The 112,392-nt window shown below is 63.8% G+C and carries 102 protein-coding genes (2 of these 102 running past the window's edge); 72 read left to right on the plus strand and 30 right to left on the minus strand.

Annotated elements, in window-relative coordinates; translation table 11 throughout:
* The 3 genes from AAHK21_RS19130 to AAHK21_RS19140 form a co-directional block, all read right to left on the minus strand.
* Window positions 1–2,931, minus strand: partial view of a hemagglutinin repeat-containing protein gene (locus AAHK21_RS19130; protein WP_367858053.1) — the 5' portion only. 786 nt of this gene lie to the left of the window's left edge; 2,931 of the gene's 3,717 nt are visible here — the first part of the coding sequence; it begins with the start codon at window positions 2,929–2,931; its stop codon lies beyond the left edge, outside the window.
* A 221-nt stretch (window positions 2,932–3,152) separates the two neighbouring features.
* A complete protein-coding gene (locus AAHK21_RS19135) occupies window positions 3,153–3,716 on the minus strand; it encodes a murein L,D-transpeptidase family protein (protein ID WP_046854361.1) in 564 nt (187 codons plus the stop codon).
* Window positions 3,717–3,735: 19 nt separating this feature from the next.
* Entirely contained in the window at window positions 3,736–4,290 is a 555-nt protein-coding gene (locus AAHK21_RS19140; protein ID WP_046854362.1) for an NUDIX hydrolase, read from the minus strand.
* Between the two features lie 137 nt (window positions 4,291–4,427).
* On the opposite strand from AAHK21_RS19140, the gene AAHK21_RS19145 reads away from it, so the two are divergent.
* The 5 genes from AAHK21_RS19145 to purT all read left to right on the plus strand — a co-directional run bounded on the left by AAHK21_RS19145 (window position 4,428) and on the right by purT (window position 7,588).
* A complete protein-coding gene (locus tag AAHK21_RS19145; RefSeq protein ID WP_217868560.1) occupies window positions 4,428–5,027 on the plus strand; it encodes a CoA pyrophosphatase in 600 nt (199 codons plus the stop codon).
* 45 nt (window positions 5,028–5,072) lie between these two features.
* Entirely contained in the window at window positions 5,073–5,597 is a 525-nt protein-coding gene (locus tag AAHK21_RS19150; protein ID WP_367858054.1) for a gamma carbonic anhydrase family protein, read from the plus strand.
* On the plus strand, window positions 5,590–5,784 hold the full coding sequence (locus AAHK21_RS19155) for a DUF1289 domain-containing protein (protein ID WP_367858055.1): 195 nt from the start codon (window positions 5,590–5,592) through the stop codon (window positions 5,782–5,784). The genes AAHK21_RS19150 and AAHK21_RS19155 overlap by 8 nt, the downstream gene beginning before the upstream one ends.
* A gap of 80 nt (window positions 5,785–5,864) precedes the next feature.
* Entirely contained in the window at window positions 5,865–6,332 is a 468-nt protein-coding gene (locus AAHK21_RS19160) for a VUT family protein (protein WP_023629807.1), read from the plus strand.
* Window positions 6,333–6,406: 74 nt separating this feature from the next.
* Window positions 6,407–7,588, plus strand: a complete 1,182-nt coding sequence (purT, locus tag AAHK21_RS19165) for a formate-dependent phosphoribosylglycinamide formyltransferase (protein ID WP_367858056.1) — start codon at window positions 6,407–6,409, stop codon at window positions 7,586–7,588.
* 78 nt (window positions 7,589–7,666) lie between these two features.
* Here the strand turns inward: purT and AAHK21_RS19170 are convergent, their stop codons facing one another.
* The 3 genes from AAHK21_RS19170 to ccsA all read right to left on the minus strand — a co-directional run bounded on the left by AAHK21_RS19170 (window position 7,667) and on the right by ccsA (window position 11,218).
* A complete protein-coding gene (locus AAHK21_RS19170; protein ID WP_367858057.1) occupies window positions 7,667–8,971 on the minus strand; it encodes an MFS transporter in 1,305 nt (434 codons plus the stop codon).
* Between the two features lie 240 nt (window positions 8,972–9,211).
* Entirely contained in the window at window positions 9,212–10,399 is a 1,188-nt protein-coding gene (locus AAHK21_RS19175; RefSeq protein WP_367858058.1) for a transporter associated domain-containing protein, read from the minus strand.
* Between the two features lie 9 nt (window positions 10,400–10,408).
* Window positions 10,409–11,218 carry an inner membrane protein YpjD gene (gene ccsA / locus AAHK21_RS19180; protein WP_102685316.1) on the minus strand — a complete coding sequence of 270 codons (810 nt, stop codon included), beginning with the start codon at window positions 11,216–11,218 and terminating at the stop codon, window positions 10,409–10,411.
* Window positions 11,219–11,481: 263 nt separating this feature from the next.
* Here ccsA and ffh point away from each other — a divergent pair, with 263 nt between their 5' ends.
* The 6 genes from ffh (at window position 11,482) to AAHK21_RS19210 (ending at window position 15,540) form a co-directional block, all read left to right on the plus strand.
* Entirely contained in the window at window positions 11,482–12,858 is a 1,377-nt protein-coding gene (gene ffh / locus AAHK21_RS19185) for a signal recognition particle protein (protein ID WP_023629809.1), read from the plus strand.
* A gap of 232 nt (window positions 12,859–13,090) precedes the next feature.
* On the plus strand, window positions 13,091–13,342 hold the full coding sequence (gene rpsP, locus AAHK21_RS19190; RefSeq protein WP_011535318.1) for a 30S ribosomal protein S16: 252 nt from the start codon (window positions 13,091–13,093) through the stop codon (window positions 13,340–13,342).
* A gap of 5 nt (window positions 13,343–13,347) precedes the next feature.
* Window positions 13,348–13,884: a ribosome maturation factor RimM gene (rimM, locus tag AAHK21_RS19195; RefSeq protein ID WP_023629810.1), complete on the plus strand. Its 537-nt coding sequence runs from the start codon at window positions 13,348–13,350 to the stop codon at window positions 13,882–13,884.
* Between the two features lie 3 nt (window positions 13,885–13,887).
* The gene (gene trmD, locus AAHK21_RS19200) at window positions 13,888–14,640 is read left to right on the plus strand and encodes a tRNA (guanosine(37)-N1)-methyltransferase TrmD (RefSeq protein ID WP_023629811.1); all 753 of its coding nucleotides are present in this window, start codon (window positions 13,888–13,890) and stop codon (window positions 14,638–14,640) included.
* A 43-nt stretch (window positions 14,641–14,683) separates the two neighbouring features.
* Window positions 14,684–15,034 (plus strand): 50S ribosomal protein L19, encoded by a 351-nt coding sequence (rplS, locus tag AAHK21_RS19205; RefSeq protein ID WP_023629812.1) that lies wholly within the window; start codon window positions 14,684–14,686, stop codon window positions 15,032–15,034.
* 98 nt (window positions 15,035–15,132) lie between these two features.
* Entirely contained in the window at window positions 15,133–15,540 is a 408-nt protein-coding gene (locus AAHK21_RS19210; RefSeq protein ID WP_023629813.1) for an acyl-CoA thioesterase, read from the plus strand.
* A gap of 18 nt (window positions 15,541–15,558) precedes the next feature.
* On the opposite strand, the gene AAHK21_RS19215 is transcribed toward AAHK21_RS19210, so the two are convergent.
* On the minus strand, window positions 15,559–17,379 hold the full coding sequence (locus AAHK21_RS19215; RefSeq protein ID WP_367858059.1) for a cation:proton antiporter: 1,821 nt from the start codon (window positions 17,377–17,379) through the stop codon (window positions 15,559–15,561).
* A 68-nt stretch (window positions 17,380–17,447) separates the two neighbouring features.
* Here AAHK21_RS19215 and xerD point away from each other — a divergent pair, with 68 nt between their 5' ends.
* The 10 genes from xerD to AAHK21_RS19265 all read left to right on the plus strand — a co-directional run bounded on the left by xerD (window position 17,448) and on the right by AAHK21_RS19265 (window position 28,844).
* Window positions 17,448–18,344 carry a site-specific tyrosine recombinase XerD gene (xerD, locus tag AAHK21_RS19220; RefSeq protein ID WP_046854370.1) on the plus strand — a complete coding sequence of 299 codons (897 nt, stop codon included), beginning with the start codon at window positions 17,448–17,450 and terminating at the stop codon, window positions 18,342–18,344.
* Between the two features lie 105 nt (window positions 18,345–18,449).
* On the plus strand, window positions 18,450–22,826 hold the full coding sequence (locus tag AAHK21_RS19225; RefSeq protein ID WP_367858060.1) for an RHS repeat-associated core domain-containing protein: 4,377 nt from the start codon (window positions 18,450–18,452) through the stop codon (window positions 22,824–22,826).
* The gene (locus AAHK21_RS19230; RefSeq protein WP_367858061.1) at window positions 22,819–23,184 is read left to right on the plus strand and encodes a hypothetical protein; all 366 of its coding nucleotides are present in this window, start codon (window positions 22,819–22,821) and stop codon (window positions 23,182–23,184) included. The genes AAHK21_RS19225 and AAHK21_RS19230 overlap by 8 nt, the downstream gene beginning before the upstream one ends.
* A gap of 82 nt (window positions 23,185–23,266) precedes the next feature.
* Window positions 23,267–23,464 (plus strand): RHS domain-containing protein, encoded by a 198-nt coding sequence (locus AAHK21_RS19235; RefSeq protein ID WP_367858062.1) that lies wholly within the window; start codon window positions 23,267–23,269, stop codon window positions 23,462–23,464.
* Window positions 23,465–23,588: 124 nt separating this feature from the next.
* The gene (locus AAHK21_RS19240) at window positions 23,589–24,047 is read left to right on the plus strand and encodes a hypothetical protein (protein ID WP_367858063.1); all 459 of its coding nucleotides are present in this window, start codon (window positions 23,589–23,591) and stop codon (window positions 24,045–24,047) included.
* A 253-nt stretch (window positions 24,048–24,300) separates the two neighbouring features.
* Entirely contained in the window at window positions 24,301–25,050 is a 750-nt protein-coding gene (locus AAHK21_RS19245) for a DsbC family protein (protein ID WP_023630109.1), read from the plus strand.
* An 82-nt stretch (window positions 25,051–25,132) separates the two neighbouring features.
* Complete coding sequence (locus AAHK21_RS19250) at window positions 25,133–26,437, plus strand: homoserine dehydrogenase (protein WP_023630110.1); 1,305 nt, start codon at window positions 25,133–25,135, stop codon at window positions 26,435–26,437.
* A 54-nt stretch (window positions 26,438–26,491) separates the two neighbouring features.
* Window positions 26,492–27,901 carry a threonine synthase gene (gene thrC / locus AAHK21_RS19255; RefSeq protein WP_367858064.1) on the plus strand — a complete coding sequence of 470 codons (1,410 nt, stop codon included), beginning with the start codon at window positions 26,492–26,494 and terminating at the stop codon, window positions 27,899–27,901.
* 156 nt (window positions 27,902–28,057) lie between these two features.
* Window positions 28,058–28,435 (plus strand): histidine kinase, encoded by a 378-nt coding sequence (locus AAHK21_RS19260; RefSeq protein WP_367858065.1) that lies wholly within the window; start codon window positions 28,058–28,060, stop codon window positions 28,433–28,435.
* Between the two features lie 127 nt (window positions 28,436–28,562).
* Window positions 28,563–28,844, plus strand: coding sequence for a DUF3509 domain-containing protein (locus AAHK21_RS19265; RefSeq protein ID WP_367859007.1), 282 nt, complete (start codon window positions 28,563–28,565; stop codon window positions 28,842–28,844).
* Window positions 28,845–29,016: 172 nt separating this feature from the next.
* On the opposite strand, the gene AAHK21_RS19270 is transcribed toward AAHK21_RS19265, so the two are convergent.
* A complete protein-coding gene (locus tag AAHK21_RS19270) occupies window positions 29,017–29,895 on the minus strand; it encodes a TIGR02285 family protein (protein WP_367858066.1) in 879 nt (292 codons plus the stop codon).
* 10 nt (window positions 29,896–29,905) lie between these two features.
* Entirely contained in the window at window positions 29,906–31,105 is a 1,200-nt protein-coding gene (locus AAHK21_RS19275; protein WP_367858067.1) for a CaiB/BaiF CoA transferase family protein, read from the minus strand.
* A gap of 140 nt (window positions 31,106–31,245) precedes the next feature.
* Between AAHK21_RS19275 and AAHK21_RS19280 the strand changes: the two genes are divergently transcribed.
* Both AAHK21_RS19280 and recJ read left to right on the plus strand, forming a co-directional pair.
* On the plus strand, window positions 31,246–31,788 hold the full coding sequence (locus AAHK21_RS19280) for a YaeQ family protein (RefSeq protein WP_367858068.1): 543 nt from the start codon (window positions 31,246–31,248) through the stop codon (window positions 31,786–31,788).
* A 30-nt stretch (window positions 31,789–31,818) separates the two neighbouring features.
* Entirely contained in the window at window positions 31,819–33,528 is a 1,710-nt protein-coding gene (recJ, locus tag AAHK21_RS19285; RefSeq protein WP_367858069.1) for a single-stranded-DNA-specific exonuclease RecJ, read from the plus strand.
* 779 nt (window positions 33,529–34,307) lie between these two features.
* Here the strand turns inward: recJ and AAHK21_RS19290 are convergent.
* A protein-coding gene (locus AAHK21_RS19290) for an IS3 family transposase (RefSeq protein ID WP_367856463.1) occupies window positions 34,308–35,671 on the minus strand; the annotation gives its coding sequence in 2 pieces (ribosomal slippage) (window positions 34,308–35,206 and window positions 35,206–35,671; 1,365 coding nt in all).
* A gap of 136 nt (window positions 35,672–35,807) precedes the next feature.
* Window positions 35,808–36,449: a TetR/AcrR family transcriptional regulator gene (locus AAHK21_RS19295; RefSeq protein ID WP_367859008.1), complete on the minus strand. Its 642-nt coding sequence runs from the start codon at window positions 36,447–36,449 to the stop codon at window positions 35,808–35,810.
* A gap of 172 nt (window positions 36,450–36,621) precedes the next feature.
* Between AAHK21_RS19295 and AAHK21_RS19300 the strand changes: the two genes are divergently transcribed.
* Together AAHK21_RS19300 and AAHK21_RS19305 are read left to right on the plus strand one after the other, a co-directional pair.
* The gene (locus AAHK21_RS19300; RefSeq protein ID WP_367858070.1) at window positions 36,622–37,722 is read left to right on the plus strand and encodes an efflux RND transporter periplasmic adaptor subunit; all 1,101 of its coding nucleotides are present in this window, start codon (window positions 36,622–36,624) and stop codon (window positions 37,720–37,722) included.
* 6 nt (window positions 37,723–37,728) lie between these two features.
* Window positions 37,729–40,794 (plus strand): efflux RND transporter permease subunit, encoded by a 3,066-nt coding sequence (locus AAHK21_RS19305; RefSeq protein WP_367858071.1) that lies wholly within the window; start codon window positions 37,729–37,731, stop codon window positions 40,792–40,794.
* Between the two features lie 130 nt (window positions 40,795–40,924).
* On the opposite strand, the gene AAHK21_RS19310 is transcribed toward AAHK21_RS19305, so the two are convergent.
* Together AAHK21_RS19310 and plsB are read right to left on the minus strand one after the other, a co-directional pair.
* Window positions 40,925–41,611, minus strand: coding sequence for a DUF4197 domain-containing protein (locus AAHK21_RS19310; RefSeq protein WP_023631317.1), 687 nt, complete (start codon window positions 41,609–41,611; stop codon window positions 40,925–40,927).
* A gap of 64 nt (window positions 41,612–41,675) precedes the next feature.
* Window positions 41,676–44,165: a glycerol-3-phosphate 1-O-acyltransferase PlsB gene (gene plsB / locus AAHK21_RS19315; protein ID WP_367858072.1), complete on the minus strand. Its 2,490-nt coding sequence runs from the start codon at window positions 44,163–44,165 to the stop codon at window positions 41,676–41,678.
* Between the two features lie 228 nt (window positions 44,166–44,393).
* Between plsB and AAHK21_RS19320 the strand changes: the two genes are divergently transcribed.
* A complete protein-coding gene (locus tag AAHK21_RS19320) occupies window positions 44,394–44,603 on the plus strand; it encodes a cold-shock protein (RefSeq protein WP_011535295.1) in 210 nt (69 codons plus the stop codon).
* Between the two features lie 64 nt (window positions 44,604–44,667).
* On the opposite strand, the gene AAHK21_RS19325 is transcribed toward AAHK21_RS19320, so the two are convergent.
* The 4 genes from AAHK21_RS19325 to AAHK21_RS19340 all read right to left on the minus strand — a co-directional run bounded on the left by AAHK21_RS19325 (window position 44,668) and on the right by AAHK21_RS19340 (window position 49,795).
* Window positions 44,668–45,045 (minus strand): hypothetical protein, encoded by a 378-nt coding sequence (locus tag AAHK21_RS19325; RefSeq protein WP_367858073.1) that lies wholly within the window; start codon window positions 45,043–45,045, stop codon window positions 44,668–44,670.
* Window positions 45,046–45,062: 17 nt separating this feature from the next.
* Window positions 45,063–45,875: a putative RNA methyltransferase gene (locus AAHK21_RS19330; RefSeq protein WP_367858074.1), complete on the minus strand. Its 813-nt coding sequence runs from the start codon at window positions 45,873–45,875 to the stop codon at window positions 45,063–45,065.
* A complete protein-coding gene (gene dapE / locus AAHK21_RS19335) occupies window positions 45,875–47,026 on the minus strand; it encodes a succinyl-diaminopimelate desuccinylase (RefSeq protein ID WP_046854384.1) in 1,152 nt (383 codons plus the stop codon). The genes AAHK21_RS19330 and dapE overlap by 1 nt, the downstream gene beginning before the upstream one ends.
* A gap of 177 nt (window positions 47,027–47,203) precedes the next feature.
* Entirely contained in the window at window positions 47,204–49,795 is a 2,592-nt protein-coding gene (locus tag AAHK21_RS19340; RefSeq protein WP_367858075.1) for a glycosyltransferase, read from the minus strand.
* A 288-nt stretch (window positions 49,796–50,083) separates the two neighbouring features.
* On the opposite strand from AAHK21_RS19340, the gene tcdA reads away from it, so the two are divergent.
* Entirely contained in the window at window positions 50,084–50,893 is an 810-nt protein-coding gene (tcdA, locus tag AAHK21_RS19345) for a tRNA cyclic N6-threonylcarbamoyladenosine(37) synthase TcdA (protein WP_038706694.1), read from the plus strand.
* 19 nt (window positions 50,894–50,912) lie between these two features.
* Here the strand turns inward: tcdA and AAHK21_RS19350 are convergent, their stop codons facing one another.
* The 4 genes from AAHK21_RS19350 to AAHK21_RS19365 all read right to left on the minus strand — a co-directional run bounded on the left by AAHK21_RS19350 (window position 50,913) and on the right by AAHK21_RS19365 (window position 54,030).
* Window positions 50,913–51,323, minus strand: a complete 411-nt coding sequence (locus tag AAHK21_RS19350; protein WP_367858076.1) for a SufE family protein — start codon at window positions 51,321–51,323, stop codon at window positions 50,913–50,915.
* A complete protein-coding gene (locus tag AAHK21_RS19355) occupies window positions 51,320–52,525 on the minus strand; it encodes a cysteine desulfurase (protein ID WP_367858077.1) in 1,206 nt (401 codons plus the stop codon). The genes AAHK21_RS19350 and AAHK21_RS19355 overlap by 4 nt, the downstream gene beginning before the upstream one ends.
* Before the next feature lie 80 nt (window positions 52,526–52,605).
* Window positions 52,606–53,640, minus strand: a complete 1,035-nt coding sequence (gene dapD, locus AAHK21_RS19360; RefSeq protein WP_110701871.1) for a 2,3,4,5-tetrahydropyridine-2,6-dicarboxylate N-succinyltransferase — start codon at window positions 53,638–53,640, stop codon at window positions 52,606–52,608.
* Window positions 53,641–53,682: 42 nt separating this feature from the next.
* A complete protein-coding gene (locus AAHK21_RS19365; protein WP_046854389.1) occupies window positions 53,683–54,030 on the minus strand; it encodes an ArsC family reductase in 348 nt (115 codons plus the stop codon).
* Window positions 54,031–54,312: 282 nt separating this feature from the next.
* Between AAHK21_RS19365 and AAHK21_RS19370 the strand changes: the two genes are divergently transcribed.
* Window positions 54,313–55,959: a Na+/H+ antiporter gene (locus tag AAHK21_RS19370; protein ID WP_046854390.1), complete on the plus strand. Its 1,647-nt coding sequence runs from the start codon at window positions 54,313–54,315 to the stop codon at window positions 55,957–55,959.
* A 5-nt stretch (window positions 55,960–55,964) separates the two neighbouring features.
* On the opposite strand, the gene AAHK21_RS19375 is transcribed toward AAHK21_RS19370, so the two are convergent.
* The 4 genes from AAHK21_RS19375 to map all read right to left on the minus strand — a co-directional run bounded on the left by AAHK21_RS19375 (window position 55,965) and on the right by map (window position 61,485).
* On the minus strand, window positions 55,965–56,678 hold the full coding sequence (locus AAHK21_RS19375; RefSeq protein WP_367858078.1) for a M12 family metallopeptidase: 714 nt from the start codon (window positions 56,676–56,678) through the stop codon (window positions 55,965–55,967).
* A gap of 63 nt (window positions 56,679–56,741) precedes the next feature.
* Entirely contained in the window at window positions 56,742–57,956 is a 1,215-nt protein-coding gene (gene dapC, locus AAHK21_RS19380; RefSeq protein ID WP_367858079.1) for a succinyldiaminopimelate transaminase, read from the minus strand.
* A gap of 21 nt (window positions 57,957–57,977) precedes the next feature.
* Window positions 57,978–60,677: a [protein-PII] uridylyltransferase gene (locus AAHK21_RS19385; protein WP_367858080.1), complete on the minus strand. Its 2,700-nt coding sequence runs from the start codon at window positions 60,675–60,677 to the stop codon at window positions 57,978–57,980.
* Between the two features lie 25 nt (window positions 60,678–60,702).
* Window positions 60,703–61,485, minus strand: a complete 783-nt coding sequence (map, locus tag AAHK21_RS19390) for a type I methionyl aminopeptidase (RefSeq protein ID WP_094011637.1) — start codon at window positions 61,483–61,485, stop codon at window positions 60,703–60,705.
* 347 nt (window positions 61,486–61,832) lie between these two features.
* Here map and rpsB point away from each other — a divergent pair, with 347 nt between their 5' ends.
* The 23 genes from rpsB (at window position 61,833) to ispD (ending at window position 87,901) form a co-directional block, all read left to right on the plus strand.
* Window positions 61,833–62,570, plus strand: coding sequence for a 30S ribosomal protein S2 (rpsB, locus tag AAHK21_RS19395; protein WP_023629884.1), 738 nt, complete (start codon window positions 61,833–61,835; stop codon window positions 62,568–62,570).
* A 187-nt stretch (window positions 62,571–62,757) separates the two neighbouring features.
* The gene (gene tsf / locus AAHK21_RS19400; RefSeq protein WP_023629890.1) at window positions 62,758–63,621 is read left to right on the plus strand and encodes a translation elongation factor Ts; all 864 of its coding nucleotides are present in this window, start codon (window positions 62,758–62,760) and stop codon (window positions 63,619–63,621) included.
* A 178-nt stretch (window positions 63,622–63,799) separates the two neighbouring features.
* A complete protein-coding gene (pyrH, locus tag AAHK21_RS19405; RefSeq protein WP_023629889.1) occupies window positions 63,800–64,543 on the plus strand; it encodes a UMP kinase in 744 nt (247 codons plus the stop codon).
* Window positions 64,540–65,097 (plus strand): ribosome recycling factor, encoded by a 558-nt coding sequence (gene frr, locus AAHK21_RS19410; RefSeq protein WP_046854394.1) that lies wholly within the window; start codon window positions 64,540–64,542, stop codon window positions 65,095–65,097. Before pyrH ends, frr begins: the two co-directional genes overlap by 4 nt.
* Window positions 65,098–65,113: 16 nt before the next feature.
* Entirely contained in the window at window positions 65,114–65,869 is a 756-nt protein-coding gene (uppS, locus tag AAHK21_RS19415; RefSeq protein ID WP_046854395.1) for a polyprenyl diphosphate synthase, read from the plus strand.
* A complete protein-coding gene (locus AAHK21_RS19420) occupies window positions 65,869–66,684 on the plus strand; it encodes a phosphatidate cytidylyltransferase (protein ID WP_038706689.1) in 816 nt (271 codons plus the stop codon). Before uppS ends, AAHK21_RS19420 begins: the two co-directional genes overlap by 1 nt.
* On the plus strand, window positions 66,681–67,871 hold the full coding sequence (gene ispC, locus AAHK21_RS19425) for a 1-deoxy-D-xylulose-5-phosphate reductoisomerase (protein WP_367858081.1): 1,191 nt from the start codon (window positions 66,681–66,683) through the stop codon (window positions 67,869–67,871). Before AAHK21_RS19420 ends, ispC begins: the two co-directional genes overlap by 4 nt.
* Window positions 67,872–67,913: 42 nt before the next feature.
* Window positions 67,914–69,266 (plus strand): RIP metalloprotease RseP, encoded by a 1,353-nt coding sequence (gene rseP, locus AAHK21_RS19430; RefSeq protein ID WP_367858082.1) that lies wholly within the window; start codon window positions 67,914–67,916, stop codon window positions 69,264–69,266.
* A gap of 75 nt (window positions 69,267–69,341) precedes the next feature.
* Window positions 69,342–71,702, plus strand: a complete 2,361-nt coding sequence (bamA, locus tag AAHK21_RS19435) for an outer membrane protein assembly factor BamA (protein ID WP_046854398.1) — start codon at window positions 69,342–69,344, stop codon at window positions 71,700–71,702.
* A gap of 44 nt (window positions 71,703–71,746) precedes the next feature.
* Window positions 71,747–72,250: an OmpH family outer membrane protein gene (locus tag AAHK21_RS19440; protein ID WP_023629834.1), complete on the plus strand. Its 504-nt coding sequence runs from the start codon at window positions 71,747–71,749 to the stop codon at window positions 72,248–72,250.
* A gap of 1 nt (window position 72,251) precedes the next feature.
* Window positions 72,252–73,307: a UDP-3-O-(3-hydroxymyristoyl)glucosamine N-acyltransferase gene (gene lpxD / locus AAHK21_RS19445; RefSeq protein ID WP_046854399.1), complete on the plus strand. Its 1,056-nt coding sequence runs from the start codon at window positions 72,252–72,254 to the stop codon at window positions 73,305–73,307.
* A 112-nt stretch (window positions 73,308–73,419) separates the two neighbouring features.
* Window positions 73,420–73,860 (plus strand): 3-hydroxyacyl-ACP dehydratase FabZ, encoded by a 441-nt coding sequence (fabZ, locus tag AAHK21_RS19450; protein WP_003252314.1) that lies wholly within the window; start codon window positions 73,420–73,422, stop codon window positions 73,858–73,860.
* Window positions 73,857–74,633 carry an acyl-ACP--UDP-N-acetylglucosamine O-acyltransferase gene (gene lpxA, locus AAHK21_RS19455; RefSeq protein ID WP_046854400.1) on the plus strand — a complete coding sequence of 259 codons (777 nt, stop codon included), beginning with the start codon at window positions 73,857–73,859 and terminating at the stop codon, window positions 74,631–74,633. Before fabZ ends, lpxA begins: the two co-directional genes overlap by 4 nt.
* A gap of 1 nt (window position 74,634) precedes the next feature.
* On the plus strand, window positions 74,635–75,762 hold the full coding sequence (gene lpxB / locus AAHK21_RS19460; protein ID WP_367858083.1) for a lipid-A-disaccharide synthase: 1,128 nt from the start codon (window positions 74,635–74,637) through the stop codon (window positions 75,760–75,762).
* A 1-nt stretch (window position 75,763) separates the two neighbouring features.
* On the plus strand, window positions 75,764–76,387 hold the full coding sequence (gene rnhB / locus AAHK21_RS19465) for a ribonuclease HII (RefSeq protein ID WP_110701889.1): 624 nt from the start codon (window positions 75,764–75,766) through the stop codon (window positions 76,385–76,387).
* Window positions 76,388–76,554: 167 nt separating this feature from the next.
* On the plus strand, window positions 76,555–80,079 hold the full coding sequence (dnaE, locus tag AAHK21_RS19470; RefSeq protein ID WP_367858084.1) for a DNA polymerase III subunit alpha: 3,525 nt from the start codon (window positions 76,555–76,557) through the stop codon (window positions 80,077–80,079).
* A 105-nt stretch (window positions 80,080–80,184) separates the two neighbouring features.
* The gene (locus tag AAHK21_RS19475) at window positions 80,185–81,132 is read left to right on the plus strand and encodes an acetyl-CoA carboxylase carboxyltransferase subunit alpha (RefSeq protein WP_023628729.1); all 948 of its coding nucleotides are present in this window, start codon (window positions 80,185–80,187) and stop codon (window positions 81,130–81,132) included.
* A 138-nt stretch (window positions 81,133–81,270) separates the two neighbouring features.
* On the plus strand, window positions 81,271–82,566 hold the full coding sequence (gene tilS / locus AAHK21_RS19480) for a tRNA lysidine(34) synthetase TilS (RefSeq protein ID WP_367858085.1): 1,296 nt from the start codon (window positions 81,271–81,273) through the stop codon (window positions 82,564–82,566).
* 270 nt (window positions 82,567–82,836) lie between these two features.
* A complete protein-coding gene (locus AAHK21_RS19485) occupies window positions 82,837–84,465 on the plus strand; it encodes a CTP synthase (RefSeq protein WP_046854404.1) in 1,629 nt (542 codons plus the stop codon).
* 3 nt (window positions 84,466–84,468) lie between these two features.
* Window positions 84,469–85,314: a 3-deoxy-8-phosphooctulonate synthase gene (gene kdsA / locus AAHK21_RS19490; protein WP_046854405.1), complete on the plus strand. Its 846-nt coding sequence runs from the start codon at window positions 84,469–84,471 to the stop codon at window positions 85,312–85,314.
* 154 nt (window positions 85,315–85,468) lie between these two features.
* On the plus strand, window positions 85,469–86,758 hold the full coding sequence (gene eno / locus AAHK21_RS19495) for a phosphopyruvate hydratase (protein WP_008099635.1): 1,290 nt from the start codon (window positions 85,469–85,471) through the stop codon (window positions 86,756–86,758).
* A 157-nt stretch (window positions 86,759–86,915) separates the two neighbouring features.
* Window positions 86,916–87,197: a cell division protein FtsB gene (gene ftsB, locus AAHK21_RS19500; RefSeq protein WP_011535259.1), complete on the plus strand. Its 282-nt coding sequence runs from the start codon at window positions 86,916–86,918 to the stop codon at window positions 87,195–87,197.
* Window positions 87,194–87,901, plus strand: coding sequence for a 2-C-methyl-D-erythritol 4-phosphate cytidylyltransferase (ispD, locus tag AAHK21_RS19505; protein WP_046854406.1), 708 nt, complete (start codon window positions 87,194–87,196; stop codon window positions 87,899–87,901). The genes ftsB and ispD overlap by 4 nt, the downstream gene beginning before the upstream one ends.
* Window positions 87,902–87,920: 19 nt before the next feature.
* Here the strand turns inward: ispD and AAHK21_RS19510 are convergent, their stop codons facing one another.
* A complete protein-coding gene (locus AAHK21_RS19510; RefSeq protein ID WP_367858086.1) occupies window positions 87,921–88,820 on the minus strand; it encodes a LysR substrate-binding domain-containing protein in 900 nt (299 codons plus the stop codon).
* Between the two features lie 108 nt (window positions 88,821–88,928).
* Here AAHK21_RS19510 and AAHK21_RS19515 point away from each other — a divergent pair, with 108 nt between their 5' ends.
* The 8 genes from AAHK21_RS19515 (at window position 88,929) to rpoS (ending at window position 96,071) form a co-directional block, all read left to right on the plus strand.
* Window positions 88,929–90,041: an S-(hydroxymethyl)glutathione dehydrogenase/class III alcohol dehydrogenase gene (locus AAHK21_RS19515; protein WP_031315222.1), complete on the plus strand. Its 1,113-nt coding sequence runs from the start codon at window positions 88,929–88,931 to the stop codon at window positions 90,039–90,041.
* Between the two features lie 10 nt (window positions 90,042–90,051).
* Window positions 90,052–90,900 (plus strand): S-formylglutathione hydrolase, encoded by an 849-nt coding sequence (gene fghA / locus AAHK21_RS19520; protein ID WP_367858087.1) that lies wholly within the window; start codon window positions 90,052–90,054, stop codon window positions 90,898–90,900.
* A gap of 77 nt (window positions 90,901–90,977) precedes the next feature.
* Window positions 90,978–91,451 (plus strand): 2-C-methyl-D-erythritol 2,4-cyclodiphosphate synthase, encoded by a 474-nt coding sequence (gene ispF, locus AAHK21_RS19525; RefSeq protein WP_028690655.1) that lies wholly within the window; start codon window positions 90,978–90,980, stop codon window positions 91,449–91,451.
* Window positions 91,448–92,506: a tRNA pseudouridine(13) synthase TruD gene (gene truD, locus AAHK21_RS19530; protein ID WP_046854409.1), complete on the plus strand. Its 1,059-nt coding sequence runs from the start codon at window positions 91,448–91,450 to the stop codon at window positions 92,504–92,506. The genes ispF and truD overlap by 4 nt, the downstream gene beginning before the upstream one ends.
* A complete protein-coding gene (gene surE / locus AAHK21_RS19535) occupies window positions 92,494–93,243 on the plus strand; it encodes a 5'/3'-nucleotidase SurE (protein ID WP_367858088.1) in 750 nt (249 codons plus the stop codon). Before truD ends, surE begins: the two co-directional genes overlap by 13 nt.
* A gap of 38 nt (window positions 93,244–93,281) precedes the next feature.
* Window positions 93,282–93,920: a protein-L-isoaspartate(D-aspartate) O-methyltransferase gene (locus AAHK21_RS19540; RefSeq protein WP_367859009.1), complete on the plus strand. Its 639-nt coding sequence runs from the start codon at window positions 93,282–93,284 to the stop codon at window positions 93,918–93,920.
* 183 nt (window positions 93,921–94,103) lie between these two features.
* Entirely contained in the window at window positions 94,104–94,958 is an 855-nt protein-coding gene (locus AAHK21_RS19545) for a peptidoglycan DD-metalloendopeptidase family protein (protein ID WP_038706680.1), read from the plus strand.
* A gap of 105 nt (window positions 94,959–95,063) precedes the next feature.
* A complete protein-coding gene (rpoS, locus tag AAHK21_RS19550) occupies window positions 95,064–96,071 on the plus strand; it encodes an RNA polymerase sigma factor RpoS (protein ID WP_011535249.1) in 1,008 nt (335 codons plus the stop codon).
* Window positions 96,072–96,203: 132 nt separating this feature from the next.
* Here rpoS and AAHK21_RS19555 read toward each other — a convergent pair whose 3' ends face one another.
* The 3 genes from AAHK21_RS19555 to AAHK21_RS19565 form a co-directional block, all read right to left on the minus strand.
* The gene (locus AAHK21_RS19555; protein ID WP_046854412.1) at window positions 96,204–96,992 is read right to left on the minus strand and encodes an OmpA family protein; all 789 of its coding nucleotides are present in this window, start codon (window positions 96,990–96,992) and stop codon (window positions 96,204–96,206) included.
* A gap of 49 nt (window positions 96,993–97,041) precedes the next feature.
* Window positions 97,042–97,455 carry a DUF4398 domain-containing protein gene (locus AAHK21_RS19560; protein WP_046854413.1) on the minus strand — a complete coding sequence of 138 codons (414 nt, stop codon included), beginning with the start codon at window positions 97,453–97,455 and terminating at the stop codon, window positions 97,042–97,044.
* Between the two features lie 255 nt (window positions 97,456–97,710).
* Window positions 97,711–98,055, minus strand: coding sequence for a hypothetical protein (locus AAHK21_RS19565; protein ID WP_046854414.1), 345 nt, complete (start codon window positions 98,053–98,055; stop codon window positions 97,711–97,713).
* A gap of 143 nt (window positions 98,056–98,198) precedes the next feature.
* Between AAHK21_RS19565 and ppc the strand changes: the two genes are divergently transcribed.
* From ppc to AAHK21_RS19600, 7 genes are all read left to right on the plus strand, one after another.
* Window positions 98,199–100,826 (plus strand): phosphoenolpyruvate carboxylase, encoded by a 2,628-nt coding sequence (gene ppc, locus AAHK21_RS19570; RefSeq protein ID WP_367858089.1) that lies wholly within the window; start codon window positions 98,199–98,201, stop codon window positions 100,824–100,826.
* 258 nt (window positions 100,827–101,084) lie between these two features.
* Window positions 101,085–101,735, plus strand: coding sequence for an adenylate kinase (adk, locus tag AAHK21_RS19575; RefSeq protein ID WP_023632584.1), 651 nt, complete (start codon window positions 101,085–101,087; stop codon window positions 101,733–101,735).
* A gap of 88 nt (window positions 101,736–101,823) precedes the next feature.
* A complete protein-coding gene (gene tsaB / locus AAHK21_RS19580) occupies window positions 101,824–102,498 on the plus strand; it encodes a tRNA (adenosine(37)-N6)-threonylcarbamoyltransferase complex dimerization subunit type 1 TsaB (RefSeq protein ID WP_367858090.1) in 675 nt (224 codons plus the stop codon).
* 132 nt (window positions 102,499–102,630) lie between these two features.
* Window positions 102,631–102,921 (plus strand): hypothetical protein, encoded by a 291-nt coding sequence (locus tag AAHK21_RS19585; protein ID WP_038707592.1) that lies wholly within the window; start codon window positions 102,631–102,633, stop codon window positions 102,919–102,921.
* A gap of 3 nt (window positions 102,922–102,924) precedes the next feature.
* On the plus strand, window positions 102,925–103,794 hold the full coding sequence (locus AAHK21_RS19590) for a DUF72 domain-containing protein (RefSeq protein ID WP_367858091.1): 870 nt from the start codon (window positions 102,925–102,927) through the stop codon (window positions 103,792–103,794).
* 23 nt (window positions 103,795–103,817) lie between these two features.
* The gene (locus AAHK21_RS19595; protein ID WP_367858092.1) at window positions 103,818–104,648 is read left to right on the plus strand and encodes an oxaloacetate decarboxylase; all 831 of its coding nucleotides are present in this window, start codon (window positions 103,818–103,820) and stop codon (window positions 104,646–104,648) included.
* Between the two features lie 6 nt (window positions 104,649–104,654).
* The gene (locus tag AAHK21_RS19600; RefSeq protein ID WP_367858093.1) at window positions 104,655–105,344 is read left to right on the plus strand and encodes an extensin family protein; all 690 of its coding nucleotides are present in this window, start codon (window positions 104,655–104,657) and stop codon (window positions 105,342–105,344) included.
* A 3-nt stretch (window positions 105,345–105,347) separates the two neighbouring features.
* Here the strand turns inward: AAHK21_RS19600 and AAHK21_RS19605 are convergent, their stop codons facing one another.
* Window positions 105,348–105,968: an energy transducer TonB gene (locus AAHK21_RS19605; protein WP_367858094.1), complete on the minus strand. Its 621-nt coding sequence runs from the start codon at window positions 105,966–105,968 to the stop codon at window positions 105,348–105,350.
* A gap of 96 nt (window positions 105,969–106,064) precedes the next feature.
* On the opposite strand from AAHK21_RS19605, the gene AAHK21_RS19610 reads away from it, so the two are divergent.
* The 6 genes from AAHK21_RS19610 to AAHK21_RS19635 all read left to right on the plus strand — a co-directional run.
* Window positions 106,065–106,847: a class I SAM-dependent methyltransferase gene (locus AAHK21_RS19610; RefSeq protein WP_367858095.1), complete on the plus strand. Its 783-nt coding sequence runs from the start codon at window positions 106,065–106,067 to the stop codon at window positions 106,845–106,847.
* 137 nt (window positions 106,848–106,984) lie between these two features.
* Window positions 106,985–108,080, plus strand: a protein-coding gene (gene prfB, locus AAHK21_RS19615) for a peptide chain release factor 2 (protein WP_156177510.1) whose coding sequence is annotated in 2 segments (ribosomal slippage) — window positions 106,985–107,056 and window positions 107,058–108,080 — 1,095 coding nt in all. Because the reading frame shifts where the segments join, the coding sequence is not laid out codon by codon here.
* A 93-nt stretch (window positions 108,081–108,173) separates the two neighbouring features.
* On the plus strand, window positions 108,174–109,676 hold the full coding sequence (gene lysS, locus AAHK21_RS19620) for a lysine--tRNA ligase (RefSeq protein WP_023630948.1): 1,503 nt from the start codon (window positions 108,174–108,176) through the stop codon (window positions 109,674–109,676).
* A 130-nt stretch (window positions 109,677–109,806) separates the two neighbouring features.
* Window positions 109,807–110,511 carry a TetR/AcrR family transcriptional regulator gene (locus tag AAHK21_RS19625; protein WP_046854423.1) on the plus strand — a complete coding sequence of 235 codons (705 nt, stop codon included), beginning with the start codon at window positions 109,807–109,809 and terminating at the stop codon, window positions 110,509–110,511.
* Between the two features lie 29 nt (window positions 110,512–110,540).
* Window positions 110,541–111,089 carry a hypothetical protein gene (locus tag AAHK21_RS19630; RefSeq protein WP_367858096.1) on the plus strand — a complete coding sequence of 183 codons (549 nt, stop codon included), beginning with the start codon at window positions 110,541–110,543 and terminating at the stop codon, window positions 111,087–111,089.
* Window positions 111,090–111,167: 78 nt separating this feature from the next.
* A protein-coding gene (locus AAHK21_RS19635) for a flavohemoglobin expression-modulating QEGLA motif protein (protein ID WP_046854425.1) crosses the window boundary here: on the plus strand, window positions 111,168–112,392 show its 5' portion. Its footprint extends 53 nt past the window's final position; the window shows 1,225 of its 1,278 coding nt (coding positions 1–1,225); the start codon lies at window positions 111,168–111,170; its stop codon lies off the right edge, out of view.

Raw genomic sequence — 112,392 nt, forward strand, 5'->3', positions numbered from 1 at the left:
GTTGTCGTGGCGCTCGGTGTTACTGGCCGCCTCGATCAGCAGGCCGCCGTTGCGCGCGTCCAGGCCGATCCGTTTCGCAGTGGCTTGCAGCCCCTGTACCTGCAGCGCGGTATCGTCGTGGGCGAAGCTGGTGATCTGCAGCGAGCCCTTGCTGTTGAACTGCGCGCCAATGGCTGTGCTGGCCTGCTCATTGACCCAGCCGAAGGTCCCTTCGCCACCCAACCCGCCACCGGTGGTGCTGCCCTCGACATTCAGCTTGCCGCCCCAGGTCTTGCCCAGGCTCTGGCGGGTATCGCTGGCGGCTGTCACGCTCAGTGTGCCTTGGCTGTGCAGGGTAATATCGCCGTTGCCTCCGTCGACGCGGACTCCCTCGTAGTGACCACTACGTTCGAGTTCTACCTGAACCCCCTGGCTGCCCTGCAAACTGCCTACTCGAGCTGTGGTTGTCTGCTTCAGATGGTTCAGGGTGTTGCCATGACCTTCAAGTCTTGCTTTGAGATCCGTTCCCGTGATGGTGCTGACACGCAGGCTGCCGCCACCCGTGGTGTCGCGTACTTCGCTGCTGCTCTGATCCCGGGCGGCCAGCATCTGGTGCTCCCCAGCCTCGATGCGCAGGCTCCCGGCCCTGGCCTTGTAGGCACTCCCTTCATCCTTGAGCTGATCAGCCCGAACGATGATATCGCCGCCATCGAAGGTCGTGACCTGCGCGGTGCTGTCGCTGTCCTTGTGCACACGCGACGTGCGCTGCAGCGACAGTTCGGCGCCGGCGTTCGGGGAGGCCGCCTGGTCTTTGGCTTTCTCACCACCGAAGAGCCACTTGACGCGATCGCTAAGGTACTCGTAGTCGATGCCGACGCTCAGGCCGCCGTCCCAGTTGGTGAGTGTGGTTTCACGGACCTTGGTGTCGGCTGCCGCGTGGTTGTCGATGCGCTCGGCGTCCACCTTCAGTGTGCGCCCCGCACTCAGTTGCGCAGCGGTGGTGGTGAGTTGCACGGTGTCGATGTGCAGATCACCGGTTGAACTCAGGCTGCTTCGCCGTGCCGTGTTTTCGCGTTCGAGCACGGCGGCCGGCCCATGGTAGCCATCAATGCCTAGCCCTGCCCGGTCACTGCCGCCGGTGACGCTCAGCGCGGCGCCGGTGCGGGTATCGAGGGTATGCCTGGCGTGGCTGTCGTAGGCCGCCGCCAGTTCGATTTCGCTGGCGGCAAGCTTCAGGTCTCCCGTGTTCGCCTGCACATCCGAAGCGCTGACCGCCAGCTTGCGATCGCTGCGCAGCGAGACGGAACCCGCGTTGATGCTGCTGGCGACCTGGCGTGTTGCGGTGGTCTGCTCGTCACTCTGCAGTTTTTCGTAGCCGACCTTAGCCGTGTACTGCTGCGAGTCCGGCGCGTCCTTGCCGGCGCTGGCCACGAACTCACGCTTGCCAGTGGTGCGCTGGGCATGGTCGTTTTCCACGGCGCTTTCGATCCGCAGATCGCCTTTGGCGTCGAGTTCGACCTGCTTGCGCGCCTCGAGACGGGCGCCGGAGATCTGCATGTCGGCCCCGGCGCTGGCGATGAGAGTGCCGCCCTTGAGGGTGCTGGCCTTGACCTGCTCGGTGTGTGCCTGGCTGTCGATATCGGTGCGGTCCAGGTAGCGCCTGTGGGTGGACTGCTCGGCGATATCAAGAGTGTCCACGCCAGCGTCGATCGTCATCTTTCCACCGCTGCGCAGTTGCAGGGCGTTGTCCGCCTCCAGTTGCGCGGCCGTCATGTGCAGGTCGGTGCCGGCCTTCAGGCTCAGGCTATCCTCGGCCACCAGGCGGCTACCCAAGTGCTGGCGACTGGTTTGCGTGGTGTTGCCATCATGGCTTTCAGTGGGGATGAACAGCCATTGCTTCGCCCAGTTGACCGGATCGTTCGTGACCTTTTCGCGGGTGGCGGTATCCAGGGTCAGTTTTTTGCCGGCGTGTACCTCGATCTGCCTGGCCTTGCCATGAGCATGGGTAAGCTGCAGGTCGCCGTCGGCCTTGAGGTCCAGCTTGCCGGTGTTGCTGACGAGGCTGGCCTGGCGCTTGTCATTGCCCTGTACTTTAAGGTCGCCTGCGGAGTGAATGATCAAGTCGCGGTCCGCGCGCAGTTCCTTGTCGCCAACCTGTACGCCGGCGCCTTCGGCGGTACTGACGATGCGGATGCGTCCGGCCTGCATGGCGCCAAGCAGGTTGGCATCGATGGCTGTGGCGACGGGCAGATGTTCGAGCACCTCGCGGCTGCCGGCGTCGACAAGGTTGTGGCCGATGGTCAGGTTCAACTGGCCCTTGGCCAACAGGGGCCCTGTGCTGTCGATACGCGGCGCGATGAGGTCCAGGGCGCCACCGGCATTGCTCTGGCCACGGCCCAGTACATTGAGCGTGCCGCTGGCGTCGCGGCTGTCGAGGTGCCTGATCTGCCCGTCGTGAATGTCCGCCTTGCCGACCAGGAAGCCGGCGCGGGTGGTATTGATGAAGCTGCCTCCGTTGAGGGTGATGCCGTTGGGGTTGGCGAGCAGGTAATCGGCTTTCTGGCCAAAGATTTCCTGGGCCCCTTGGATACGCGAGGCGTTCTGGCCGACCACCTCGTTGAGGATGGTCGAGGCGGCGTGGCCCTGGAACTGCGAGTTGGCGCCCAGCTGGCCGGCCAGCTGCGACTGCCCGGCCTGCAGAGCATTGTTCAGCACCAGGCCGGGCTTGCCGACGTTGTAGTCGAGGAACTGGTTGTGCGACAGGCCGCTGGCATTGGGCGCGACGATGTCGATGACGGGTACGCCATGGCCGTTGTCGATGATCGGGGTGCCGCCGGGGCCTGGTGTCGGTGTCAGGGCGCCTTGCGCCTGAACCTGGGTGCTGCCCAGCAGGGCAAGGAAGACAGCCCAGCGCAGGGTATCTGGTCTGGTCTTGGAGACAGGATTTTGCATGAAAACCTCGCAAGTGATGTACGAAATCGTGAAATCAGCTGCGGGAATTCTAAGAATGTCAGTGGTGGCATTTATGTGGCTTAACGCCACCATGCTGCGGGGAATGAGGCGATTCTATCTGTAGGAAAAGTGAGCGGTGGTGTGGCGAAAGGAGGCAAGCACTAAAAGAGATGGCCTGTCGCGCGTGAGCAGGACAGGCCTTTGGTACCAACGGTGAGTGCTCAGGGGCGGATTTCGATCAGCGTGCCGTCCTTCACCATGCTCCACACCTCGCGCATGTCGTCGTTGCGCATGGCGATGCAGCCCTCGGTCCAGTCCAGGGTATGGAAGTACCACTCGGGGTACTCCTCGTTGATCGGCGTGCCGTGGATCATGATCATGCTGCCAGCGGCCACGCCTTCGCTGCGAGCCTTGGCGGCATCGGTGATGTTCGGGTAAGAGATGTGCATGGCCAGGTTGTAGCGGTCGCTGACCTTGCGCCAATCCAGCCAGTACAGGCCTTCCGGGGTTTTCTTGTCGCCTTCGCGGGCCTTGGCCCCCTTGGGTTGCTTGCCCAGGGAGATGCGGTAGGTCTTGAGCGGCTCGCCACGGCTGATCAGTTGCAGCCGGCGCTCGGACTTGATCACCAGCACCTTGTCGATCAGCCGCTCCTGCTGGACGCCGGTAGTGGCTGGCTGGACCGGCGACGGCGCGGCCGACGGCGTCTTGCGGATGATGGTCTCGGTGAAGGCGGCTTGCGACACCGAGGCGACACTGAAGCAGAGGAGGGCAAGCAGCCAGCGCATGAAACCGTATCCCTGAAAACTAGGTGGTGGACGACGTGACGTTCATCGGCGGCAAGTATTCATGGCCAATCGGATAGTGCTGCCTGACGCGGTCGCGATAATAGCATTCTAGTGTGCGAGTGACGGTGCGGAAAGCCAGCTCGCGCCAGGGGATCTCGTGTTCTTCGAACAAGCGTACCTCGAGGCTCTCGATACCCACGGCGAAGTCCAGATCGGCCAGTTCGGCGCGGAAGAACACGTGCACCTGGTTGATGTGCGGCAGGTCGAACAACTGGTACAGGCTGGTTTCGCCGACCCGCGCGCATGCCTCCTCGACGGTTTCGCGACGGGCGGCGGCATCGAGGGTCTCGCCGTTCTCCATGAAGCCGGCGGGCAGCGTCCAGAACCCTCGGCGCGGTTCTATTGCCCGGCGGCACAGCAGCACCTGGGAGCCCCAGGTTGGCAGCACCCCGGCGACGATATTGGGGTTCTGGTAGTGGATCGTCTGGCAATGGTCGCAGACATACCGCAGGCGGCTGTCGCCTTCGGGGATCCGCTGGGTGACCGGTTGGCCGCACGCGCTGCAGAATTTCATGCTTTCATTCATTCCAGTGGGGTCGGGCTATCTTGGCGCGCTCGGCCCGCTTACCGCAAGCGGCCTGCGGGCGGGGCTTGGGTGCCTCGCGGCTTTGGTGCATCATGCAGGGCAGGCCTTGGACACGAGAGTGCGTAATGCTGGACGAGCTTCTTCGCCGAATGAGCAACCATACCCCCGCGTCACCGGAGACGGATCGCCGTTTCCCCGAAGCGGCGGTGCTGCTGCCCATTACCCGCAGCGAGGAGCCGGAGCTGGTGCTGACCCTGCGTGCCAAGGGCCTGTCCACCCACGGCGGTGAAGTCGCCTTCCCGGGCGGGCGGCGCGACCCGGAGGACCCAGACCTGGTGTTCACGGCCCTGCGCGAAGCCGAGGAAGAAATTGGCCTGCCGCCCGGGCTGGTCGAGGTCATCGGCCCGCTCAGCCCGCTGATCTCGCTGCATGGCCTGAAGGTGACGCCGTTCGTCGGTTTGATTCCGGACTATGTCGAGTATCGTGCCAACGATGCGGAAATCGCCGCCGTGTTCAGTGTGCCGCTGGAGTTCTTCCGCCAGGACCCCCGCGAGCATACCCACCGCATCGACTACCAGGGCCGCAGCTGGTACGTGCCCAGCTACCGCTACGGCGACTACAAGATCTGGGGGCTCTCGGCGATCATGATCGTCGAACTGGTCAACCTGCTGTTCGACGCTGGCATCAGCCTGCACCAGCCCCCCGAGCGTTTCATCGAAAATTGAGCGGGGCACACCCCGCCACTGGCGTTCAACCGTGAGGAGCGACACATGAAATACCGCTTGGGCGACCTGCGCGTCGAAACCCATCCCGAGAGCTGGGCCGCGCCCACTGCCACGCTGATCGGCAAGGTGCGTCTGCAGGCCCGGGCCAGCGTATGGTTCGGCGCGGTACTGCGCGGCGATAACGAGCTGATCGACATCGGCGAGGACAGCAATGTCCAGGACGGCACGGTGATGCACACCGACATGGGCTCGCCGCTGACCCTTGGTCGCGGGGTGACCATCGGCCACAACGCCATGTTGCATGGCTGCACGGTCGGCGACTACAGCCTGGTCGGCATCAACGCGGTGATCCTCAACGGGGCGCGTATCGGCAAGCACTGCATCATCGGCGCCAACGCCCTGATCCCCGAGGGCAAGGAAATCCCCGATGGCTCGTTGGTGATGGGCTCGCCGGGCAAGGTGGTGCGTGAGTTGACCGAGCAGCAGAAACGCATGCTCGAGGCCAGCGCCGCCCATTATGTGCACAATGCCCAGCGCTATGCCCGTGACTTGGTCAGCGACGATGAGTGACGAGCGGCCCGTGGCCTCGCCCTGTGTCAATGTCTGCGCGCTCGACGAGCAGGATATCTGCACCGGGTGCCAGCGCACGGTGAGCGAGATCACGCGCTGGGGGCGCATGGACAATGCCGAGCGGCGCCTGGTGTTGCAGCGCTGCCATGAGCGGGCGGTGGCGGCGGGGCTGATCATCGGTCTGTAGAGCCGACGCCCGTGGCGCGGGCTTGTCCCGCGATGGTGCCGGCGCTAATCTGTGCGGCTGGCCCCTCGAAAACGCAGACCATGTTCTATCTCATCGCCTACATCAGCAGCGTGGTGCTGATCAACTTCGCCTTCTCCAGTGCGCCGCACCTGGACGTGATCTGGTCCGCCTGGGGCGGGTTGGTGTTCATCCTGCGCGACATGGTGCAGACCCGCTACGGCCATGGCGCGTTGTTGGCCATGCTGGTGGCGCTGGTGCTGTCCTATATCACCTCCGAGCCTGCCATCGCCCTGGCCAGCGCGACCGCGTTCTTCGTCTCCGAACTGATCGACTGGCTGGTGTTCAGCGTTACCCGGCGCCCCCTGCGCGACCGCCTGTGGCTGAGCTCGGCGCTGAGCATCCCGGTGGACACCTTCATCTTCTTCGGCATGATCGGTGCCTTGACGCCTGCGGTGATCGGCACGGCGATGGCCTCGAAGTTCGCCGGGGTCACGGCGGTGTGGTTGATCATGGCCTGGCGGGCACGGCGCGCGGTGGCCACATCCTGATGTAGAATACCGGTCCATTTTTCAGCGGGCGGCAGCCAGCGTGGCGCGGCCCCGGACGCCTTCGAGGACCTGAAATGACCCGTATCGGAACCCCACTGTCGCCCACCGCGACCCGTGTACTGCTGTGCGGCTGCGGCGAGCTGGGCAAGGAAGTGGTGATCGAGCTGCAGCGCCTGGGCGTCGAAGTGATCGCCGTGGACCGCTACGCCAATGCGCCGGCGATGCAGGTTGCGCACCGCAGCCATGTGATCAACATGCTCGACGGCGTGGCCCTGCGCGCTGTGATCGAGGCGGAAAAACCGCACTACATCGTTCCCGAGATCGAAGCCATTGCCACCGCCACGCTGGTCGAGCTGGAAAGCGAAGGTTTCAACGTCGTCCCCACCGCCCGCGCCACCCAGCTGACCATGAACCGCGAAGGTATTCGTCGCCTGGCTGCCGAAGAGCTGGACCTGCCGACCTCGCCGTACCATTTCGCCGACACCTTCGAGGATTACAGCAAGGCGGTGGCCGACCTGGGTTACCCGTGCGTGGTCAAGCCGGTGATGAGCTCGTCCGGCAAGGGTCAGAGCCTGCTACGCGACGCCGATGACCTGCAGAAAGCCTGGGACTACGCCCAGGAAGGCGGCCGTGCTGGCAAGGGGCGGGTGATCATCGAAGGCTTCATCGACTTCGAATACGAAATCACCCTGCTCACCGTACGCCATGTCGGTGGCACGACCTTCCTCGCGCCGGTCGGCCATCGCCAGGAGAAAGGCGACTACCAGGAGTCTTGGCAGCCCCAGGCCATGAGCCCGAAGGCATTGGCCGAGTCGCAGCGTGTGGCCCAGGCGGTCACCGACGCGCTGGGCGGCCGTGGCCTGTTCGGTGTGGAACTGTTCGTCAAGGGTGATCAGGTGTGGTTCAGCGAAGTGTCGCCACGCCCGCACGACACGGGCCTGGTGACCCTGATTTCCCAGGACCTGTCGCAGTTCGCCCTGCACGCGCGGGCCATCCTCGGCCTGCCGATCCCGGTGGTGCGCCAGTTCGGCCCGTCGGCGTCGGCGGTGATCCTGCCTGAAGGCCAGTCGCAGCAGACCAGCTTCGCCAACCTGGGCGCGGCCCTGAGCGAGCCGGATACCGCCATCCGCCTGTTCGGCAAGCCGGAGATCAATGGTACCCGGCGCATGGGCGTGTGCCTGGCGCGTGATGAATCGGTCGAAGCGGCACGAGCCAAGGCGACCCGGGCTTCGCAGGCGGTCAAGGTCGAGTTCTGATCTGAAACGATCGCGGGGCAAGCCTGCTCCCACGCCAGTATCAGTCTGGCGTGGGAGCGGGCTTGCCCCGCGATTGATTCAAAGCTCGGTATTTCGCGTCTCTTTCAGACACAGCACGGCAATCAGGCTGATCACCGCCGCCGCCGACACATAGCCTCCCACCCAGCTCAAGCCCCCCATGCTCACCAGCTTCTGGGCAAAGAACGGTGCCGCCGAGGCGCCGACGATGCCGCCCAGGTTGTAGGCCGCCGAAGCGCCGGTGTAGCGCACATGGGTCGGGAACAGCTCCGGCAGCAGCGCGCCCATCGGGGCGAAGGTCACCCCCATCAGGAACAGCTCGATGCTCAGGAACAACGCCACCCCGGTGGTCGAGCCCGAGGTCAGCAGTGGTTCCATGGCAAAGCCCGAGGCGATGGCCAGCAGCGCGCCGGCGATCAACACCGGCTTGCGCCCGTAACGGTCGCTCAACCAGGCCGACAGGGGCGTGGCCAGGGCCATGAACACCACGGCGAAGCACAGCAGGCCGAGGAAGGTTTCGCGGCTGTAGCCCAGCGTGGATACGCCATAGCTCAACGAGAACACCGTGGAGATGTAGAACAGCGCGTAGCACACCACCATTGCCGCTGCCCCCAGCAGGGTCGGCAGCCAGTATTGGGAAAACAGCTCGATCACCGGCATCTTGACCCGCTCCTGGCGGGCCACGGCCTTGGCGAACACCGGGCTTTCCTCGAGTTTCAGGCGCACGTAGAGCCCGACCAGCACCAGTGCGGCGCTGAGCAGGAACGGAATGCGCCAGCCCCATTCGCGGAACTGCTCGTCGCTGAGCACCAGGGCCAGGGTGAGGAACAGGCCGTTGGCGGCGAGGAAGCCGATAGACGGGCCCAACTGCGGGAACATGCCGAACCAGGCGCGCTTGCCCTCAGGAGCATTTTCGGTGGCCAGCAGTGCCGCGCCGCCCCATTCACCACCCAGCCCCAGGCCCTGGCCGAAGCGCAGCACACAGAGAATGATCGGTGCCCACACGCCGATGCTGTCATACCCGGGCAGCACGCCGATCAAGGTGGTCGACACGCCCATCAGCAGCAGCGAGGCGACCAGCGTCGACTTGCGCCCGATGCGGTCGCCGAAGTGGCCGAACAGCGCTGACCCCAGTGGCCGGGCGAGGAAGGCGATACCGAAGGTAAGGAAGGCCGCCAGCATTTGCGCGGTGCCGGAACCGGACGGGAAGAAAACCGGCCCGATCACCAGCGCGGCGGCAGTGGCGTAGACGTAGAAATCGTAGAACTCGATGGCGGTGCCGATGAAGCTGGCGGTGGCCACCCGGGCAGGCGAGTTGACCGGGGCAGCCGAGGCAGGTTCGGCGTAGGTGCTGCTGGTAGTCATGCGAAGGTCCCTGACAGTCATGCTCCATGGGGCACGGCCCATGTGGCGGGCACACGGGAGCCGGAGCGTATTGTTGTTGGTCGCCGACTGACGATAGCCCAGGGGATAGGCGGTGAGCGGTGGCTGCTCGGGGTGCTGAGCAGGGCCGCGGGGCGTGTCAGTGGGGCGGACTGGCCGTCGGACGCCGGGTGCGGGTAGCGGGCGGGACGGCAGGGCTGGGTAAGCGTGAGCCGAGTATAACTATCGAGCCAGTGTCCAGACCAGTACCTTGCTCGCGCAATTATCCTCGGTTTCTAGGATTTCCAGCCGATATCTGCCAATTTTCAGGCATACAGCGCTTTCTGGAATGCTTTCAAGCGCTTCGGTGACCAGGCCGTTCAGGGTTTTCGGCCCGCCATCACAGGGCAGGTGCCAGCCCAGGGTACGGTTGATCTCGCGCAGCGAAGCCGTCCCTTCGATGACGAAGCGGCCATCGGGCTGAGGGTGGACATGCGGGTTGTCCAGGCTCTGCTCGTCCTCGAACTCGCCGACGATCTCTTCGAGAATGTCTTCCAGGGTAACGATGCCCAGGACTTCGCCATATTCGTCCACCACCACGCCCATGCGCCGCTGCTGCTTGTGGAAGTTCAGCAGCTGCATCTGCAGCGGTGTGCTTTCGGGCACGAAGTAGGGTTCGTAGCAGGCCGCCTGGAGCTTCTCCGGGGTGAGCTCTGCCCGTGGCAGCAGGTGGCTGATCAGCTTGGTGTTGAGGACAGCTTCGACCTGGTTGATGTCGTTGTGATAGACCGGCAGGCGCGTGTGACGGCTGATGATCAGTTGCTCGATGATCTGCTCGATGGGGTCGTCGAGGTTGATGCCGTCTACTTCATTGCGCGGTACCAGGATGTCATTGACGGTGATCTTGTCCAGCGCCTGCAGGCCCTCCAGCAGGCCGTGCTGGCTGGTCTCGGCAGGTTCGTCTTCGTCGAACGCGTCGCCCTGCTGCGGGTGCAGTGCCACCGCGGTGGGTTGCACGCGGAACGGGCGCAGGATCAGTTTGGCGCAGCCGTCGAGCAGGCAGCCCAGCGGCTGCAGCAGCGCCAGCGGCAATTTCAGCAGGTTGCCGCCCAGGTCCAGGAAGGCTTGCGGGTTGCGGCGGGCCAGGCGGCGCGGCAGGTAGTCGGCGAGTACCAGCAGGGTGAAGCTGGCGCCAAGGCCGGCCAGCCAGAAACCGTGTTCACCGCTGTAGCGCTGGCCAATCAGGCAGGCCAGGCCCAGTACCAGCAACTTGCCCAGGCTGGCGCCGAGCACCAGGCCCTGGGCGGGCAGGGTCGGGGCGCCGTGGCCATTGAGCTGCTGGCGGGCGCAATCTACCGCGGTGAACAGCGCCGACCATAGCAGGGCCAGTGCGATGATGCCGAGCAGCGGGGCGTACGGCAGAGTGTCCATGGGCGGCCGTCAGATGTGCAGGATGAATTCGCGGACCAGCTTGCTGCCGAAGTAGGCCAGCATCAGCAGGCAGAAGCCAGCCAGGGTCCAGCGGATCGCCTTGTGACCGCGCCAGCCGAGGCGGGTGCGGCCCCACAGCAGCACGCTGAAGACGATCCAGGCGACACAGGCCAGCAGCGTCTTGTGCACCAGGTGCTGGGCGAACAGGTTGTCGAGGAACAGCCAGCCGGAGATCAGCGACAGCGACAGCAGCCCCCAGCCGGCCCAGAGGAAGCCGAACAGCAGGCTTTCCATGGTCTGCAGCGGCGGGAAGTTGCGGATCAGCCCGGACGGGTGCTTGTGCTTGAGCTGGTGGTCCTGCAGCAACAGCAGCAGGGCCTGGAACACGGCGATGGTGAACAGGCCGTAGGCCAGGATCGACAGCAGGATATGGGCGAGGATGCCCGGCTCCTCGTTGATCAGCGGCACCGTGCCGGGTGGCGCGAACTGGGCCAGCAGCGCGGTCACCGCGCCGAGCGGGAACAGCAGCACCAGCAGGTTCTCCACGGGAATGCTCAGGCAGGCGAGCAGGGTCAGGCCGATCACCGCCACGGCGATCAGGCTGGCTGCGCTGAAGAAGTCGAGGCTCAGGCCCAGGGGCGTGATCAGCTGGAAGAACAGGGCACCGCCCTGGGCGATGACCGCCAGGGTGCCGAGCAGGCCAAGCAGCCGTTTGTCGGCACGGGCGCCACGGGCCAGGCCGGTGGCCTGGTAGACGGTCGCGGCCAGATAAAGGAAGGCGGCGAGCAGGTTGGGGATGAGGCTGGGTGAAGAGAACATAAGTCCTGGCGTGCAAGCCCTAAAGGGACGGAGTTTGGCATAGAACGCGGTAGGCAAGGAAGACTGCGTATCAATCGCGGGGCAAGCCCGTTACCACGGGGCCCATGGCCAGGGATAGCCAGTGCATCTGGCCGGTGGTCCCAAGCAAGGTGTGCGCGCAAGGCAGTCTTCGCTATAATCGCCGCCTTGTTGTGCCCAGCGCGTGTGCATTTCCACCTGGGCGCCTGAAAAACCTCGGCTTCACTGGGCCTGAAAGGATCACCATGTTCGAAAACCTGACCGACCGCCTGTCACAGACGCTGCGCCATGTCACCGGCAAGGCCAAGCTGACCGAAGACAACATCAAGGACACGCTGCGCGAAGTGCGCATGGCCCTGCTCGAGGCCGACGTCGCCCTGCCGGTGGTCAAGGATTTCGTCAATAGCATCAAGGAGCGTGCGGTCGGCACCGAAGTGTCGCGCAGCCTGACCCCGGGCCAGGCGTTCGTGAAGATCGTCCAGGCCGAGCTGGAAAGCCTGATGGGCGCGGCCAACGAAGAGCTGACCCTCAACGCCGCCCCGCCGGCCGTGGTGCTGATGGCCGGTCTGCAAGGTGCTGGTAAGACCACCACCGCCGGCAAGCTGGCGCGTCACCTGAAAGAGCGCAAGAAGAAGAGCGTGATGGTGGTGTCGGCCGACGTCTACCGTCCGGCGGCGATCAAGCAGCTCGAGACGCTGGCCAATGATATCGGCGTGACCTTCTTCCCGTCCGACATCAGCCAGAAGCCGGTGGCCATCGCCGAAGCGGCGATCCGCGAAGCCAAGCTCAAGTTCATCGACGTGGTGATCGTCGATACCGCAGGTCGTCTGCACGTCGACGCCGACATGATGGACGAGATCAAGGCCCTGCACGCCGCGGTCAAGCCGATCGAAACCCTGTTCGTGGTCGACGCCATGACCGGCCAGGATGCCGCCAATACGGCCAAGGCCTTCGGCGATGCGCTGCCGCTGACCGGCGTGGTGCTGACCAAGGTCGACGGTGACGCCCGTGGCGGTGCCGCCCTGTCGGTGCGCGCCATTACCGGCAAGCCGATCAAGTTCATCGGTATGGGCGAGAAGACCGAAGCCCTCGAGCCGTTCCACCCCGACCGGATCGCTTCGCGCATCCTTGGCATGGGTGACGTGCTCAGCCTGATCGAGCAGGCCGAGCAGAACATCGACAAGGAAAAGGCCGACAAACTGGCCAAGAAGTTGAAGAAGGGCAAGGGCTTCGACCTCGAAGACTTCCGCGATCAACTGCAACAGATGAAGAACATGGGCGGCCTTGGTGGCCTGATGGACAAACTGCCGAGCATCGGTGGCGTCAACCTGTCGCAGATGGGCAACGCCCAGGGCGCGGCCGAGAAGCAGTTCAAGCAGATGGAAGCGATCATCAATTCCATGACCCCTGCCGAACGCCGCGACCCTGACCTGATCAGCGGTTCGCGCAAGCGCCGCATCGCCCTCGGTTCCGGCACCCAGGTGCAGGACATCGGCCGGCTGATCAAGCAGCACAAGCAGATGCAGAAGATGATGAAGAAATTCTCCGCCAAGGGCGGCATGGCCAAGATGATGCGCGGCCTCGGCGGGATGCTGCCGGGTGGCGGCATGCCCAAGATGTAAGCGAATTCGGGCGGCGGTCTTTTTATGAAGACAGCCGCCCAGCCCCCGCTTCGGCGGGTACAGCGCCGCCAAATGGCGGCTTAACCGGCAGATCTGAACGGTGGGTCAAGCGCTCGCCGAAAAAGGCATTTGCAAATGTCCGTGTATTCCCCGAGAATATGCGGCCTTTTGGGCACCCGTGTGCCCATTGGGCATTCAGTTTTGCAGCACCGACTATAGGAACGATGTTCACATGGTAACCATTCGTCTGGCCCGTGGCGGCTCGAAAAAGCGCCCATTCTACCACCTGACCGTGACCAACTCGCGTAACGCCCGTGACGGCCGTTTCGTTGAGCGCGTTGGCTTCTTCAACCCGATCGCATCGGGCGCCGAAGTCAAGCTGTCGGTCAACCAAGAGCGCGTCACCTACTGGCTGAGCCAGGGCGCACAGCCGTCTGAGCGCGTTGCTCAGCTGCTGAAGGAAGCTGCCAAGGCTGCAGCCTGAGCAGTATGAACGCGACGCCAGAAAAGGCTGATGACCTCATCGTCGTTGGCAAGATTTTTTCGGTTCACGGCGTTCGCGGCGAGGTGAAGGTGTATTCCTTTACCGATCCGATTGAAAACCTGTTGGATTATCCGCGCTGGACGCTTCGGCACGAAGGCAAGGTAAAGCAGGTCGAGCTGGTCAGCGGTCGTGGCTCCCAAAAGGGCCTGGTCGTGAAATTGAAAGGCCTCGAGGATCGTGACGAAGCCCGTCTTCTGAGCGGTTACGAAATCTGCATTGCGCGGAGCCTTTTGCCCAACCTGGCAGCCGACGAGTACTACTGGTACCAGTTGGAAGGCCTGAAGGTCATCAATCAGGACGAACAGCTGTTCGGCACGATCGATCACCTGTTGGAGACCGGTGCGAACGATGTAATGGTGGTCAAGCCTTGCACAGGCAGCCTGGATGATCGCGAGCGTCTGTTGCCCTATACGGAGCAATGCGTGCTGGCAATCGACCTGCAGGCCGGTGTGATGCGAGTCGAATGGGACGCGGATTTCTAGACGATGGGTAGCCTTCGCGTAGAAGTCATCACGTTGTTCCCCGAGATGTTTTCGGCCATCACGGAGTACGGCATTACCAGCCGTGCGGTGAAACAGGGGTTGCTGCAAGTGACCTGCTGGAACCCGCGGGACTACACCACAGATCGCCACCACACCGTGGATGATCGGCCGTTTGGCGGTGGTCCGGGCATGGTGATGAAGATCAAGCCTCTGGAAGACGCCCTGGTTAGCGCCAGGCAGGCGACCGGAGCTGCGGCAAAGGTGATCTACCTTTCGCCACAAGGCCGCAAGCTGACCCAGCAGGCGGTCAAAGGCTTGGCCGAACAGGAATCGTTGATCCTGATCGCCGGCCGTTATGAAGGCATCGACGAGCGCTTTATCGAGGCTCATGTCGATGAGGAGTGGTCGATTGGCGACTATGTGCTTTCCGGTGGCGAGCTGCCGGCCATGGTACTGATCGATGCGGTTACGCGGCTGCTGCCCGGAGCTTTAGGGCATGTGGACTCGGCGGAGGAAGATTCTTTCACCGACGGTCTGCTGGATTGCCCGCACTACACCCGACCTGAGGTGTATGCGGATCAGCGTGTACCCGACGTGTTGCTTAGTGGCAACCATGCACATATCCGGCGATGGCGGATGAAGCAGTCCCTTGGTAGGACCTTCGAACGACGCGCCGATCTTCTGGAAAGTCGCTCGCTTTCTGGAGAAGAGAAGAAGCTGCTCGAGGAATACCTCCGCGAGCGGGACGATAGTTAAACGTATCGATGGTGGATCGCGTTATCCATCTTAGGAGCACAGCATGACCAACAAGATCATCCAGCAGCTCGAAGCCGAGCAGATGAGCAAAGAGATCCCGACCTTCGCACCAGGCGACACCATTGTCGTCCAGGTCAAAGTGAAGGAAGGCGACCGCTCGCGTCTGCAGGCGTTCGAAGGCGTCGTTATCGCCAAGCGTAACCGCGGTCTGAACAGCGCCTTCACCGTGCGCAAGATCTCCAGCGGCGTTGGCGTAGAGCGTACCTTCCAGACCTACAGCCCGCAGATCGATAGCCTGGCCGTGAAACGTCGTGGTGACGTGCGTAAAGCCAAGCTGTACTACCTGCGTGACCTGTCCGGTAAAGCAGCTCGCATCAAGGAAAAACTGTCCTGAGTGCAGTTTGTCCGGTGGCCTAGGCCCCGTGCGAGAAAAAGCAGCCTTCGGGCTGCTTTTTTGCGTCTTGAATCTTGCCTTTGCGATGTGACTCCGAGATGACAACCCGAGACCAGGAAATCCAGCGCCGCACCGAACTGTCGGTGACCCGCGTGACCAAGGCGGTGTTCCCCAACACCACCAACCACCACAACACCCTGTTCGGCGGCACGGCGCTAGCGTGGATGGACGAAGTGTCGTTCATCGCCGCCACCCGTTTCTGCCGGCTGCCGCTGGTGACCGTGTCCACCGACCGCATCGATTTCAAGCACCCGATTCCGGCAGGCTCGATCGTCGAGCTGGTGGGGACGGTGATCAAGGTCGGCAACACCAGCCTGCAGGTGCAGGTGGATGTGTTCGTCGAGAACATGTACCTCGATGGGCGCGAGCGGGCGATCCATGGCGTGTTCAGCTTCGTCGCCATCGACGAGGACAAGCGCCCGGTGCCGGTGCTGCCGTTGGCCTGATTGCCGATCCCGTATGATTCAATGCGCCACAGGCTGCTCGGTAAGCTCCGGCTCCACCAGCGCCACCAGTGTCCACCCAGGCTGCGGCTTGAGCGGATTGTCCGGGCTGGCCACATGTACCCAGCCTTGCCCGTCCCGGGCGAACAGCAGCGTCGCCCGTGGGCCATGCAACTGCTGGTAGTCGCCCCAGCCGAAGGCCTCGGTCAGCGTGGTGCTGTACAGCTCGGCACCCTGATGCAGCAGTTTGGCCAATTGCCCATAGGTCATCGCGCTCGACCCGAGCAATTGCCCGCGATGCTCCTCGCTGGCCCGGTGCTTGTCGCTGCGCTGTTTCTCCAGGCCGCTGGCCAGCACGAAAAGCCGGGCGTGGCCGAAGTCATGACGAAAGCGTGCACAGGCCAGGGCATTGAGTTCGCCTGCCGGTGACAGCCCCAGCAGATGGCCCAGCCCGACCAGATCGAGGTGAGCGTCGGCATGCTGCGACGCGGGGTTGCCGAAGTAGGTCGGCAGGTTGTCCATGCGTGCGGCGCGGATGTTCTCCCAGCTCGAGTCGGTCAGCAGTACCCGGCAGCCAAGTTGTTGCAGGGCCTTGGCGATGGCGCGCGCAGGTGGGTTGGCGCCGACCAGGAGAAACCCGCTCGGTGCCGGTTCCGCCACCTTCAGCAGGCGTGCCAAGGGCCTTGCGGTGGCGCTTTGCAGGACCACGGTGCCGATGATCACGGCAAAGGTCAGTGGCACCAGTAGCAGTGCGCCCTCATGCCCGGCCTGGTCCAGGCGAATGGCGAAGATGGCCGAAACCGCCGCGGCGACGATGCCCCGTGGAGCGATCCAGGCCAGCAGCGCGCGTTCCCGCCAACTCAGCGGCGAGCCCAGGGTCGACAGCAACACGTTCAGCGGCCTGGCCAGCAACTGGATCACCAGCAGCAGTGCCAGCACCGCTGGGCCCAAGGCGAGCAGCGCATGCAGGTCGAGCCGCGCCGCCAGAAGGATGAACAGGCCGGAGATCAGCAGCACGCTGAGGTTCTCCTTGAAGTGCAGGATCTGCCGCACATTCACGCCGGGCATGTTGGCCAGCCACATGCCCATGACCGTGACCGCCAACAGGCCCGACTCATGGACGATCTGGTTGGCGGCGATGAAGATGCCCAGCACCGCGGCCAGCGACGCCAGGTTGTGCAGATACTCCGGCAGCCATTGCTCGCGCATGATCTGCCCGAGCAGCCAGCCTCCGGCGACGCCGAGCGCGCTGCCGCAGAAAATCACCCCGGCGAAGGTCGCCAGGCTGTGGCTCAGGCCTTCGCCGGCGGCGCTGGCGATGATGAAGCTGTAGACCACCACCGCCAGCAGCGCGCCGATCGGGTCGATGACGATACCTTCCCAGCGCAGGATATTGGCGATCGTCGCCTTCGGCCGCACCACCCGCAGCATGGGGACGATGACCGTGGGGCCGGTGACCAGGGTCAGGGTGCCGAACAGGATCGCCAGGGGCCAGTCGAAGCCCAGCAGCCAGTGGGTGGCCAGGGCGATCACCAGCCAGGTGCTCAGCGCGCCGATGGTAACCAGGCGATGCACCACGCTGCCGATCTCGCGCCATTGCGACAGGTGCAGGGTCAGGCTGCCTTCGAACAGGATCAGCGCCACCGCCAGCGATACCAGTGGCATCAGCAACGGGCCGAACAATGCCTGCGGTTGCAGCCAGCCCAGCACCGGCCCGGCGAGGATGCCGCACAGCAGCAGGAACAGGATCGCCGGCAGTTTCAGGCGCCAGGCCAGCCATTGGCAGAGCAGGGCCGCCGCGCCGATGCCGCCGACACTCAAAAGAATCTGCTGTTCGTTCATGCGGGCTCCCTCTGCATGCCATGTTGTGAAAGACTAAGCGTCATTTCGTCGTTTGCCACCGAGTTTTCATGCCTGCACTGGACCACCCGCTGATCGACCAGTTCCTCGATGCCTTGTGGCTGGAAAAGGGGCTTTCCGACAACACCCGCGCTTCCTACCGCAGTGACCTGGCCTTGTTCAACGGCTGGTTGCAGGAAAAGCACGTGCTGTTGCCCGATGCCGGGCGCGAACTGATCCTCGATCACCTGGCCTGGCGCTTCGACCAAGGCTACAAGCCTCGTTCCACAGCGCGCTTCCTGTCCGGGGTGCGCGGCTTTTTCCGTTACCTGCTGCGCGAGCGGCTGATCGGCGTCGATCCGACCTTGCAGGTGGATATGCCGCAGTTGGGCCGGCCACTGCCCAAGTCGCTGTCGGAGGCCGATGTCGAAGCCTTGCTGCAGGCGCCGGATCGCGGTGAGGCGATTGGCCAGCGCGATCGGGCCATGCTCGAAGTGCTGTATGCCTGCGGTTTGCGGGTGACCGAGCTGGTCAGCCTGACCCTGGACCAGGTCAACCTGCGCCAGGGCGTGTTGCGGGTGATGGGCAAGGGCAGCAAGGAGCGCCTGGTGCCGATGGGCGAGGAGGCGGTGGTGTGGATCGAGCGCTACCTGCGCGATGGTCGCGCCGAGCTGCTGGGCGGGCGCCCCAGCGACGTGCTGTTCCCCAGCCAGCGAGGCGAGCAGATGACCCGCCAGACCTTCTGGCACCGCATCAAGCACCACGCGCGGGTGGCCGGCATCGACAAGCCGCTGTCGCCGCACACGCTGCGCCACGCCTTTGCCACGCACCTGCTCAACCATGGCGCCGACCTGCGCGTGGTGCAGATGCTGCTGGGCCACAGCGACCTGTCCACCACGCAGATCTACACCCATGTGGCCAAGGCCAGGCTGCAGGAACTACACGCTTTGCATCACCCTCGGGGTTGACGCTCGGGCGATCATCCAGCAGATTCCGATACCTCAAGCGCTCGATATGGAAATCAAGCATGACCAGGTTCAAGTGCCCTGCAGCCATGCCGTTGCCGGTCAGTAATGTCTGACGCCCTGTGGGCCGCCCGCGAGGGCGATGCGCTGATGCACACCTCGATGATGGCCGACATCGTCAGCGGCGTGCTGGAAGTGGCCGCCAACGTCGCCATCGGCATGCTGGCCACCGCGGCGGTAACCGCGGCGCTGGGCCTGACCGTGGTCACCGGCGGCCTCGGCTGCTTCGTGCTCGGCGCGGTGGTGGGCATCGTGGTCGGCGTGGTCATGAGCAAGACTGGGGCCGACAAGGGCTTGAGCAGTTTATGCGAGGGCATCGGCAACTGCCTGTTCCCGCCCTCGGTGCAAGCCAACATCCTCACCGGCTCGAAGAATACCCGCACCAATGGCAAACCGGCCGCACGCGCTGCCGGCGTCATCGTTGCCGCCGCTGCGCCCGCCGGCAGCGACGCGGCTCAGCCGCCGGCCGAGGAGGAAGAAGAAAGCTTCCTCGACATGGCCAAGGGCTTTTTCTCGCAGATGTGGCGGCCTACGGTCGCCAGCCCGGCGCCGAACACCGAGCCTGCCGACGACGACAAGATCCTCTGCAGCAAGCATCCGCCGATGCCGCCGCAGTACCTGGCCGAAGGCTCGAGCAAGGTCACCATCAATGGTCACCCGGCCTGTCGCAGCGGCGATCGCAGCACCTGCGAGGCGGTGATCGTCGACGCCGGGCTGGTCTCCGATAATGTGCGCATCGGCGGCGACTCGATCGTGGTCCGCGAGATTCGCAGCGGCAAGACCCCGGGCATCGGCCTGGCGATTACCGCCTTGATGATGCTGCGCGGGCGCGGCGGCAAGTTCTACAGCAAGTTCGGCTGCATGCTGATTGGCGGCATCGGCAGCGCCGTCACCAGCCAGGTGACCGGCGCGATCACCAGCGCCATCGCCGGCTCACCCAACCCGGTCCACAGCTCCACTGGCGCCAAACTGTTGAGCGGCGAAGCCGAGCTTGATTTCAGCCTTCCGGGCTTGATCCCGTTGGACTGGCAGCGCTACTACAACAGCCGGGATGAACGCCGCGACGGCCTGTTCGGTGCTGGCTGGAGCGTCGATTACGAAGTCTTCGTCGCTATCGAGGCACATCCTGAAGGCGGCGAGCGCCTGCTGTTCACCGACGAGCAGGCACGGGTCGTCGACATGGGCCATATCTCTCGTGGTGATGCCGTGTTCAGCGCCGGCGAAGGCCTCAGCGTGCGTCGCGCGCACAATGGCGAGCTGCTGATCGAAAGCGTCGACGGTCTCTATCGCCTGTTCCAGCCCACCCCGAACAATCCGCAGCGCCTGCGCCTGGCGCAACTGGGGGATCGCAACGACAACCGCATCTATCTGGACTACGACAGCAACGGCCGCTTGCTCAGGCTGCGCGATACCTTCGATGTGGTCCAGGTGCAGTTGGTTTACAGCAGCCAATGGCCAGCCCGGGTCAGCCATATCGAACGATGGTACAGCGACGAGTCGAACGAGCTGCTGGTCAGCTATGCCTATGACAGCAACGGTGACTTGGCCGAAGTCCGCGACGCCAGCGGCCAGGTGCAAAGGCACTTCGCCTATGATCAGGGCCGGCGCATGGTCGAGCACCAACTGCCCAGCGGCCTGCGCTGCTTCTATGAATGGACTCGTGCTGCAGACGACTGGCGCGTGGCCCGGCACTGGACCGACGACGGTGACGAGTACCGTTTCGACTACGACATCGAAGCCGGCATCACCCGGGTCACCGACGGTTTGCAGCGGGTCAGCACACGCTACTGGAACCCGCAGTACCAGATCACCCAGTACACCGACGCCCTCGGCCACACCTGGCGTTTCGAGTGGAACGACGAACGCCAGTTGCTGGCCGCCACCGACCCGCAGGGCGGGCAATGGCAGTACCTGTACGATGAGTCCGGCAACCTCTGCGAAAGCATCGACCCACTGGGTCGCAGTGAGGCGACCCAGTGGCTGGAACACTGGTCGCTGCCCCGGGTACAGACCGACAAGGCCGGCAAGCGCTGGCGCTATCGCTACGACCAGCGCGGCAACTGCAGCAGCGAAACCGACCCGCTGGGCCGCACCACCCGCTACCGCCATGACGAACGCGGCCAGGTGGTGGAGATCATCGATGCGGCGGGCAAGCACAAGCACCTGCGCTGGAACGAATTGGGCCTGCTGATCGAGCAGGTCGATTGTTCGGGGTACCCGACCCGCTTCAGCTATGACCGGCGCGGGCATCTGCAGGCGGTCACCGATGCCCTCGGCGAACGTACCGAGTACCAGTACGATGCCCAGGGCCGATTGCTCGGCTCGCAATTGCCCGATGGGCGCAGTGAGCACTATCAGCTTGATCGCAACGGCCAGCTCAACAGCTATACCGACCCCGCCGGGCACTCCACCCAATACCGCTATAACCGGCGTGGCCAGGTGCAGCAGCGTATCGATCCGCATGGTCGGCGGGTGCAGTTCAGTTACGACGCCTACGGGCGGCTGCTGGCGCTGACCAATGAAAATAACGAAAGCTACAGGTTCAGCTGGGACCTAATTGACCGCCTGACTGAGCAGCAGGATCTGGACGGCAGCGCCAGCCGCTATCACTACGACCGGCTGGATAACCTCAGTTGCCTTGAGTACCTCCCCGCCCCCCAAGGCAGTATTGAAGCGATCATCCATCAGTTGCAGCGGGATGCCGTCGGGCGCTTGATCAAAAAGCACACCGACGATGGCGAAACCCAGTACAGCTACGATCCCCTTGATCAACTGACGGCAATCAACTTCACCGACAAGGCAGGCAACAGCGAGCAACTGGGCTTCGCTTACGATGCTCTCGGCCAATTGCTTGAAGAACACAGCGCCAATGGTGTGCTGCAACATCACTACGACGAACTCGGCAACCTGATCCAGACCCAGCTGCCCGACGGCCGCTGGCTCAACCGCCTGTACTACGGCAGCGGCCATCTGCACCAGCTCAACCTCGACGGCAAGGTGATCAGCGATTTCGAACGCGACCGCCTGCACCGTGAAGTGCTGCGCACCCAGGGCCGGGTCAGCACCCGCAGCGAGTACGACCGCAGCGGTCGTTTGCGCTCACGCCTGCGCCGCCCCAACCACCAGCCGCCGCAACTGCCGGCTACGGTACAGCAACGCTTCGATTTCGACTCGGCAGACAACCTGATCGGCCGTTTCAACCAGCAGCCCGGCAGCCAGCACCAGCAATTGCTGCACTACGACGCCAGCGGCCGGATCCTGGCCAGCCAGGACGCTGGCCAGGGCCAGAGCGAAACCTTCGCCTACGACGCCGCCGCCAACCTGCTCGATGGGCCGCAAGCCGGCATCGGCCTGGTGCGCCATAATCGCTTGCTCACCTACCAGGACAAACGCTACCGCTACGACGGCTTCGGCCGCCTGATCGAGAAACGCAGCAGCCGACGTGGCATCCAGCACTTCAGCTATGACGCCGAGCACCGCCTGATCCAGGTGCGCAGCCAGCACGGTGGGCGCGAACGGATACTGAACATGCGCTACGACCCGCTGGGGCGGCGTGTCGAGAAAAACGAATATGACGATCAGGGCAATCTGCTCGACCAGACCCGCTTCGCCTGGAATGGCCTGCGCTTGTTACAGGAGCATCGCTACAGCCAGACCAGCCTTTACCTGTATGTCGAAGACAGCCACGAACCCTTGGCGCGGGTTGACGGTGCGGGGCAGCACCAGCAGGTGCGCTACTACCATAACGATCTCAATGGCCTGCCCGAACAGTTGACGGATGACAGTGGCGAGGCGGTCTGGCAGGCGCGCTATCAGGTCTGGGGCAATACCCTGCAGGAGGTGCGTGAGGCGCATTTCATCGAAGAGCAGAACCTCAGGTTTCAGGGCCAGTACCTGGACCGTGAGACGGGTCTGCACTACAACACGTTTCGGTTTTATGATCCGGATGTCGGGCGGTTCACGCAGCCGGATCCGATAGGGTTGCTGGGTGGCACGAATCTTTATCAGTATGCGCCGAATCCGAACGGGTGGGTTGATCCGCTTGGATTATCTCCTGTTAGTCCTAAAACGATTTTATTCTCACAAGACAGTATTAATGGTGTGTTTGAGGATGGAAGGAATGTTAATGGATTAACACATAGACTTATAAATGATCCCTCGTATATAAACGAAGTTGAGCCAATCAGAAAAGTCAGGATGCGGGATTTACCTGCCAATGTTCAAGAGCGCTTATTGTCTCAAGGAGCACATAAAGATTCAGTGTTTAGCTTGGATAATAGAAGACTGTACGCAGCTAAAGAAGCTGGTGTATCCAAAATCCCATCCAGATGGGCAACTCCAGAGGAATTGTCTAAAATAAATCTTGATCGAAGGTTTTCAACTGGTGATGGTGGTAAATCGATAAGGACAAGAGGTTGTGGCTAATATGAATGTTAAGGCAATAGAAACAAGATATGGTCTGATTTATGGGCGAGATGCTTTGGTTCTTTCAGGGACTGAATTAATACTCTATCCTTTTAAATTTGTCATTAAAGCATCGTTATCTTTGCGTTCCTGCAAGCCAATGATTACAGACGCACCTGATGTTAATGTTGAATTTTTGTTTAGTGATATTAAAAGTATGTCTGTGTATAAAATGGATGATTACCCATATGAAAAGCACTCTCTGTCGAGCTTTGATTTGATAGATAATATAGATGGAGATGGACTCCAGCATATAGTTCTTAGCACTTATGATCATGTTTTCGATGTGATTGGAAAATATGATATTAAATATTTTTAGGTGAATTTTTAATAAACCGGGAAAGAGATTCTGATTATCCAGGTTTATTATTTTTTAATCTCCGTTCAATTAAACACGGCCTATGGTGAGCGGGATTCCTGTAGCTGCACTGCGACCTGAACAGCGTCCGCTGGAGTGCACCAACGAGCAGGGCCAGTTGCGCTGGTCCGGCGACTACGCTCCGTTCGGCGAGGTCACCAACCGGGTTATCAACAGCAAAGTTTCCTGTCTCCGAAATTATCGATCAAAGACGTTGCGAATGTTGTTCGCGATGTCATGAGGCAGAATAGAGATGTGTTGGTCGGTAAGGGTGCTGTTACTAAGTTTCAGATCAGTGGTACTTTCGGGGGCGTAGACTATGTGGTTGGGCTTAATAGCGGCAGAGTAGGATAATTATATCCAAAATGAAGAACAGAATTATTATTGAAACCTATGTAAAGGCCGGTGAACGGTTTTCCGACTTCTTCGAATATCAAGGAGGATTCAATGGTCAGGCGTCTATCGAAGGGGCACTGGTGCTTACCATTGATGGCACACCGCTTATTGACAAAAGCATGTTTGATTACGTCGACGACCTGTGGAGCTATTTGTCAGAAGGGTTGCTACACATCAGTGAAGGCAAATCGTTTAGATGTTATTTTCCTGATCAGCCCATCGAAGTCAATCTGACCCCCAGCAACGGTCGTTTGCAGGTGAGCGTCACCTGCCATAGTGAGGTTTCTGTTGCAGTCGATAAAGATGAATTTGTCAGGGTCATGAGCGAGCACGCCCGCAAATTTTTCACCCGGTTGCAGGCGATAGAGCCTGGCGCCAAAGGTAATTGCGACTACGTACTGGGAAACCTGAACAAAATTCGTCGGTAACATCAGGTCTGGGGCAATACTCTGAATGAAGTGCGCGAGGTCGAAAAACAAGGTCTTGCTGGTAGACGGTGATTGATTGCTGAGGTAACCGCCGCCTCCTGGCGCACGCAGCCTTGCGCTCCCGATCAAGCACGCCTCGACCGCCGTCGCTTCTGTGGTAGGCTTGGGCGGTTTGCACCGAGGGCCGCAATGACACCCCGATTTCAGCACGGGCGTGCTGCATCCGGCCCCCTGTCCGCCTTCAGGAGTTCCCATGCGCGTGACCCAGATTTTCGCTGCCGCCGCCCTGGCGCTGGCCAGTACCTTTGCCTTCGCCGCGGCCACCGATACCAATGCCGGTGCCGAGCAGGCGATTCGCAAGTCGTTGCAGAACCTCCAACTGGAGGTACCGATCGAAAGCGTTGCCAGCAGCCCGCTCAATGGCCTGTACGAAGTCAAGCTGCAGGGTGGTCGCGTGCTGTATGCCAGCGCCGACGGCCAGTTCGTTATGCAGGGCTACCTGTTCCAGATCCAGGACGGCAAGCCGGTCAACCTCACCGAGAAGACCGAGCGCCAGGGCATCGCCAAGTTGATCAACGGTATTCCGGCCGGCGAGATGGTGGTCTACCCGGCCAAGGGCGAGACCAAGTCGCACATCACCGTGTTCACCGACACCACCTGCCCGTACTGCCACAAGCTGCACGCCGAAGTGCCGGAGCTCAACCGCCGCGGAATCGAAGTGCGTTACGTCGCCTTCCCGCGCCAGGGCCTGGGTTCGCCGGGCGACGAGCAATTGCAGGCGGTCTGGTGCTCCAGCGATCGCCGCGCGGCGCTGGACAAGATGGTCGATGGCAAGGAAATCAAGGCTGCCAAGTGCGCCAACCCGGTCAGCAAGCAGTTCCAGCTGGGCCAGTCGATTGGTGTAAATGGCACGCCGGCGATCGTTCTACAGAATGGCCAGGTGATTCCGGGCTACCAGCCGGCGCCGCAAGTGGCCAAACTGGCCCTGGCCGAGAGCAAGTAACCAATTCAATACGCCGTCGTCATGGGGTGACGGCATGTTTCACGGTCGGCGCAGGTGCCGGCCGTTCTATGGGGAGTTCACAGTGAAACCGGTCAAAGTAGGCATCTGTGGGTTGGGGACCGTCGGTGGCGGAACCTTCAATGTACTTCAGCGCAACGCCGAGGAGATCGCCCGCCGTGCCGGGCGCGGTATTGAAGTGGCACAGATTGCCATGCGCTCGCAGAACCCGAACTGCCAGATTACCGGTACCCCCATTACCGCTGATGTGTTCGAAGTCGCGAGCAACCCCGAGATCGATATCGTCATCGAGCTGATCGGCGGCTACACCATCGCCCGCGACCTGGTGCTCAAGGCCATTGAAAACGGCAAGCACGTGGTCACCGCCAACAAGGCGCTGATCGCCGTGCACGGCAACGAGATCTTCGCCAAGGCCCGCGAGAAGGGCGTCATCGTCGCCTTCGAAGCTGCCGTGGCCGGTGGCATACCGGTGATCAAGGCGATCCGCGAGGGCCTGTCGGCCAACCGCATCAACTGGCTGGCCGGGATCATCAACGGCACCGGCAACTTCATCCTCACCGAAATGCGCGACAAGGGCCGTGCCTTCCCCGATGTGCTGGCCGAAGCCCAGGCGCTGGGCTACGCCGAGGCCGACCCGACCTTCGACGTCGAAGGCATCGACGCCGCGCACAAGCTGACCATCCTGGCGTCCATCGCCTTCGGTATCCCGCTGCAGTTCGACAAGGCCTACACCGAGGGCATCACCCAGCTGACCACTGCTGACGTGAACTATGCCGAGGCGCTGGGCTACCGCATCAAGCACCTGGGCGTGGCCCGTCGCACGGCCGACGGCATCGAGCTGCGTGTGCACCCGACGCTGATCCCCAACGATCGCCTGATCGCCAACGTCAATGGCGTGATGAATGCGGTGATGGTCAATGGCGACGCCGCCGGTTCCACCTTGTACTACGGCGCCGGTGCCGGCATGGAGCCGACCGCCTCGTCGGTGGTCGCTGACCTGGTCGACGTGGTTCGCGCCATGACCTCCGACCCGGAGAACCGTGTACCGCACCTGGCCTTCCAGCCGGATGCGCTGTCGGCCCACCCGATCCTGCCGATCGAAGCCTGCGAAAGCGCCTACTACCTGCGTATCCAGGCCAAGGACCACCCGGGCGTGCTGGCCCAGGTCGCCAGCATTCTCTCGGAGCGTGGCATCAACATCGAGTCGATCATGCAGAAGGAAGCCGAGGAACAGGATGGCCTGGTGCCGATGATCCTGCTGACTCACCGTGTGGTCGAGCAGCGCATCGACGACGCCATCGTCGCCCTGGAAGCGCTCCAGGACGTGGTCGGCAAGGTCGTGCGCATCCGCGTCGAACAGCTCAATTAATTCCGGCGGCGGGCCGTGACGGCGGCCCGCGCCCAGCATCGAAGGTTTGCACCCATGCGCTATATCAGTACCCGCGGCCAGGCTCCGGCCCTGAACTTCGAAGACGTCCTGCTGGCTGGCCTGGCCAGCGACGGCGGCCTGTACGTTCCCGAGAACCTGCCACGCTTCACCCAGGAAGAGATCGCCTCCTGGGCTGGCCTGCCGTACCACGAGCTGGCCTTCCGGGTGATGCGCCCGTTCGTCGAAGGCAGCATCGCCGACGCCGACTTCAAGAAAATCCTCGAAGAGACCTACGGCAACTTCGCCCACGCCGCAGTCGCGCCGCTGCGCCAGCTCAATGGCAACGAGTGGGTGATGGAGCTGTTCCACGGCCCGACCCTGGCCTTCAAGGACTTCGCCCTGCAGTTGCTCGGCCGTCTGCTCGACCACGTGCTGGTCAAGCGCGGCGAGCGTGTGGTGATCGTCGGTGCCACCAGTGGTGACACCGGCTCCGCTGCCATCGAAGGCTGCCGCCGTTGCGACAACGTCGACATCTTCATCCTGCACCCGCACCAGCGCGTGTCGGAAGTGCAGCGCCGGCAGATGACCACCATCCTCGGCGACAACATCCACAACATCGCCATCGAAGGCAACTTCGACGACTGCCAGGAGATGGTCAAGGCCAGCTTCGCCGACCAATCCTTCCTCAAGGGCACTCGCCTGGTAGCGGTCAACTCGATCAACTGGGCGCGGATCATGGCCCAGATCGTCTACTACTTCCATGCCGCGCTGCAGCTCGGTGGCCCGGCGCGCTCGGTGGCGTTCTCGGTGCCGACCGGCAACTTCGGCGATATCTTCGCCGGTTACCTGGCGCGCAACATGGGCCTGCCGATCAGCCAGCTGGTGGTGGCGACCAACCGCAACGACATCCTGCACCGCTTCATGAGCGGCAACCAGTACGTCAAGGACGCCCTGCACCCGACCCTGTCGCCGTCGATGGACATCATGGTCTCGTCCAACTTCGAGCGCCTGCTGTTCGACCTGCACGGTCGCAATGGTGCCGCGGTTGCCCAGTTGATGGACACCTTCAAGCAGGGCGGCGGCTTCAGCGTCGAGCAGGATCGCTGGACCGAAGCGCGCAAGCTGTTCGATTCGCTGGCCGTCACCGATGAGCAGACCTGCGAGACCATCGCCGAGGTGTTCAAGGCCACCGGTGAAGTCCTCGACCCGCACACCGCGATCGGCGTCAAGGCCGCCCGCGAGTGCCGCCGCAGCCTGGATACGCCGATGGTGGTGCTGGGGACGGCGCACCCGGTCAAGTTCCCCGAGGCGGTGGAGAAGGCCGGTGTCGCCAAGGCCCTGGAGCTGCCTGCGCACCTGAGCGATCTGTTCAGCCGCGAGGAACGCTGCACGGTGCTGGGCAACGACCTGAAGGCCGTGCAGGCATTTGTCAGCCAGCATGGCAACCGCGGCAAGCCGCTGTAAGCGGCACCAATTACAGGAAAGCCCGTCTTGCACGGGCTTTTTTGTGGGCGCAAGACACACGGCAACAGCTTTCAGATTTTTCCCATGTAGTTCGATGGATACCCCTACTAAAGTGGCGTTCTGACCAACAGAACACACGGCTCCAGTGGGAGGCTCATGCATCAGCTCAATGTTCTTATCCACCAGGCTCGGCCCTACTATCAGATGCTGTTGCATCAGGCCTTCAATGCCCAGGGGCTGTACAACGTCCGGGTCACCGATGACGTGCCTGCAGCCACGGCCCACCTCGCGCAGGGGCAGCAGCCCGTTGATGTGCTGGTGCTTGATCAGGGAATGCCGAGGCGTCATGCCCGGCGCCTGTTCAAGTACCTGGTGCAGGCCTCCTGCGCGGGTGGGCTGCTGTTTGTCGGCTATGGCGACGCTGGGGGTATCGACCTCGCGCTCGAGGCCCGCGAGCAGGGCTTGAATGTCCTGGCCGAGCTGCCCTGGCCGATGTCCATGGTGGGCCTGGAGCAGGCACTGGGGCGCCTGTAGTCCGGAAGGGGTGCGCGGAGCATCGAAACTGTCATGTTTGCCGCGCATGCTCGTGATGACGGGCCAGGGCGAACTTTCCGTCGGCCCCGATGGTCAGTTTCCTTACCCTAGCCAGCGAGTGATCCGGATGGAAAGAATCTGCAGACTGCTCAACGATGCCCTGACCCCTTACCAGGCCGAACTTGGACCGGCCGATAACCGTGGCTGCCGTCACCTGAGTGTTCGCGATGAGCACGGTTTGCCGATCCTGCGGCGTACGGTGTGTGAGCGAGAGTTGGTGGAGCAGCAATTGCTGGTCGATCTGGTCGATGGTCTGCACCGTGACCTGCAAATTGCCGAAGGCCGCCTGCAACCCTGTGTGATCGCCGCCTTGCAGCATCAGAGGCAAATGCACGGAACCTTTGCCTGACCGGCCCGTCAGACTCAGCAAGGGCAGCCTGATGGTGCTTTGCTCCGGTACCCTCCAGGCTGTCACTGGAAGTCCCAAGGGCTTTCGCTTGACCCCGGTCGTCCTCCCCAGCGGCCGGGGTTTCTTTTTGCCTTGAAGTCACCGGCACCCTTGCTGGTCTTTACGCTTCCGCTCAGTGCCCCGGCGCTTCGCCCTGCTCGAAGAAATGCCGGGCCTGGCCCAGGTAGTCCTCCTGCAGCTCCGCATCCAGCCAGCGGGCATACAGGCCCGGCAAGGTGTCGCGGCGCAGCATGGGCAGCAGTTGGTCGATATGAGCGATCGCTTCGCGTCCCAAGGCGGTGTCCGAGCAGCCCACATGCAGGAACTGATAGCGGTCGACGCCACGGATGGGATAGAAGCGGTAATCATCCAGCGAGCCATTCTGCTGCTGGATCAGGTAGCGCACTTCTGGCCAGTAGCCCAGCACCAGCTGCAGGCGCCCCAGCTGCTGCATCTGCAGCAGACTGGCGGTGGCATCGTTGCCGTAGTGGCGGCTGAAGGCGCTGTCTGGCAATTGCCTCAGGACGTCATCGACCTGCACGCTGTAGCTGCGCTCGGCGACGATGCCCAGCTTGAGGCGGGTCTGGGCCAGCAGCCGCTGAAGATCCACCTGTTGCCCATCCAGAAAAGGCTCCAGCAGCGCCTGGTCGCGCGTGCGCACCACCAGGCCACTGCTCAGGACACCGAGCGATGGCTGGGAGAAATGCACGTACCGGGCGCGTTCGGGGGTCCAGAGCAGGGTCGGGTCGCAGGTGAAACTGGGCTCCTGGAGCATCTGGATGCCTCGGGCGCGATTGACCCGGACGATCTGGTGGTCGTACTCGGGCATCTGCGCGATCAGCATGGGCAACAGTTGGTCGATCACGCCCTGGCCTTTGGCCGGCCCTTCGAAGATGGTGAACGGTGGCAGGTCGCGGACCAGCCACAGCAGGCGTTCCCGGGCCTCGGCCGATTGTGCCACGAGCGCGGTCAGCAGCAGGCAGAACAGCAGGGGCAGGTGGCGGATGCGCATGGGCCGCGGATCAGACCGTACCGGCCGCGCGCAGGCGGGCAATGGCGGCTTCGTCGTAGCCCAGGCTGGCCAGTAGCGGGGCCGTGTGCTCGCCCAGTGCCGGGCCGACCCATTCGGCGGAGCCGGGGGTATCGGACAGCTTGGGTACGATGCCCGGCATCTTGAACGGCTTGCCATCCGGCAGGCGGGCCTGGAGGAACATCTCGCGGGCGAGGAACTGCGGGTCGCCCAGCATGTCCTCGGCGGAGTAGATCCGGCTGGCTGGCACTTCGGCGTCGTTGAGCACCTGCATCACCTTGTCCAGCGGCAGGCCGTTGGCCCAGCGATCGATGACGCCGTACAGCTCGTCGCGGCGGGCATCGCGGCCATCATTGGTCGCCAGGGCGGCATCGTTGGCCAGGTCGTCACGGCCGATGGCCTGCATGAAGCGCTTGAATATCGCATCGCCATTGGCGCCGATCTGCACATGCCGGCCATCGGCGGTGGTATGGATGCAGGAAGGGGTGATACCCGGCATGATGTTGCCGGTGCGCTCGCGGATGAAACCGAACACGTCGAATTCCGGCACCATGCTTTCCATCATGGCGAAGATTGCTTCGTACAGCGCCACGTCCACGACTTGGCCGTCGCCCCCGTTGACTTCGCGATGACGCAGGGCCATCAGCGCGCCGATCACGCCCCACAGGGCGGCAATGGAGTCGCCGATTGAAATCCCTGTCCGCACTGGTGGGCGATCCTCGAAGCCGGTGATGTAGCGCAACCCGCCCATGGATTCGCCAACCGCGCCGAAGCCCGGCTGGTCCTTCATCGGGCCGGTCTGGCCGAAGCCCGACAGGCGCACCATGACCAGGCGCGGGTTGAGGGCGTGCAGCACATCCCAGCCCAGGCCGAGCTTCTCCAGCACGCCGGGGCGGAAGTTCTCGATCAGGATGTCGGTCTCGGCCAGCAGGCGCTTGAGCACTTCACGCCCTTCAGGATGCTTGAGGTTGAGGGTCAGCGATTGCTTGTTGCGCGCCTGGACGAACCACCACAGCGAGGTGCCCTCGTACAGCTTGCGCCATTTACGCAGCGGATCACCGCCATCGGGCGACTCGACCTTGATCACCTCGGCACCGAACTCGGCGCAGATCCGCGAGGCGAACGGGCCGGCGATCAGGGTGCCGAGCTCGATGACTTTCAGGCCGGCGAGGGGTTTGCTGGGCGTTGTCATGGGGCATCCGTGGCGTCTGGGCGTGACGCAGGTTGTATCACAGCTCGGCGGCGGCAGGTATATCGGCATTGTCTGAACCGGCGCTGGCGCCTGGGATCAGTTAGACTGTGCGCCTTTCCCCCGCAAGAAGCCTATTGCCCATGGCCCAGCCGTCCACCACCTACAAGTTCGAACTGAATCTGACCGACCTCGACCGCGGCGTGTACGAGAGCGTCCGCCAGACCATCGCCCGCCACCCTTCGGAAACCGAAGAACGCATGGCTGTGCGCCTGCTGGGCTATGCCCTCTGGTACAACGAGCAGCTGTCCTTCGGCCGCGGCCTGTCGGACGTCGATGAGGCGGCCCTGTGGGAAAAAAGCCTGGACGATCGCATCCTGCACTGGATCGAAGTCGGCCAGCCCGACGCCGACCGCCTGACCTGGTGTTCGCGGCGTACCGAGCGCACCAGCCTGCTGGCCTACGGCAGCCTGCGCGTGTGGGAGACCAAGGTGCTCGGCGCGGTCAAGGGCCTGAAGAACCTGAGCATTGCCGCCGTGCCGCAGGAGGTGCTGGAAACCCTCGCCACCGATATGCCGCGTACCATCAAGTGGGACGTGATGATCAGCGAAGGCACGGTGTTCGTCACCGACGACCGTGGCCAGCACGAAGTGCAGTTGCAATGGCTGCTTGGCGAGCGCGGCTGACCTGAAACAAAGCGGAATTGCGAAGACCCCATGCGTATCGAACCACGTCCCCTGCCGTCGCCCCTGCCTTTGCTGGGCAACCTGCCACCCTTGCTGACCCGTCTGTATGCCGCCCGTGGCGTAGCGTCCGAGGCCGAGCTGGACAAGAGCCTGGCGCGCCTGCTGCCTTACCAGCAACTCAAGGGTATCGACGCGGCGGTGGAGCTGCTGGTCGAGGCGCTCGATCAGCGCCAGCGCATTCTCATCGTCGGCGATTTTGATGCCGACGGTGCCACCGCCAGCACGGTCGGTTTGCTGGGCCTGCGCTTGCTGGGCGCAGCCCATGTCGATTACCTGGTGCCCAACCGCTTCGAGTATGGCTACGGCCTGACCCCGGAGATCGTCGCGGTCGCGCTCGAGCGCCAGCCGCAATTGCTGATCACCGTGGACAACGGTATCTCCAGCGTCGATGGCGTGGCCGCGGCCAAGGCCGCCGGGCTCAAGGTGCTGGTCACCGACCACCACCTGCCGGGCGAGCAACTGCCGGCCGCCGACGCCATCGTCAATCCCAACCAACCCGGTTGCGCGTTCCCGAGCAAGTCACTGGCCGGTGTCGGCGTGATCTTCTACGTGCTGATGGCCCTGCGTGCGCGGTTGCGCAGCCTGGGGCGCTACGAAACGCAGCCGCAGCCGAACATCGGCGAGTTGCTTGACCTGGTGGCGCTGGGCAGCGTCGCCGACGTGGTGCCGCTGGATGCCAACAACCGCATCCTGGTGCATCAGGGCTTGGAGCGTATCCGCGCCGGTCGCGCCCGCCCGGGGCTCAAGGCCATCCTCGAAGTGGCGCGGCGCGACCACAAGCGCATCACTTCCACTGACCTTGGCTTCATCCTTGGCCCTCGGCTCAATGCCGCCGGGCGCCTGGACGACATGAGCCTGGGCATCGAATGCCTGTTGTGCGAAGACGCGGCGCTTGCGCTGGACATGGCCCAGCAACTGGATGGCCTGAACCAGGATCGCAAGTCCATCGAGCAGGGCATGCAGCGCGAGGCTTTGGCCCAGCTCAAGGATCTGCCAGTCGAGTCCATGCCTTATGGCTTGTGCCTGTTCGACGCCGACTGGCACCAGGGGGTGATTGGTATCCTCGCTTCGCGCCTGAAAGAGCGTTACCACCGCCCGACCATCGCCTTTGCCGATGCGGGAGAAGGGGTGCTGAAGGGCTCGGCGCGTTCGGTGCCGGGGTTCCATATCCGTGATGCGCTGGACGCCGTTGCGGCGCGGCATCCGAGTTTGATCAGCAAGTTCGGCGGGCATGCCATGGCGGCGGGGCTGTCCTTGCCGGCCGACAATTTCCCTGCGTTTGCCGAGGCGTTCGACGACGAGGTGCGGCGCCAGCTGCGTGAGGAAGACCTGACTGGGCGGTTGTTGTCGGATGGCACGTTGGCGGTCGAGGAGTTTCACCTGGACCTGGCGCGGGCATTGCGCAATGCCGGGCCCTGGGGGCAGCACTTTCCCGAGCCGTTGTTCCACGGGGTGTTCCAGCTGGTCGAGCAGCGGGTCGTTGGGGAGCGGCATCTGAAGGTAGTGCTCAAGAGCGAGTGTGGGGCTGTGCGCTTGGATGGGATTGCCTTTGGGATTGACCGGGAGGTCTGGCCGAATCCTACAGTGCGGTGGGTGGAGTTGGCTTATAAGTTGGATGTGAATGAGTTTCGGGGGAATGAGAGTGTGCAGTTGATGATTGCGCATATGGAAGCGCGGTGATCTTTTGTTGGGGTTTTGGGGTTTTGGGGTTTTGGGGTTTTGGTTGTTTTGAAGTTGTATGCGCATTCATTTGCGATGTCTCAAGTCCATACATCGTGGCCAAAGTAAGCAAAGCCGTGGCGCTCCATTCATACGGCCCTCCGCTTCGCTCCGGGTTCCCTCACTCCGGCCTTGCTCCCGGGAGGACCGCGCTGAACGCCCCATCCTGGGGCGCAGCGCTTGACGGGCATCCATGCCCGTCACCTCCCTCCGCAAGACCTCCGTTCGGCCTCCTGAAGTCGCGAAGTTACGGGCGGCGCCTGCACTAACGCAGCTAGTCGCTAGTTGCCATTGTGGGAACTCTAGATCAACATCGCGGGGCAAGCCCGCTCTCACATAGTTTAACTATGTGATTCAGCGTGGGAGCGGGCTTGCCCCGCGATAGCGTAATGAAGAACAACATAACAGCCACTAAAAAACCAACATATCTGCTCTTGATCTGCTCTTGATCTGCTCTTGATTTTGCTTCTAAGTGCGCGATAGTTCAGGCGACACAAGTTGCGACTTCAGGAGGCCGAGTGGAGTTCTTGCGTAGTGGGGCGACGGCCATGGATGGCCGTCGAGCGCTGCGCCCCAGGATGGGGCGTACAGCGCGGTACCCACGGGAGCAAGAACGGAGCGAGGGAACCCCGTAGCGAAGCGTAGGGGCCGTATGAACGGAGCCGAACGGTTTTGCCTACTTTTGTCAAGACAAAAGTAGGTCGCCGTTGAACTGACCCCCGAAAGTTGGACAGGTAGCGCTATGCGGCCAGCGCTTGGGTTCGGAATTCTACCGGACTCAAGCCATTCAGTCTGAGACTGATGCGTTCTTGGTTGTAGTAGGCGATGTAATCCTCTAGCCCTGATGCCAGTTGCTCAACACTTTCAAACGATTCCAGGTAAAAAAACTCGCTCTTGAGCGTGCCGAAAAAGCTTTCCATGGCGGCGTTGTCCAGGCAATTGCCCTTACGTGACATGCTCTGCTCGATATTCTTCCCAGCCAGCATATGCCGGTAAGTTGGCTGTTGATATTGCCAGCCTTGATCGGAATGCAGTATCGGTTTGTCACCTGGATTCAGCCGCTCGAAGGCTTGCTCCAGCATTGTCGAAACCATCTTGAACTCAGGACGCCGGTTGATCTGATAAGCAAGGATCTCGCCGTTGTACAGGTCCATCACAGGCGAGAGAAACAGCTTCTGCCCCTTTACCTTGAACTCTGTCACGTCGGTTGCCCATTTCTGATTGGGGGCTTCTGCCTTGAATTTGCGTTTGAGTAGATCAGATGCAACAACCCCCTCGGAGCCTCGGTACGAGCGATATTTCTTAACTTTGACCAGAGATTTGAGGTCCATCAACTGCATCAGTCGCTGCACCTTCTTGTGGTTGACCACCTCGCCATTGTGCCCGAGGACCGCAGTGATACGACGATAGCCGTACCGCCCCTTATGTCCGTGATAGAGGCTGTTGATGCGCTCTTTGAGAGCAGCATGCTTGTCAGCCACCAGCACTTTGCTTTGGTAATAAAAGGTACTGCGTGCCAGCCCTGCAGCACGTAGCAGCAGAGCAAGTCGATGCCCGCGCCTCAATCCTTGGATAGCCTGCGTTTTCTTGCCTGCGCAGTTCGAGGGTCCGCTTGGATCAAGGCATCGAGCTTTTTTAGATAAGCATTCTCCGCGCGCAGGTATTCCAGCTCTTCGAGCATTTGCTTTGGTGTCAGCTCGCTGTCCGCTGGGGTGGGCGGGCTTGTGCTGGACTGTTTTGATGGCTTGCGGGGCATGCTGAACTCTCGGGTACGGCGCGGGTGAAGGGCTTCTACTCCGCCTTTATCGTACAACCTTTTCCATTGCCTGATGCTACTCGGGCCGCGGATATCAAACTGCACGCAAGCTTGCTGGGCGGACAGTCCGTCTTGCTCAATGCACTGCAAAACCTTCAATTTGAACTGCGCGTCGTAGTGGCTGTACTTGGCAATCAAACCGGCTGCACCGTGTTGCTCGTAGCCCTTTACCCAGCGGCGTAACAGCGATGGACTCAGGTCATGCTTGAGCGCCACCTCATGAACACTGCGGGCAGAAAGGCACTCTTCGATGAGTGCCTGCTTGAGTGCCAGGTTGTATTTCGTCATGGAACACCCTCCGGTTGGGGATAAGGTGTCCAACTTTCGGGGGTCAGTTCACGTAAAGGCGAAAGGGTGACTAAATGTCGACATCTTCTACGAATGCGCTCACAAAACCCAAAACAATCGCCCCGAACCCGACCCCTTACCCCCGAAACGCCCGAATAAAAACCCCCACCGCCTCCCGCACATGCGCCTCAGCATCATCCCCCTCCAGCGCCGGCGAGCACCCCAGCAGCAACCGATAATCCGGTGCCCCCTTCACCAGGCAGAAGAAATGCTCCGCCGCCTGCCACGGGTTATCGATCCGCAGCAGCCCCCGCTGATCGACACAACGCAGCAACGCCTCCATCCCACTCATCACCCGCTTGGGCCCCGCCGCGTAGAAGTACTGGCCAAACCCCGGATCCTGGCTGCCCAAGGCAAAGATCAGGCGACTCAGCTTGACGGCCTCATCGCTGCTGATCAAAGCCTGGAAGCCACGCGCAATATTCAGCAGCACGTCTTCCACCGCCACGCCTTCGGGATACTCGAACATCAGGTCAGGCAACTGGTTCTGGCAGGTCGCCATGACCGCCGCGCCGAACAGCGTCTGCTTGTCAGTGAAATGGCTGTAGACGGTGAGCTTTGAAACACCTGCCGCCGCAGCGACCGCATCCATGCTGGTGTTGGCATAACCAAGGCTGAGGAACAGGCGCTTGGCGGCTTCGAGGATGGCCTCGCGCTTGGCCAGGTCCTTGGGCCGGCCGGGGCCGATGGGTGCGTCGTTGGACATGAGGGACCGCATTCTCTGTGAAAGGGGCACATCTTACCGGGTCCGGGGGCAGTCGGCTGCAGCGTACGTCGCACCACTAAATATCGATTTTCTCTGAAGCGCCTGCTTCCCCGACCCGATTCGCTGACTTAATATACTCGCCAGTATAAATATTCGATGCGCCCTCTGCCAAAGGTCATTCATCATGTTGCGTCGTGCGTTGTCCCTCGCCCTGCCGGCCGTTGCCGTGCTGCTGCTCACCGCCTGCGGCCAGGAGGCCGCGCCACCCGCCGCGCCGCGTCCGGCACTGGTGGTCCAACCCCAGCCGGCCGGCGCATCCGCCGACAGCTACCCGGGCGAGGTGCGGGCGCGTTTCGAGCCTGAACTGGCGTTCCGTATCGGAGGCAAGGTCAGCAAACGCCTGGTGGAGGAGGGGCAGCGGGTCAAGGCCGAGCAACCGCTGGCCGAACTCGACCCGCAGGACGTGCGTCTGCAACTGGAGGCCAATCGCGCCCAGCTGGCGGCGGCCGAGGCCAACCTGGCGTTGGTACGTGCCGAGCGCGACCGCTATCAGAAGCTGCTGGATCGGCAGATGGTCAGCCATTCCCAGTTCGACAATGCCGAGAACCTCTACCGGGCTGGCATGGCCCGCCTGAAGCAGGCCAAGGCCGAGTACGAGGTGGCGGGCAACCAGGCCGAGTACGCCGTGCTGCGCGCCCCCCAGGCCGGCGTGATCGCCAAGCGCCAGGTCGAGGTGGGCCAGGTGGTGGCGGCAGGGCAGACCGTGTTCACGCTGGCCGCCGATGGTGAGCGCGAAGTAGCCATCGGCCTGCCGGAGCAGCAGTTCGCTCGCTTCGCCGTCGGGCAGACGGTCAGCGTCGAGCTGTGGTCGCACCCGAACCAGCGTTTCGAAGGGCGGATCCGCGAGCTTTCCCCGGCGGCGGACCCGCGTTCGCGCACCTTCGCCGCGCGCATCGCCTTTACCTCCAACGCCACCCCGGCCGAGCTGGGCCAGAGCGCGCGGGTGTTCATCGACCATGCCGAACGCTCGCCGCTGGCGGTGCCACTGTCGGCGGTGACCGCCGAAGCGGGGCAGGCCTATGTCTGGCGGGTTGGCAAGGACAACCGCCTGGAGCGCGCCGCTGTGCGTCTGGGCGCCTATGGCGCGGACAGCGTGCCGGTACTCGAAGGCCTGCAAGCCAGTGATTGGGTGGTGGCAGCAGGCGGCCATGTGCTGCGCGAGGGGCAACAGGTGCGGCCTGTGGACCGCAGCAACCGTGAAGTGAACCTGGCGGCCAAGGAGTAAGTCCCGATGGGTTTCAACCTTTCCGCCTGGGCGCTGCGCAATCGCCAGATCGTGTTGTTCCTGATGATCCTGCTGGCAGCGATTGGTGCCATGTCGTACACCAAGCTGGGGCAGAGCGAGGATCCGCCCTTCACCTTCAAGGCCATGGTCATCCGTACCCTGTGGCCAGGCGCGACCGCCGAGGAGGTGTCGCGCCAGGTCACCGAGCGTATCGAGAAGAAACTGATGGAGACCGGCGAGTACGAGAAGATCGTCTCGTTCTCCCGACCGGGTGAGTCCCAGGTCACGTTCATGGCCCGTGACGCGATGCATTCCAAGGATATCCCCGAGCTGTGGTACCAGATCCGCAAGAAGGTCGCGGACATCAAGCACACGTTGCCCCCCGAGGCGCAGGGGCCATTCTTCAACGACGAGTTCGGTACCACCTTCGGCAATATCTACGCCCTGACCGGTGCCGGCTTCGACTACGCGGTGCTCAAGGACTACGCCGACCGTATCCAGATCCAGCTGCAGCGGGTCAAGGACGTGGGCAAGGTGGAGCTCGTCGGCCTGCAGGACGAGAAGATCTGGATCGAGCTGTCCAACGTCAAGCTGGCCACCCTCGGGGTGCCGCTCGCCGCCGTGCAGCAGGCACTGCGCGAGCAGAACGCGGTGAGTACCGCAGGCTTCTTCGAAACCCCCAGCGAGCGCCTGCAACTGCGGGTCAGCGGGCGCTTCGACAGCGTCGAACAGATTCGCCAGTTCCCTATCCGCATCGGTGACCGCACCTTCCGTATCGGTGACGTCGCCGAGGTGCTGCGCGGCTTCAATGACCCGCCCGCGCCGCGCATGCGCTTCATGGGCGAGGACGCTATCGGGCTGGCGGTATCGATGAAGGACGGCGGCGACATCCTGGTGCTCGGCAAGGCCCTGGAAGGCGAGTTCGCCCGGCTCGCGCAGAGCCTGCCGGCGGGCATGGAGCTGCGCAAGGTGTCCGACCAGCCGGCGGCAGTGAAGGCCGGGGTCGGTGAGTTCGTCCAGGTGCTGGTCGAGGCCCTGGCCATCGTCCTGCTGGTGAGCTTCTTCTCGCTGGGCCTGCGCACCGGCCTGGTGGTAGCGCTGGCGATCCCGCTGGTGCTGGCCATGACCTTCGCCGCCATGCACTACTTCGGCATCGGCCTGCACAAGATTTCGCTTGGGGCGCTGGTGCTGGCCCTGGGCCTGCTGGTCGACGATGCGATCATCGCGGTGGAGATGATGGCGATCAAGATGGAACAGGGCTACGACCGGCTCAAGGCCGCGAGCTACGCCTGGACCAGCACGGCGTTCCCGATGCTCACCGGCACCCTGATCACCGCGGCGGGCTTCCTGCCGATCGCCACGGCGGCGTCGAGCACAGGGGAATACACCCGTTCGATCTTCCAGGTGGTGACCATTGCCTTGCTCACGTCCTGGGTAGCGGCGGTGGTGTTCGTGCCTTACCTGGGTGAGCGCCTGCTGCCGGACCTGGCCAAGCTCCACGCCGCTCGCCACGGCGCCGACGGGCATGCCCCCGATCCCTATGCGACGCCGTTCTACCAGCGTGTCCGGCGCGTAGTGGAGTGGTGCGTGCGGCGGCGCAAGACGGTGATCGTGCTGACCATCGCCGCATTCGTCGGCAGCATCCTGCTGTTCCGCTTCGTGCCGCAGCAGTTCTTCCCCGCGTCCGGGCGGCCGGAACTGATGGTCGATCTGAAGCTGACCGAAGGCGCTTCGCTGAACAACACCGCCGAGCGGGTCAAGCAGTTGGAGGCCTTGCTCAAGCAGCAGGACGGTATCGCCAACTATGTCGCCTATATCGGCACTGGTTCACCGCGTTTCTACCTGCCGCTGGACCAGCAACTGCCGGCGGCGAGCTTTGCCCAGTTCGTGGTGCTGGCCAAATCGCTGGAGGACCGTGAACGCCTGCGCAGCTGGTTGATCGGCACCCTGGACCAGCAGTTCCCCGACTTGCGCTCACGGGTCACGCGCCTGGAAAACGGCCCGCCCGTAGGCTATCCGGTGCAGTTCCGTGTCACCGGCGAACACATCGAGAAGGTTCGCGCCCTGGCCCGCGAGGTGGCGGCCAAGGTGCGTGAGAACCCGCACGTGGTCAACGTGCACCTGGACTGGGAAGAACCGAGCAAGGCGGTGTACCTGGATATCGACCAGGACCGTGCCCGGGCGCTGGGCGTGAGCACCGCGCACCTGTCGAGCTTCCTGCAGAGTTCGCTGACCGGCAGCAACGTCAGCCAGTACCGCGAAGACAACGAGCTGATCGAGATTCTCCTGCGCGGTACGCCAGAGGAGCGCCGTGAGCTGGGCAACGTGGGCAGCCTGGCGGTGCCCACCGACAACGGCCAGAGCGTGGCCCTGTCGCAGGTGGCGACCCTGGAGTACGGCTTCGAGGAAGGCATCATCTGGCACCGCAACCGCCTGCCCACGGTCACCGTGCGCGCCGATATCTACGACAAGGAACAGCCGGCGACCTTGATCAAGCAGATCCAGCCGACGCTGGCGCAGATCAAGGACGAGCTGCCTGATGGCTACTTGCTCGAGGTGGGCGGCACGGTGGAAGACTCCGAGCGTGGCCAGCGTTCGGTGAACGCCGGCATGCCGCTGTTCATCGTGGTGGTGCTGAGCCTGCTGATGATCCAGCTGCGCAGTTTCTCGCGGATGTTCATGGTGTTCCTCACCGCGCCCCTCGGGCTGATCGGCGTGACCCTGTTCCTGCTGGTGTTCCGCCAGCCGTTCGGGTTTGTCGCCATGCTCGGGACCATCGCCCTGGCCGGCATGATCATGCGCAACTCGGTGATCCTGGTGGACCAGATCGAACAGGACATCGCCGGGGGGATGGAGCGTTGGCAGGCGATCATCGAGGCCACGGTGCGGCGCTTCCGGCCGATCGTGCTGACCGCGCTGGCGGCGGTGCTGGCGATGATTCCGTTGTCGAGGAGTGTGTTCTACGGGCCGATGGCGGTAGCGATCATGGGTGGATTGATCGTCGCCACGGTGCTGACCCTGCTGTTCCTGCCGGCGCTGTATGCGGCGTGGTTCAGGGTCAGGAAAAACTGAGGAACGATCGGGAGGGCTTTGCCCTCCTATCGCCGGCAAGCCGGCTCCCACACGAATTGCGCAGTATCTGTGGGAGCTGGCTTGCCAGCGATAGGGCTGCACAGCAGCCCCACTGGTTTTCAGCTCAACATCACAGCGCGCCGAACACCTTCTTGGCCAGGCTGGTAGCCGCACCGGCCGGGTTCTGGCGAATGCTTTCTTCCTGCTTGCCGATCATTTCGAACAAGCCATCCAGCGCCTTCTCGGTCACATAGTTCTCGATATTGGCGTCATCCTTGATCAGGCCCAGGCCTTTGGCCTGCCCGGCAAAGCTGTTGTACTGCTGGGCCAGGCCGACCTTGTCGGTGGCCTGCTTGACGATCGGCAGGAACTTGGCGCGGATCTGCTCGCGGCTGCTCTTGTTCAGGTACTGGGTGGCCGAGTCCTGGCCGCCGCTGAGGATGCCCTTGGCATCGGTCACGGTCATCTTCTTCACCGCATCCACCAGGATCGCCTGGGCTTGCGGCACGGCAGCCTCGGCGGCCTTGTTCATGCTGGTTTCCAGGGCATCGACCTGGTCACCCTTGCCGAACATCTTCATGGCCTTGGCCGCTTTGCCGAGGTTGCCCGGCAGCTCGATGCGCACGTCCGGGTTGTTGCTGAAGCCGCCGGGGGTGCTCAGCTGCTTGACGGCGATCTGCGCGCCTTGGGTAAGGGCGTCCTTCAGGCCGCCGGAGGCGTCGCTCTGGGACAGGTCGCCGAGCGACAGGGCCAGGGCGCTGGCCGACAACAGCAGGCCGGCGCACAGAGTGGTGAAGCGCAGGGAGGAGCGGATCATGGGGCTTTCCTTATGGGCAGAATGGAGCAGGTTCAGCGTATCGTTTAGTCCGTGATCGGGCCAGTCAGGCAGTCGCCGCAGGTTCTGGTGTTTCATCGCGGTGCAAGGCCACCTGGCGGATCGACAGGCGCAGCTCGGCCGACAGCACGCGCTTGGCCACGCCTTCGGCCAGTTCGGCGAGCTTGTCGTGGTAGCCCAGCTTGCCGGCGCTGTCGGGGCGCAAGACCCCTTCGTGTACCAGCGTCTGGATGAAGTGGCGGAACAGGGTCTTGTCGAAGAACTCGGGCGCATTCAAGCCATGCAGGATCGACAAACGCTGGGCCATCATCACGCACAGCTCCTCCAGTTCCTCGGCGCTCAGCGTGTGCTGGCCGCTGTTGAGCAGCAGCGAAGTGGCCATGTAGAAGCGCTGCAGGGTCTGGGTGATGGTGCGGGCCAGCAGCGTCAGCAGCACGAACTGGCGCGAGCTGGGCGCGGGGCGCATGTAGATGTCTTGTTCCTTGCGCAGCAGCCCCTGTTCGACCAGCGCCGCCAGCCACTGGTCGATCACCTCGTCCAGTTGCTCGGGCGTCCAGCGCAGGAACAGTTCGGCCTGCAGGTACGGATACAACGCCCGCACGTACTGGCCCAGCAGTTCGCGGCTCATGCGCGAGCTGCTGAGGAAGAAGCTCGCCAGCAGCCCCGGCAGGGCGAAGATGTGCAGCACGTTGTTGCGGTAGTAGGTCATCAGTACCGCGTTGGCTTCGTCCAGGTAGAGGATGCGGCCCAGCGCATCCTTCTGCTCGGCGAGCAGGTCCATGCCCAGTACGTGCTCGATAAGTGCCTTGCCGTCACCCTCGGGTAGGGTGGTGTGCGGCGAGTAGGGCACCTGGCGCAGCAGGGCCAGGTACAGGTCGAGCACTCGGGTCAGGGCACGTTCGTCCAGGGCCAGGCGGCTGGTCGACAACAGGGCCAGCGCCACCAGGTTGACCGGGTTGATTGCCGCGGCCTCGTTGAGGTGGCGGGCAACGGTCTCGCCCAGGCGGGTGGTGGTCTCGTTGAGCCAGTCCGGACGGAACTGCGGGGCCAGCGCCTGTTCGCGCCAGCCGGGTTGCTGCTGGTCGAGGAAGCTGTTCAGGCGGATCGGCTCGCCGAAGTTGACGTACACCTGGCCGAAACGCTGCTTGAGCGCGCCGATGACCTTGAAGATGTCGAAGATCGATTCCTTCTTCTTGCTGGCGCCGCGCAGCTCGCCCAGGTAGGTGCGGCCTTCGAGCACCCGCTCGTAGCCGATGTACACCGGCACGAAGACGATCGGCGTGCGCGAGGAGCGCAGGAAGCTGCGCAGGGTGATCGCCAGCATGCCGGTGCGCGGTTGCAGCATGCGCCCGGTACGCGAGCGCCCGCCTTCGACGAAGTACTCCACCGGGAAGCCCTTGGTGAACAGGGTGTGCAGGTATTCGTTGAACACGGCGGTGTACAGCGGGTTGCCCTTGAACGTGCGGCGCATGAAGAACGCCCCGCCGCGACGCAGCAGGCCGCCGATCACCGGCATGTTGAGGTTGATGCCGGCGGCGATGTGCGGCGGCGTCAGGCCGTTGCGGAACAGCAGGTAGGACAGCAGCAGGTAGTCGATATGGCTGCGGTGGCAGGGCACGTAGATCACTTCGTGGCCGGGGGCGATGCCTTGCACCTGCTCGATGTGGTTGACCTTGATGCCGTCGTAGATCTTGTTCCAGAACCAGCTCAGCACCACTTCGAGGAAGCGGATCGCGGTATAGGTGTAGTCCGAGGCGATCTCGTTGCCATAGTGCAGCGCCTTGGCTTCGGCCTTGGCGTAGGGGATCTTCTCGCGGTCGGCCTCGTCGCTGATCGCCTGGCGCACCAGCGGGTCGTGCACCAGCCCTTTGACCAGGTTGCGACGGTGCGAGATGTCCGGCCCGATGACCGCGGTCTTCAGGTTGCGAAAATGCACGCGCATCATGCGTTGGGCCATGCGCACGGTGCGCTCGTGGCCCTTGTTGTGCTGCACCAGTTCGCGCAGGTGGATCGGCGCGGAGAACTGCACCCGGGTCTTGCGCCCGAGGATCAGCACGCTGAGCAGCCGGCGCAAACGGCCGGTGACCGCCCAGCTGTCGGCGAACAGCAGCTTCCACGGGCTCGACTCGCTGGCCGGGGTCTGGCCCCAGAACACGCTGACCGGGATGATCTGCGCGTCTTCTTCGGCATGTTGGCTGATTGCCGCGACCAGGCGCTCTAGGGTGGGCGGCGCGCCGCGTTTGTCCTGGCGGCCGAGCCAGTCGGGGTCTGGGGTCAGGTAGAAGAACGCCGCGGGCTCCTGCAGCGGGCCGACGGCCACGGGCAGTACCGGGCGCGGCAGCCCTGCTTTGGTGCACTCATGGTCGACCACGGCCAGGTCGGTGAGCGACGGCGAGGAGAGGGCATAGAACACCGGTCGGCTGCGGTCGAGCTTGAGCGTCAGCGAGGACTGGTTGATGGTTTCGGAGCGCACCCACAGGTAGAGAACGCGACGCAGGGCGCCGAAGATGAGGCGGCGCAGGGGAGAACGGGTCATGGGGTGGGCCCTGGGTGGAAGTAACGGTGTTTTTTCAGCGCGTTAGTCTGCCGTATCTGCGTAAGTTCAGCAAAATTCCGCCATAAATGCCCCTGTCATGAATTTTTTTTGTTCCCTGTCATATACTCGGCCTGCCGCTTGCAGGATATTCGTGCAAGCTGCGTCGGCGCGGGCGGTGAGCCCATGCCAGCAAGGCGATCTTCAAAATAAAAATCCGGAGTAGTTCAGATGTCGTCTCGTGAGACTGGGAATGTGAAGTGGTTCAACGATGCCAAGGGTTATGGCTTCATTCAGCGCGAAGGTGGTGCGGACGTGTTCGTCCACTATCGGGCTATCCGCGGTGAGGGGCATCGCACCCTGGTCGAGGGACAGCAGGTGGAGTACGCACTCGTGCAGGGCCAGAAAGGCCTGCAGGCAGAGGATGTAGTCGGGCTCTGAGCCTTCCGGCTGCACGCTCAAGCTGCAAGTTGTCCGTGGAACTTGCAGCCTGATGCGAACGGCCTCAGCTGGTACGCCAGGTGATTTCCTCTTCACCGTCGGCGCTGATGCGGATCCAGCGATCGGCATCTTCTTCCCCGTCTTCTTCCGCCCAGCTACCTGGTGCGCAACGCACTTCGACGTTCAGCGCGGCGAATGCCGCACGGGCGCAGGCGATGTCGTCGGCCCAGGGGGTCTGGTCGCTTTCCAGGTACAGGCTGTTCCATTTCCCCACAGCTTTCGGTAACCAGGTGACCGGGATGTTACCGGCCGTGCACTTGAAGGTCTGGCCTTTCTGCTTCCATTCGCTGCACGGGCCCAGGGCCTGGGCCAGCCAGTCGGCGATCTGCTTGTGATCGACCTCGGCGTCCTTGAGGTAGATCTCGATATCGGGTTGACGCATGGGAGGCTCCAGTGTGCTCAGTCTTGGCGCACGAAATAGTCATAACGCATGGAAACGGTGACCACGAAGGGTTCGGGCTGTTCGATCACTTGTGCGCGCTTCTCGGCGCTGGCTCGCCAGCCGTGCGGGGTCATGGCCAGCAGGTCGGCGCGGGCCTTGGCCTCGACCAGGCTCAGGCGGAACTCGAGGATCTCGCTGTGGGCGTGGGTCATGCCTGCCGGGACCAGGGCCAGGTGCTTGTCGTCGGCGTAGGGGCGCACTTCATCGTAGAGCACCTCGCGCAGCTCCATCAGATGACCGCTGGTCGGGCCGACCCGCATCAGGCCGCCGCCCGGAGCGAGCAGGCGTTTGGCCTCCTGCCAGTCGAGCGGGCTGAACACGCTGGCGATGAGGCCGCAGCTGGCATCGGCCATGGGCACGCGGGCCATGCTGGCCACCATCCAGGTCACCTCGGGCGCACGGCGGCAGGCACGCTTGACCGCCTCGCGGGAAATGTCCAGGGCGTAGCCGTCGGCCGCCGGCAGCGCCTGGGCAATCTGCGCGGTGTAGTAGCCTTCGCCGCAGCCGATGTCCAGCCAGGCCTGCGGCTGGCGCTCGGCCGCCAGTTGCGCCAGGCGGCGTGCTACCGGGGCGTAATGGCCGGCATCGAGGAAGTCGCGACGGGCTTCGACCATGGCCTGGTTGTCGCCCGGGTCGCGACTGTTCTTGTGCTGCACCGGCAGCAGGTTCAGGTAGCCCTGGCGGGCGCGGTCGAAACGGTGGCCGGCGGGGCAGGCCACGCCATTGTCGAGCTGCGCCAGGGGCGCCTGGCAGAGAGGGCAGGCGAGCATCAGGCGAGCAACCGCACCAGGGTCTGGTAGTAGATCTCGGTCAGCAGGTCGAGATCGCTGGCCAGGATACGCTCGTCCACCTGGTGGATGGTGGCGTTGACCGGGCCGAGCTCGACCACCTGGGTGCCCATGGTGGCGATGAAGCGGCCATCGGAGGTACCGCCACTGGTCGAGGGTCGGGTCTCGCGGCCAGTGACGGCCTTGATGCTCGACGACACCGCATCGAGCAATTCACCCGGCTCGGTGAGGAACGGCAGGCCCGACAACGCCCAATCAATGCTCCATTCCAGCTGGTGCTTGTCGAGGATCGTCGCGACGCGTTGCTGCAGGCCCTCGACCGTCGATTCGGTGGAGAAGCGGAAGTTGAACAGCGCGGTCAGCTCGCCCGGTACCACGTTGGTGGCGCCAGTGCCGGAGTTGAGGTTGGAGATCTGGAAGCTGGTCGGCGGGAAGAATGCGTTACCTTCGTCCCAGTGCTCGGCGGCAAGTTCCGCCAGGGCCGGCGCGGCCAGGTGGATCGGGTTGCGCGCCAGGTGCGGGTAGGCCACATGGCCCTGCTTGCCGCGCACGGTCAGCTTGGCGCCGAGCGAGCCGCGACGGCCGTTCTTGACCACGTCACCCAGCAGGGTGGTGCTGGACGGCTCGCCGACGATGCACCAGTCCAGGCGCTCGTTGCGCGCCTTCAGGCGCTCGACCACAGCCTTGGTGCCATGGTGGGCCGGGCCTTCCTCGTCGCTGGTGATCAAGAAGGCGACCTTGCCGCGGTGGTTCGGGTAGTCGTGCACAAAGCGCTCGCAGGCCACCACCATCGACGCCAGGCTGCCCTTCATGTCGGCGGCACCACGGCCGCAGAGCATGCCGTCGGCATCGATCAGCGCTTCGAACGGCTCATGCTGCCACTGCTGCACCGGGCCGGTGGGCACCACGTCGGTGTGGCCGGCGAAGCACAGCACAGGACCGTCCTGGGTGCCATGGCTGGCCCAGAAGTTGTCGACGTCTTCGATGCGCATCGGCTCGAGCTGGAAGCCGACGGCGCCCAGGCGGTTCATCATCTGGGCCTGGCAGTCGGCATCGACCGGGGTGACCGACGGACGGCGGATCAGGTCGCAGGCCAGTTGCAGGGTAGGCGAAAGCTCGGCTGGGGCCGTCATTGAAGGACTCCGGGGGCAAGGCAAGGCGGGAAATCTGAGGGGCGTTATCTTATATCAAACACAGGTTGTCGGCACGGCCCAATCGCCGGCAAGCCGGCTCCCACAGGTACCGCGCAGCCCTTGCGGCTGTGGGAGCCGGCTTGCCGGCGATTGGGGCGCAAAGCGCCCCCGGCGATCTCAAGCCTGCTGCGCCTCGGCAGCCTTCTGCGCAGGCTTGGGCAGCGACGACAGCAGCGCCATCACCAACGCCGCCAGGTACGGCAGGGACTGCACCAACAGCATCGCCACCCAGAAGCGCATGTCCGAACTCGGCAGACCCTGCACCAGGTAGATCCCCAGCGCCGCGCCCCACAGCATCAGCATGATGAACAGCTCTTCGCGGGCCTCGGCAATCGCCACCAGCAGACCATGGCTGTCGGCATTCTTCGGCGTGCGGAAGAACGGCATGCTGCTGGTGAAGAAACCGTACAGCACCGCCTTGGCGATGGTATGCGACAGCGCCAGCCCTGCCAAAGCGGCGGCGAAGGCATCCTTCAGGTCGACCCCCACCGCGCGGCGATAGAGGAACAGGATCTTGCCGACCTTGAAGAAGAACAGCGCCAGCGGCGGAATGGCGAACATCATCAGCGGCGGGTCGACCCGATGCGGCACGATGATCATCGCCGCCGACCACAGCAGGGCGCCGACGGTGAAGAAGATGTTCATGCCATCGGCGATCCATGGCAGCCAGCCGGCCAGGAAGTGGTAGCGCTGGCCGCGGGTCAGCTCGCTGCCCTTGCCGCGCAGCAGGGCGCCGGCGTGGTGCTTGATGATCTGAATGGCACCGTAGGCCCAGCGGAAGCGCTGCTTCTTGAAGTCGATGAAGGTATCGGGCATCAGGCCCTTGCCGTAACTGTTGTGGGCGTAGGCCGCCGACAGGCCTTTTTCGAACACCCGCAGGCCCAGTTCGGCGTCTTCGCAGATGCACCACTCGGCCCAGCCTAGCTCCTCGAGCACGCTGCGCCTGGTCATGGTCATGGTGCCGTGCTGGATGATCGCGTCACGGTCGTTGCGGGTGACCATGCCGATATGGAAGAAGCCCTTGTACTCGCTGTAGCACAGCTTCTTGAAGGCGCTTTCGTGCTGGTCGCGGTAGTCCTGCGGCGACTGCACCACGGCGATCTTCGGGTCGGCGAAGTGCGGCACCATGTGTTTTAGCCAGTTGCGGTCGACACAGTAGTCCGAGTCGATCACCGCGATCACCTCGGCGTCCTTGGCGGTGTGCGGGAGCAGGTAGTTCAGGGCGCCGCCCTTGAAGCCGGCCAAGGGCGCGACGTGGAAGAACTTGAAGCGCTCGCCGAGCTTCTCGCAGTGGGCCTTGAGCGGCTCCCACACGGCCGGGTCCTTGGTGTTGTTGTCGATCACCAGCACTTCGTAGTCCGGGTAGTCCAGCGCGGCGAGGGCGTCGAGGGTCTGCTTGACCATCTCCGGCGGCTCGTTGTAGCACGGCACATGCACCGAGACCTTGGGTCGATAGGCGCTGTCGCCCTGCACGGGCAGGAATTCGCGTCGGCGCTTGTGGATCCACACCGCCTCGGCCAGTTCGTGGGCCTCGGTCAGCAGCACGATGAATACCCCGAGGGCGCCCAGTGCCAGCAGCACGCCCACGGTCAGGCTGAACCAGGTGCTGTACTGCTGGCTGTAGTCGTAGGCGATCCATACCAGCACCGACCCGCACAGGAAGGTGATGAAGGTGAGGAAGGTGCGCCCGCGCTGGCGCAGGGCCGAGCCGTCGATCAGCAGGATGGCCAGGGCGATCATCGCCAGCACCACCGAGGCCACGGCCAGGGCGCGCCACTGCGGGATCGCCACGATCGGCCCCTCGAAGTTGAACTTCTGCTGGCGCTCGGCGTTGTAAACGCCCCAGTAGGCGCCCACCGAGCCTTCGTCGCTGGCCTTCCATGGCTGGTCGTAGGCCTCGATGACGAAGTAGTTGTAGCCACGACGGTTGAGGGTGTTGACCAGGGTGCGCAGGTAGATGGCCTGGTCGGCCTGGGTGGCGTCGGCGCCACCGCGCATGCGGCCATTGCTCGGCCAGCCGACCTCCGAGAGCAGCAGCGGTTTGCGCGGGAACTGCTTGCGCAGCTCGCGGGCACGGTCGAGGACGAACTGCACCGAGTCCTTCATGGGCACGAATTCCCAATAGGGCAGGATGTGCGCGGCGATCAGGTCGACGTGTTTCACCAGCTCCGGGTGTTCCTTCCAGATGTGCCACTGCTCACTGGTGGTCACCGGTACCTTCACCGCGGCGCGCACCCGGTCCAGGTAGCCGATCAACTGTTCGGCGGTGACCTCCTCGCGGAACAACGCTTCGTTACCGACCACCACCCGCACCACGCTGCGTGAGGTATTGGCCAGGCCGATGGCCTTCTCGATCTCGCGCTCGTTGCGCTCCTGGTCGTTGCTGATCCAGATGCCTAGGGTCACGCGTAGGCCAAGTTCTTCGGCCAGGCGCGGTACCTCCGCCTGGGTGCCTTCGACGGTGTAGATGCGCACGTTGTCGGTCAGTTTGTTCAGTTGCTCGAGGTCCTGGCGGATCTCGTCCTCGCTGGGGTACTGGCCTTTCTGCGGGCTCTGCCCCAGGCGGAAGGGCGAATAGGAGAAACCGGAAATCTGTTCCGGCCAGGCGGGGGCGGACACCGGGCGGTTGATCAAGGCCCAGAACCCGGTGAACAGCGCGGCGATGGCCAGGACCACCACCAGGTTGAGACCGAATTTACGTGATGACATAGGTGTTCGAGGTTCCGAAGAGGGGAGCGAGGGTCGCTGTCGCAGGCCGTGGGTCCTACAAGTGCCGGAGAAGGTAATCCGTTGGATTATCGACAAGGAATGTAGTTCTGAGGCCGCTCGCTTGTCGTCCAGATATATTTGCTTGATAGGACATTAAAGCAGGGTCGGTAGGTTTTGTTCCAACCCCGGGCCGCTCTGCCACGCCCTTGCGGCGTGTTCATGTGCTGTGCTCCCCCCGGAGCGCATGCCTTGGCATATAATGCGCGCCGGTTTTTTCGAGGTACCCACATGAGCACAGAAGATCCACGCTTCGCCGGCGTCGCCCGGCTCTACGGCGACGACGGCCTGCAGCGCCTGCGCCAGGCCCATGTGGCCATCGTCGGCATCGGCGGGGTCGGCTCATGGGCGGCCGAGGCCCTGGCGCGCAGCGGCGTGGGCGAGATCAGCCTGTTCGACCTCGACGATGTCTGCGTGAGCAACACCAACCGTCAGGCCCACGCCCTCGAAGGGCAGGTGGGCCGCCTCAAGGTGGAGGTGATGGCCGAGCGTCTGCGGGCGATCAACCCGGCCTGCACGGTGCACGCGGTGGCTGATTTCGTCACCCGCGAGACCATGGCCGAGTACATCACCGAGCAGATGGACTGCGTGATCGACTGCATCGACAGCGTGATGGCCAAGGCCGCGCTGATCGCCTGGTGCCGTCGGCGCAAGATCGCCATCGTCACCACCGGTGGCGCCGGCGGGCAGATCGACCCGACCCAGATCCAGGTCGGCGACCTCAACAAGACCTTCAACGACCCGCTGGCTTCACGGGTGCGCTCGACCTTGCGCCGCGACTACAACTTCTCGCGCAACACCAGCCGCAACTATGGCGTGCCGTGCGTGTTCTCCAGCGAACAGCTGCGCTACCCCAAGGGAGACGGTAGTGTGTGCCTGCAGAAGAGCTTTGTCGGTGAAGGCGTGCGCCTGGACTGCGCGGGTGGTTTCGGCGCGGTGATGATGGTGACCGCGACCTTCGGCATGGTGGCGGCGAGCAAGGCCGTTGAAAAACTGGTGGCCGGGGCGCGGCGCCCTTCGGAGCGGGTCAAGGCTGATTAGGCTATCGCGGGGCAGCGATTCAGACCTGGGTGGCCAGTTCGGCCATCCTCAGTAGCACCGCATGCAGCCCATTGCTGCGCGACGGTGACAACTGCCGCTCCAGCCCCAGTTGGGTAAACCAGGCGCTCAGGTCGAGCGCTGCCAACTGATCGCTGGCCAAGCCTTGTACTCGCACAAGAAGAAGTGCCAGCAACCCCCGCAGCATCCGCGCATCGCTGCCTGCCTTGAACCGCCACTGGCCGTCGTCCTGCACCGCCACCAGCCATACCAGGCTCTCGCAGCCATGCACCCGGTTGGCTTCGGTCTTTTCGCTGTCGCCCAGTGGCTCCAGGCGGTCACCCCACTGCATCAGCAACCGCGCCCGCTGCTCCCAGCCACGCGCCTGTTCGAAAGCTTCCAGCGCTTGGCTGGCCTGTGGCGAAAGGTTCATCGCAACAGCTCCAGGCCTTTGTCGAGCGCCTCGAAGAAGCGCTGCAGGTCGTCGCTGTCGGAGTACAGCCCCAGCGATACGCGAATCGCGCCATCGAGCCCCAGGTGCCTGAGCAGTGGCATGGCGCAATGGTGCCCGGCGCGCACGGCGATGCCCTGCTCGGTCAGCAGGTGGGCGATATCGGCGTTGTGCACGCCATCGATGACGAAACTGGCCAAAGCCGCCTCGGGTGAGCCGAGCAGGCGAACCCCCTCGCGATCGGTCAGGCCACGTACCAGATACTGGTGCAGGCTGGTTTCATGGGCAGCCACGGCATGGATGTCGAGGCTGGCCAGGTAGTCCAGGGTGGCGCCCAGGCCAATCACCCCGGCAATCGGCGGGGTGCCGGCTTCGAAACCCAGTGGCGCGGGACGGAAGCTGGCGCTCTGGTAGTCCGCCATCTGCACCATTTCTCCGCCGTATTGCCAGTGACGCAGCAACGCCAGCGCATCCTGACGGCCGTAAAGTACGCCCACCCCGTCGGGACCATAGAGTTTGTGACTGGAGAACACATAGAAGTCGCACGCCAGTTGCTGCACGTCATGCCGGCCATGGACCACGCCCTGGGCGCCATCGACGACACTCAGCGCGCCCTGTGCGCGGGCATGTGCCAGCAACGGCGCCAGCGGTTGCCAGGTACCCAGCACGTTGGACAGTTGGCTGATCGCCAGCAGGCGAGTGCGCGGGCCGATCAGTTGCAGGGCCTGCTCCAGGTCGACATGCCCCTGGTCAGTGACCGGCAGGACCACCAGTCGCAGGTTGCGGCGGTGCGCCAGTTGTTGCCAGGGCAGCAGGTTGGCGTGGTGCTCCAGGCCGCTGACGGCGATTTCGTCACCTGCCTCGAAGCGATGTTCCAGGCCATAGGCCAGCAGGTTCAAGGCCGAGGTCGCGCCATGGGTGAATACGATCTGGCGCGCATCGGCTGCATTGAGCCAGGCGGCGACCTTGTCCCGTGTACCCTCGAACGCCTGTGTCGCCAAGGCACCGGGCAGGTGCTGGGCGCGGTGCACGTTGGCTGCGCCATGGCCGTAGTAATGGCTCAGGGCATCGAGCAGGGCCTGGGGTTTCTGCGTGGTGGCGGCGCTGTCCAGGTAGGTCTGGTGCTGCCGTTGCAGGGCGGCGATGGCCGGGAAATCGGTACGCCAGGGGGAGGGCTGGAACATGTTCGCGGGGCCTGGAATGAAAAATCGGGTCTGCCCGTAGGAGCAGACCCGATCTTATCACCTCAAACCCAGGCAGAGCCTCAGTTGTGAGCGTGCAGTGCCTCGTTCAGCTCGATGGCCGACTTGTGGGTCTTGCACTCCACGGCGCCATTGAGCGAGTTGCGGCGGAACAGCAGGTCGGTCTGGCCGGCCAGATCGCGCGCCTTGACCACCTTGACCAGCTGGTTGTTCTCGTCCAGCAGGTTCACCTTGGTGCCGGCAGTGATGTACAGGCCGGCTTCGACGGTGTTGCGGTCGCCCAGCGGGATGCCGATGCCGGCGTTGGCGCCGATCAGGCAGCCTTCGCCGACCTTGATGACGATGTTGCCACCGCCGGACAGTGTGCCCATGGTCGAGCAGCCGCCGCCCAGGTCGGAGCCTTTGCCGACGAACACGCCAGCGGAGACGCGGCCTTCGATCATGCCCGGGCCTTCGGTGCCGGCGTTAAAGTTGACGAAGCCTTCGTGCATGATGGTGGTGCCTTCGCCAATGTAGGCGCCCAGGCGCACACGGGCGGTGTCGGCGATGCGCACGCCGGCTGGCACCACGTAGTCGGTCATCTTCGGGAACTTGTCCACCGAGAACACTTCCAGCAGTTCGCCTTTCAGGCGCGCTTCCAGTTGCCGCTCGGCGAGCTCCGCCAGATCGACGGCGCCCTGGTTGGTCCAGGCGACGTTGGGCAGCAGCGGGAAGATGCCGGCCAGCGACACACCGTGCGGCTTGACCAGGCGGTGCGACAGCAGGTGCAGCTTGAGGTAGGCCTCGGGGGTGGAGGCCAGGGCGCCGTCTTCGGCCAGCAGGGTGGCGACCAGCGGCTTGTGGCTTTCGGCCAGGCGGGTCAGCAGGGCGGCCTGGGCGGCGTCGACGCCCTTGAGCGCGTCGGCCAGCTGGGCGGCCTGGGCGGTGCTGAAGGCGATGGCCTGGTTGCCACCTTCATAACCGAGAACCGGCGCGATGGCCGCGACCAGTTCGGCGGACGGCTTGAGCACAGGCTGTGCGTAGAAGACTTCCAGCCAGGCGCCCTGGCGGTTCTGGGTGCCGACACCGAAGGCCAGGCTGAACAGCGATTGAGACATGCGATTACCTCATGCGAAAAGGGGATGGAGCGTAATGCGTGATCAGGCCAGCGCCGCCGCGTACAGGTCGGGCTTGAAGCCGACCAGCGTGCGCTCGCCGAGGTCGAGCACCGGGCGCTTGATCATCGACGGTTGGGCGACCATCAGTTCGACGGCCTTGGCCTGGTCGAGGTCGGCCTTGCTGGCGTCGTCGAGCTTGCGGAAGGTGGTCCCGGCGCGGTTCAGCACGACTTCCCAGCCATGCTCGTCGCACCAGCGGTTCAGGCTGTCGCGGTCGATGCCCTGGGTCTTGTAGTCGTGGAAGTCGTAGCCAATGGCCTTTTCTTCAAGCCAGGTACGGGCCTTTTTCATGGTGTCGCAGGCTTTGATGCCGTAGAGAGTGTAAGCCATTGAAATGCCTGGGGCTGCCGGGCCGGGCCTGGCGTCCCCGATACTCCTTGAAGATTGGGTGGCAGCGATTATGCGGTATCGATGGGGTTGGCGCCACGGCTGCGGGCCCGAAGGTAGGGGGGATGTATGTCACATCATCTCAAGTAGCATTGTGTTACATATTCTGCGGTGGGTTGCGACTAATGTGCAGCGGTCCACAATAGAAGGTCCTCGCTAACATATTGTTTCAATGGCGATGTTTCGCCTTGCTGTCGTTTCTCCGATTACACAGGAAGCTTGCCGATGCAGTCAGCCTATACCGTTCTTATCCTGCTGATGCTGGTGAGCGTGTCGAAACTGGTAGGGCGCGTGTTGCCGCTGCCGCTGCCGCTGGTCCAGATCGGCGCGGGCGCCTTGCTGGCCTGGCCAACCCTGGGCTTGCATGTGGCGCTGGACCCGGAGCTGTTCCTGTTCCTGTTCTTGCCGCCGTTGCTGTTCGCCGATGGCTGGCGCATGCCCAAGCGCGAGCTGTGGCGCATACGCGGGCCGGTGGTGGCACTGGCGGTGGGGCTGGTGCTGTTCACCGTGGTCGGCGCCGGGTACTTCATCCACTGGCTGCTGCCGAGCATTCCCCTGCCGGTGGCCTTTGCCCTGGCGGCGGTGCTGTCGCCCACCGATGCCGTGGCGGTCTCGGCCATCACCCAGGACCGCCTGCCCACGCCCCTGATGCACATGCTCCAAGGCGAGGCGTTGATGAATGACGCCTCGGGCCTGGTGACCTTCAAGTTCGCCCTGGCCGCCGCCATCACCGGCGTGTTTTCGCTGACCGAGGCCAGCCTGACCTTCGTGCTCGTCGCCCTTGGTGGCCTGGCGGTGGGTGTGGCACTGAGCTGGCTGGTAGGGCGCCTGCGCATGTGGATGATCACCCGCGGCTGGGACGATCCGGCCACCCACGTGGTGTTCATGCTGCTGCTGCCGTTCGCCGCCTACGTGCTGGCCGAGCGCCTGGGCGTGTCGGGCATCCTCTCGGCGGTGGCCGCGGGCATGATGCAGAGCTGGCTCGACCTGCTGCCGCGCCAGACCAGCACCCGCCTGCTCAATCGCAGTGTCTGGTCGTTGCTGGAGTTCGCCTTCAATGGCCTGATCTTCCTGCTGCTGGGCCTGCAGTTGCCGGACATCATCAAGGCGGTGGTCACCGACGAGGCAACTGTCTGGCCGACCCTGGCCTGGCGCTGCCTGGATGTGGTGGCGATCTTCGCCGCACTGGTGCTGCTGCGCTTTGTCTGGGTGCAGAGCATCTGGCGCGCTATCGGCGTGGTGCGGCGCTGGCGCGGCAAGCCGACGCTGGTACTGATGCCGACCGCGCGCTCCTGCTGGCTGCTGACCTTCGGTGGCGTGCGCGGGGCGGTGACCTTGGCGGGCGTGATGTCGGTGCCGCTGCTGATGGGAGCGGGCAAGGCCTTCCCCGAGCGCGACCTGCTGATCTTCATCGCCGCCGGGGTGATCCTGCTTTCGCTGGTCAGCGCGGTGATTGCCCTGCCGATTTTGCTACGTGGCGTTACCAAGAGTCCCGATGAGCGCTTGCACCAGGAGGTGCAGGAGGCCTGGCGGCGCACCGCCGAAGCGGCTATCCATGCCCTGGAAGCCGAGGAAGTCATTGATGCCAACGCGCCCCAGGACGCCGCCCAGGCCACCCTGGCCACCGAGCTGAAAGCGCGGTTGATGGCCGAATACCGGGATGAACTGGACAGCTACAACGACACTGCCGAGGCTCGCGCGCTAGCCGAACAGATGGACCTGCTGGAGCGGCGTTTGCGGCTGCGTGCACTGCGCGCCCAGCGCCTTGAGTTGTATGAGCTGCACCGCCAGCACCTGGTGGGAGATGAGGTCGTGCGCCAAGTGCTGGGGGAGCTGGACATGAGCGAGGCCAACCTTGGACAGGTCCGATAGCCGGGTCAGTGCGGATATGCCAGCCGTATGAGCATCAGGTCCTTGTTGCTGAGCTGGTTGTTGTCGCCCACTTCCCAGTCACCCAGGGTGAAGGCCTGCTGGATCGGGTAGTGCATGACCGAGGTGGGGTCGTAGGCGACTTTCAGCAAGCCCGTATCACTACGTCTGTTGATCATCTCTTCCATGATTTCGGCATCGGACCAACCTTGGGTCGCGGCAACGATGCGCAGCACCTCGGGGACATTCCATGGAATGTTCGAATCGGGATGCTGGTGTTCATGTTCCAGCCCCAGGGCATGGCCAAACTCGTGCAGAACCGTTTGCCGGAAAGCCGCATCGCGGGGCCTCACGTTCAACCTCATGGTTTCACCAGGTTCGGTCAGGGCTGCGGTACCCACTGCGGATTCGTTGTAAGGCGAGTGGCGGCTGGTGAGGATCCTGATCTGCGCCCGAGGGTCGTTGTCGCGGGCGCGGGAAAGGCTCAGGTTTGCGCCTGAAAGCGTTATCCATTCCCGGGCGGTCTTGAAGATCGCTCGTTTGAGCCGCCAACGGGGCTTGCCGATGAACGAGACCCGCAGGACGCTGCCTGGCGCCCAAAGCTTGTCGATAGTGGCGACGGCGCGTATCTGTCGTCCGCTTCTGCTGCTGCCGGTTTGTTGCTCATCGGGTCGGGCGGGGGCAGCGGCTCTACGGCGGCGGGGATAGCCTGGGTCGTGCATGAGGAGACTCCTTGAAAAAGAACAGGAGTCTCCTTGTTGCAGGCCGGTGTGTGCGTTAACTGGCTATTGCTTGCTGGCCGAGGACTGGTGGCTCAGGAATGCGCGAATGCGCTCCGCCGCCTCGATGCATTCGGCCAGCGGCGCAACCAGCGCCATGCGCACGCGGCCGGCGCCCGGGTTTACTCCGTCCACCTCGCGTGAAAGGTACGAACCCGGCACCACGGTCACATGTTCGGCCTCGAACAGGTCGCGGGTGAAATCGGCATCGCTGCCCGGCACCTTGGCCCACAGGTAGAAACTGCCATCCGGGCGCTGCACATCCATCACCGGCTGCAGGATGTCGAGCACCGCGTCGTACTTGGCGCGGTACTGGTCGCGGTTTTCGCGCACGTGGGCCTCGTCCTGCCAGGCGGCGATGCTGGCCAGCTGGGTCTGCACCGGCATGGCGCAACCGTGGTAGGTGCGGTACAGCAGGAATGGCTTGATGATCTCGGCGTCGCCAGCCACGAAGCCCGAACGCAGGCCCGGCAGGTTGGAACGCTTGGACAGGCTGTGGAACACCACGCAGCGCTTGAAGTCACTGCGACCAAGCGCAGCGCAGGCGCTCAGCAGGCCCGGTGGCGGCGCGTCCTCGTCGAAGTACAGCTCGCTGTAGCACTCGTCGGCGGCGATCACGAAGTCGTGCTTGTCGGCGAGGGCGATCAGCTTCTTCAGGGTGTCCATCGGCACCAGTGCACCGGTGGGGTTGCCCGGGGAGCACAGGAACAGGATCTGGCAGCGTTCCCAGGTCTCGGCCGGCACGGCATCGAAGTCGGGGTTGAAGCCGTTGCTTTCCAGGCATGGCAGGTAGTGCGGGGTGGCGCCGGCCAGCAGGGCCGCGCCTTCGTAGATCTGGTAGAACGGGTTGGGGCTGACCACCAGGCCGTCGTCGTCGCGGTTGACCACGGCCTGGGTGAAGGCGAACAGCGCTTCGCGGGTGCCATTGACCGGCAGGATATGACGGTCGGCGTCCAGCCAGCCCGTCGGTACGCCGAAGCGCCGTTCGCACCACTGGCCAATGGCCTGGCGCAGGGCCGGCAGGCCGATGGTGCTGGGGTAGACCGCCAGCTTGTCGAGGTTGTCAGCCATGGCCTTGGCGACGAAGGCTGGCGATTCATGCTTCGGCTCACCGATCGACAAGGCGATGGCGCGCTTGTCGGCTGCCGGTTTCACGGTGCCCAGCAGGGCGCGCAGTTTCTCGAACGGGTAGGGCTGGAGCTGGGTCAGGGCGTGGTTCATCGGCGCAAGGTCTCGTTAGCGTCAAAAGGTCATGCGGGTAGGGCTGGCGTCGCTGGTCTGGCCGGCCTGCAGCTGCTGGACGATGGCTTCCTGCAGGCGGCTGCACAGCTGCGGGTCGGACAGCGGCTGGTTGTCGGCGTCGGTGATGAAGAACACGTCTTCCACGCGCTCGCCGAGGGTGGCGATCTTGGCGTTCTGCAGCGAGATGTCGAACTCGAGGAAGATCCGCCCGATCCTGGCCAGCAGGCCGGGGCGATCGGGCGCGGTGATCTCGAGGATGGTCACCGGGCGTTGGGCGTCGTTGAGGATGGTCACCTGCGGCGGGAAGTCGAAGTGCTTGAGCTGGCGTGGCACCCGACGCTGGATGATTGCCGGGTAGTCCTCGGGGTTGCGCAACGCGTCGGTCAGGCCGTCGCGGATCTGCCTGACCCGCTGTGGATTGTCACCGATCGAGCCGCCGTCGTTGTCGAGCACGATATAGGTGTCGAGGGTGAACTGGCTGCTCGAGGTGATGATCCGGGCATCGTGAATGTTCAGGTTGAGCTGGGCCATGGCGGCCACGGTCACGGCGAAGAAGTCGTGCTGGTCGGGGGCGTAGATGAAGATCTGCGTGCCGCCCTCGAACTCGCGCTGGGTGGTCTCCTTGATCAGCACCAGCGGGCCGCCATCGGCCGGTTGCTGCAGGATCGCATCGCTGTGCCAGGCCACATCGGCGGCGTTGTGCTTGAGGAAGTAGTCGTCGCCCAGCTGCGACCAGAGCTGCTCGACGTCATCCGGATCGGTGCCCTCGCGCACCAGGATATCCAGCGCCGCGCTCTGGGTCTGGCGGATCTGCTCTTCGCGGTCCAGCGGGTTTTCCAGGCCACGGCGCAGGGCGCGCTTGGTCTCGGTGTAGAGCTGGCGCAGCAGGCTCGCCCGCCAGGAGTTCCACAGGCTGGGGTTGGTGGCGTTGATATCGGCCACGGTCAGCACGTAGAGGTAGTCCAGCCGTGTCTCGTCACCGACATGCAGGGCGAAATCGTTGATCACCTGCGGGTCGGAGAGGTCCTTGCGCTGGGCGGTGGTGGACATCACCAGGTGGTTCAGCACCAGCCAGACGATCAGGCGGCTGTCCCAGGCCGGCAGCTGATGCCGTTCGCAGAACTGCTGCGCATCCACCGCGCCCAGTTCGGAGTGATCGCCCTGGCGTCCCTTGCCGATGTCGTGGTACAGGCCGGCCAGGTAGATCAGCTCGGGCTTGGGCAGGCGGCCCATGAGCTTGCTGGCCAGCGGGAATTTCTCCGAGACCGGCGTGTATTGCAGTTTGCGCAGGTGCTTGATCAGGTTGAGGGTGTGGGCATCGACCGTATAGATGTGGAACAGGTCGTGCTGCATCTGCCCGACGATCAGGCCGAACTCCGGCAGGTAGCGGCCAAGGATGCCGTAGCGATTCATCCGCCGCAGGTTGCGGTGGATGCCGATCTCGCACTTGAACAGCTCGATGAACAGGCTGGTGTTGCGGATATCGTGGCGGAACTTGTCGTCGATCAGGTGGCGATGTTCGCGCAGCAGGCGCACGGTGTCGGCGCGCACACCCTTGATTTCGGGGTGCTGGGCCATCAGCACGAAGATTTCCAGCATGGCGAACGGGGTGCGCCGGAAGACGTTCGGGTTGACCGCTTCTATATAGCCATCGTGCAGGCGGAACCGCGTATTGACCGGCTGCGTGGCGCCGCTGTCATCGGCCAGGATCACCTCTTCAAAATGCTGGATGATCAGGTCGCACAGCTGGCTGATGCTCATCACCACCCGGTAGTACTGCTGCATGAACTGTTCGATGGCGCGCTTGGGGTTTTCGTCGGTGTAGCCCAGCAGCGCGGCGATGCTGCGCTGGTGGTCGAACAGCAGGCGGTCTTCGGCGCGCCCGGCGAGCATGTGCAGGGCGTAGCGCACACGCCAGAGGAAGGCCTGGGACGAGGCCAGCAGCTCGTTTTCGCTCTCCAGCAGGAAGTCCTCGCCCGCCAGCGCGTGCAGGTTCAGCGTGCCATACTGGCGCCTGGCTACCCAGAGCACGGTCTGGATGTCGCGCAGGCCGCCCGGGCCGCCCTTGACGTTGGGCTCGAGGTTGTACTCGGTGTCGTTGTACTTGTGATGGCGGGCCTTGAGTTCGGCACGTTTGGCCAGGAAGAACTCTTTGCTGGGCCACATGTGCGCGGTGCTGGTGGCGTCGAGCATGCGCTGGCGCAGCGCCTCGGGGCCGGCGATGGTGCGGCTTTCCATCAGGTTGGTGATGACCGTGAGGTCGGCCCGGGCCTGCTCGGCGCACTCGTCGACGGTGCGCACGCTCTGGCCGACCTCAAGGCCGATGTCCCAGAGCAGAGTGAGGAAGCGCTCGATGGCATCGCGGTACTGCTCGTGCTCGGCGGCGTCGAGCAGGATCAGCAGGTCGATGTCCGAATACGGATGCAGCTCGCCACGGCCGTAGCCGCCCACCGCCACCAGGGCGATGCCGCCTGGCGCGCCCCAGCTGAACTGGTGCCAGGCCTGTTGCAGGATGTTGTCGACGAACCAGGCGCGGTCCTCGATCAGCCGGCGAATCTCGCGGCCTTCGCGAAAACGCTTGTCGAGCACCTCGCCGGCCATGCGTATGGCCTTCTTGAAAGCGGCGATGGGGCTTGCCTTGAGGGCCAGTTCCGCCTGGAACTGGCCGCGGTCGAACAGCTCGGGATCCACCTGGGGCATCGAGTCGCGTTCCTGTCGTTCAGTATCAGGCCGAGGTGCGCGGGATGGTGTCGTCCTTGCGCAGGGTGAAGATCTCGTAGCCGGTGGCGGTCACCACCAGGGTGTGCTCCCACTGGGCCGAGAGCTTGCGGTCCTTGGTGATGGCGGTCCAGCCGTCGCCCAGTACCTTGGTGTCGGCCTTGCCCTGGTTGATCATCGGCTCGATGGTGAAGGTCATGCCTTCCTTGAGCTCCATGCCGGTGCCGGCGCGGCCGTAGTGGACGATCTGTGGCTCTTCGTGGAACACCTTGCCGATGCCGTGGCCGCAGAACTCGCGGACCACCGAGAAACCGTTCTTTTCAGCGTGCTTCTGGATCACCTCGCCGATGTCGCCCAGGCGGCAGCCGGGCTTGACCAGCTCGATGGCCTTGTACAGGCACTCCTGGGTGACCTTGGACAGGCGCTCGGCCCACGGCGCGACGGTGCCGACATGGAACATGCGGCTGGTGTCGCCGTGGTAGCCGTCCTTGATCACGGTCACGTCGATGTTGATGGTGTCGCCATCCTTGAGTGCCTTGTCATTGGGGATGCCATGGCAGACCACGTGGTTGATCGAGGTGCAGATCGACTTGGGGAAGCCTTTGTAGTTCAGCGGCGCCGGGATGGCCTTCTGCTCGTTGACGATGTAGTCGTGGCAGAGGCGGTCGAGCTCCTCGGTGGTGATGCCGGGCTTGACGTGTGGCTCGATCATTTCCAGCACTTCGGCGGCCAGGCGGCCGGCGATGCGCATCTTCTCGATGTCTTCTGCGGTCTTGATGGTGACGGTCATTACAGGCTCTCTACGGCGCCGCGCGCGGCGCGAACAAACGGGAAAGGCCGGATTCTACCAGAGCGCGGCGGCGATCTGTCGGGATAGTCCAGCAGATCCGGTGGTCTATTGAGGGCATTCTGGCCCCAAAAGGCGGGGGCTGCAAAAGCCGCTGACGGACGAAGCATCATCCGGGTTCCGTTCGCTCGCCGGCTGTGGTATAAAATGCGCCGCTTTCGGGGGATGTCCTCCGTCAGCTCAAACCCACACACGTGTCGACACGATGGCCTGGGTGCCCGGTTTCCCTGGAAACACGGGTTGGTCATTGGGATACGTGGAGGCCCAACCCGACTTATCAAGGAACTATCATGTCCCAAGTCAACATGCGCGATATGCTGAAGGCCGGTGTGCACTTCGGCCACCAGACCCGTTACTGGAACCCGAAAATGGGCAAGTACATTTTCGGCGCGCGCAACAAGATCCACATCATCAACCTGGAAAAAACCCTGCCGATGTTCAACGAGGCTCTGTCCTTCGTAGAGCGCCTGGCCCAGGGCAAGAACAAGATCATGTTCGTCGGCACCAAGCGTTCCGCCGGCAAGATCGTCGCCGAGCAAGCAGCTCGTTGCGGTTCGCCATACGTTGATCACCGTTGGTTGGGCGGCATGCTGACCAACTACAAGACCATCCGCGCTTCGATCAAGCGTCTGCGTGATCTGGAAACCCAGGCCGAAGATGGTACTTTCACCAAGCTGACCAAGAAAGAAGCTCTGATGCGTTCGCGCGATCTGGAGAAGCTGGACCGCAGCCTGGGTGGTATCAAGGACATGGGCGGCCTGCCTGATGCCCTGTTCGTGATCGACGTCGACCACGAGCGCATTGCCATCACCGAAGCCAACAAGCTGGGCATCCCGGTTATCGGCGTTGTCGATACCAACAGCAGCCCTGAAGGTGTTGACTACATCATCCCAGGTAACGATGACGCCATCCGCGCTATCGAGCTGTACATGACTTCGATGGCCGACGCCGTCATCCGCGGCCGCAACAACGTTGCCGGCGGCACTGAAGTCTATGTTGAAGAAGCGGCTGCACCTGCTGCCGAGTAATTGACGCTTAGCGTCTACTTGGCACGCAAAAAGGGGGCTTTGCCCCCTTTTTGCCACCTTGAAATCCTGCTGTCAGCGAAGGCCCCGCATCATGGGCCGGCTGAGGTATAAAACAGCGGATTTGCAGAATTTAACGCCCGTGACGAACGGGTGGAATGGTTGAAAAACTTTCCAAGAGGATTTTGAAATGGCAGCAATTACTGCAGCGCTGGTCAAAGAACTGCGCGAGCGTACCGGCGAAGGCATGATGGATTGCAAGAAGGCCCTGGAAAAGGCCGGCGGCGACATCGAGAAAGCCATTGACGACATGCGTGCCTCGGGCGCCATCAAGGCCGCCAAGAAGGCTGGCAACGTTGCCGCCGAAGGCGCCATCGCCGTCAAGACCGACGGTAAATCCGCCGTCCTGCTGGAAGTGAACTCGCAGACCGACTTCCTGGCCCTGCAAGACGACTTCAAGAACTTCGTTGCCGAAAGCATCGAGCAGGCCTTCGCCGAGAAGCTGACCGACGCCGCTCCGCTGATCGCTTCGCGTGAAGCTGCTCGTGAAGCCCTGGTCGCCAAGTGCGGCGAGAACGTCAACATCCGTCGCCTGGTGCGCGTTGAGGGTGACGTTGTCGGTGCCTACCTGCACGGTAACAAGATCGGTGCAGTTGTTGTCCTGAAAGGCGGTGACGTCGATCTGGCCAAGAACATCGCCATGCACGTTGCCGCTTCGAACCCAGAGTTCCTGGACGCGTCGGAAATCTCCGCCGAGGCCATCGAGCGCGAGAAGAACGTCTTCCTGCAGCTGAACGCCGACAAGATCGCCGGCAAGCCGGAAAACATCGTTGAAAACATGATCAACGGTCGTATCTCCAAGTTCAAAGCCGAAGCCTCGCTGAAAGAGCAGGCCTTCGTGATGGATCCGGAAGTCAAAGTTGGCGCGCTGGCCAAGAAAGCCGGTGCCGAAATCGTTTCCTTCACCTACTTCAAGGTTGGCGAAGGCATCGAGAAGCCGGTTGACGACTTCGCTGCCGAAGTTGCCGCCCAGGTAGCTGCCGCCAAGCAGTAAGACGGACTCGTCTGTCGCCCCAAAGAGGCTGCCCGCTCACGCGCGCAGCCTCTTTGTCAAAGCGGGAGTGGTTTACCAGACCGCTGCTCGCTGACGCAGTAGCTGCGTCACGCTAGAGTTACGCGCAGGCTGAAAACAGCCCGCCAGATTTTTACAAACGCCGCAGGAGAGATTCGCAATGGCTCAGCAGGGCAGTGGTCATCAGGCTCGCTATAAACGCATTCTACTCAAACTTAGCGGCGAGGCCCTGATGGGCTCGGAAGAGTTCGGGATCGACCCCAAGGTCCTGGATCGCATGGCGCTGGAAGTCGGCCAGCTGGTCGGTATCGGCGTCCAGGTCGGCCTGGTGATCGGTGGTGGCAACCTGTTCCGTGGTGCGGCGCTCAGCGCAGCCGGCATGGATCGGGTCACTGGCGACCACATGGGCATGCTGGCCACCGTGATGAACGCACTGGCCATGCGCGACGCGCTGGAGCGGGCGAACATCACCGCGATCGTCATGTCGGCCATCTCCATGGTCGGTGTGACCGATCACTATGATCGCCGCAAGGCCATGCGCCACCTGAACTCGAAAGAAGTCGTGATCTTCGCTGCCGGTACCGGCAACCCGTTCTTCACCACCGACTCCGCCGCTTGCCTGCGCGCCATCGAAATCGATGCCGACGTGGTATTGAAGGCAACCAAGGTCGATGGTGTATACACTGCAGATCCATTCAAGGACCCGCATGCCGAGAAGTTCGATCATCTGTCCTACGATGAAGTGCTGGATCGCAAGCTGGGTGTAATGGACCTGACGGCAATCTGCCTGTGCCGCGATCACAAGATGCCGTTGCGCGTCTTCAACATGAACAAGCCCGGCGCCCTGCTGAACATCGTGCATGGCGGCGCGGAAGGAACTCTGATCGAGGAAGTTCAAAAATGATCAACGAAATCAAGAAAGACGCCCAGGCGCGCATGCAAAAGTCGCTGGAGTCGCTGATCCACGCATTTGGCCAGATCCGCACCGGCAAGGCGCACCCGAGCGTCCTGGGCAGCGTGATGGTGCCTTACTATGGCACCGACACCCCGCTGACCAGCGTGGCCAACGTGACCGTGAAAGACAACCAGACCCTGCAAGTGGTGCCTTTCGAGCGCAACATGCTGGGCGCTATCGACAAGGCCATTGGCAGTGCCGGCTTGAACCTCAACCCGACCAACCTGGGTGAGTTGCTGCTGGTCAATATGCCTCCGCTGACCGAAGAAACCCGCAAGGGCTTCACCAAGCAGGCCCGCGCCGCTGCCGAAGATGCCCGCGTTGCCGTGCGCAACATTCGTCGTGACGCCATGGGTGACCTGAAGAAACTGTCCAAGGACAAGGAAATCAGTGAAGACGAAGAGCGTCGTGCCAGTGCCGACATCGACAAGCTGATCAAGGACTTCGAGGCGCAGATCGCCAAGGCCACCGAAGCAAAAGAAAAGGACCTGATGGCCATCTAAGGGTCAGGACACCTTCATGGAAAAGACCAAGCAGACTGTGCCCTCCGTGGTGCCGCGTCACGTGGCGATCATCATGGATGGGAATAATCGCTGGGCGAAGAAGCGCTTCATGCCCGGCGTTGCCGGGCATAAAGCGGGTGTCGATGCGGTGCGCGCCGTGATCGAAGTGTGCGCCGAGGCCAAGGTTGAGGTGCTCACGCTTTTTGCGTTCTCCAGTGAGAACTGGCAGCGACCGGCGGATGAAGTCAGTGCCCTCATGGACCTGTTCTTCAAGGCGCTGCGCCGCGAGGCCAAGCGCCTGAACGACAACAACATCAGCCTGCGCATCATCGGCGACCGCTCACGCTTCCACCCTGAACTGCAGGCTGCGATGCGCGAGGCCGAGGCCGCGACTGCCGGCAGCAACCGCTTCATCCTGCAGATCGCCGCCAACTACGGTGGCCAGTGGGATATCGCCCAGGCTGCCCAGCGCCTGGCGCGTGAAGTACAGGCCGGCCATCTGCGCCCGGACGACATCACCCCGGACCTGCTGCAGACCTGCCTGGTGACGGGCGACCTGCCATTGCCTGACCTGTGCATCCGCACTGGTGGCGAGCACCGCATCAGCAATTTCCTCTTGTGGCAGCTGGCCTACGCCGAGCTGTACTTCTCCGACCTCTATTGGCCGGACTTCAAACACGAGGCCATGCGCAATGCGCTGGCCGATTTCGCTTCGCGCCAGCGCCGCTTCGGTAAGACCAGCGAGCAGGTCGAAGCCGGAGCCCGTGCTTAATGCTTAAACAACGCATCATTACCGCGCTGATCCTGCTGCCGATCGCGGTGGGTGGTTTCTTCCTGCTCAATGGTGGGGATTTCGCCCTCTTCATCGGTTTCGTGGTGACGCTCGGTGCCTGGGAGTGGGCGCGCCTGGCCGGCCTGGTGGCGCAACCGCTGCGCATCGCCTATGCCGCCGTGGTGGCGGGCGGGCTGATGCTGCTCTACTTGATGCCCGACCTGGCGCCCTGGGTGCTGGGCGCTTCGGTGATCTGGTGGGCGCTGGCCACGTGGCTGGTGCTGACCTATCCGCGCAGCGGCGAGCTGTGGAGCAGTGCCGCCTGCCGCCTGCTGATCGGCCTGCTGGTGTTGCTGCCCGCCTGGCAGGGCCTGGTGCTGCTCAAGCACTGGCCACTGGGCAACTGGCTGATCCTGGCGGTCATGGTGCTGGTCTGGGCGGCCGACATCGGCGCTTATTTCTCCGGTCGTGCCTTCGGCAAGCGCAAGCTGGCGCCTCAGGTCAGCCCGGGCAAGAGCTGGGAGGGCGTGTATGGCGGGCTCGCGGTCAGCCTGCTGATCACCCTGGGCGTGGGCATTGCCCGTGACTGGAGTGTCGGCCAGGTGCTGCTGGGCTTGCTGGGCGCCGTGGTGGTGGTGATGTCCTCGGTGGTCGGCGACCTGACCGAGAGCATGTTCAAGCGTCGTGAAGGCATCAAGGACAGCAGCAACCTGTTGCCGGGCCATGGTGGCGTGCTTGATCGCATCGACAGCCTGACCGCGGCGATTCCGATGTTTGCCGTACTGCTGTGGGCGGCTGAGTGGGGTGTGATGTGAGTCGCGTGCAACGCATTACTGTGCTGGGGGCCACCGGCTCCATTGGCTTGAGCACGCTGGACGTCATCGCTCGCCACCCTGACCGTTACCAGGTGTTCGCCTTGAGCGGCTATTCGCGCATCGACGAACTGCTGGCCCTGTGCGAGCGCCATCGCCCGGCGTACGCCGTGGTGCCGAGCGCCGAGGCGGCCGGGCGGCTGCGCACGGGTCTGGCTAAGGCCGGATGTGCCACCGAGGTGCTCGAAGGTGAGGCCGGGCTGTGCCAGGTCGCCTCCGCATCGGAGGTCGATACCGTGATGGCGGCCATTGTCGGCGCTGCCGGGCTGCGTCCGACCCTCGCCGCGGTCGAGGCGGGCAAGAAGGTGCTGCTGGCCAACAAGGAAGCCCTGGTGATGTCCGGGGCCCTGTTCATGCAGGCGGTACAGCGCAGCGGCGCGGTGCTGCTGCCGATCGACAGCGAGCACAACGCGATATTCCAGTGCATGCCCGGCGACTACGCCCGGGGTCTGGGCGCTGTCGGCGTGCGCCGCATCCTGCTGACCGCCTCCGGCGGTCCGTTCCGCGAAACTCCGGCCGAAGCCTTGCTGGATGTCACGCCGGAACAAGCCTGCGCCCATCCGAACTGGTCCATGGGGCGCAAGATCTCGGTCGATTCGGCGAGTATGCTGAACAAAGGCCTGGAACTGATCGAGGCCTGCTGGCTGTTCGACGCCAAGCCTTCGCAGGTTGAAGTGGTGGTGCACCCGCAGAGCGTTATCCACTCGTTGGTGGACTATGTCGATGGCTCGGTGCTCGCCCAGTTGGGCAACCCCGACATGCGCACGCCGATCTCCAATGCCCTGGCCTGGCCGGAGCGCATCGATTCGGGCGTTGCGCCGCTGGACCTGTTCGCCATCGCCCGTCTGGATTTCCAGGCCCCCGACGAACAGCGCTTCCCATGCCTGCGCCTGGCGCGTCAGGCTGCCGAGGCGGGCAACAGTGCGCCGGCGGTGCTCAATGCCGCCAACGAAGTGGCTGTCGAAGCGTTTCTCCAGCGGCGTATCCGCTTCCCGGAGATCGCGGGTATGATCGAACAGGTGCTCGACCAGGAGCCTGTGGTGGCATTGCCCACGCTTGACGCGGTATTCGCCGCCGACCAGCGTGCCCGGGAGCTGTCCCGGGAATGGTTGCGACGCCACGGCCGCTGAAGCTTGCGGCCGGCTCCGCCGAATGTCATCCGGAGATAGGACATGACTGCGCTCTACATGATTGTCGGCACGCTGATTGCGCTCGGCGTGCTGGTCACCTTCCACGAGTTCGGCCACTTCTGGGTGGCGCGGCGCTGCGGGGTCAAGGTCCTGCGCTTCTCGGTGGGCTTCGGCACGCCGTTGCTGCGCTGGCACGATCGCCAGGGCACCGAGTTCGTCGTCGCCGCGATTCCTCTGGGCGGCTACGTCAAGATGCTCGACGAGCGCGAGGGCGAGGTACCGCCGGCGCTGATCGAGCAATCGTTCAACCGTAAATCGGTACGCCAGCGCATCGCCATCGTGGCGGCCGGCCCGGTTGCCAACTTCCTCCTCGCCATCCTGTTCTTCTGGGTGCTGGCCATGCTCGGCTCGCAGCAGGTGCGCCCGGTCATCGGCGCGGTCGAGGCGGGCAGCCTGGCGGCCAGCGCCGGTCTGGGCGTCGGCCAGGAAATCGTTTCCATCGATGGCAAACCGACCAATGGCTGGTCGGCGGTCAACCTGCAGTTGGTGCGCCGCCTCGGCGAGAGCGGCACGCTGCGCGTGGGTGTGCTCGATGAAGGTGCAACGGTCGAGCGCCAGCTCGACATTACCCTGAACAATTGGCTCAAGGGCGCCGATGAGCCTGATCCGATCCAGTCCCTGGGCCTGCGCCCGTGGCGACCAGCGATGGTTCCGGTGCTGGCGGAGATCGATCCGAAAGGGCCGGCCGCTGCCGCCGGGCTCAAGACCGGTGACAAGCTGCTGGCGCTCGACGGCGTGGCGCTGGGCGACTGGCAGCAGGTGGTCGACGCGGTCCGTGCCCGCCCCGAGCGTACGGTGAACCTGCGCATCGAGCGCGACGGCGCAACGCTCGAAATGCCGGTCACCCTGGCGCGCAAGGGCGAAGGCCAGGCATCCGGTGGTTACCTCGGCGCCGGGGTCAAGGCCAGCGAATGGCCGGCGAAGATGCTCCGCGAGGTCAGTTACGGGCCGCTGGAGGCGGTGGGCGAGGGCTTGTCCCGCACTTGGAACATGAGCGTCCTGACCCTCGAATCGCTGAAGAAAATGCTGTTCGGAGAGCTCTCGGTAAAAAACTTGAGCGGACCGATAACCATTGCTAAAGTGGCGGGCGCTTCAGCCCAGTCGGGCGTTGGGGATTTCCTGAATTTCCTGGCCTACCTGAGCATAAGCCTGGGGGTTCTGAACCTGCTGCCCATCCCAGTACTGGATGGGGGGCATTTGCTGTTCTACCTGATCGAGTGGGCGCGCGGTCGTCCGCTCTCGGATCGGGTGCAAGGTTGGGGGGTCCAGATCGGTATCAGTTTGGTCGTCGGGGTGATGTTGCTCGCCTTGATCAACGATCTGGGTCGACTATAAAAGCTTCGCTCAATCGCGAAACCTGCCGCTTTCTCGCGGCGGGTTGTTTATTGCCAGTTGGAATAAAAGGACTTCATGAAACGTCTGCTGCTAACTGCGGTGCTCTCCGCACTGATGATCGCTGAAGTTCACGCCGAGTCCTTCACCATCTCCGATATTCGTGTCAACGGCCTGCAGCGGGTTTCCGCCGGCAGCGTGTTCGGCGCGTTGCCGCTGAACGTCGGTGACCAGGTCGACGACCGCCGTCTGGTCGAATCCACCCGCTCGCTGTTCAAGACCGGCTTCTTCCAGGACATCCAGCTGAACCGCGACGGCAATGTCCTGATCATCAACGTGGTCGAGCGCCCTTCGGTGTCGAGCATCGAGATCGAAGGCAACAAGGCGATCAGCACCGAAGACCTGATGAAGGGCCTGAAGCAGTCGGGCCTGGCCGAAGGCGAGATCTTCCAGCGTGCGACGCTGGAAGGCGTGCGTAACGAGCTGCAGCGCCAGTACGTGGCCCAGGGCCGCTACTCCGCCGAAGTCGACGCCGAGGTAGTGCCGCAGCCGCGCAACCGCGTCGGCCTGAAGATCAAGATCAACGAAGGCACCGTGGCCGCGATCCAGCACATCAACGTGGTGGGCAACACGGTCTTCGACGACGAGACCCTCGGCCAGCTGTTCGAGCTCAAGACCACCAACTGGCTGTCGTTCTTCAAGAACGACGACAAGTACGCCCGCGAAAAACTGTCCGGTGACCTGGAGCGCCTGCGTTCCTACTACCTGGACCGCGGCTACATCAACATGGACATCGCCTCCACCCAGGTGTCGATCACTCCGGACAAGAAGCACGTCTACATCACCGTCAACATCAATGAAGGCGAGAAGTACACTGTTCGCGACGTCAAGCTGTCCGGTGACCTGAAAGTGCCGGAAGACCAGGTCAAGTCGCTGCTGCTGGTGCAGCCGGGCCAGGTGTTCTCGCGCAAGGTGATGACCACCACGTCCGACCTGATCACCCGTCGCCTGGGTAACGAAGGCTATACCTTCGCCAACGTCAACGGCGTGCCGCAACCGAACGACCAGGATCACACCGTCGACATCATGTTCGTCGTCGATCCGGGCAAGCGTGCCTACGTCAACCGCATCAACTACCGCGGCAACACCAAGACCGAAGACGAAGTGCTGCGTCGCGAAATGCGCCAGATGGAAGGCGGCTGGGCTTCGACCTACCTCATCGACCAATCCAAGACCCGCCTCGAGCGCCTGGGCTTCTTCAAGGAAGTCAACGTCGAGACGCCGCCGGTGCCGGGCACCGACGACCAGGTCGACGTCAACTACAGCGTCGAAGAGCAGGCCTCCGGCTCGATCACCGCCAGCGTCGGTTTCGCCCAGAGCGCGGGCCTGATCCTCGGTGGCTCGATCAGCCAGAACAACTTCCTGGGTACCGGTAACAAGGTCTCCATCGGCCTGACCCGTTCCGAATACCAGACCCGCTACAACTTCGGCTACGTCGATCCCTACTTCACCCCCGATGGTGTGAGCCTGGGTTACAACGCCTTCTACCGCAGCACCGACTACGACGACCTCGACGTCGACGTGGCCAGCTATGCGGTGGACAGCCTGGGTGCCGGTGTCAGCCTCGGCTACCCGATCAGCGAGACCTCGCGCCTGACCTACGGCCTGACCGTGCAGCAGGACAAGTTGAAGACTGGTCGCTACACCGTCGATGAGATCTTCAAGTTCATCCAGGACGAAGGTGACAACTTCCTCAACTTCAAGGCTTCGATCGGCTGGTCCGAGTCGACCCTGAACAAGGGCGTGCTGGCCACCCGTGGTCACTCGCAGAGCCTGACCCTCGAGACCACCGTGCCGGGCAGCGACCTGTCGTTCTACAAGCTCGACTACCGTGGCCAGCTGTTCAAGCCAATCAACAACGACTACACCCTGCGCCTGCACACCGAGCTGGGCTACGGTGACGGCTACGGCTCGACCAATGGTCTGCCGTTCTACGAGAACTACTACGCGGGCGGCTTCAACTCCGTGCGCGGCTTCAAGGACAGTACCCTGGGCCCACGCAGTACGCCGAGCCGTGGCGCGGCCGTGACCGGCAACCAGGGCACCATCGCCGACCCGGATCAGGATCCGCTGCCGTTCGGTGGCAACGTCCTCGTCCAGGGTGGCGTGGAGCTGCTGTTCCCGCTGCCGTTCGTCAAGGACCAGCGTTCGCTGCGCACCTCCGTGTTCTGGGATGTGGGTAACGTGTTCGACACCAACTGCGGTTCCAAGCCGGACTGCACCAAGGTCGGTTTCTCGGACATGGCCAGCTCCGTCGGTCTGGGCGTAACCTGGATCACCGCGCTGGGCCCGCTGAGCTTCAGCCTGGCGATGCCGATCAAGAAGCCGGACGACGCCGACACGCAAGTGTTCCAATTCTCTCTGGGCCAGACCTTCTAAGGTCGGCCCTTGCATAACGACAACGGATTATCCAGGAGTGCATCGTGCGTAAGTTGACCCAACTGGCCCTCGTGGCCGCGGCGCTGGTCGCCACCCCGGCTTTCGCCGAAATGAAGGTTGCCGTGCTGAACTATCAGATGGCCCTGCTGGAATCCGACGCGGCCAAGAAATACGCCGTCGACGCCGAGAAGAAGTTCGGCCCGCAACTGACCAAGCTCAAGGGCCTGGAAAGCAGCGCCAAGGGCATCCAGGATCGCCTGATCAAGGGCGGCGACAAGATGCCTCAGCCAGAGCGCGAGCGCCTCGAGCTCGAGTTCAAGCAAAAGGCCCGCGACTTCCAGTTCCAGTCCAAGGAACTCAACGAAGCCAAGGCCGTGGCTGATCGCGACATGCTCAAGCAGCTCAAGCCCAAGCTGGATGGCGCCGTCGAGGAAGTGATCAAGAAGGGCGGCTTCGACCTGGTGCTCGAGCGTGGCGCGGTCATCGATGTCAAGCCGCAGTACGACATCACCCGCCAGGTCATCGAGCGCATGAACCAAGCCCGTTGATATGACCGTGACCATGACACTCGGCCAGCTGGCCGAAGCACTCGGGGCCGAGCTCAAGGGCCCCGAGGCGCTGGAAATCACCGGCTTGGCCACCTTGCAGGAGGCCGTTTCCGGGCAGCTGAGTTTCCTGGCCAACAAGCAGTACCGCAAGTTCCTGGACGACTCCACGGCCAGCGCGGTACTGCTCAAGGCCGAGGACGCCGAAGGTTTCGCCGGCAACGCCTTGATCGTCGCCGACCCGTACCTGGCTTACGCGCGCATCTCGCACCTGTTCGATCCGAAGCCCAAGGCTGTGGCGGGAATCCATCCCAGCGCCGTGGTTGCCGAGGATGCCCAGGTGGATGCCAGCGCCAGCATCGGCCCGTTCGCGGTGGTCGAAAGCGGTGCGCGGATCGACGCCAACGTGACGGTCGGCGCGCACTGTTTCATCGGTGCCCGTTGCGTCATCGGCGAGGGTGGCTGGCTGGCACCGCGTGTCACGCTGTATCACGACGTGACCATTGGCAAGCGCGTGGTCATCCAGTCCGGCGCGGTGATCGGTGGCGAGGGCTTCGGCTTTGCCAACGAGAAGGGTATCTGGCGCAAGATCGCGCAGATCGGCGGCGTCACCTTGGGTGACGATGTCGAGATCGGCGTGAACACCGCGGTGGATCGTGGCGCCCTGTCGGATACGCGCATCGGTGATGGTGTCAAGCTCGACAACCAGATCCAGATCGCCCATAACGTGCAGGTCGGTGACCACACGGCGATGGCGGCCTGCGTCGGCATCTCCGGCAGTACCCGTATCGGCAAGCACTGCATGATTGCCGGTGGTGTCGGGATGGTCGGTCACATCGACGTCTGCGACAATGTTTTCGTCTCCGGCATGACCATGGTGACCCGTTCGATTACCGAACCGGGTGGCTATTCTTCCGGAACGGCCATGCAACCTTTGGCCGAATGGCGCAAGAGCGCCGCTCGCATTCGCCAGCTGGACGAGATGTCCAAGCGTCTCCAGCAGCTGGAAAAGCGTGTCGACACCGTGACCTCAGGTGGCCAGCCGACATCAGAAGGCTGATACCATTTACTGAGCGAGCGTTACAGTCGCTAGCTGGCTCCTCTTTGGATCTGCAAAAGGAGCGTGTGGTCAGCACCTGCGCTCCCTATTCTTATACAGGCTTCCCCCCGAAATGATGGACATCAACGAGATTCGCGAATACCTGCCTCACCGTTACCCGTTCCTGCTGGTGGACCGGGTGACGGACCTGGACTTCGAGGCCCAAAGCATTCGTGCCTACAAGAATGTCAGCATCAACGAGCCGTTCTTCAATGGCCACTTCCCGGCGCATCCGATCATGCCGGGCGTGCTGATCATCGAGGCGATGGCCCAGGCGGCCGGAATTCTCGGATTCAAGATGCTCGACGCCAAACCGGCTGACGGCACGCTTTACTACTTTGTCGGCTCCGACAAGCTGCGTTTCCGCCAGCCAGTGCTGCCGGGCGACCAGCTGGTCCTGGAAGCCAAGTTCCTCAGCCGCAAGAGCATGATCTGGAAATTCGAATGCCGTGCCCTGGTGGACGGCAAGCCAGTCTGCTCGGCCGAGATCACCTGCGCGGAACGCTCCCTATGAGTTCGATTGACCCACGGGCGATCATCGATCCCTCGGCCAGGCTGGCCGAGGGCGTCGAGGTTGGCCCCTGGTCGATCGTAGGCCCCGATGTCGAAATCGGGGAGGGCACCATCATTGGCCCGCACGTCGTGCTCAAAGGGCCGACCCGTATCGGCAAGCACAACCGCATCTACCAGTTCTCCTCGATCGGTGAAGACACCCCTGACCTGAAGTACAAGGGTGAGCCAACGCGCCTGGTCATCGGTGACCACAACGTGATCCGTGAGGGTGTCACCATCCATCGCGGCACCGTGCAGGACCGTTCGGAAACCACGCTGGGCGATCACAACCTGATCATGGCCTATGCCCACATCGGCCATGACAGCGTCATCGGCAACCACTGCATCCTGGTCAACAACACTGCGTTGGCCGGGCACGTTCATGTGGGCGACTGGGCGATCCTGTCGGGCTACACGCTGGTGCACCAGTACTGCCATATCGGCGCGCATGCCTTTTCCGGCATGGGTACCGCGATCGGCAAGGACGTGCCGGCCTACGTGACGGTGTTCGGCAGCCCGGCCGAGGCGCGCAGCATGAACTTCGAAGGCCTGCGCCGTCGCGGTTTCAGCGACGAGGTGCTGCATGCACTGCGTCGCGCCTACAAGATTGTCTATCGCCAGGGCCTGACCGTCGAAGAGGCGCTCAAGGAGCTGGACGAGCTGGTGAGCCAGTTCCCGGAAGTCGATCTGTTCCGTCAATCGATTGCCAACTCCGCCCGCGGCATCACGCGCTGACATGGCCCAGCTTTGCGTGGCGCTGGTCGCGGGCGAGGCCAGCGGCGACATCCTCGGTTCCGGCTTGATGCGTGCCATCAAGGCGCGCCACCCCGATGTACGGTTCATCGGCGTCGGCGGGCCCTTGATGGAAGCCGAAGGCATGACCTCCTACTTCCCGATGGAACGCCTGGCCGTCATGGGCCTGGTCGAGGTGCTCGGGCGTCTGCGCGAGTTGCTCAAGCGGCGCAAGCTGCTGATCGAGACACTGATCGGTGAAAAGCCCGACGTCTTCATCGGTATCGATGCACCTGATTTCACCCTGAATATCGAACTCAAGCTGCGCCAGGCCGGGATCAAGACGGTGCACTACGTCAGCCCGTCGGTCTGGGCCTGGCGGCAGAAGCGTGTGCTGAAGATCCGCGAGGGGTGCGACCTGATGCTCACCCTGCTGCCGTTCGAGGCGCGCTTCTATGAAGAGCAGGGTGTGCCGGTGCGCTTCGTCGGCCACCCGTTGGCGGACACCATTCCCCTCGAGGCTGACCGTGGCGCGGCGCGTGCCGAGCTGGGCCTGGGCGATGGCCCGGTGATTGCCCTGATGCCCGGCAGCCGTGGCGGCGAAGTGGGGCGTCTGGGCGCTCTGTTCCTCGATGCGGCCCAGCGCCTGCGCGAGCTGGTGCCTGGCGCATGTTTCGTGCTGCCATGCGCCAATGCCGCGCGTCGCGCCCAGGTCGAGCAGATGCTCGAAGGGCGCGAGTTGCCGCTGACCTTGCTCGACGGCCAGTCGCACAAGGCCCTGGCGGCGTGCGACGCGGTGCTGATTGCCTCGGGTACCGCCACCCTGGAAGCGATGCTGTACAAGCGGCCGATGGTGGTGGCCTATCGCCTGGCACCGTTGACGTACTGGATCCTCAAACGCATGGTCAAGAGCCCCTACGTGTCGCTGCCCAACTTGCTCGCCCAGCGCTTGTTGGTGCCCGAGCTACTGCAGGACGCCGCCACCAGCGAAGCCTTGGCGCAAACCCTGGCGCCGCTGGTCAAGGATGGTACGCAGCAGACCGACAGCTTCGACCAGATCCACCGCACCCTGCGCCGCGACGCCTCCAACCAGGCGGCCGACGCGGTGCTTGCCTTGTTGAAGGACCGCTGACATGCAGATGGGACTGGATTTCAACCTGGTCGAGGAGCTGGTGGCCGGCGTCGACGAAGTGGGCCGTGGTCCGCTGTGCGGCGCGGTGGTCACCGCAGCGGTGATTCTTGACCCGCGCCGGCCGATCCTCGGCCTGAACGACTCGAAAAAACTCACCGAGGCCAAGCGCGATGCGCTGTTCGACGAGATCTGCGAGAAGGCGCTGAGTTTCTGCATCGCCCGCGCCGAGGTCGAGGAAATCGACCGGCTGAACATCCTCCATGCGACCATGCTGGCCATGCAGCGTGCGGTCGAAGGGTTGCACGTCACGCCGAAGCTGGCACTGATCGATGGCAACCGCTGCCCGAAGCTTTCAGTACCGGCGGCTCCGGTGGTCAAGGGTGATTCGCAGGTGCCGGCGATCGCCGCCGCATCGATCCTGGCCAAGGTCACCCGTGACCGCGAGATGAGCGCGTTTGAGCTGATCTACCCGGGTTATGGGATCGGCGGGCACAAGGGGTATCCGACTCCAGTGCACCTTGAGGCCCTGGCCCGTCTTGGGCCGACGCCGATTCACCGGCGCTCGTTCGCGCCTGTTCGGGCCGCATGGGAAGCCCGTGAAGGCATTACCACTTCGCTGATCTGATCGGCGCCATTCATCGCGGGGCAAGCCCGTTCCCACGCCGAGCTGCGTGGGAGCGGGCTTGCCCCGCGATGCATTCTGCAATCAACCGCTGACCTGCAGGCGAGGCAAGCGAAGAGCAATACGCTACAATCGCGCCCTTGTCGTTCAGCACTGCTACAGGATCCTCCATGTCGGTCTCCTTCGTTCACCTTCGCGTGCACTCCGAATTCTCCCTGGTCGACGGCCTGGTGCGGATCAAGCCGCTGGCCAAGGCCCTGGCCGGGATGAACATGCCGGCGGTGGCGATCACCGACCAGAGCAATATGTGCTCGCTGGTGAAGTTCTACAAGACCGCCATGGGCGCCGGCATCAAGCCGATCTGCGGCGCCGACCTGTGGCTGGCCGGGGTCGATCCGGAGGTGCCGCTGTCGCGCATCTGTTTCCTGGCCATGAACCCCAAGGGTTACCGCAATCTCACCGAGCTGATCTCGCGGGGTTGGACCGATGGCCAGCGCAATGGCCTGGTGATCATCCAGCGCGACTGGATCGCCCCGGCCAGTGAAGGGCTGATTGCCCTCTCCGCCGGCAAGGAAGGCGACATCGGCATGGCGCTGATGGCCAATCGTCAGGACGAAGCCCAGGTCCTGCTCGCCGACTGGATGAGCATGTTCCCCGAGCGCTTCTACGTCGAGGTGCAGCGCACCAACCGCGTCGGCGACGAGGAGTACGTGCACGCTGCCGTGGCCTTGGCCGACAAGCTCGGTGCGCCGCTGGTGGCAACCAACGACGTGCGTTTCGTCAAGCAGTCGGACTTCGATGCCCACGAGACCCGCGTGTGCATCGGCGAGGGCTGGACCCTGGACGACCCGCGTCGCCCGCGTGGCTACAGCGACCAGCAGTACCTCAAGTCCGCCGAAGAGATGGCCGAGCTGTTCAGCGACCTGCCGGACGCCATTGCCAACACCGTGGAGATCGCCAAGCGCTGCAACATCACCGTGCAGCTGGGCAAGTACTTCCTCCCCGACTTCCCGACGCCCAACGGCATGGGCATCGACGACTACCTGCGGCATGTCTCCCACGAAGGCCTGGAGGAGCGCCTGGCGGTGCTGTGGCCGAAGGAGACCACGCCCAATTACGAAGAGAAGCGCCAGGTCTACCTGGACCGCCTGAAGTTCGAGCTGGACATCATCATCCAGATGGGCTTCCCCGGTTACTTCCTGATCGTTATGGACTTCATCAAGTGGGCCAAGAACAACGACGTGCCGGTCGGCCCGGGCCGGGGGTCGGGTGCCGGCTCGCTGGTGGCCTACGTGCTGAAGATCACCGACCTCGACCCGTTGGCCTACGACCTGCTGTTCGAGCGCTTCCTCAACCCTGAACGTATTTCCATGCCCGACTTCGACGTCGACTTCTGCATGGATGGCCGCGACCGGGTGATCGACTACGTGGCCGAGGCCTACGGGCGCAACGCGGTGAGCCAGATCATCACTTTCGGCACCATGGCCGCCAAGGCGGTGGTGCGTGATGTGGCGCGGGTGCAGGGCAAGTCCTATGGCCTGGCCGACCGCCTGTCGAAGATGATTCCGTTCGAAGTGGGCATGACCCTGGAGAAGGCCTACGAGCAGGAAGAGATCCTGCGCGACTTCCTCAAGGGCGACGAGGATGCCCGCGAAATCTGGGACATGGCCCTGAAGCTCGAAGGTGTCACCCGTGGTACCGGCAAGCACGCCGGTGGCGTGGTGATCGCGCCGACCAAACTCACCGACTTCTCGCCGATTGCCTGTGACGAAGAGGGTGGCGGCCTGGTGACCCAGTTCGACAAGGACGACGTCGAGGCCGCGGGCCTGGTGAAGTTCGACTTCCTTGGTCTGCGTACACTGACGATCATCAAATGGGCGATGGAGATCATCAACCGCGAGCAGGCCAAGAAGAACCTGCCCGACGTCAACATCGACTTCATCCCGCTGGACGACCGCAAGACCTACGAGCTGCTGCAAAAAGCCGAGACCACCGCGGTGTTCCAGCTCGAATCCCGTGGCATGAAGGAGCTGATCAAGAAGCTCAAGCCCGACTGCCTGGAAGACCTCATCGCACTGGTGGCGCTGTTCCGTCCGGGCCCGCTGCAATCGGGCATGGTGGACGACTTCATCAACCGCAAGCACGGCCGCGCCGAGCTGGCCTACCCGCACTCCGACTATCAGTACGAAGGCCTTAAACCGGTACTCGCGCCTACCTACGGCATCATCCTGTACCAGGAACAGGTGATGCAGATCGCCCAGGTGATGGCGGGCTACACCCTCGGCGGCGCCGACATGCTGCGCCGGGCCATGGGTAAGAAAAAGCCCGAGGAAATGGCCAAGCAGCGGGGCGGTTTCATCGAAGGCTGCGTGGCCAACAACATCGATGCGGACCTGGCCGGTAACATCTTCGACCTGGTAGAGAAATTCGCCGGCTACGGCTTCAACAAATCCCATTCCGCTGCCTACGGCCTGGTGTCGTACCAGACCGCCTGGCTCAAGACGCACTACCCGGCGCCGTTCATGGCCGCGGTGCTGTCGGCGGATATGCACAACACCGACAAGGTGGTGGTGCTGGTCGAGGAAGTACGCAGCATGAAGCTGCGCCTCGACGCGCCGGACGTGAACTTCTCCGACTTCAAGTTCACCGTCAACAACGATGGCCGTATCGTCTATGGCCTGGGTGCGATCAAGGGCGTGGGCGAAGGCCCGGTGGAGGCGATCGTCGAGGCGCGTGCCCAGGGAGGTCCGTTCAAGGACCTGTTCGATTTCTGCGAGCGCATCGATCTCAAGCGCGTCAACAAACGTACCCTGGATGCGTTGATCCGCAGTGGCGCGCTGGATCGTCTCGGGCCGCACTTCCATGACGAGATCAAGGCCTACCAGGCCAACATCGACATCAACCGCGCGATCCTGCTCTCGGCACTGGGTGAAGCCGTCAAGGCTGCCGAGCAGGCGGCCCATACCGCCGACAGTGGCCATGTCGACCTGTTCGGTGGCATGTTCGACGCTGCGGATGTCGACGTCTATGCCAATCACCGCAAGGTGCGCGAACTGACGCTCAAGGAGCGCCTGAAAGGCGAAAAGGACACCCTCGGCCTGTACCTCACCGGGCATCCGATCGATGAGTACGAGACCGAGATCCGCCGTTTCGCCCGCCAGCGCATTGTCGACCTGAAGCCCGCGCGGGATACCCAGACCATCGCCGGGATGATCATTGCCCTGCGCGTGATGAAGAACAAGAAGGGTGACAAGATGGGCTTCGTCACCCTCGACGACCGTTCCGGGCGCATCGAGGCCTCGTTGTTCGCCGATGCCTTCATGGGCGCCCAGGCCCTGCTGCAGACCGACGCCATGGTGGTGGTCGAAGGGGAGGTCAGCAACGACGACTTCTCCGGTGGCCTGCGCCTGCGGGTCAAGACGGTGATGACCATGGAGGATGCCCGTACCAAGCTGGCCGAAAGCCTGCGCCTGAAGGTCGCCCACGACGCGCTCAAGGGTGACCGCCTGAACTGGCTGGGCGAGCTGATCACCCGCCACCGTGGTGGCTGCCCGATCACCCTGGAGTACACCGGCAGCGACGCCAAGGCCATGCTGCAATTCGGCGACCAGTGGTCCATCGACCCGGCCGACGGCCTGATTCAGGCACTGCGTGACCAGTTCGGACGTGAGAACGTCTTCCTGCAATACCGTTGAAACGACGAATTTTAATCTCGACCTATATGCGCCTGATCCCTTAAGGTAGGGCGCCAAACGGATCAACCGGCCGGCCGCCTGGCCGTAGACCCAAGACGGAAGCCTATGAACCCGAATTTCCTCGATTTCGAACAGCCGATTGCCGACCTGCAAGCCAAGATCGAAGAGCTGCGCCTGGTGGGTAACGACAACTCGCTGAACATCAGCGATGAAATTGCCCGTCTGCAGGACAAGAGCAGCACCCTGACCGAGAGCATCTTCGGCAACCTGACCAGCTGGCAGATCGCCCGCCTGGCCCGTCACCCGCGCCGCCCGTACACCCTCGACTACATCGATCACCTCTTCACCGAGTTCGAAGAGCTGCACGGCGACCGTCACTTCTCCGACGACGCCGCCATCGTTGGTGGCACCGCGCGCCTGGACGACAAGCCGGTGATGGTCATCGGCCACCAGAAGGGCCGTGAAGTGCGCGAGAAAGTGCGCCGCAACTTCGGCATGCCGCGCCCTGAAGGCTACCGCAAGGCCTGCCGCCTGATGGAAATGGCCGAGCGCTTCAAGATGCCGATCCTGACCTTCATCGACACCCCGGGCGCCTATCCGGGCATCGACGCCGAAGAGCGCAACCAGAGCGAGGCCATTGCCTGGAACCTGCGCGTGATGGCGCGCCTGAAGACGCCGATCATCGCCACCGTGATCGGTGAGGGTGGTTCCGGCGGCGCACTGGCCATCGGCGTGTGCGACCAGCTGAACATGCTGCAGTATTCCACCTACTCGGTGATCTCGCCGGAAGGCTGCGCCTCGATCCTGTGGAAGACCGCCGACAAGGCCGCCGACGCCGCCGAGGCCATGGGCATCACCGCCGAGCGCCTGAAGAGCCTGAACATCGTCGACAAGGTCATCCAGGAACCGCTGGGCGGCGCCCACCGTGATCCGGCCAAGATGTCGGCGAGCATCCGCGCCGACCTGATCGAACAGCTGGACATGCTCGGCAAGCTCGACAACGACGCGCTGCTCAAGCGCCGTTACGATCGCCTGATGAGCTACGGTCTCTGATGGATTCCAGGGGCCGCTTTGCGGCCCTTTCGCCGGCAAGCCGGCTCCCACAGGGGAATGCATACTTCTGTGGGAGCCGGCTTGCCGGCGAAAGGGGCGTGAAACGCCCCCCGCGATCTCCATCACGGTGAGGCTCAGATGATCAACCTCACCCACCAGTTTGCCCGTTGGCTCGATGCCCCCGCCTGGCACGTCGCCTTCTCCGGCGGTCTCGACTCCACCGTCCTCCTGCACCTGCTGGCCGATTACGCCCGTAATCACCCCGCGCCCCCCCTGCGTGCCGTCCATGTGCATCATGGTCTGCAAGCTGCCGCCGATGCATGGCCCGCCCACTGCAAGACCGTCTGTGATGCCCTGGGCATCGAACTCGACGTTGTTCACGTTCAGGTAGCCCCGGGTGCCAGTCTTGAGCAGGCTGCCCGCGATGCCCGTTACACCGCGTTCGAAAAGCAGCTTGCCCCAGGCGAAGTGCTGTTCACCGGCCAGCACCGTGACGATCAGGCCGAAACCTTGCTGTTCCGTCTGCTGCGCGGCGCCGGCTTGCGTGGTCTGTCGGCCATGCCCGAGGCGCGCTCGTTGGGGCAGGGCAGGCTCGCGCGCCCGCTGCTGAAGGTTTCGCGCGAGCGCTTGCACGCTTATGCCCAGAGCAGGGGGTTGGTGTGGGTTGATGATCCCTCCAACACCGACACCACCTTCGCCCGCAACTTCCTGCGTTCAGAGGTCTTTCCGTTGTTGCGCGGTCGTTGGCCCCAGGCTGAGGGCAACCTGGCGCGCAGCGCCGAGCATCTGGGCGAGGCCCTGGGCCTGCTTGACGAACTGGCCGCCACCGACCTGGCCCCGGCCTGCGACAATGCGCCGCTGCCCTGGCTCGGCCTTGCCTCCCTCGACCTCGCCGTACTCCAGGCGCTGTCACCGGCGCGCCAGCGCAATGCCCTGCAACACTGGCTCGGCCGCCGCACGCGCCTGCCGGACAGTCGCCACTGGGCCGGTTGGGATGACCTGCGTGACGCGGCAGGCGATGCCTGCCCGATCTGGCGCCTGACCGACGGTCAGTTGCAGCGTAGCCACGGGCGCATCTGGTGGCTGGACGGGCAATGGCTCCAGGCTCCGGCGGGGGAATGGGCGTGGCCGAACCCGTCCAGGCCTTTGGCGCTGCCGGGCAACGGCCAGGTGTGGCTGGAGGGCTGCGTGGACGACGCAGGCCTGCGCATCGCCTATCGTCAAGGCGGCGAAGTGCTGGAAGTCAGCGGCCGTGGCCGGCGCGACCTCAAGCGTCTGCTCAACGAACTGCAGGTCCCGCACTTCGTGCGTCCGCGCCTGCCGCTGCTGTACCGCGGCGAGCAATTGCTGGCGGTGGCCAACCTGCCCGGACTCGCTCAGGCCGGAGGCCAACTGCACTGGCAACCGCCGACGAACGTGCAAGGTTTGAGCTGAAGGGTACATTCCGGTAGACTACCCTCCCTTCTTGATACAACTTCTGTGGGTTCCGCGAAAACACAGAGGTTGCCGATTACCAAGCAGTTTTTTGCTGGGCTGATTTCTTAAAATGACGAGCGAGCTCCATGCCGGGGACACCCCTGGTCTGTACAGACGCGGCAGTTTTTCGAGATGCACTGTGATTGACGCAGGTGATCGGGGGCTTCGGCCTTCCTTCGCTTTCTCCGGCGGCGCTGGCCGCCTTAACGCAGACTTCTAGGGTTTTTCATGACGCGCTACATATTCGTCACGGGCGGTGTTGTTTCTTCATTGGGGAAAGGCATTGCCTCGGCTTCCCTGGCGGCCATCCTGGAAGCGCGGGGGCTTAAAGTCACCATGCTCAAGCTGGACCCGTACATCAACGTCGACCCGGGCACCATGAGCCCGTTCCAGCACGGTGAAGTGTTCGTCACTCACGACGGCGCCGAGACCGACCTCGACCTGGGCCACTACGAGCGGTTCATCCGCACCACGATGACCCAGAACAACAACTTCACCACCGGCCGTATCTACGAGCACGTGCTGCGCAAGGAGCGCCGTGGTGATTATCTGGGCGCGACCATCCAGGTCATCCCGCACATCACCGACGAAATCAAGCGCCGCATCATCAAGGGCGCCGGCGATGCCGACGTCGCGCTGGTCGAGATCGGCGGCACCGTGGGCGACATCGAGTCGCAGCCGTTCCTCGAGGCCATCCGCCAGCTGCGCGTCGAAGTGGGCTCCAAGCGCGCCATGCTGATGCACCTGACCCTGGTGCCGTACATCGCCACCGCCGGCGAGACCAAGACCAAGCCGACCCAGCACTCGGTCAAGGAACTGCGCTCCATCGGTCTGCAGCCTGACGTGCTGATCTGCCGCTCCGACCACCCGGTGGACGCTTCGTCGCGCCGCAAGATCGCGCTGTTCACCAACGTCGAAGAGCGTGCGGTGATTTCGCTGGAAGACGTCGACACCATCTACAAGATCCCAGGCGTGCTGCATGCCCAGGGCCTGGACGACTTCGTCGTCGAGCGCTTCGGCCTGCAGTGCAACAGCGCCGACCTGTCCGAGTGGGACAAGGTCGTCGACGCCAAGCTCAACCCTGAGCAGGAAGTGACCATCGCCATGGTCGGCAAGTACATGGAGCTGCTGGATGCGTACAAGTCGCTGATCGAAGCGATGAGCCACGCCGGCATCACCAACCGCACCAAGGTCAACCTGCGCTACATCGACTCCGAAGACATCGAGAACCAGGGCACCAGCCTGCTCGAAGGCGCCGATGCCATCCTGGTCCCGGGCGGTTTCGGCCTGCGCGGCGTCGAAGGCAAGATCACCGCGGTGCAGTACGCCCGTGAGAACAAGGTCCCGTACCTGGGCATCTGCCTCGGCATGCAGGTGGCCGTGATCGAATTCGCCCGTAACGTGATGGGCTGGAAAGACGCCAACTCCACCGAGTTCGACCGCAACAGCGGCCACCCGGTAGTTGGCCTGATCACCGAGTGGGCCGATGCCACCGGCGCGGTCGAAACCCGTACCGAAGCCTCCGACCTGGGCGGCACCATGCGCCTGGGCGCTCAGGACTGCCAGCTGGCAGCCGGCTCCAAGGTGCACGACTGCTACGGCAAGGACATCATCACCGAGCGTCACCGCCACCGCTACGAAGTCAACAATAACCTGCTGCCGCAGCTGGTCGAAGCTGGCCTGCAGGTGTCCGGTCGCTCCGAAGACGGCGCGCTGGTTGAAGTGGTCGAGTCCAAGGACCACCCATGGTTCGTCGCCTGCCAGTTCCACCCGGAGTTCACCTCGACGCCACGTGACGGTCACCCGCTGTTCAGCGGTTTCGTCAAGGCTGCCCTGGCACAGAAGAACAAGGCCTGATCCATGACTCAGAAGATCATTCGCGTCGGTAACATCGAGATCGCCAACGACAAGCCGTTCGTCCTGTTCGGCGGCATGAACGTCCTGGAGTCCCGTGACCTGGCCCTGAAGGTCTGCGAGGAGTACGTGCGGGTTACCGAGAAGCTCGGTATCCCGTATGTGTTCAAGGCCAGCTTCGACAAGGCCAACCGTTCGTCGGTCAGCTCGTACCGCGGCCCGGGCATGGAAGAGGGCCTGAAGATCTTCGAGGAGATCAAGCAGACCTTCAACGTGCCGGTGATCACCGACGTGCACGAACCCTACCAGTGCGAACCGGTGGCCAAGGTGTGCGACATCATCCAGCTGCCGGCCTTCCTGTCGCGCCAGACCGACCTGGTCGTGGCGATGGCCAAGACGGGCGCTGTGATCAACATCAAGAAGGCGCAGTTCCTGGCGCCCCACGAGATGAAGCACATCCTCGCCAAGTGCGTCGAGGCCGGCAACGACCAGCTGATCCTCTGCGAGCGTGGTTCGAGCTTCGGCTACAACAACCTCGTCGTGGACATGCTCGGCTTCGGCATCATGAAGGAGTTCGAGTACCCGGTGTTCTTCGACGTGACCCATTCGTTGCAGACCCCGGGCGGTCGCGCCGACTCCGCCGGTGGCCGCCGCGCCCAGGTCACCGACCTGGCCAAGGCCGGCATGAGCCAGGGCCTGGCCGGCCTGTTCCTCGAGGCACATCCGGACCCGGACAACGCCAAGTGCGATGGCCCGTGCGCCCTGCGCCTGGACAAGCTGGAACCGTTCCTCAGCCAGCTCAAGCAGCTGGACGACCTGGTGAAAAGTTTTCCGACGGTAGAAACCGCGTAAAGCTCATTTCTCGGGTAAAGTACCGCCCGTTCCACCCCCTGACCTATCGGTCAGGGGCTCCCTTCGCCAGGCCTGCCCGTGCCATGTCGCCTGGTGAACGGCAAGAATTCCCAAAAGTTGCGTTGTTTTCGTCAATTCTGGAGTGCTTACAACAATGGCAAAGATCGTCGACATCAAAGGTCGTGAAGTTCTCGATTCGCGTGGCAACCCCACCGTGGAAGCCGATGTACTGCTCGACAACGGCATCATCGGCAGCGCCTGCGCGCCGTCGGGTGCTTCCACTGGCTCGCGCGAAGCGCTGGAGCTGCGTGATGGCGACAAGAGCCGTTACCTGGGCAAGGGCGTGCTGAAGGCCGTCGCCAACATCAACGGCCCGATCCGCGACCTGCTGCTGGGCAAGGACCCATCGGACCAGAAAGCCCTGGACCGCGCGATGATCGAGCTGGACGGCACCGAGAACAAGGCCAAGCTGGGCGCCAACGCCATCCTCGCCGTGTCCCTGGCCGCCGCCAAGGCCGCCGCCCAGGACCAGGACCTGCCGCTGTACGCGCACATCGCCAACCTCAACGGCACCCCGGGCCAGTACTCCATGCCGGTGCCGATGATGAACATCATCAACGGCGGCGAGCACGCCGACAACAACGTCGACATCCAGGAGTTCATGGTCCAGCCGGTTGGCGCCAAGACCTTCTCCGACGGCCTGCGCATGGGCACCGAGATCTTCCACCACCTCAAGGCCGTACTGAAGGCCCGTGGCCTGAACACCGCCGTCGGTGACGAAGGTGGCTTCGCGCCGAACCTGGCTTCCAACGAAGACGCCCTGGCCGCCATCGCCGAAGCTGTCGAGAAAGCCGGCTACAAGCTGGGCACCGACGTGACCCTGGCCCTGGACTGCGCCGCTTCGGAGTTCTATGAAGACGGCAAGTACAACCTGTCCGGCGAAGGCAAATCGTTCGACGCCGAAGGTTTCGCCGAGTACCTGAAGGGCCTGACCGAGCGTTTCCCGATCATCTCGATCGAAGACGGCCTGGACGAGTCTGACTGGGCTGGCTGGAAGATCCTCACCGACAAGATCGGCGAGAAAGTCCAGCTGGTTGGCGACGACCTGTTCGTGACCAACACCAAGATCCTCAAGGAAGGCATCGAGAAGGGCATCGGCAACTCGATCCTGATCAAGTTCAACCAGATCGGCTCGCTGACCGAAACCCTCGAAGCCATCCAGATGGCCAAGGCCGCTGGCTACACCGCGGTGATTTCGCACCGTTCCGGTGAAACCGAGGACTCGACCATCGCCGACCTGGCCGTGGGTACTGCCGCTGGCCAGATCAAGACCGGCTCGCTGTGCCGCTCCGACCGCGTCAGCAAGTACAACCAACTGCTGCGCATCGAAGAGCAACTGGGCGCCAAAGCCGTGTATCGCGGTCGTGCCGAGTTTCGCGGCTGAGCAAGAGATGGTAAAAAGGCAGCAGCCGGGGCCCGCTGAACGTTCGTACTGATCGTTTGGCTGTCTCCACGGGTTTCTGTCGACGAAGCCTGGCCTCGGCCAGGCTTCGTGCTATCGGAAGCTCGCTGCGGCGGCCTTTTTTACCCTGGATATCTTCATGCGCAGTCCCTATTGGTTGTTCCTCGTCCTGCTCCTGCTGCTCGGCGGCCTGCAATATCGCCTTTGGGTAGGTAATGGCAGCCTCGCGCAAGTGACCGAACTCAAGCAGCAGATCGCCGACCAGCATGCGGAAAACGAGCGCCTGCTGGAGCGCAATCGTGTGCTCGATGCCGAGGTCCTGGAGTTGAAGAAAGGTATGGAGACCGTGGAAGAACGGGCTCGTCATGAACTGGGGATGGTCAAGGAGGGCGAAACCCTCTACCAGCTGCCACAGAAATGACAAACGAACTGCCGGCCTTCTGGGCCGTGATTCCCGCCGCGGGCATTGGTGCCCGCATGGCTGCCGACCGGCCCAAGCAGTACCTGCAACTGGGCGGGCAGACCATTCTCGAGCATAGCCTCGACTGTTTCCTCGACCATCCCATGCTCAAGGGCGTGGTGGTCAGCATTGCCGAACACGACCCTTACTGGCCCGGCCTGCGCTGTGCCAGCGATCCGCGTATCCAGCGTGCCCCGGGTGGTGACGAGCGCGCTGACTCGGTGCTCAATGCGCTATTGCTGCTGCACGCCCAGGGCGCGTCGGATGACGACTGGGTGCTGGTGCACGACGCCGCGCGGCCGAATCTGGCGCGTGGCGATCTGGACAAGTTGCTGTCAGCTCTGGCTGAAGATCCCGTCGGTGGATTGCTCGCCGTACCCGCTCGGGACACGCTCAAGCGTGCCGACGGCGAGGGCAGGGTGGCGGCGACGGTCGACCGCAGCACCGTCTGGCAGGCCTACACCCCGCAGATGTTCCGCCTCGGCATGCTGCACCGGGCGCTGGCCGAGTGCCTGGTGTCCGATGTTGCGGTCACCGATGAGTCGTCCGCCATCGAGTGGGCCGGTTATGCGCCGCGCCTGGTCGAAGGGCGCAGCGACAATATCAAGGTGACCCGGCCAGAGGACTTGGAGTGGCTGCGCCAGCGATGGGCTGGGCGTCGCTGAATCAAGCGCTCCCAGGCTGTTATCCGACGACCCTGTACTCCGGCAGTTGCGCCAATCCATCTTTCAGGTAATCCACCAGCCTACGTACCTTCGGCGACAGATGCCGCTGCTGCGGATACAACGCCCACACCGCTGTATTCGGCGGTTGGTGTCCCTCCAGCAGTGACACCAGCGCCCCGCTGTGCAAGTGTTCGAGCACGTAGTAGTCCGGCAACTGGCACAAGCCCATCCCCTGCAGCGCCGCATCCAGCACCGCCTGGCCGCTGTTGCAGCGCCAGTTGCCTTGCACCCGCTGGCTGATCTCGCGGCCCTCCTGCTGCAGCGCCCACAGGTCGGAGCTGCCGACCAGGCAATTGTGCCGCGCCAACTCCGACACGCTGTGCGGCCGTCCATACCGTTCCAGGTACGCCGGCGAGGCGCACAGGAACATGCGCCGCGGCGCCAGGCGCGTGGCCACCAGCCGGGAATCCTGCAGGCGGCCCAGGCGGATTGCCAGGTCCATGCCTTCGTGCAACAGGTCTAAGGTGCGGTTGCTCAGTTCCACTTCCACCCGTAGCTGCGGGTACAGGGCCATGAACCGCGTCACCAGCGGCACGATGAAACGCTCGCCATAGGCCACCGCGCAGGTCATGCGTAGCAGGCCCTTGGGTTCGCTGGCCAGGTCGCCCATGGCGCGCAGCGCTTCCTCGCGGCCATCCTGCAGGCGCTGGCAGTGCTGGAGGAATGTCTGGCCGGCTTCGCTGAGGGTCACTCGCCGCGTGCTGCGGTACAGCAGGCGGGTCTGCAAGCGTTCCTCCAGGCGGGCGATCTGCCGGCTGATGTGCGAAGACGACACTCCGAGGCGTTCGGCGGCGGCGGTGAACTGGCCCATTTCTGCCACCGCGACGAATTCGTCGATGCCTTCCCAGCGACTGCTCATGGATTATCCCTGAATGGCAATAATGTTTTGTGAATGCCTGGATTATTCACAAAAAGTCAGTGAATTACACTGACAGCCTGCAATCGACATCTTCTCTGGAGACCCTTGATGATCAAGTCCCGTGCCGCCGTCGCCTTCGAGGCCAAGAAACCCCTGGAAATCGTCGAAGTCGACGTAGCCATGCCCAAGGCCGGTGAAGTGCTGCTGCGCGTCGTCGCCTCCGGTGTCTGCCACACTGACGCCTACACCCTGTCCGGCGCCGACCCGGAAGGCATCTTCCCTTCGATCCTCGGCCATGAGGGCGGGGCGATCGTCGAGGCGATTGGCGAGGGCGTGACCTCGGTGGCGGTGGGCGACCATGTCATCCCGCTGTATACCCCGGAGTGTGGCCAGTGCAAGTTCTGCCGCTCGGGCAAGACCAACCTGTGCCAGGCCATCCGCGCCACCCAGGGCAAGGGCCTGATGCCCGACGGAACCACCCGTTTCAGCTACAAGGGCCAGCAGCTGTTCCACTACATGGGCACCTCGACCTTTTCCGAGTACACCGTGCTGCCGGAAATTTCCGTGGCCAAGATCCAGAAAGAGGCTCCGCTGGAGAAGGTCTGCCTGCTCGGCTGCGGCGTGACTACCGGTATTGGCGCGGTGCTCAATACCGCCAAGGTCAAGCCGGGTGACACCGTTGCCATCTTCGGCCTCGGCGGCATCGGTCTGTCGGCAGTGATCGGCGCGGTCAAGGCCAAGGCTTCGCGCATCATCGCCATCGACATCAACCCGGCCAAGTTCGAGATTGCCCGCCAGCTGGGCGCCACCGACTGCATCAACCCGAAAGACTACGACCGCCCGATCCAGGAAGTGATCGTCGACCTCACCGACGGTGGCGTGGACTTCTCCTTCGAGTGCATCGGCAATGTGCAACTGATGCGCGCGGCGCTGGAATGCTGCCACAAGGGCTGGGGCGAGTCGGTGATCATCGGCGTGGCCGGTGCCGGCCAGGAAATCGCCACCCGTCCGTTCCAGCTGGTCACCGGTCGCGTCTGGCGCGGTTCGGCCTTCGGCGGTGTGCGTGGCCGCAGTGAGCTGCCGAGCTACGTGGAAATGTCCGAGAAAGGCGAGATCCCGCTGGACACCTTCATTACCCACACCATGGGCCTGGAGGACATCAACAAAGCCTTCGACCTGATGCACGAAGGCAAGAGCATCCGCAGCGTGATCCACTTCTGAGGCCCTCGCCATGACGCTGGAAAACATCTCCTGCCAGAAAAGCTTCGGCGGCTGGCACAAGCGTTACCGGCACAGCTCCAAGGTGCTTGGCTGCGACATGGTGTTCGCGGTGTACCTGCCGCCCCAGGCCGAGCAGGGCGAAAAGCTGCCGGTGCTGTATTGGCTCAGTGGCCTGACCTGCACCGACGAGAACTTCATGCAGAAGGCCGGCGCCCAGCGCCTGGCCGCAGAGCTTGGGCTGATCATCGTCGCCCCGGACACCAGCCCACGTGGCGAGCAGGTGCCGGGCGATCCGGACGGTGCCTGGGACTTCGGCCTCGGCGCGGGGTTCTACCTCAATGCCACCCAGCAGCCCTGGGCCAAGCATTATCGGATGCACGACTACGTGGTGGAGGAGTTGCCGGCCTTGATCGAGGCGTCATTCCCGGCGTCCGACCAGCGCAGTATCAGTGGCCACTCGATGGGCGGGCATGGCGCGCTGGTCTGCGCCTTGCGCAACCCGGGGCGCTATCGCTCGGTGTCGGCGTTCTCACCGATCAGCAATCCAATGGATTGCCCGTGGGGCGAGAAGGCCTTCAGCCGCTACCTGGGCGAAGACCGGGCGCAGTGGCGCGAGTGGGATGCCAGTGTGCTGCTGGCCGAGGCGGACGAGTGCCCGCCGCTGCTGGTGGACCAGGGGGATCGCGATGATTTCCTTGAAAAGCAGCTCAAGCCAGAGGCGCTGGAGCAGGCGGCGCGCAAGGGTGGCCATGGGCTGACCCTGCGCCTGCAGCCAGGCTACGACCATAGCTACTACTTCATCGCCAGCTTCATCGATGAACACCTGCGCCATCATGCGGTGGCACTGGGCAGGGTCTGAGCCGCAGGGCCGTGAAGCAGCCCCATTACCGCAAAAGCAGGTAGAATCACGCCCTGACTCAATCAGGGCGTTCTTCTATGCGTATTGGCCACGGCTACGATGTCCATCGTTTCTGCGACGGTGATTTCATTACCTTGGGCGGGGTGCGTATCCCCCACAAGTTCGGCCTGCTGGCCCACTCCGACGGCGACGTGCTGCTGCACGCCCTGAGCGATGCCTTGCTGGGCGCCGCGGCGCTGGGTGACATCGGCAAGCATTTCCCCGACACCGACCCGCAGTTCAAGGGCGCCGACAGCCGGGTGCTGCTGCGTCACGTGGTCGCTGTCGTGCGTGACAAGGGCTGGAAGGTCGGCAACGTCGACGCCACCATCGTCGCCCAGGCACCGAAGATGGCCCCGCACATCGAGACCATGCGCCAGCAGATCGCCGCAGACCTGCAGGTCGAGCTCGACCAGGTCAACGTCAAGGCCACCACTGAAGAAAAGCTGGGCTTCACTGGCCGCGAGGAGGGCATCGCCGTGCATGCGGTCGCCCTGCTGCTGCCAGCATGACCGAACTGGAACTGCTGGGCCCTCGGGCCTCGGGCGATGTCTTGGGCACCGCGGTGCTCAAGGCGGTGGCTGAAGACTTCCAGGTCGATGAAGTCCTCGATATCCCGCTGTCCGGCCAGGGCGAGCACCTGTGGCTGTGGGTCGAGAAGCGTGACCTCAACACCGAGGAGGCGGCTCGCCGCCTGGCCCGCGCCGCCGGTGTGCCGGTGCGCGCCATCAGCTATGCCGGCCTCAAGGACCGCCAGGCCCTGACCCGCCAGTGGTTCAGCCTGCACCTGCCGGGCAAGGCCGACCCAGACCTGTCCCGTGCCGAGGACGACACCCTGCGCGTGCTCAAGCAGGTGCGTCACCAGCGCAAGCTGCAGCGTGGCGCGCATTCGGCCAATGGCTTCACCTTGCGCCTGACCGCGCTGCAGGCCGACCACCAGGCCCTCGATGCCCGCCTGGAGCAACTCAAACAGCAGGGCGTGCCCAACTACTTCGGCAGCCAGCGCTTCGGCCATGCCGGTGGCAACGTGCACGACGCCCAGGACTGGGCCGCTCGCCAGGCGCTGCCCGAGCAGCGCAACCTGCGTTCGCGGCTGCTGTCGGCCGGGCGCAGCTACCTGTTCAACCAGGTGCTGGCCGCCCGTGTCGCCGACGGCAGCTGGCAGCGCGCCCAGGTCGGCGACCTGCTGGCCTTCACCGACAAGCGCAGTTTCTTCGTGGCGGGCGAGGCCGAGTGCAGCGACCCGCGCCTGGCCATTCTCGACCTGCACCCGACCGGCCCGCTGTGGGGCGCCGGTGCGGCACCGAGCCAGGGCGCGACCCTGGACCTCGAGTCCACGGTCGCCGGACGTCATCCGGCGCTGTGCGATTGGCTGGCGCGAGCGGGCATGGATCACGAACGGCGCATCCTGCGGCTCCCTATTGGGCGGCTGACGTGGCATTATCCCGAGCCTGATATCCTGCAACTGGAATTCGTCCTTCCGGCCGGATGCTTCGCCACCGTGGTGGTGCGCGAACTCGTCGATCTGGTGCCGGCAGGGCAGACGGACAGCCCATGCGTATTCTGATTTCGAATGACGACGGTGTTACCGCACCCGGCCTCGCCGCGCTGCATGAAGCGTTGGTGGACTATGCCGAGTGCGTGGTGATTGCCCCGGATCAAGACAAGAGCGGTGCCGGCAGTTCGCTGACACTGGACCGGCCGCTGCATCCGCAGACCTTGGCCAACGGCTTCATCAGCCTCAACGGCACGCCCACCGACTGTGTGCACCTGGGGCTCAACGGCCTGCTGCCGGAAACCCCCGACATGGTGGTGTCCGGCATCAACCTGGGCGCCAACCTGGGGGATGACGTGCTCTATTCGGGCACGGTGGCTGCGGCGTTGGAGGGGCGCTTCCTCGGCGGCACCTCGCTGGCCTTCTCGCTGCTGTCGCGCCTGCCCGACAACCTGCCGACCGCCGCCTACATCGCCCGGCGCCTGGTCGAGGCGCAGTCGCGCCTGGAGTTGCCGCCGCGCACCGTGCTCAACGTCAACATCCCCAACCTGCCGCTGGAGCATATCCGTGGCATCCAGCTTACCCGTCTGGGGCACCGCGCCCGGGCTGCGGCCCCAACCAAGGTGGTCAACCCGCGGGGCAAGGAAGGCTACTGGATCGCCGTGGCCGGCGATGCCGAGGACGGCGGCCCGGGCACCGACTTCCATGCCGTGATGCAGGGTTACGTGTCGATCACCCCGCTGCAACTGGACCGTACCTTCAACGATGCCTTCGAGCGCCTCGACGGTTGGCTGGAGGGCGTGCTCTGATGCGCGAACAGGACGATCTGCAGCGTCGCGGCATCGGCATGACCTCCCAGCGTACCCGGGAGCGGCTGATCCAGCGCCTCTACGAAGAAGGCGTGTCGAACCCCAAGGTACTTGAAGCCATTCGCCGCACCCCGCGTCACCTGTTTGTCGATGAAGCCCTGGCCCATCGTGCCTACGAGGACACGGCGCTGCCTATCGGCCACAACCAGACGATCTCCCAGCCGTTCATGGTCGCGCACATGAGCGAGCTGTTGCTCGAGGCAGGTCCCCTGGACAAGGTGCTGGAGATCGGCACCGGTTCGGGCTACCAGACTGCGATCCTCGCCCAACTGGTCGAGCGGGTGTTCTCGGTGGAGCGGATCAAGGTACTGCAGGACCGGGCCAAGGAGCGCCTGGTCGAACTCAACCTGCGCAACGTGGTGTTCCGCTGGGGCGACGGCTGCGAAGGGTGGCCGGCGCTGGCGCCTTACAACGGCATCATCGTCACCGCGGTCGCGCCTGAAGTGCCGCAGGCACTGCTCGATCAGTTGGCGCCGGGTGGGCGCATGGTGATCCCGGTCGGGCCGGCGGGGGAGACCCAGCAACTGATGCTGATCGTGCGCGAAGAGCATGGCTTCTCGCGCCGGGTACTTGGGGCCGTGCGCTTCGTGCCGCTGCTCAATGGCCCACTGGCCTGAGCGGCGTCACGGAATATTTGCGCCGACGACGAATTCTTGCGTCTGGGCCCTGTCTATCTGGCGTGGCGCTTTTCGTACACCGAGCAGGCCAACAGCGAGTCACCCCAAGCAGGGTGGCTCGGTTATAATTGAAACAATATTGCATTTTGTATCGTCATTTTTGACAGCATGAGGGGAGCGCGGGTGGGTCACACAGGCATGCGGCAGCGCAAGGATCGGTCGGTATTGAAGCTTCTGGTGATCGCGCTGGCCATGGGGACCCTGCTGGCTGGCTGTTCCAGCACCAGCTCGAACGGCGCCCGCGTGGTCGACCGCAACAACGCCGCGCCCAAGCGCCCGACCGTCACCTCCGGGCAGTACATCGTCAAACCCGGCGACACGCTGTTCTCCATCGCCTTCCGCTACGGTTGGGACTACAAGGAGCTGGCGGCACGCAACAATATTCCCGCCCCCTACACCATCCGCCCGGGCCAGCCGATCCGTTTCAGCAGCGGCGCGGGGGGCAGCACGACGGTCGTCGGCAGCACTTCGTCGTCGAGCCGGACCACCGTGATCCGCCGGCCGGTCGCCACCACGGCACCGGCGACCAGCAATGGCAAAAGTGCCACAACTGCCCCTTCCACCACCTCGCAAACGGTTGCCCAGGTGCCCGCCGCAGAGCGCGCCGTCGGCGGTTGGACGTGGCCGGCGAACGGCGTGCTGATTGGAAAATTCGCTTCAAACGGTAGTTTGAATAAAGGCATTGATATCGCCGGTGATTTGGGACAGCCTGTTTTTGCTGCGTCTGATGGAGCGGTGGTCTACGCCGGCAGTGGCTTGAGGGGCTATGGCGAGCTCATCATCATCAAACACAGCGATACCTACGTCAGTGCCTACGGTCACAACCGCAGGCTTTTGGTTCGGGAGGGGCAGCAGGTCAAGGCAGGGCAGACGATCGCAGAAATGGGGTCCACGGGCACTGATCGGGTGAAGCTGCATTTCGAGATTCGCCGCCAGGGCAAACCCGTCGATCCTCTCCAGTTCCTGCCACGCCGTTGATCATTGTCCCGGCCTGTTCCTTGGATGTAGAGGGGACAGGCTCCAGCGCTGCCATGGAAGGGTGACGCTCGAGTCTGAGTTCGAACTCAGCAAAGGACTATAACAATGGCTCTCAGTAAAGAAGTGCCGGAGTTTGACATCGACGATGACCTGCTTCTGATGGAGACGGGCATCGTTTTGGAAACGGATGTGGTGTCAGACGAACCTGCTGTACCTTCGGTTCGGACCAAGTCGAAACAGGGCGCATCGCTCAAGCAGCACAAGTACATCGACTACAGTCGGGCACTTGATGCGACCCAACTGTATCTCAACGAAATCGGCTTCTCGCCCCTGCTTTCGCCAGAGGAAGAAGTGCATTTCGCGCGCCTGTCGCAAAAAGGCGACCCCGCAGGGCGCAAGCGCATGATCGAAAGCAACCTGCGCCTGGTGGTCAAGATCGCCCGCCGTTACGTCAATCGTGGCCTGTCGCTGCTCGACCTGATCGAGGAAGGCAACCTGGGCCTGATCCGTGCGGTGGAGAAGTTCGACCCCGAACGCGGTTTCCGCTTCTCGACCTACGCGACCTGGTGGATCCGCCAGACCATCGAACGGGCGATCATGAACCAGACCCGCACCATCCGCCTGCCCATTCACGTGGTCAAGGAGCTCAACGTCTACCTGCGCGCCGCGCGTGAACTGACGCAGAAGCTCGACCACGAGCCGTCGCCCGAAGAGATCGCCAGCCTGCTGGAGAAACCGGTGGCCGAGGTCAAGCGCATGCTTGGCCTGAACGAGCGGGTGTCCTCTGTGGATGTCTCGCTGGGGCCGGACTCCGACAAGACGCTGCTCGACACCCTCACCGACGATCGTCCCACCGACCCATGTGAACTGCTGCAGGATGACGACCTGTCGCAGAGCATTGACCAGTGGCTGGGCGAGTTGACCGACAAGCAGCGTGAGGTGGTGGTACGGCGTTTCGGCCTGCGTGGGCATGAAAGCAGTACCCTGGAGGATGTCGGGCTGGAGATCGGCCTGACCCGTGAGCGGGTGCGGCAGATTCAGGTCGAAGGCCTGAAGCGCCTGCGTGAGATCCTCGAGAAGAATGGCCTGTCCAGCGAGTCGCTGTTCCAGTAGTCAGTGACGTGCGCCAGGCAGACGCCCCGACTTTGTTCGGGGCGTTTGCGTAAGTGGCTTGGCGAACGCTTTGATCGATACCAACGAAAAACCCCGCCATCAAGGCGGGGTTCTCGTTTAGCCAGCAACGGTTTACTGGATCTGGCTGACCGAGCGTGGTGCAACCGGCTGGTTGTCGTTGGAGATGGTCACTTCCACACGACGGTTCTGCGCACGGCCGGAGTTGCTGCCGTTGTCCGCTACCGGATACTCCTTGCCATAGCCCTGGGCGACGATGCGCGCAGGGTCCACGCCGGCACGCACCAGTGCCATGCGCACTGCGGCGGCGCGACGTTCGGAGAGGGTCTGGTTGTAGTTGGCCGAACCGACGCTGTCGGTGTAGCCCTCGACGATCACCTTGCGCTCAGGGTTTTCCTGGAGGAACTGCGCCAGCTTGGTGACGTTCGGGTAGGCGCTGCTCTTGAGCTCGGCCTTGTTGAAGTCGAACAGCACATCGCCGAAGGTCACCAGGGTGCCACGGTCGGTCTGCTTGGCGTTGAGGCTGTCCTGCAGTTTCCTGATCTGCGCGTCGCGAGCGTCGAGCTTGGCCTGGGCGCGTTGCGCCGCGGCGTTTTTCAGCTCGCCTTCGGCGGTGCGCAGGGCGATGGTCTGCTTGGCCACTTCGACGCGTTGATTGGTGAGGTAGGCGAGCTGGTCGACCTTCTTCTCATCCTCGCGATCCATGTAGGCCTTGTCGGCCTTGTTCAGCCAGTCCTGGGCGTCCTTGGTCTCGAGCGCGGCCACCTTGCTCGACTGCGGATCGCTCTGCAGGGCGGAGAAGTTGGTGCGGGCCGACTCGAGGTTGGCGTTCGGGTCGTGGGAGCAGGCGGCAAGGCCGACGCTCAGGGCCAGCAGGGCGGGAATCATGACGTAGTTGCGCATAGTGTTCATCCTTTGATCTTTAAACGAAGGCTATAGAGGCAGGGCAGGCTTATTCAGCGCTGCGCAGGCCTTCCTCACGTACGTCCTGGACGCCCTGGCGGGCATCTTGCACGGCCTTCTGGGCCTTGGCCGCCTGGGCTTTGCGCTCGGCAAGGCGGGCGTCCCATTCGGCCTGCTCGGCCAGCAGCTTGGCATCGTCATACTTCTTGTCGTGCATGGCGATTTCGGCCTTCTTGAACTTGTCCTGGGCAGCCTTCATTTCCACTGCTGCGAACTCGGTGCCACCGGCGCTGACTGCCGAGTTGACCGCCGATTGGGTCACGGCGTACTGCTCGGTAGGTGGCTTGCCCGCGCAGCCGGCCAGCACCAGGCTGCTGCCCAGGGCCAGCGCGGCCAGCTTGAGCCCGCGCAGATGAGTGGAGGAAGGTTGTGCGATGCGGGTCTTCATGGTGGTCAACTCCATTGGGTCACTCCTGTTAAACGACGATGCCACGCAGTGACAATCGCTGTTCCCCTGTTGCCAGCGTCGGGCGCAAAGGCCCGTGTTTACAGGGTTTTGCCGTGATGGCTATTGGCTGTGACCGAAGCGTTTTTTGAATAGTTCAGAAAAATTTGCACGCTAAAGGTATTTTTTTCTGACTAATCAGTCAGCGGATTTCGCCTGGAACTTCCGCTGTAGATGACGGTATGCCGGGCAGTGCCCGGCACCCGAAGTGGCTCAGTGCGAGGGGTCTTTCTGTACCCGGCCAAGGGCCTGCAGGTGGCGCCGGGACAGGGCCAGAAAGCGCGGCGTAGGGCCGATGTCCTCGTACAACGGGTCGCCTTCCTCATCGGTGGCGATCACCTGCTGGCCCTTGACGTAGGGGAAGCTGGCCTCGAGTTCTTCCAGTGCCGCCGCCACCAGCTCGCCCAGGAGTTCCTCGGGGCTGCGCTTGGGGTACATGTCGATCAGCGCGGCCAGGCGCGCTTCGGCTTCCATGTCCAGGTGCAGGACATGGCCGGTGGGGCTCAGGCGGCCGGCGGCGTTCTGTTCCCAGTGCTGGGCGAGTTGGCGAATTTTCATGATGACCTCTGTCAAAGCCTGGAGTGGCATTGCTTCGGATGACCTGTGTTTACTTTAGTTGCTTTGGCGGCTTGCGGCTTGCCAGGGGCGGGCGCGAGTGGGCACTCTTGGGCGCATGCGGTTTCCTGGAGTGGAGAAGGCTGATGAGTGATATCGATCTGCGCTTGCGCGAGGATGTGCACCTTTTGGGAGAACTGCTTGGCGAGACCATCCGCCAGCAGCATGGCGAGGCGTTCCTGCAGAAGATCGAGGACATTCGCCACAGTGCCAAGGCCGACCGGCGCGGGGCGGGCGAGCAACTGAGCTCGACCCTGGGCGACCTGGCCGAGGAGGACCTGCTGCCGGTGGCGCGGGCGTTCAACCAGTTCCTCAACCTGGCCAACATCGCCGAGCAGTACCAGCTGATCCGCCGCCGTGACGCCGGCCAGCCCGAGCCGTTCGAGGCCCAGGTGCTGCCCGAGCTGCTGGCGCGCCTGAAGGCGGCTGGCCACGGCAATGATGAGCTGGCTCGGCAACTGGGCAAGTTGCACATCGAGCTGGTGCTCACCGCGCACCCCACCGAGGTGGCGCGCCGCACCTTGATCCAGAAGTACGATGCCATTGCCGCGCAGCTGGCCGCGCAGGATCACCGCGACCTGATCCCGGCCGAGCGCCAGCAGGTGCGTGAGCGCCTGCGCCGGTTGATCGCCGAGTCCTGGCACACCGAGGAAATCCGCAGGACCCGGCCGACGCCGGTGGACGAGGCGAAGTGGGGCTTCGCGGTGATCGAACACTCATTGTGGCAAGCAGTGCCCAGCCACCTGCGCAAGGTCGACGCTGCACTGTTCGAGGCGACCGGGCTGCACCTGCCGCTGGAGGCGGCGCCGGTTCGCTTTGCCTCCTGGATGGGCGGTGATCGTGACGGCAACCCCAATGTCACGGCGGCGGTAACCCGCGAAGTGCTGTTGCTGGCGCGCTGGATGGCCGCCGACCTGTTCCTGCGTGATATCGACTACCTGGCCGCCGAGCTATCCATGCAGCAGGCCAGCGCCGCGCTCAAGGAAAAGGTCGGGGACAGCGCCGAACCTTACCGGGCGCTGCTCAAGCAGTTGCGCGACCGCCTGCGTGCCACCCGCGCCTGGGCCCACGCCTCGTTGGCCGCGACGCAGCCGGCCAGCGCGGCGGTGCTGGTGGACAATCGCGACCTTATCGCGCCGCTGGAGCTGTGCTACCAGTCGCTGCATGAGTGCGGCATGGGCGTGATCGCCGACGGCCCGTTGCTCGACTGCCTGCGCCGGGCGGTGACTTTTGGTCTGTTCCTGGTGCGCCTGGACGTGCGCCAGGACGCTGCCCGTCATCGCGATGCGCTGTCGGAAATCACCGATTACCTCGGCCTCGGCCGCTACGCCGAGTGGGACGAAGAGCGACGCATCACCTTCCTCCAGACCGAACTGAAGAACCGCCGCCCGTTGCTGCCGGCGCATTTCCAGCCTCAGGCCGATACCGCCGAAGTACTCGCCACCTGCCGTGAAATCGCTGTGGCCCCGGCGGCGTCGCTGGGGTCGTACGTGATTTCCATGGCCGGCGCGGCGTCCGACGTGCTGGCGGTGCAGCTGTTGCTCAAGGAGGCCGGGCTGACCCGGCCGATGCGCGTGGTACCCCTGTTCGAGACCCTGGCCGACCTGGACAACGCAGGCCCGGTCATGGAGCGCCTGCTCGGGCTACCCGGCTATCGCGCCGGCCTGCACGGCCCGCAAGAGGTAATGATCGGCTATTCCGACTCGGCCAAGGATGCCGGCACCACAGCGGCGGCCTGGGCCCAGTACCGCGCCCAGGAAAACCTGGTACGTATCTGCCGTGAGCACCAGGTCGAGCTGCTGCTGTTCCATGGTCGCGGTGGCACGGTCGGGCGTGGCGGCGGCCCAGCCCACGCGGCGATCCTGTCGCAGCCGCCGGGGTCGGTGGGTGGCCGTTTCCGCACCACCGAACAGGGCGAGATGATCCGCTTCAAGTTCGGTCTGCCGGGCATCGCCGAACAGAACCTCAATCTCTACCTGGCCGCGGTGCTGGAGGCGACCCTGTTGCCGCCACCGCCGCCAGAGCCGGCCTGGCGCGCACTGATGGACCAGCTGGCCGCCGACGGGGTCAAGGCCTACCGCGCCGTGGTGCGCGAAAATCCTGACTTCGTCGAGTACTTCCGCCAGTCCACCCCCGAGCAGGAGCTTGGCCGCCTGCCGCTGGGCAGTCGCCCGGCCAAGCGCCGCGCCGGCGGCATCGAAAGCCTGAGGGCGATCCCTTGGATCTTCGGCTGGACCCAGACACGGCTGATGCTGCCGGCCTGGCTCGGCTGGGAGACCGCGCTAAGCAATGCCCTGGCACGCGGGCAGGGCGCGCTGCTGGCGCAGATGCGCGAACAATGGCCGTTCTTCCGTACCCGCATCGACATGCTGGAGATGGTCCTGGCCAAGGCCGATGCGCAAATCGCCGAGGCCTACGACGAACGTCTGGTGCAACCCGAACTGCTGCCGTTGGGCGCGCACCTGCGCGACCTATTGTCGCAGTCGTGCCAGGTGGTACTGGGGCTGACCGGGCAGTCGGTGCTACTGGCGCACAGCCCGGAAACCCTGGAATTCATCCGCCTGCGCAACACCTACCTGGACCCGCTGCACCGCCTGCAGGCCGAGTTGCTGGCACGCTCGCGCAGTCGCGAAGCCGCTCTGGACAGCCCGTTGGAACAGGCCTTGCTGGTGACGGTGGCCGGGATCGCGGCCGGGTTGCGCAACACCGGTTGAGTTCACCCCACGGCGGTCGCGGCGCGAGGCGGCGCTGGTCGGGGCTGCGCCCTCCACGGCCGGTTGCGCCCGGCGCAACCTGTCCCCCGGCAAGCCGCAAGTGGCGCATTCCTGCCACTTTGGGACGCTTGTCGGGGGGGCGGGCGCTGTGTATCTTGAGCAGCCTTTTGACCGATTTTGCGGTCTCGACCGATTTTTCCGGAGTTGGCCTTGTGCGCCGAATCCGTTGATTTGCATAAAAAATATGAGGAGCACAAGATGCGCGTAATTCTGCTGGGAGCTCCCGGGGCCGGTAAAGGTACTCAGGCAAAGTTCATCACCGAGAAGTTCGGTATTCCCCAGATCTCCACCGGTGACATGCTGCGTGCCGCCGTCAAGGCCGGTACCCCACTGGGCCTGGAGCTGAAAAAGGTCATGGATGCCGGCCAGCTGGTCTCCGACGAGCTGATCATCAGCCTGGTCAAGGAGCGCATCGCGCAGGCTGACTGCGCCAACGGCTGCCTGTTCGACGGCTTCCCGCGCACCATCCCGCAGGCTGAAGCCATGGTCGCCGCTGGCGTCGATATCGACGCCGTGGTCGAAATCGCCGTGGACGACGAAGAAATCGTCGGCCGCATGGCTGGCCGCCGCGTGCACCTGGCATCCGGCCGCACCTACCACATCCAGTACAACCCACCGAAGGTGGAAGGCAAGGACGACGTCACCGGCGAAGACCTGATCCAGCGCGATGACGACAAGGAAGAAACCGTGCGTCACCGCCTGTCGGTCTACCACAGCCAGACCAAGCCGCTGGTGGACTTCTACCAGAAGCTGTCGGCCGCCAACGCCGGCAAGCCGAAGTACAGCCACATCGAAGGCGTCGGTTCGGTCGAATCGATCACCGCCAAGGTGCTGGCAGCCCTGAGCTGATCCATCACCGTGCGTCACGACGGCCCGCTTGCGGGCCGTTGTCGTTTATACTGCCGCTCTTTTCCCTGTTGCCTGGATACCTTGCTCGATGACCACCTTGCTGGCCCTGGATACCGCTACCGAAGCCTGTTCCGTCGCCCTGCTGCATGACGGCAAGGTGACCAGCCATTACGAGGTGATCCCGCGCATGCACGCGCAGAAGCTGCTGCCGATGATCAAGCAGTTGCTGGCCGAATCGGGCGTGGCGCTGAGCGCGCTGGATGCCATCGCCTTCGGCCGTGGCCCGGGTGCCTTCACCGGCGTGCGTATCGCCATCGGCGTGGTCCAGGGCCTGGCCTTCGCCCTGGAGCGCCCGGTGCTGCCGACGTCCAACCTGGCTGCCCTGGCCCAGGGCGCCTTGCGTGAGCGTGGCGTGCAGCAGGTGGCTGCGGCCATCGACGCGCGCATGGACGAGGTGTACTGGGGTTGCTACCGCGCCGAACAGGGCGAGATGCGCCTGATCGGCCAGGAAGCGGTACTGCCGCCAGAGCGCGTGGCCCTGCCGCAAGGCACGGGCGAGGAATGGTTCGGTGCCGGTACCGGCTGGGGCTACGCCGAGCGCCTGGCCGTGCAGGTTTCTGCCAGCGATGCGGCCGCGTTGCCCAGCGCCCTGGATATCCTCACCCTGGCCGGCTTCGCCTGGGCACGGGGCGAGGCGGTGGTCGCCGAACAGGCGCAACCGGTCTACCTGCGCGATAATGTGGCTACGCCCAAGGCGCGTTGAAGGCATTTCGTCGGCTATTGCCGTTCACGATAAAACCTTTTGCGCGAACTGTGGTCCAGTTATCAGTTCGGGCATTAGCGAAGGATTACTGATGCTGCTAAATTGCCATCATTGATCCTGAGTGCCTTTGTCATGCGTATCGACGGCTTCTCCTCACAGAGCTACCCCATCAAGCGTGCGCCACGCAAGGCGCCGGCGCGTGACGAAGCCATCGACGAAGCCGATGCCGAGATCATCGAGGACATCGACGCGCAGATCAGCCGCGCCAGCCGTCGCGGCGAGAACCTGCCGGCCCGCCAGCAGGACCTGATCTTCCCCCGCGCCCGCAACCGCCGCACCTCCACCGCCCTGGCCAGCTACCTGACCACCGCCGGCTTCACCGACTGGGAGATGGAAGTGCTGGGGCTGGACCTGTACATTTGATGGATGACGCCATCACCCCTCCCTTATTTCATCGGTTGCCCGTCCTGGGCTGAAAACGCCTGGCGCGAGTACCTCTATCCCGCCGACGCCCGTAGCGGCGAGTTCCTCGGGCTCTACAGCCAGGTATTCAACGCCGTTGAAGGCAATACCACCTTCTATGCCCGTCCCGCGCCGGCGACCGTCGAGCGTTGGGCGCAGATCATGCCATCGGGGTTTCGCTTTACCGCCAAGTTCCCGGGCGATGTAAGCCACGCCGGCGACCTGCGCGAACAACTCGATGCGGCCGTCGACTTCACCCGGCTGATGGCACCCCTGGGCGAGCGCGTGGCGCCGTACTGGCTGCAGTTGCCGGCAATGTTCGGCCCGTCGCGGCTGGGCGAGCTGGCGCATTTCCTTGATGAGATCGGCGTGCCCCTGGCTGTGGAGGTGCGCAACGACGCCTTCTTCGCCCGGGGCGAGGAGGAGCGTCAGCTCAATCGCCTGCTGCATGAACGTGGAGTCGAGCGTATCTGCCTGGATCCGCGTGCGTTGTTCAGTTGCACCTCGCGCGAGCCCGCGGTGCTCCATGCCCAGGCCAAGAAGCCCAAGGTGCCGCCGCGGCCAGCGGCCTTCAGCCAGTCTCCGCAGGTGCGTTTCATCGGCCACCCGCAGCTCGAGGCCAACGAGACCTTCCTCACTCCTTGGATCGACAAGGTCGCTGCATGGATCGAAGAGGGCCGCAGCCCCTACGTGTTCCTGCATACTTCCGACAATCGCCTGGCGGCGGCGCTGGCCCAGCGTTTTCACCAGCGGCTGATGGCTCGCCTGCCGGGCCTTGCAGCGCTGCCTGAATTGCCCCGCGCCCCTGAGGTCGAACAACTGGGGTTACTTTGATCTGACTGCCGGGAGGTTGAACCATGGATGTGCAAACCCTGCGAGCCGAAGCCTTCAAGGCACTGCACGAGCGTGATGGCGCGTTCGTCATCCCCAACCCGTGGGATGCCGGCTCCGCCCGGCTGTTGGCCAGCCTGGGATATGAAGCGCTGGCCACGACCAGTGCGGGGCTGGCGTTCAGCCTGGGGCGGCCGGATGCCGAGGGCGCGTTGACGCTCGAGGAAACCCTGGGCAACGCCCAGGCGATCGTCGATGCCACGCCATTGCCGGTGGCGGCGGACCTGGAAAACGGCTTCGGCGATTTGCCCGAAGACTGCGCACAGACCATTCTGCGCGCCGCCGAGGCGGGGTTGGTGGGCGGTTCGATCGAAGACGCCAGTGGTCGCGCCGAAGCGCCGATCTACGACTTCGACCTGTCCGTGGCGCGTGTACGCGCCGCCGTGCAGGCTGCCCGCGGCCTGCCGTTCCCCTTCACCCTTTGCGCGCGCGCCGAGAACCTGCTGCACGGGCGTCTCGACCTGGATGACACCATTCGCAGGCTGCAAGCCTATGCCGAGGCCGGCGCCGATGTGCTGTATGCCCCGGGGCTGCGCAGCGTCGATGAGATCCGTGCGGTGGTGCAGGCCGTGGCGCCAAGGCCGGTGAACGTGCTGATGGGCATGGCGGGCGTGCCCTTGAGCGTAAACCAGTTGCAAGACCTGGGCGTCAAGCGCATCAGTGTCGGCTCATCGCTGGCGCGTGCCGCCCTGGGCGCTTTGCAGCGGGCCGCGCTGGAGATCCATGAACAGGGCACTTTCAGTTATGGCGAGCAGGCGTTGCCATTCGCTCAGCTCAATGACCTCTTCCGTCGCTGAGGCCGCATGGGCAAAACGTTGACCGTACTGGCCAGCCTGCTGCTGGCCGTGCTTGTTGCCTGGTGGCTCGGTTGGCGCCCGGCGGATGCCTGGAACCCATGGGCGGTGCTGGATGTGCGGCAGCCGCCGAACCTGCTGACACCCTACAAGCTGTCGCGCCTGCGCGCCGACCCCGAGCTGTGCCGCCAGGCCTTGCAGACTTCGTCATTGCGCTATCGGCAGCAAAGCGACAGCCCGGCGGCGGCCAACTGCCCGTTGCGCAACGTCTGGCGCGTCGAAGGCGGGCAGGCGCGGCTCAGCAGCAGCTTCCTCGCCAGTTGCCCGCTGGCCGTGGCCTATGCGCTGTTCGAAGTGCATGGGTTGCAACCGGCGGCGCTGCGGGTGTTCGGCCAGCCAGTGACCCAGGTCGATCACCTGGGCAGCTTTGCCTGCCGCAACGTCTACCATCGCAAGCAAGGGCGGCTCAGCCAGCATGCCAGCGCCAATGCCCTGGATATCAGTGGTTTTCGCCTGCAGGACGGCCAGCGCATCGTGTTGGCGCGGGACTGGCAGGGAGATGGGCGCAAGGCGGACTTCCTGCGTCAGGTGCAGGAGGCGGCGTGCGCAAGTTTCAGCACGGTGCTGGGGCCGGACTACAACGCCGCCCATCATAATCACTTCCATGCGGACATGGGCTTCTGGCAGATCTGCCGCTGAGATTCAGGCTTGCAGGCGCACGTTGTTCAACACTACCGGGCGCGCCCAGTGGATATCGAACTCCAGGTCGTTCTGCTGCTTGGTCAGCGTGCTGTCGTCGAAGGGCTCGGGCGCAGGGTCGAGCAGGCCGGTCTCGAACTCGGCGATGGGCAGGAACAGCGGGCGTGGCGTTGGGCCAGGGCCGGGCTCGGCGATGGGGTGGCCTTGGCTCATGACCACTGGACGCACCCAGCTGTTGTCGATGTCGAGCTGGCGTTGCTGCTCGATCAACTCGACGGTGTCGAAGGGCTCGGGGGCAGGGGGCAGCAGTTTGGCCTCGAGTTCCGCCTTGGGCAGGAACAGCGGCTCGGGTGGTGCCACCTCGGTGTCGTGAACCGGCAGGGCGCGCTGGGCATCGATCAGGGCCAGGGCACGGGCGCCGCCGATCGGTTCGCCGCTCTCCTGGTCGCACTGCATCAGCGCCTGGCTGAAACCGTCGACTTCGCCTTCCTGTTGCTCTGCCATGGCGCGGGCAAAGAAATCCTGCCACAGGTGGCTGACGCCACCCAGTGCCTGGGTATTCTGTCGACCGTAGTTGCCGACGGGCGACAAGTAGGTCAAGCCAATGGGAAGAGTGTCTGACATGGCAGTCGCGGGCGTTGTGCTCTGGCAGAATAGCGGGATATTGCCTGTATCGGCTCTGGCCGGGGTTACATTAATTTTTTTCGAGTGCGCGAATCGATGTTAGAGCAACAACAGGCGGCGGGTATCAGGGTCGAGGCGTTGGCCGCGCAATTCCAGGCGCAGGCCGAGGCATGGGCGCAGCGACTGGGCTTGCCGCTGGTTGACGAGGCGGCGGAGTTTGCCGTGCAGCTGGGCGCCGAGGGCTTGCAGATCCAGCAACTGGGGCCGCAGGCGCCCGGGCCTGTGCGGGTGGATTTCGTCGAGGGGCAGGCGGCGCATCGACGGCTTTACGGTGGTGGCAACGGGCAGATGATCGCCAAGGCGGTCGGCATCGCCCAAGGCGTGCGGCCGCGGGTGCTCGATGCCACGGCGGGGCTGGGCAAGGACGCGTTCGTGCTGGCCAGCCTGGGCTGCGAGATGACCCTGATCGAGCGCCAGCCATTGATTGCCGCGCTGCTGGAGGACGGTTTGGCGCGGGCGCGGGGGGATGCCGAAATCGGCCCGATCGTCGCGCGCATGCAACTGCTTACGGGCAATGCCATCGAGCGCATGCGTGCGTGGGAGGGGGAGGCGCCGCAGGTGATCTACCTCGATCCGATGTTCCCGCATCGCGACAAGAGCGCGTTGGTGAAGAAGGAGATGCGGGTGTTCAGGCCGCTGGTCGGCGATGACCTCGATGCGCCTGCGCTGCTCGAGGCCGCCCTGGCGCTGGCCACCCACCGGGTGGTGGTCAAGCGGCCGCGCAAGGCGCCGATCATCGAGGGGGGCAAGCCTTCTCATAGCCTCCAGGGCAAATCCAGCCGGTACGATATCTATCCCAAGAAGGCGCTGAAGGGGTGAATGTCGCCCGTTGATTCAATCTGTGGGCAGTGGCGGCCCCCGCGCCCGGCGATACCGCCCGGCGGGTCTGCCGCCGTGGCGCAGACTCGGTTATACTCGCGGGCTTTTCACCGAATTCGCACGAGAGCTGCCCGCCCATGGAAATCCAACCGATCCTGAACACCATCAAGGACCTCACCGAGCGTTCCCAGTCTATTCGGGGGTATCTTTGACTACGATCACAAACATGATCGTCTGGTCGAAGTAAACCGCGAGCTGGAAGACGCCGCCGTCTGGAACAAGCCCGAGTACGCCCAGGCCCTGGGCCGCGAGCGCGCCATGCTGGCGCAGGTGGTCGAGACGCTCGACAAACTGTCCAACGGCCTGGGTGACTGCAAGGACTTGCTCGACATGGCGGTCGAGGAAAACGACGAAGGCGCCGTCAGCGATGTCGTGACCGAGCTGCAAGGGCTGGAGGAATCCCTCGCCCTGCTCGAGTTCCGTCGCATGTTCAGCGGCGAGATGGACCCGAACAACGCCTACCTGGACATCCAGGCCGGCTCCGGCGGAACCGAGGCCCAGGACTGGGCCAACATCTTGCTGCGCATGTACCTGCGCTGGGCCGACAAGCGCGGCTTCGACGCGACCATCATCGAACTGTCCGAAGGTGAAGTCGCCGGCATCAAGGGTGCCACCGTGCACATCAAGGGCGAGTACGCCTTCGGCTGGCTGCGCACCGAGATCGGCGTGCACCGCCTGGTGCGCAAGAGCCCGTTCGACTCCGGCGCCCGCCGCCACACCTCGTTCTCGGCGGTATTCGTCTCGCCCGAGATCGACGACAAGGTCGAGATCGAGATCAACCCGTCCGACCTGCGCATCGACACCTACCGCTCCTCCGGTGCCGGTGGCCAGCACGTCAACACCACCGACTCGGCGGTGCGGATCACCCACGTGCCGACCAACACCGTGGTGGCCTGCCAGAACGAACGTTCCCAGCACGCCAACAAGGACACCGCCATGAAAATGCTGCGGGCCAAGTTGTACGAGCTGGAAATGCAGAAGCGCAACGCCGCCTCGCAAGCCCTGGAAGACAGCAAGTCGGACATCGGCTGGGGTCACCAGATCCGCTCCTATGTACTCGATGACTCGCGCATCAAGGACCTGCGTACCGGTGTCGAGCGCAGCGACTGCCAGAAGGTGCTCGACGGTGACCTCGACGAGTACCTGGAAGCGAGCCTCAAGCAGGGGCTGTAAACCGCACACCACCGCCGCAATACCGGGCCTTTGCCCGGTTTTGCGTGCCCTGCCCGACAGGGGCAACGAATACCTGATGGAAAGAATGACGACATGAGCGACCTCAAGACCGAAGCGCAAGACCTGCAACAGGAAGAAAACACCCTGATCGCGCTGCGCAAGGAAAAACTTGCCGCCGAGCGCGCCAAGGGCAACGCCTTCCCCAACGACTTCCGTCGCGACAGCTACTGCAACGACCTGCAGAAACAGTACGCGGACAAGACCAAGGAAGAGCTGGAAGCAGCCGCCATTCCGGTCAAGGTTGCTGGTCGCATCATGCTCAACCGTGGCTCGTTCATGGTCATCCAGGACATGACCGGCCGCATCCAGGTCTACGTCAACCGCAAGACCCTGCCGGAAGAGACCCTGGCCGCGGTCAAGACCTGGGACCTGGGCGACATCATCAGCGCCGAAGGCACCCTGGCCCGTTCCGGCAAGGGCGACCTGTACGTCGAGATGACCAACGTGCGCCTGCTGACCAAGTCGCTGCGCCCGCTGCCGGACAAGCACCACGGCCTGACCGACACCGAGCAGCGCTACCGCCAGCGCTACGTCGACCTGATGGTCAACGAGGAAACCCGCCACACCTTCCGTGTGCGTTCGCAGGTGATCTCGCACATCCGCAAGTTCCTCATCGAGCGCGACTTCCTCGAAGTGGAAACCCCGATGCTGCAGACCATCCCCGGCGGCGCCGCGGCGAAGCCGTTCGAAACCCACCACAACGCGCTGGACATGGCCATGTTCCTGCGCATCGCCCCGGAGCTGTACCTCAAGCGCCTGGTGGTCGGTGGTTTCGAGAAAGTGTTCGAGATCAACCGCAACTTCCGTAACGAAGGCGTTTCGACTCGTCACAACCCAGAATTCACCATGCTCGAGTTCTACCAGGCCTACGCCGACTATCGCGACAACATGGACCTCACCGAGGAACTGTTCCGCGAGCTGGCGCAGCTGGTGCTGGGCAGCACCGACGTGCCGTACGGCGACAAGGTGTTCCACTTCGGCGAGCCGTTCGTGCGCCTGTCGGTGTTCGACTCGATCCTCAAGTACAACCCGGAGCTCACCGCTGCCGACCTGCAGGACGTCGACCGCGCCCGCGAGATCGCCAAGAAGGCCGGCGCCAAGGTGCTCGGCCACGAGGGCCTGGGCAAGCTGCAGGTGATGATTTTCGAAGAGCTGGTCGAGCACAAGCTGGAGCAGCCGCACTTCATCACCGAGTACCCGTTCGAAGTCTCGCCGCTGGCGCGTCGCAACGACGACAACCCGGCCGTGACCGACCGCTTCGAACTGTTCATCGGTGGCCGCGAGATCGCCAACGCCTACTCCGAGCTCAACGATGCCGAAGACCAGGCCGAGCGCTTCCTGGCCCAGGTGGCCGAGAAGGACGCCGGTGACGACGAAGCCATGCACTACGACGCCGATTTCGTCCGTGCCCTGGAGTACGGCATGCCGCCGACCGCCGGTGAAGGCATCGGCATCGACCGCCTGGTGATGCTGCTGACCAACTCGCCGTCGATCCGCGACGTGATCCTGTTCCCGCACATGCGTCCACAGGCCTGAGTGATCTGAACAAGCCGCCTTTCGAGGCGGCTTTTTCTTGCCTGAAGCTTTATGTTGTTTCTACGGGCCCCGCGATGAGGCCGGTACAGGCAACCCACTGTTCGTGAGGTAAACCCGAGTGACCCCCGCCATGCCCCACCAGGGCGCCGCCGGCATCGCCACCGCCGTCGCCGAAAGCGTGCAGTACCAAGGTCGCAAGACCGCCCGACAGGGCAGCGAGCAACGCCGCCAGCAGATCCTCGACGCCGCCATGCGCATCGTCGTGCGCGATGGCGTGCGCGGCGTGCGCCACCGCGCCGTGGCCGCCGAGGCCGGCGTGCCGCTGTCGGCCACCACCTACTACTTCAAGGATATCCAGGACCTGCTGGCCGACACCTTCGCCCAGTACGTCGAGCGCAGCGCGGCCTACATGGCCAAGCTCTGGACCAACACCGAAGGCGTGCTGCGCCAGTTGCTGGCCCAGGGCGACGGCAGCCACGAGGCCCGGGCGCACCTGGCCGATGAAGTGGCGCGCATGCTGGCCGACTACGTGCTGCGCCAACTGAACAACCGCCGCGACTTCCTCATGGCCGAACAGGCCTTCCGCCAGGAGGCGCTGCTGTGCCCGCGCCTGGCCGAGCTGGTGCAGGCCCACGAGCAGATCCTGCTGCATGGCGCGCGCCAGATACTGCAGGTGGTCGGCTCGCGCCAGCCGGAACAGGATGCCCAGATGTTGACGGCGATTATCGAGCAGATGGAATATCAGGGCCTGCTCAAGGATGCGAATGCGCAGGCCGATGAGCAGATGCTCGCTATCCTTGTCCGATACCTGCAGATGGTGCTGGCCTCGGCCTGAGTGGCGAACGATTTTTCAAGGAGAACCTGATGAAAGCCTGGCGTGTGGTGTTGTTGACCTTGTCATTCCTCCTGCTGGGCGGTTGTCTGGTGACCTTCGACGAACCGCTGCCGGCCAACCAGCCAGCGCCTAAGGCCCTACTCGGGCAGTGGAGCAGCAAGGACGCCTGGGGCCAGCCGCTCAGGCTGAGTATCAGCCGCGCCGGTGGCAACACCTACAAGGCAGTGGCCCGTGCCCAGGGCAAGGCGCCCGAGGAATACGTCTTCACCGTGGCCCGGCACGGCAACCGCTGGTACCTGTCGGCGGGCGTGCCCAAGCGGCTGGGTGGCAACTTCCTGATCGGCGGCTTCGAGGTGATCGACGGCAAGCAGCTGGTGGTCTACAACCTCGATGTCGAGCAGGTCCAGCAGGCAGTGGACGAGAAGGAGTTGAGCGGGCGCAGCACCCAGGTGCCCGAGGACAATGGCCCCGGCGTGCTGATCGACAGCCCGACGGAGCGTGTGCTGGCCTACCTGGACGACCCGGCCAACTCCGACCTGTTCGTCGAAGTGGCACGCTTCCAGCGTTCCGCCAAATAGCACTGAGCATACCGGCCTCCTCGCGGGGCAAGCCTACTTCCACGCAACCTCGCGACAGGCTTCAACAAGGAGTCCCCGGTGGACGAATACCAGCAAACCATCCGCAGCCTGTCCGATCGCATTGTCGCCACGCAGACCCCGATCCGCGTACTTGACGCAGTGAAATGGGACGACGGCATCCGCCAGGGCTTCCTCAAGGCCAAGGGCAAGGAGCCGCCTGCGGTGGATCGCGCCTATTACCAGAACCGGCCGTTGTCGTTCGATTCCAACGCGGTGAAGGCCGAGTTCCAGAGCATCGAGCGCGACATCACCCGGCAGCTGGGCCAGTTCAACCCGGTCGGCCAGATCATGCGGCGCATGTGCAAGGAGTACCGCATGGTGGTGCGCATGCTCGAGGCGCGAGGCACCGAGGATTTCGGCCTGATCTCCCAGGAGCTCTATGGCGCCGCCTCCGATGCCTTCCACGCCGGTGACCCGACCCTGGCCGACCTGGGCCTGATGCTCTCGGATTACCTGAACAACATCGACGGCCGCGGCGACCTGAAGGACGAGCCAAAGAACCTCACCGCCAAGGAAGCGGTGGAGATTCTCCAGCGGCGCCTGAACAAGGTGTTCGGCGAAGCCGAGGAAACCATCCGCGTGTTCGAGTCCGACGGTATCGTCGCCGACGCGGCGGCCGGCGCCGATTATATCAAGGTACGCGCCGACGCCATGTTCAACAGCCGCGACGTGCGGGCGCTGGAGGTGCACGAAGGGCTGGTGCATGTCGGCACCACCCTCAATGGCCTGAACCAGCCGATCTGCACCTTTCTGGCCAAGGGCCCGCCCTCGTCGACGGTGACCCAGGAGGGCCTGGCGATCCTCATGGAGGTGATTGCCTTCGCCTCCTACCCGAGTCGCCTGCGCAAGCTCACCAACCGTACCCGGGCCATCCACATGGTCGAGGAGGGCGCGGACTTCCTGCAGGTCTTCGAGTTCTTCCGCGGCCAGGGCTTCGAGATGGGCCAGAGCTACAGCAACGCCAGCCGGGTGTTCCGTGGCTCGGTGCCCAACGGCCTGCCGTTTACCAAGGACTTGTCCTACCTCAAGGGCTTCATCATGGTTTACAACTACATTCAGTTGGCCGTGAAGAAGGGCAAGCTCGAACAGATCCCGTTGTTGTTCTGCGGCAAGACCACCCTGGAAGACATGCGCACGCTGCGCCAGCTGGTCGAAGAGGGGCTGGTGGAGCCGCCCAAGTACCTGCCGGAACAGTTCCGCGACCTCAACGCGCTGTCGGCGTGGATGTGCTTCTCCAACTTCC

Origin of the sequence: Pseudomonas sp. TE50-2, from assembly GCF_040813665.1 — a bacterium.
Lineage (GTDB): Bacteria > Pseudomonadota > Gammaproteobacteria > Pseudomonadales > Pseudomonadaceae > Aquipseudomonas > Aquipseudomonas soli.

What these genes read in the sequence shown, in the direction of transcription:
- AAHK21_RS19330 (WP_367858074.1), bottom strand. Translation starts at nt 45,875, where the DNA reads ATGCTCGCCTGCCCTCTCTGCCAGGCGCCCCTGGCGCAGCTCGACAAT.
- AAHK21_RS19420 (WP_038706689.1), top strand. Translation starts at nt 65,869, where the DNA reads ATGCTTAAACAACGCATCATTACCGCGCTGATCCTGCTGCCGATCGCG.
- AAHK21_RS19510 (WP_367858086.1), bottom strand. Translation starts at nt 88,820, where the DNA reads ATGAGCAGTCGCTGGGAAGGCATCGACGAATTCGTCGCGGTGGCAGAA.
- plsB (WP_367858072.1), bottom strand. Translation starts at nt 44,165, where the DNA reads ATGACCCGTTCTCCCCTGCGCCGCCTCATCTTCGGCGCCCTGCGTCGC.
- rseP (WP_367858082.1), top strand. Translation starts at nt 67,914, where the DNA reads ATGACTGCGCTCTACATGATTGTCGGCACGCTGATTGCGCTCGGCGTG.
- uppS (WP_046854395.1), top strand. Translation starts at nt 65,114, where the DNA reads ATGGAAAAGACCAAGCAGACTGTGCCCTCCGTGGTGCCGCGTCACGTG.
- tilS (WP_367858085.1), top strand. Translation starts at nt 81,271, where the DNA reads ATGATCAACCTCACCCACCAGTTTGCCCGTTGGCTCGATGCCCCCGCC.
- rpsP (WP_011535318.1), top strand. Translation starts at nt 13,091, where the DNA reads ATGGTAACCATTCGTCTGGCCCGTGGCGGCTCGAAAAAGCGCCCATTC.
- AAHK21_RS19540 (WP_367859009.1), top strand. Translation starts at nt 93,282, where the DNA reads ATGACCTCCCAGCGTACCCGGGAGCGGCTGATCCAGCGCCTCTACGAA.
- AAHK21_RS19565 (WP_046854414.1), bottom strand. Translation starts at nt 98,055, where the DNA reads ATGAAAATTCGCCAACTCGCCCAGCACTGGGAACAGAACGCCGCCGGC.
- fabZ (WP_003252314.1), top strand. Translation starts at nt 73,420, where the DNA reads ATGATGGACATCAACGAGATTCGCGAATACCTGCCTCACCGTTACCCG.
- rimM (WP_023629810.1), top strand. Translation starts at nt 13,348, where the DNA reads ATGAACGCGACGCCAGAAAAGGCTGATGACCTCATCGTCGTTGGCAAG.
- ffh (WP_023629809.1), top strand. Translation starts at nt 11,482, where the DNA reads ATGTTCGAAAACCTGACCGACCGCCTGTCACAGACGCTGCGCCATGTC.
- eno (WP_008099635.1), top strand. Translation starts at nt 85,469, where the DNA reads ATGGCAAAGATCGTCGACATCAAAGGTCGTGAAGTTCTCGATTCGCGT.
- AAHK21_RS19280 (WP_367858068.1), top strand. Translation starts at nt 31,246, where the DNA reads ATGGCCCAGCCGTCCACCACCTACAAGTTCGAACTGAATCTGACCGAC.
- tsf (WP_023629890.1), top strand. Translation starts at nt 62,758, where the DNA reads ATGGCAGCAATTACTGCAGCGCTGGTCAAAGAACTGCGCGAGCGTACC.
- AAHK21_RS19135 (WP_046854361.1), bottom strand. Translation starts at nt 3,716, where the DNA reads ATGCGCTGGCTGCTTGCCCTCCTCTGCTTCAGTGTCGCCTCGGTGTCG.
- ftsB (WP_011535259.1), top strand. Translation starts at nt 86,916, where the DNA reads ATGCGCAGTCCCTATTGGTTGTTCCTCGTCCTGCTCCTGCTGCTCGGC.
- frr (WP_046854394.1), top strand. Translation starts at nt 64,540, where the DNA reads ATGATCAACGAAATCAAGAAAGACGCCCAGGCGCGCATGCAAAAGTCG.
- AAHK21_RS19385 (WP_367858080.1), bottom strand. Translation starts at nt 60,677, where the DNA reads ATGCCCCAGGTGGATCCCGAGCTGTTCGACCGCGGCCAGTTCCAGGCG.
- AAHK21_RS19240 (WP_367858063.1), top strand. Translation starts at nt 23,589, where the DNA reads ATGAAGAACAGAATTATTATTGAAACCTATGTAAAGGCCGGTGAACGG.
- AAHK21_RS19275 (WP_367858067.1), bottom strand. Translation starts at nt 31,105, where the DNA reads ATGACAACGCCCAGCAAACCCCTCGCCGGCCTGAAAGTCATCGAGCTC.
- AAHK21_RS19515 (WP_031315222.1), top strand. Translation starts at nt 88,929, where the DNA reads ATGATCAAGTCCCGTGCCGCCGTCGCCTTCGAGGCCAAGAAACCCCTG.
- AAHK21_RS19260 (WP_367858065.1), top strand. Translation starts at nt 28,058, where the DNA reads ATGCATCAGCTCAATGTTCTTATCCACCAGGCTCGGCCCTACTATCAG.
- ispF (WP_028690655.1), top strand. Translation starts at nt 90,978, where the DNA reads ATGCGTATTGGCCACGGCTACGATGTCCATCGTTTCTGCGACGGTGAT.
- dapC (WP_367858079.1), bottom strand. Translation starts at nt 57,956, where the DNA reads ATGAACCACGCCCTGACCCAGCTCCAGCCCTACCCGTTCGAGAAACTG.
- AAHK21_RS19245 (WP_023630109.1), top strand. Translation starts at nt 24,301, where the DNA reads ATGCGCGTGACCCAGATTTTCGCTGCCGCCGCCCTGGCGCTGGCCAGT.
- AAHK21_RS19560 (WP_046854413.1), bottom strand. Translation starts at nt 97,455, where the DNA reads ATGGAGTTGACCACCATGAAGACCCGCATCGCACAACCTTCCTCCACT.
- AAHK21_RS19475 (WP_023628729.1), top strand. Translation starts at nt 80,185, where the DNA reads ATGAACCCGAATTTCCTCGATTTCGAACAGCCGATTGCCGACCTGCAA.
- AAHK21_RS19270 (WP_367858066.1), bottom strand. Translation starts at nt 29,895, where the DNA reads ATGCGCATCCGCCACCTGCCCCTGCTGTTCTGCCTGCTGCTGACCGCG.
- AAHK21_RS19310 (WP_023631317.1), bottom strand. Translation starts at nt 41,611, where the DNA reads ATGATCCGCTCCTCCCTGCGCTTCACCACTCTGTGCGCCGGCCTGCTG.
- AAHK21_RS19175 (WP_367858058.1), bottom strand. Translation starts at nt 10,399, where the DNA reads ATGGACACTCTGCCGTACGCCCCGCTGCTCGGCATCATCGCACTGGCC.
- ispD (WP_046854406.1), top strand. Translation starts at nt 87,194, where the DNA reads ATGACAAACGAACTGCCGGCCTTCTGGGCCGTGATTCCCGCCGCGGGC.
- adk (WP_023632584.1), top strand. Translation starts at nt 101,085, where the DNA reads ATGCGCGTAATTCTGCTGGGAGCTCCCGGGGCCGGTAAAGGTACTCAG.
- purT (WP_367858056.1), top strand. Translation starts at nt 6,407, where the DNA reads ATGACCCGTATCGGAACCCCACTGTCGCCCACCGCGACCCGTGTACTG.
- dnaE (WP_367858084.1), top strand. Translation starts at nt 76,555, where the DNA reads ATGTCGGTCTCCTTCGTTCACCTTCGCGTGCACTCCGAATTCTCCCTG.
- AAHK21_RS19215 (WP_367858059.1), bottom strand. Translation starts at nt 17,379, where the DNA reads ATGAACGAACAGCAGATTCTTTTGAGTGTCGGCGGCATCGGCGCGGCG.
- surE (WP_367858088.1), top strand. Translation starts at nt 92,494, where the DNA reads ATGCGTATTCTGATTTCGAATGACGACGGTGTTACCGCACCCGGCCTC.
- AAHK21_RS19340 (WP_367858075.1), bottom strand. Translation starts at nt 49,795, where the DNA reads ATGTCATCACGTAAATTCGGTCTCAACCTGGTGGTGGTCCTGGCCATC.
- AAHK21_RS19305 (WP_367858071.1), top strand. Translation starts at nt 37,729, where the DNA reads ATGGGTTTCAACCTTTCCGCCTGGGCGCTGCGCAATCGCCAGATCGTG.
- rnhB (WP_110701889.1), top strand. Translation starts at nt 75,764, where the DNA reads ATGCAGATGGGACTGGATTTCAACCTGGTCGAGGAGCTGGTGGCCGGC.
- ppc (WP_367858089.1), top strand. Translation starts at nt 98,199, where the DNA reads ATGAGTGATATCGATCTGCGCTTGCGCGAGGATGTGCACCTTTTGGGA.
- AAHK21_RS19370 (WP_046854390.1), top strand. Translation starts at nt 54,313, where the DNA reads ATGCAGTCAGCCTATACCGTTCTTATCCTGCTGATGCTGGTGAGCGTG.
- dapD (WP_110701871.1), bottom strand. Translation starts at nt 53,640, where the DNA reads ATGTCTCAATCGCTGTTCAGCCTGGCCTTCGGTGTCGGCACCCAGAAC.
- AAHK21_RS19595 (WP_367858092.1), top strand. Translation starts at nt 103,818, where the DNA reads ATGGATGTGCAAACCCTGCGAGCCGAAGCCTTCAAGGCACTGCACGAG.
- AAHK21_RS19160 (WP_023629807.1), top strand. Translation starts at nt 5,865, where the DNA reads ATGTTCTATCTCATCGCCTACATCAGCAGCGTGGTGCTGATCAACTTC.
- AAHK21_RS19145 (WP_217868560.1), top strand. Translation starts at nt 4,428, where the DNA reads ATGCTGGACGAGCTTCTTCGCCGAATGAGCAACCATACCCCCGCGTCA.
- thrC (WP_367858064.1), top strand. Translation starts at nt 26,492, where the DNA reads ATGCGCTATATCAGTACCCGCGGCCAGGCTCCGGCCCTGAACTTCGAA.
- lpxB (WP_367858083.1), top strand. Translation starts at nt 74,635, where the DNA reads ATGGCCCAGCTTTGCGTGGCGCTGGTCGCGGGCGAGGCCAGCGGCGAC.
- tcdA (WP_038706694.1), top strand. Translation starts at nt 50,084, where the DNA reads ATGAGCACAGAAGATCCACGCTTCGCCGGCGTCGCCCGGCTCTACGGC.
- AAHK21_RS19375 (WP_367858078.1), bottom strand. Translation starts at nt 56,678, where the DNA reads ATGCACGACCCAGGCTATCCCCGCCGCCGTAGAGCCGCTGCCCCCGCC.
- rpsB (WP_023629884.1), top strand. Translation starts at nt 61,833, where the DNA reads ATGTCCCAAGTCAACATGCGCGATATGCTGAAGGCCGGTGTGCACTTC.
- AAHK21_RS19365 (WP_046854389.1), bottom strand. Translation starts at nt 54,030, where the DNA reads ATGGCTTACACTCTCTACGGCATCAAAGCCTGCGACACCATGAAAAAG.
- rpoS (WP_011535249.1), top strand. Translation starts at nt 95,064, where the DNA reads ATGGCTCTCAGTAAAGAAGTGCCGGAGTTTGACATCGACGATGACCTG.
- AAHK21_RS19225 (WP_367858060.1), top strand. Translation starts at nt 18,450, where the DNA reads ATGTCTGACGCCCTGTGGGCCGCCCGCGAGGGCGATGCGCTGATGCAC.
- truD (WP_046854409.1), top strand. Translation starts at nt 91,448, where the DNA reads ATGACCGAACTGGAACTGCTGGGCCCTCGGGCCTCGGGCGATGTCTTG.
- AAHK21_RS19210 (WP_023629813.1), top strand. Translation starts at nt 15,133, where the DNA reads ATGACAACCCGAGACCAGGAAATCCAGCGCCGCACCGAACTGTCGGTG.
- AAHK21_RS19605 (WP_367858094.1), bottom strand. Translation starts at nt 105,968, where the DNA reads ATGTCAGACACTCTTCCCATTGGCTTGACCTACTTGTCGCCCGTCGGC.
- AAHK21_RS19485 (WP_046854404.1), top strand. Translation starts at nt 82,837, where the DNA reads ATGACGCGCTACATATTCGTCACGGGCGGTGTTGTTTCTTCATTGGGG.
- AAHK21_RS19355 (WP_367858077.1), bottom strand. Translation starts at nt 52,525, where the DNA reads ATGTTCCAGCCCTCCCCCTGGCGTACCGATTTCCCGGCCATCGCCGCC.
- xerD (WP_046854370.1), top strand. Translation starts at nt 17,448, where the DNA reads ATGCCTGCACTGGACCACCCGCTGATCGACCAGTTCCTCGATGCCTTG.
- lpxA (WP_046854400.1), top strand. Translation starts at nt 73,857, where the DNA reads ATGAGTTCGATTGACCCACGGGCGATCATCGATCCCTCGGCCAGGCTG.
- trmD (WP_023629811.1), top strand. Translation starts at nt 13,888, where the DNA reads ATGGGTAGCCTTCGCGTAGAAGTCATCACGTTGTTCCCCGAGATGTTT.
- AAHK21_RS19350 (WP_367858076.1), bottom strand. Translation starts at nt 51,323, where the DNA reads ATGAACCTTTCGCCACAGGCCAGCCAAGCGCTGGAAGCTTTCGAACAG.
- pyrH (WP_023629889.1), top strand. Translation starts at nt 63,800, where the DNA reads ATGGCTCAGCAGGGCAGTGGTCATCAGGCTCGCTATAAACGCATTCTA.
- recJ (WP_367858069.1), top strand. Translation starts at nt 31,819, where the DNA reads ATGCGTATCGAACCACGTCCCCTGCCGTCGCCCCTGCCTTTGCTGGGC.
- ccsA (WP_102685316.1), bottom strand. Translation starts at nt 11,218, where the DNA reads ATGTTCTCTTCACCCAGCCTCATCCCCAACCTGCTCGCCGCCTTCCTT.
- bamA (WP_046854398.1), top strand. Translation starts at nt 69,342, where the DNA reads ATGAAACGTCTGCTGCTAACTGCGGTGCTCTCCGCACTGATGATCGCT.
- dapE (WP_046854384.1), bottom strand. Translation starts at nt 47,026, where the DNA reads ATGACGGCCCCAGCCGAGCTTTCGCCTACCCTGCAACTGGCCTGCGAC.
- AAHK21_RS19295 (WP_367859008.1), bottom strand. Translation starts at nt 36,449, where the DNA reads ATGCGGTCCCTCATGTCCAACGACGCACCCATCGGCCCCGGCCGGCCC.
- AAHK21_RS19325 (WP_367858073.1), bottom strand. Translation starts at nt 45,045, where the DNA reads ATGCGTCAACCCGATATCGAGATCTACCTCAAGGACGCCGAGGTCGAT.
- AAHK21_RS19265 (WP_367859007.1), top strand. Translation starts at nt 28,563, where the DNA reads ATGGAAAGAATCTGCAGACTGCTCAACGATGCCCTGACCCCTTACCAG.
- kdsA (WP_046854405.1), top strand. Translation starts at nt 84,469, where the DNA reads ATGACTCAGAAGATCATTCGCGTCGGTAACATCGAGATCGCCAACGAC.
- AAHK21_RS19585 (WP_038707592.1), top strand. Translation starts at nt 102,631, where the DNA reads ATGCGTATCGACGGCTTCTCCTCACAGAGCTACCCCATCAAGCGTGCG.
- AAHK21_RS19590 (WP_367858091.1), top strand. Translation starts at nt 102,925, where the DNA reads ATGACGCCATCACCCCTCCCTTATTTCATCGGTTGCCCGTCCTGGGCT.
- AAHK21_RS19235 (WP_367858062.1), top strand. Translation starts at nt 23,267, where the DNA reads ATGGTGAGCGGGATTCCTGTAGCTGCACTGCGACCTGAACAGCGTCCG.
- AAHK21_RS19625 (WP_046854423.1), top strand. Translation starts at nt 109,807, where the DNA reads ATGCCCCACCAGGGCGCCGCCGGCATCGCCACCGCCGTCGCCGAAAGC.
- lysS (WP_023630948.1), top strand. Translation starts at nt 108,174, where the DNA reads ATGAGCGACCTCAAGACCGAAGCGCAAGACCTGCAACAGGAAGAAAAC.
- map (WP_094011637.1), bottom strand. Translation starts at nt 61,485, where the DNA reads ATGACCGTCACCATCAAGACCGCAGAAGACATCGAGAAGATGCGCATC.
- AAHK21_RS19140 (WP_046854362.1), bottom strand. Translation starts at nt 4,290, where the DNA reads ATGAAATTCTGCAGCGCGTGCGGCCAACCGGTCACCCAGCGGATCCCC.
- AAHK21_RS19150 (WP_367858054.1), top strand. Translation starts at nt 5,073, where the DNA reads ATGAAATACCGCTTGGGCGACCTGCGCGTCGAAACCCATCCCGAGAGC.
- AAHK21_RS19630 (WP_367858096.1), top strand. Translation starts at nt 110,541, where the DNA reads ATGAAAGCCTGGCGTGTGGTGTTGTTGACCTTGTCATTCCTCCTGCTG.
- fghA (WP_367858087.1), top strand. Translation starts at nt 90,052, where the DNA reads ATGACGCTGGAAAACATCTCCTGCCAGAAAAGCTTCGGCGGCTGGCAC.
- AAHK21_RS19320 (WP_011535295.1), top strand. Translation starts at nt 44,394, where the DNA reads ATGTCGTCTCGTGAGACTGGGAATGTGAAGTGGTTCAACGATGCCAAG.
- AAHK21_RS19600 (WP_367858093.1), top strand. Translation starts at nt 104,655, where the DNA reads ATGGGCAAAACGTTGACCGTACTGGCCAGCCTGCTGCTGGCCGTGCTT.
- tsaB (WP_367858090.1), top strand. Translation starts at nt 101,824, where the DNA reads ATGACCACCTTGCTGGCCCTGGATACCGCTACCGAAGCCTGTTCCGTC.
- AAHK21_RS19610 (WP_367858095.1), top strand. Translation starts at nt 106,065, where the DNA reads ATGTTAGAGCAACAACAGGCGGCGGGTATCAGGGTCGAGGCGTTGGCC.
- AAHK21_RS19170 (WP_367858057.1), bottom strand. Translation starts at nt 8,971, where the DNA reads ATGACTACCAGCAGCACCTACGCCGAACCTGCCTCGGCTGCCCCGGTC.
- AAHK21_RS19555 (WP_046854412.1), bottom strand. Translation starts at nt 96,992, where the DNA reads ATGCGCAACTACGTCATGATTCCCGCCCTGCTGGCCCTGAGCGTCGGC.
- rplS (WP_023629812.1), top strand. Translation starts at nt 14,684, where the DNA reads ATGACCAACAAGATCATCCAGCAGCTCGAAGCCGAGCAGATGAGCAAA.
- AAHK21_RS19155 (WP_367858055.1), top strand. Translation starts at nt 5,590, where the DNA reads ATGAGTGACGAGCGGCCCGTGGCCTCGCCCTGTGTCAATGTCTGCGCG.
- AAHK21_RS19300 (WP_367858070.1), top strand. Translation starts at nt 36,622, where the DNA reads ATGTTGCGTCGTGCGTTGTCCCTCGCCCTGCCGGCCGTTGCCGTGCTG.
- lpxD (WP_046854399.1), top strand. Translation starts at nt 72,252, where the DNA reads ATGACCGTGACCATGACACTCGGCCAGCTGGCCGAAGCACTCGGGGCC.